The organism is Agrococcus jejuensis, from assembly GCF_900099705.1.
Taxonomy (GTDB): Bacteria; Actinomycetota; Actinomycetes; order Actinomycetales; family Microbacteriaceae; genus Agrococcus; species Agrococcus jejuensis.
Window position 1 is genome coordinate 2,412,853 of record NZ_LT629695.1, and the last position, 114,797, is coordinate 2,527,649.

Consider the following 114,797-nt stretch of genomic DNA (forward strand, 5'->3'; position numbering starts at 1 on the left):
CGACAAGCGTGCGACGCTGCGCGCCTACGGCGCCGAGGTCGTCGTGACGCCCACGGCCGTCGCGCCCGACAGCCCCGAGTCGTACTACGGCGTCGCGAACCGCCTCACGGCAGAGATCGACGGCGCGTTCCAGCCGAACCAGTTCTTCAACCCGGCAGCGCCTGCGGCGCACGAGGCGACGACGGGTCCCGAGATCTGGCGCGATACCGACGGCCGCGTGACCCACTTCGTCGCCGGCGTCGGCACGGGCGGCACCATCACCGGCACGGCGCGCCACCTCAAGCAGGTCTCGGGTGGCGCCGTGCGCGTCGTCGGCGCCGACCCGCTCGGCTCCATCTACTCCGGGGGCACCGGTCGCCCGTACCTCGTCGAGGGCGTCGGCGAGGACATGATGCCAGGCAACTACGACGCGTCGGTCATCGACGAGGTCGTCGCCGTCGACGACGCAGCATCGTTCGCGATGACGCGCCGCCTCGCCCGCGAGGAGGGCCTGCTCGTGGGCGGCTCGAGCGGCATGGCCGTCGTGGTCGCGCTCGACGTCGCCCGCGACCTGCCCGCCGACGCCGTCGTCGTCGTCATCCTCCCCGACTCCGGCCGCGGCTACCTGCAGAAGGTGTACTCGGATGCGTGGATGCGCGCCCACGGGTTCGCCGATCCCGCCGAGGGCACGACGGTGCGCGACGTGCTCACCGCGAAGGGCGGATCCGCACCGGCGCTCGTGCACGCGCATCCCACCGACACCGTGCACGACGCGATCGAGATCATGCACGAGTTCGGCGTGAGCCAGCTGCCCGTGCTGCGCGCCGAGCCGCCCGTCGTGCTCGGCGAGGTCGCAGGCTCGGTCGACGAGCGGCACCTGCTCGACGCCGTCTTCACCGGCGGCGCCCGTCTCGGCGACCCCGTGGGCGACCACGTGGGCCCGCAGCTGCCGCGCATCGGCGCCGGCGAGTCCGCCGACGACCTGCGCGCCGCGCTCGGCGAGGCCGACGCCATCCTCGTGCTCGACGAGGCTCGACCCATCGGCGTCGTCACGCGCGCCGACCTGCTGACGTACCTCGCGAAGGAGGCATGAGATGACCGGATTCTCGACGAGGGCCATCCACGACGGCCAGCCGTTCGACCCCCGTACCGGTGCGGTGGTGCCGCCGATCTTCCTGTCGTCGACGTTCGTGCAGGACGGCGTCGGCACCTTCCGCGACGGCTACGAGTACGGCCGCGGCGGCAACCCGTCGCGCGACCAGCTGCAGCAGCAGCTCGCGTCGCTCGAGGGCGGCACCCACGCGTTCGCGTTCGGCTCGGGGCTCGCGGGCGAGGATGCGCTGCTGCGCGCCATCCTCAAGCCCGGCGACCACGTGCTCATGGCGAACGACGTGTACGGCGGCACGCACCGCCTCGTGTCGCGCATGTTCGTGCCGTGGGGCGTCGAGCTGTCGACCGCCGACTTCGCCGACCTCGACGCCGTGCGCGCTGCCATCCGGCCGACGACGAAGGTGCTGTGGGTCGAGACGCCGTCGAACCCGCTCATGAAGATCACCGACCTGGCGGCGCTCGCCGAGCTCGGTCACGCGGCGGGTGCGGTGGTCGTCGCCGACAACACGTTCGCGTCGCCGTTCCTGCAGCAGCCGCTCGCGCTCGGCGCAGACGTCGTCGTGCACTCGACGACGAAGTACGTCGGCGGGCACTCCGACATCGTCGGCGGCGCGATCGTGACGGCGGATGCCGAGCTCGCGGATGCGGTCGGCTTCGTGCAGTTCGGCGTGGGCGCCGTGAACTCGCCGTTCGACGCGTGGCTCACGACGCGGTCGCTCAAGACGCTCGCGGTGCGCATGGAGCGCCACTCGTCGAACGCGCAGGCGGTCGCCGAGGCGCTCGTCGGGCACCCGGCGCTCGAGGCCGTGCACTACCCGGGCCTGCCCACGCATCCCGGCCACGAGATCGCGGCGCGGCAGATGTCGGGCTTCGGCGGCATGGTGTCGATCCAGGTGCGCGGGGGAGCGGACGAGGCGCTCGCGATCGTGCGCCGCACGGAGCTGTTCCAGCTGGCGGAGTCGCTCGGCGGCGTCGAGTCCCTCATCTGCTACCCGAGCGAGATGACCCACGCCTCCGTCAAGGGCACCGAGCTCGCCGTCCCCACGAACCTCCTCCGCCTGTCGGTCGGCATCGAGGACGCCGCCGACCTCATCACGGACATCACCACCGCCCTCCAGAGTTGAGGTTTTCGGCCCGATGTGAGGTCACTTCGGGCCGAAAACCTCAACTCCGCGCGGCCAGCGTGGCGCGGACGAGCGCGACGAGTCGCCACGGCTCCGTGAGCGTGTCCTGCGTGACGTGGATGACCTCCCACCCGATCGACCGCAGACGCACGTCGCGCGCGATGTCGGCCTGCCACTGCGTGCGGTCTGAGCGATGACCGTCGCCGTCGTACTGGATGGCGACGCGCGCGTCGCGGTAGAGCAGGTCGGGTCGGGCGACGAATGCGCCGTCGTGCAGGATCTGCTCGTTCACCTCCGGCTCAGGGAGACCGCCGTCGACCAGCAGCACGCGGGTGATGCTCTCCCATGGCGACTCGACGCCGAGGCGTACCAGCGGGAGCGCGAGGCGCAATCGGCCGATGCCCGCCATCGTGCCCCAGCCCGCGACACCGCGCGCGAGGTCCTCGATCGTGCACGCGGGGCGAGAGCCACGCAAGCCGGGGTAGTTGTCCGCGCTCGTGACGAGCGCATCTCCGACGGCGACGAGCCACGGGACGTCGTAGACGCGAGCGAGGGTCAGCCACGTCAGCAGCGGATCCGCCACGGGCAGCCCGTCGACGCGCACGGGCTGCAGCCTCGCCGCGGCGATCGAGCGCGCGCTCACGCCACGCGCCGCCGGGCGGTACGCGCCCTTCGGAACCAGGAGCTGCACGCCCCGAGGCGTTCCAGGTGGGATCGGGAGCCCGTGGAGTCGAGCGGCCGCTGCCTCGGCGATCACCTGACCCGACCGCAGACGCGGTGCGTACTGGCGCACGAGATCGATCGCATCGTCAGGCGGAGAGCTCGAGCGCACGCCCCAGAACGGCCGGTGGTACCGCTCGTCACGGAGCGCCTTCTGCGAGATGCCGTGCCCGATGGCCTCGCCGACGCCGACGGATCGGTGGTGCTCGAGCTCGGGGATGTCCGGTGTCATGCGAGCACCATGCCGCGTTGCGCCCGGACGAGACGGAGCGAGGAGGCGCACTGTGGATGGCCGCCGCACCGCCCCACCTGTGGAGACCGCAGCGTTGAGGTTTTCGGCCCGATGTGACCTCGCATCGGGCCGAAAACCTCAACTATGCGAGGGGCTTGCCTCGCTGCTCGGGGAGGAGCGCGAAGGCGGAGACGGCGGCCAGGGCGAAGGCCGCGGCGAAGACCGCGAACAGCAAGGGGGTGCCGCCGAGGGCGACGAGCGGGGTGACGATGAGCGGGGCGATGATCGACGCGATGCGGCCGAAGCCCGCCGCAGCGCCCGTGCCCGTGCCGCGCACCGACGTCGGGTAGAGCTCGGGCCCGATGGCGTAGAGCGCGCCCCACGCGCCGAGGTTGAAGAACGAGAGCGCGCATCCGGCGGCGATGATCTGCCAGTCGGCGGCTGCGAGGCCGTACGCGAACGCCGCGACGGCCGAGCCCGCGAGGAAGATCGCGAGCGTCGAGCGCCGCCCGATCACCTCGATGAGCCAGGCGGCGACGGCGTAGCCGGGCAGCTGCGCGAGCGTGATGATGAGCGTGAACTGGAACGACCGCACGAGGTCGAAGCCCTGCGCGACGAGCAGCGACGGGATCCAGATGAACGCGCCGTAGTACGACAGGTTGATGCAGAACCACACGATCCACAGCCCAGCGGTGCGGCGGCGCACGGCGGGGCTCCAGATCGACTGCGCCGAGTCGGCCTCGACGCCCGCGAGCACCTTCGGCGTCGCGGGCGGCAGCTCGGTGCGGGCGTCGCCGGCGGCGGCCTCGAACTCGCGCACGATGCGCTCGGCCTCGTCGTGCCGCCCCTTCGCCTCGAGGAACCGCACCGACTCGGGCAGCCCCATCCGCACGACGACGGCGTAGAGCGTCGGCACGATGCCGACCGCGAGGGCCCAGCGCCAGCCGTCGTCGGAGAGCGGGATGACGAACGCGCCGATCGCCGCGGCCGCGATCCATCCGACGGCCCAGAACGACTCGAGCCACACGACGACGCGGCCGCGGATGCGGCGGGGCGCGAACTCCGACACGAGGGTGGATGCGACGGGCAGCTCGGCGCCGAGCCCGAGGCCGATCACGAAGCGCAGCGCGATGAGCATCGCGACGCCGGTCGAGAGCGCGGCGGCGCCCGTCGCGATGCCGTAGACGAGCAGCGTGATCGCGAACACCTGGCGGCGGCCGAGACGGTCGGCGACGAGCCCGCCGAGCGTCGCGCCGATCGCCATGCCCACGAAGCCGATCGAGCCGATCCAGCCGAGCGTCGTGCCGTCGAGCTGCCACTGCACCGCGAGGGCGGCCATGACGAACGAGATGAGGCCGACGTCCATGGCGTCGAGCGCCCAGCCGATGCCCGAGCCGACGAGCAGGCGACCGTGCCTCCTCGTGAACGGCAGCCGGTCGAGCCGCTCCGTGCGGGTGTACGCGGCGGTGGATGCGGGTGCGTCGGGCATGCCGAGGCCTGTCTGTGCGGGCGCCGGCGGGCGGTGGCGGCGCGACCGATCAAGGGATGCCCCCACAGTACTCGCGGCCACGTGCCGGGCAGCGGGTGGGGAAGGGGGCACCGGCAGGGCCGCTCTCAGCGTCGGTGGACGGTCGTAGGCTGGAGGCACCGCCACGGAACTTGGAGAGAGCATGCTGCGCGCCGTCGTCAACGCCCACGTCATCCCGGTGGAGGGCGACCCGTTCGACGGCACCATCGTCATCCGCGACGGTCGCATCGAGGCGCTCGGCGCCGACGTCCAGGTGCCGGAGGGCGCGGAGGTCGTCGACGTGGCGGGCGCGCAGGTCACGCCGGGCCTCGTGGATGCGCACGTGCACCTGGGCGTGCACCCCGAGGGCGACGGTGGCGCGGCGAGCGACACGAACGAGATGACGGGCGTCAACCAGGCGGCCGTGCGCACGATCGACGCGATCGACCCGTTCGACGAGGGCTTCGACGTCGCGCTCGCGGGCGGCGTCACGACCGTCAACGTCAACCCGGGCTCCGGCAACCCCATCGGCGGCCTCGCCACGACGCTGCACACGCACGGTCGCATCGTCGACCGCATGGTGCTGCGCGAGCCCGCAGGCCTGAAGTCGGCGCTCGGCGAGAACCCGAAGCGCGTGTACGGCGAGCGCAAGCAGACGCCGTCGACGCGCCTCGGCACGGCGAAGGTCATCCGCGAGGCGTTCGTCGCGGCGCAGAACTACCTGCGCAAGCACGCCGACCCCGACACGACGGCCGACGTCGACCTCACGCACGAGGCGATCGCCAAGGTGCTGCGCCGCGAGATCCCGTGGCGCCAGCACGCGCACCGCGCCGACGACATCGTCACGGCCGTGCGCATCGCCGAGGAGTTCGGCTACGACCTCGTCATCGACCACGGCACCGAGGCGCACGTCGTCGCCGACCTGCTGGCCGAGCGGAACATCCCCGTGCTCATCGGCCCGCTCTTCACGACGAAGTCGAAGATGGAGCTGCGCGGCCGATCGATCGCGAACCCCGGCAAGCTGGCCAAGGCGGGCGTCGAGATCTCGATCATCACCGACCACCCCGTCATCCCCATCTCGTTCCTCGTGCACCAGGCGTCGCTCGCGGTGCGCGAGGGCCTCGACCGCGAGACGGCGCTGCGCTCGATCACGATCAACCCGTCGAAGGCGCTCGGCGTCGCGCACGAGGTGGGCTCGCTCGAGGTCGGCAAGCGCGCCGACGTCGTGGTGTGGGACGGCGACTGGATGGACCCGATGGCGCGACCCTCGCTCGTGCTCATCGACGGTGCCGAGGTGTACCGCCGCGAGGATGGCGTCGAGACGATCGCTCCGCGCTCGTGACGGCCGTCACGCATCCCGGCGATCTGCTCACGCGCCGTAGGCGCGTCGCGACCATCGTCGTGCTGGGCCTGCTCACGGCGCTCGGCCCGTTCACGATCGACCTGTACCTGCCGGCCTTCCCCGTGCTCGCCGACGATCTCGGCGCGACGGATGGGCAGGTGCAGCTGACGCTCGCCGCGACGACGCTCGGCTTCGCGCTCGGCCAGCTCGTGCTGGGCCCGCTGAGCGACCGCATCGGCCGGCGCTGGCCGCTCGTCGCGACGTCGACGCTGCACGTGCTCACGTCGATCGCGATCGCGGTCGCGCCGAACGTCGAGGTGCTCACGGTGCTGCGCGTGCTGCAGGGCCTCGGTGCCGCGGGCGGTGCGGTCGTCGCGATGGCGATGGTGCGCGACCTGTTCTCGGGCCGCTCGCTCGTCGTCTACCTCTCGCGGCTCGCGCTCATCATGGGCCTCGCCCCCATCCTCGCGCCGGTCATCGGCTCGTGGCTGCTCGAGGTCACGCAGTGGCGCGGCATCTTCTGGGTGCTCGCGCTGTACGGCGCGATCGTGATCCTGCTCGTCGCGACGCTGCTGCGCGAGACGCTGCCGCCCGAGCGTCGCCTGCGGATGGGGTCGGGCACGCTCGGCAGCTACCGCCGCGTGCTGGGCGACCGCCGCTTCGTGGGCGTCGCGATCATCGGCTCGGCCGGGTTCGCGGGCATCTTCTCGTACCTGTCGACGTCGCCGCTGCTGCTGCAGGAGGTCTACGGGCTGAGCGCGACGGAGTTCGGCGCCGTGTTCGCCGTGTGCTCGGTGGGCGTCTTCATCGGCGTGCAGACGTCGTCGCGGCTCGCGACGCGCTTCGGCCCGCAGTGGGTGCTCGCGTGGTCGACGGCCGGCATGGTCGTCGCCGCCATCCTCATGCTCGTGCTCGACCGCTCGGGCCTCGGCCTTGCGGGCTTCATCCCGGCGATGGTCACGTTCACGCTGTCGTTCGGCCTCACGATGCCGTGCGTGCAGGTGCTCGCGCTCGTCGAGCACGGCAGCGAGGCCGGCACGGCCGCGTCGCTCATCGGTGCGTCGAACATGCTGCTCGCGAGCATCGTCGGCGGCGTCATCGGCAACTTCGCCGTGCACGACGCCGTGCCGATGGGCGCGGTCATGCTGGGCGGCGGCCTGCTGGCGACGCTGTCGCTGTGGCTGCTCGTGCGCCCGCGCACCGTGCCTGCGCTCGTCGACTGACGCGGCGCCGCCGCAGCCATCACGCACGAGGCGCCCGCGACCGAGCAGGTCGCGGGCGCCTCGTGCGTGTCGTCAGCGGCTGACGGCGAGCGCCGAGCGCTCGGGCACGCCGAGCTCGGCCATGACGGCGCGCGAACGGGAGCGCACGGTGCCGAGCGGCAGGTCGAGGAGCTGCGAGATCTGCAGGTCGGTGAGGCCCGCGGAGGCGAGGCCGAGGATGTCGCGGTCGATCCACGAGCGGCTGCCGCGCAGCGCGCGCCGCGACGCGACGAGGCTCGTCTCGAGGTCGTCGGCGAGGCGTGCCGCCGCCGTGTCGCCGCCGAGCGCGGCGGCGACGTCGAGCAGGCGGCGCGTGAGGGCGGCGTGGCGTGCGGAGACGATGCCGGATGCGGCGTGCACGAGCATGCCGGCGTCGCGGTGGCGCGCGGCGGTCGCGAGCACGTGCAGCGCGCGCAGCACGGGCGTGAGGAGGCGCACGTCGATGTCGGAGACGTCGGGCACGGTGTCGCCGAGGCGCGCGTGGAGCGCGGCTGCGGCGATGCGCAGCGGCACGTGGGCCGGCACGCCGGCGTCGGCGAGGGCGGCGCAGCGGCCGAGGGTCGCGCGGGCGGCGTCGCCGTCCACGTGCTCGGCGGCGGCGACGATCTCGGCGACGTGGCCGGAGACGACGAGCAGCGTGGCGCCGGCGGCGTCGCGCACGGCCTCGGGGCCGCGGTGCAGTGCGTCGGTCGCGGCGATCGCGAGCTGCCTGGGCGCCTCGTCTGGCAGGTCGCGCAGCATCGACTCGGCGACGTGCGCATGCTCGGGCAGGCCGTCCTCGGCGACGCGCGAGATGAGCGCGAAGGCGATGGCGGCGGAGTCGTCGGTCGTCGCGGCGGTCTCGACGATGCGGTCGAGCGCGTTGTCGAGCAGCGGCAGCGGCGGCAGCGCGACGGCGCGGGCGGCCATGCGCGTCTCGGCGATGGCGCGACCGGCGGCCGAGAGCATCGTGCGCGTCCAGTCCTGCACGTGGCCCACGACGCCGTGCACGCCGTCGGCGGCGGCGATGACGCCGCGGGCGTCGCCGCGGAAGGCGGCGTCGGCGGCGAGCAGGCCGTAGGCGCGCACGCTCACGAGCGGGTCGCCGCCCACGAGCGCGGCCTGGGCGGCGAGCGCGACGGTGGCGTGGTCGCCGGCCTCGAGCGCGACCTGCGCGCGGGCGAGCTCGCCGATGCGCCGCAGGCGAGCGCCGAACTCGGCGTGCGGCGGCAGCAGGTCGACGAGGTCGCTGCCCACCGACTCCGGGGCGAGCACGGAGGCCGTGATCGTGAAGGCGACGAGCCTCGTCGAGAAGTCGTCGAAGCCTGCGGCGTGCGCGTCGTGGATGAGCGGCGCGGCGACGGCGATCTCACCCTCGGAGATCGCGGCGAGCATCGTCGGCAGCGTCTCGGGGTCGAGGGTCGCGGCGATGGATGCGGCGTCGCGCGCGCAGGTCGAGAGGCTGCGGCCCACGAGGGTGCAGGCGGCGATCGCCGCGATGCGTGCGCGGGTGGCGGTGGAGGTGCTGAGCCTGCCGGCCTCGATGGCGCGGTGCGCGGCGATGTACTCGCTCACGGTGCCGGCGTCGCGGCGCGACCAGCCGTCGGCGATGTCGGCGAGGATCGCGAGGCTGCGCTCGTCGGGCCGCTGCGTGAGCGGCGTGCGCAGGATCGCAGGGACGACGAGCGCGCCGGCGACCTCGTCGACGATGCCGACGTGCAGCAGGGCGTCGACGGTCTCCTGGCCGAGGTGGTCGACGGCGCGGGCGACGCGGATGCCGTGGATGGCCGCGATGGTCTCGGCGGCGCTGCGCAGCTCGGGCTCGAGCGCGCGCACGATCGCGGCGGCGGCTGCGCCGGCGCGGCGGGGGCGGTCGGGGCGGAGGCGGTCGTCGAGCAGGGCTGCGGCGAGCAGCGGGTAGCCGCGCGACTGGGCGTGGATGAGGCTGCGGCCGATGGCGCCGAGCCAGTCGGGGCGGAGGCCCGCGCGGGCGAGGCGGTCGTCGGCGAGCCGGTCGAACTGCCTGCGGGTGAGGCGGCCGAGGCGCACGACCATGACGGAGCACTCGTCGGGCTCCGGCAGGGTCACGGAGCGGCGGGTGTCGAGCGAGTCGTCGTCGGAGAGCACCGTCTGGGTGTCGCCGCCCGGCCCTGCGCTGCGCATGGGAAGGAAGGCGATGCTGCCGGACCCGGGGGTGCGCAGCTTCGTGTGCGTGACGCGGCGGCGCACGGCCTCCGAGCCGAGCAGCGGGTGCCCGACGAGCACGACGCGCCTGCCGGCGTCGACGGCCTCGAGGATGCGTGTGCAGTCGTCGTGCCGTCCGAGTGGGTCCACCGTGCGCATAGCTGCTCCCGTCACCTGCGCTCGTCGACGGGCGATCGGTCGGTCGGCGTCTGGGTCGGTGACGCGTCTGGCCGGGCGCTCGCCGTCGAAGAATCTTCGACTTCGGGCAGGATACCCCGCGGGTCGGTCGTTCGACCGTCGAACGATGAAATCCTCTATCGGTGGGGGACAAGCCGAACGCTGTTCGACGTGCGCAAGGATGCTGCATCGTGCGCAGCATCCATGCGCGCGAGGCTCGCGCTGCACGACCCCGTGCGCGACGGCCCCGTGCACGCCAGGATGGATGCATGAGCGACGAGCTGGAGGCCGCGCGCGCGGCCGTCGAGGAGGCGAGGCGGGCCCAAGCGGCGGCCGAGGAGCGGTTGCGAGCCATGGAGGCGGCGAGCGCGCCCGCCCCCGACGAGGGTGCTCCAGTGGGCTCCGAGACCACGGAGGGGACTGCATCGCCGGTGGGGAATGCCGAGGCTCCGGCGACCGAGGCGCCGAACCCGGCGGCGCCCGTCGACCCAGTCGAGGAATCTTCGACCGCTCCGGCCGATCGCCCCGCGGCCCCGACGGGCCCCCTCGGCCAGGCCGCCGTCGACGCCATCCGTGCCGGCTACGCCTTCGAGGGCGCCGCCCTCGAGCTCGGTGCCCTCGTCAACGGCGACGCCGACCCGTCGACGCCCATCCGCATCCCGCTCGGCATGCTCAACCGGCACGGGCTCGTCGCAGGAGCCACCGGCACGGGCAAGACGAAGACGCTGCAGGTGCTCGTCGAGCAGCTCTCGGCCGCCGGCGTGCCGGTGTTCGCCGCCGACATCAAGGGCGACCTCTCCGGCATCGCGACACCCGGCGCCTCGAGCGCGAAGCTGCTCGAGCGCACCGCGGGCATCGGCCAGGACTGGCAGCCGCTCGCCGCCCCCGTCGAGTACTTCTCGCTCGGCGGCCAGGGCATCGGCGTGCCCATCCGCGCCACCGTCACGGGCTTCGGTCCGACGATGCTCGCGAAGGTGCTCGGCCTCAACGACACGCAGGAGTCGAGCCTCGGCATCCTCTTCGCCTACGCCGACCGGCAGGGCCTGCCGCTGCTCGACCTCAAGGACCTGCGCGAGCTGCTGCTGTGGCTCACGGGCGACGAGGGCAAGGGCGAGCTGCGCGAGCTCGGCGGCATCTCGCCCCAGACGGCAGGCGTCATCCTGCGCGAGCTCACGGCGTTCGCCGAGCAGGGCGCCGAGCGGTTCTTCGGCGAGCCCGAGATCGACGTCGCCGAGCTGCTGCGCACCGCGCCCGACGGCCGTGGCCTCGTGAGCCTGCTCGAGGTGCCCGGCGTCGCCGACCAGCCGCAGCTGTTCTCCACCTTCCTCATGTGGCTGCTCGCAGAGCTCTTCGAGACGCTGCCCGAGGTGGGCGACCCCGAGAAGCCGCGCCTCGTGTTCTTCTTCGACGAGGCGCACCTCCTCTTCAAGGACGCGTCGAAGGAGTTCCTCTCGTCGATCACGCAGACCGTGCGCCTCATCCGCTCGAAGGGCGTCGGCATCGTCTTCGTCACGCAGACGCCGAAGGACGTGCCCTCCGACGTGCTCGCGCAGCTCGGCTCCCGCGTGCAGCACCAGCTGCGCGCCCACACGCCCGACGACGAGAAGGCGCTGCGCTCGACGGTGCGCACGTACCCGAAGAGCGACTACGACCTGCAGGAGGTGCTCACGAGCCTCGGCACGGGCGAGGCGATCGTGACGGTCATGGACGAGCGCGGCGTCCCGACGCCCGTCGCGTGGACGCGCCTGCGCGCGCCGCAGGGGTCGATGGACCCGACGCCCGAGGCGCAGATGCAGGCCGCGGTCGCGTCGTCGCCGCTGCAGGCCCGGTACGGCGAGGCCGTCGACCGCGAGTCGGCGTACGAGATCCTCGCGAAGCGGCTCGAGGAGACGCAGGCCGTCGCCGCGAAGGCCGACGCCGATGCTGCAGCCGCGAAGGCGGCGAAGGAGCACGAGGCCGAGGCTCGCAGGCTCGAGCAGCAGGCATCGCGCAACCGCAAGGCGTCCCAGCAGGCCGCGAAGGACAACCCCGTCGTGCAGGCGATCCGCTCGCGCACGGGCCAGACGATCATCCGCGAGATCGTGCGCGGCATCTTCGGCACCCGCCGCCGCTGAGCCGGCGGTCGCCCCGAACGCGACGATGCGCGGCACCCGAGGGTGCCGCGCATCGCGTCGTGCTGCGGAGGATGGGGGATTCGAACCCCCGAGGGCTTGCACCCAACACGCTTTCCAAGCGTGCGCCATAGGCCACTAGGCGAATCCTCCAGCGTGGCCGCGAGGCCAACCCCGCAAGTCTAGCCCGACGCGGCGGGTGCGAACGCCGAAGGGGCGGGATCTCGCGATCCCGCCCCTCCTGCGTGCGATGCGACTAGCCGCAGATCGTGTAGCTCTCCGCACCGGCGCCCAGCGATGCCGAGTCACCCATGAAGTACACGTCGGGCTGGCCGAGGCGCAGGCTCTCGCTGATGAGCTCCGACGGCACGCACTCGGGTCGCACCACGTAGAGCGGTGCGTCCATCGCACCCGCGAGGGCGGATGCCGAGAGCGCGTCGGGGAACTTCAGCCCGCTGGCCACGAACATGGTGTCGGCCGAGTCGAACACGTGCTCGTTGATGTAGACGCCCGTGAGGAACCGGTCCGCGCCGGCTGCGCGGTAGGGGTTCATCACGGCGTTCACGAGGTCGCGGTAGATGCCGTCGCTCACGGATGCCGAGCTGCCGGCCACGAGCGTCTGGGTGACGCCGAGGTCCTGCAGCGTGGCGAGCGTGGCGCCGTCGAGCGCCGAGAGCTGACCGTCGATGAGGATGACGGGAGCATCCATCGAGCCCGCGGCCGCGCCGGCCGTGAGGGCGTCGGGGAAGTTGCGCCCCGTCGCGAGGAACGCGGTGCCCGCGCCCTCGCCGAAGGCGTACTCCGCCACGAGGCGCGACGTCTCGAATCGGTCGGCGCCGCCGATGCGGTCGACCGTCTCGACGCCGTCGATGTCGCCCACCTGGGTCTCGACCGCGGCCGACACCGAGGGCGTGCCGCCCACGATCACGACGCGGCTCGCACCGAGTCGCTCGATCTCGGCGACGATCGACGCCGGCGTGGTCTCCGGACGCGTGAGGAGCAGCGGGCCGCCCTCGTACGCCGCGGCGGGACCGGCAGCGAGGCCGTCGGGGTAGTTGACGCCGCTCGCGAGGTAGACGACGTCGGCACCCTCGGGGTAGCCGAGCTGCGAGGCGGCCACGGCCGTCTCGAAGCGGTCGCCGCCCGCGATGCGCTCGGGCGCCGGGATCGTCGCCTCGCCCGTCGTGATGCGCACGTAGGTGCGCACCGCGTCGGTCGTGTCGTACGTCACGGCTCCGAGGAACGCACCGTCGAGCGGAGCGTCGGCCCACGAGACCTCGTAGGACGACTGCGCCGACTGCGTCACGGGCAGCGTGGTCGGGTCGACCTCGAAGTTGCCGATGCCGCCGGAGGTGAGCACCGATGCCACGTCGAGCGTGAAGGCGGTGGTCGCACCGTTCGAGGCGTAGACCGTCACCTGGGCGACCCACGTGCCGGGCGTCGGGTCCTCGATGAGCAGCTGCTCGTCTGCGGATCCGGTCGCGGCCTCGTAGAGCTCGACCGCGGAGCCGCCCTGGAGGCGAGCCACGACGAGGTCGAGGTCGGAGGCGTCGTCGGCGCTGTCGAGGTCGAAGTCGAGCGCGAGCTCGCCCTCGCCGACCGTGAACCCGTACTGGCGGAACTGGCCAGCGGCGGCGGAGCCCGCACCGAGCTCCTCGTACGGGAACAGACCCTCGGCGCCGAGGCCGATCTCGCCGGTGATGCCCGACGTGACCGTCACGGGGGCGACGCCGGCGGTGCCGGAGCCCTCGATCCACTGCGGCGCGTCGACGCTGACCGGGTAGACCGCGATCGGCGAGCGAGCCTCGTGCTCGGCGCTGGCCCACGTGAGCGAGCCGGTCGTCCACGCGTCGGTCGGGGCGCCCGCCTGCACCGTGAACGACACGGTGTAGGTGAGCTCCTGGCCGGCGGCCGTGAAGTCGAGCGTCGTCGGGCTGACGACGGCGTCGACGCCCTCGGGCGCGTCGATCGTGACGGCGTACGAGCCGGGCTCGAGCGCCGTGAGCGATCGCGTGACCGTCTGCGTGCCCGCGAGCGAGCCGATGCCGATCGACGGGATGTTCAGGTCGCTCGGGTCGATCGCAGCGCCGATCCACTCGTCAGGCAGCTCGTAGCCGACGCCGCGCAGGTAGCCGTACCAGTCCTCGAGCCCGTTGGCGTAGTAGACGCCGGGGTCGAGGAAGTCGGCCGTGTTCACGAAGCCGGCGCCCTGGGCGAACCAGTCCTGGTTGGGCGAGCCGTCGGCGTTCACCGTGTCGGTCGCGGTCGTCATGAGCGCCGACTTGACCTCGGCGACGGACGCGAGCGGGTGGGCGCCGAGGTAGACGGCTGCGAGGCCCGCGACGTGCGGAGCGGCCATCGAGGTGCCCGAGAGGAAGCGGAACGTGGGCGCCTCGCCCTCGCCGTTCGGACCGGCGGCGATGATGCCGGTGCCGGGGGCGGCGATGTCGGGCTTGATCACGTCGTTGCCGTCGGCCTCGACCGGGCCGCGCGACGACGAGGCGGCCACGATGGGCGCCGCCGTGTCGATGCCCGACGAGTTGCCGGCCGTGAACGACACCGTCTGCGACGGGTCGGCCTGCGCGACGGCGAGCACGGCTGCGTAGTACGCCGCGTCGATGTGCACCGTCGGGACCGCGTGGTCGTCGAGGTCGATCGAGTTCGGCGTCGGGTTGCCGAGGATCATGCCGATGCCGCCTGCGGCCTCGACGACCTCCGACTTCTCGACGCGCGCGTTGTTGCCGCGGTCGCAGAGCACGATGGTGCCCGGGTCGACGGTCGCGAGCGAGCCGGGGAGGCAGAGGGCCGCGTTGGCAGCCGAGGCGCCCGCCGCAGGGATGTCGCCCGCGTAGACGAGCGTGCCGGTGAAGGGCTCGGCGTCCTCGGCCATGTCGACCGTGATCGACGCACCGGGGATGAGCGTGCCGTCCTCGAGCTCGATCGTCGCCTCGTAGTTCGGGATCGTCGTGTTGGCGACGGTCGCGTACCAGGGGGAGGCGTGGTCGAGGGTCGTGGCGCCGGGGCCCGAGTTGCCGGCCGAGGCCGACGTGAAGATGCCGGCGGCCGCTGCGCCCAGGAAGGCCTGGTCGTAGGGCTCGAAGACGGATGCGGCTGCGCCGCCGCCGATCGAGAAGTTGATGACGTCGACGCCGTCGGCGGTCGCGGCCTCGATGCCCTGCATGAGGTCGGTGCCCGAGCAGCCGTCGTCGGTCGTCACGGCCGGGTCGGGGTTGTTGCCCGACCAGCAGACCTTGTAGACGGCGATGCGCGCCTCGGGTGCGACGCCCGACATCGTGCCGATGTCCTGGCCGCCCTCGGTCGTCACGGGCACGTCGTAGTTGCCCGCGGCGGTCGAGGCCGTGTGCGAGCCGTGGCCGTCGAGGTCGCGCGGCGAGGCGATCTCGACGCCCTCGCCGCCGATGCGCGATGCACCGAAGCCGTCGAGGAAGAACTGCGCGCCGATGATCTTCGTCGAGCACATGTCGGCGGTGAAGCCGGGGCCCGTCTCGCAGATGCCGGTGAAGGTCTCGCCATCGCCCTTGACGAAGTGGATCTCGTCGCCGGAGAGGTAGGGCTCGGCGCCGGCGGTCGTGCCGAGCGCCTCGCCTGCGAAGAGGGGGTTCTCGGGCGCGATGCCCGTGTCGAGCACGCCGACGACGACGCCGGCTCCGGCGTCCTCGACCGTGCCGACCTGCGACCACATGCCCTCGACGTCGAGGTACTCGTTCGACGGCGAGCCCTGCAGCTGCAGCATCTCGTCGGGGTAGACGCCTGCGACGCGGGAGTCGAACGCCAGCTGGCCGGCTTGGTCGGCCGAGAGGTCGGCGATGAAGCCGTTGACCGTGAGCGTGAGGCTCGCGGCGATGTCGACGCCCACCGCGTCGGCCACCGCCTCCTGCTCGCCCGCGAGGTAGTCGCTGTAGGCGACGACGGCCGGGTCGGCGTCGTCGAGGCTGTCGGTGCCCGTGGGCGCGGTCGCCTGGAGGTTGGGCACGCCGCCGGTGTAGAGCGCGGCGGCGTCGTCCTCGAGCAGCACGACGTAGCGCCCGTCGGTGAAGCTGCTGAGGTCGACGGGGGTGGCGGGAGAGGGGGTCGCAGCGGACGCGGCCGTCGTGCTCACGACGACGCCGCCGAGACCGATGGTCACGGCGGCGAGCGAGGCGAGGCAGCGACGGAGCGCGACACGACGGGGCGTGGTGGTGCTCACAGGATGATGTCCTTCGTCACGGGGTGACCCGCCCGCGCGGTCGGCGGGCAGGTGTGCTCAACCTAGGCGGGGCACACGCGCGACATGGAGAAGCGTTACCCATTCGTGATCGACCGGGGTGCATCCGGTGATGACCTGAGCATCACTCATGTCCTATGCTGCCCGACCGTTCGTGCAGGTGCGACGCCCGGATGCGGTCCCTAGGCTGGAGCCGTGACCTCACGGATGATGATCGCCTCTCCCGAGGGGCACGCGGGCAAGTCGATCGTGGCCCTCGGACTCGTCGACGCCCTCTCCCGCCGCGTCGGTCGGGTCGGGGTCTTCCGACCCGTCTCGCGGTCGACGATCGAACGCGACTCGGTGCTCGAGCTGCTGCTCGCGCACGACGCCGTGCACCTCTCCTACGAGGATGCGATCGGCACGACCTACGAGGCCGTGCACGACGACGCCGAGGCCGCGCTCGCGACGATCGTCGCCCGCTTCCACCTGCTCGAGGACCGGTTCGACGCCATCGTCGTCGTCGGCTCCGACTACACCGACGTGGGCAGCCCCACCGAGCTCGGCTTCAACGCGCGCGTCGCCGCGAACCTCGGCGCCCCCGTCGTGCTCGTGCTCGGCGGCCGCGACCCCGAGACCGGCGAGCCGCGCGCGGTCGAGGCGCTCGGCCAGCTCGGCGAGCTCACGCTGCCCGAGCTGCGCGCGGGCCACGCGCGCCTCGCCGCGCTCGTCGTCAACCGCAGCGACGTCGCCGCCACCGACATCGAGGTCGTCGCGCGGGCCGCGGGCCTCGAGGTGCCGGTGTGGGCCATCCCCGAGGACCCCATCCTCGGCGCCCCCACCGTGCAGCAGCTCTTCGACGCCACCGACGCCGAGATCGTCGGCGGGGATGCCGCGCTCACGCAGCGAGAGTCGCTCGGCACCGTCGTCGCAGGCATGTCGATGGAGCACGTGCTCGACCGGCTCATCGACGGCGGCATCGTCGTCGTGCCCGGCGACCGCTCCGACGTCGTCGTCGCGACGCTGCTCGCGCAGCGCTCCGAGTCGTTCCCGACCGTCGCCGGCATCATCCTCAACGGCGGCTTCGACCTCGCGCCGTCGGTGCAGCGCCTCATCGACGGCCTCGACCTGTCGATGCCCATCGCGCGCTCGCCGCACGGCACGTACGAGACGGCCCGGCGCATCGCAGGCACGCGCGGCGCGATCTCCACGGGCACGCAGCGCAAGCGCGACACCGCGCTCGCGCTCTTCGAGCAGCACGTCGAGGTCGACGCGCTGCTCGACCTGCTCGAGCTGCAGGACTCGACGGTCGTGACGCCGCTCATGTTCGAGCAGGGCCTCATCGAGCGCGCCCGCGCCGACGTGCGCCACATCGTGCTGCCGGAAGGCGACGACGACCGCATCCTGCAGGCCGCCTCCACGATCCTGCAGCGTGGCGTCGCGCGCCTGACGATCCTCGGCGACGAGGGCGCCGTGCGCGCCCGCGCCGCCGAGCTGGGCCTCTCGCTCGGCGACGCGCGCATCGTCGCGACGACCGACCACGCCCTGCGCACCCGCTACGCCGAGGCCTACGCGGCCGCGCGCTCGCACAAGGGCGTCACGTTCGAGGATGCGTGGGAGCGCGTGACCGACGTGTCGTACTTCGGCACGATGATGGTGCACCTCGGCGACGCCGACGGCATGGTCTCGGGTGCCGCGCACACGACGGCCCACACCATCCGTCCGTCGTTCGAGGTCGTGAAGACGAAGCCGGGCGTCTCGGTCGTGTCGAGCGTGTTCCTCATGGCGCTCGCCGACCGCGTGCTCGTCTACGGCGACTGCGCCGTCGTGCCCGAGCCGACCGACGCCGAGCTCGCCGACATCGCGATCTCGTCGTCGCAGACCGCGCGCGACTTCGGCATCGAGCCGCGCGTCGCGATGCTGTCGTACTCGACGGGGGAGTCGGGATCGGGTGCCGAGGTCGACAAGGTGCGCGCCGCGACGGCGTTCGTGCGCGAGCGCGCGCCCGAGCTGCTCGTCGAGGGCCCCATCCAGTACGACGCCGCGGCCGACCCCGTCGTCGCGGCGAAGAAGATGCCGGGCAGCGAGGTCGCCGGCCGCGCGACCGTGTTCGTCTTCCCCGACCTCAACACGGGCAACAACACGTACAAGGCCGTGCAGCGGTCGGCGGGCGCGCTCGCGATCGGCCCCGTGCTGCAGGGCCTCAACAAGCCCGTCAACGACCTCTCCAGGGGAGCCCTCGTGCAGGACATCGTCAACACCGTCGCGATCACGGCGATCCAGGCCCAGGGCCAGCTGGCGGGCGGTGCCGCATGAGCAGCGTCTTCGTGGTCAACGCCGGCTCGTCGAGCCTCAAGTACCAGCTCGTCGACCTCGAGACGGGCTCGGCGATCGCGTCGGGCCTCGTCGAGCGCATCGGCGAGGCGCGCTCGAGCGCCCGCCACGTCGTCGGGGAGGCGCGGCACGACGCCGAGCTCCACGTCGGCGACCACGAGCAGGCGTTCCGCTGGGTGCTGTCGGCCTTCGCGGAGCACGGCCCCGTGCTCGACGACGCGGACATCGTCGCCGTCGGGCACCGCGTCGTGCAGGGCGGTGCACGCTTCGACGGCGCCGTCGTGATCGACGACGGCGTCGTGGCGCAGATCGACGACCTCTCGCCGCTCGCGCCGCTGCACAACCCCGCGAACCTCCTCGGCATCCGCGCCGCCCGCGTCGCCTTCCCGACGCTGCCGCACGTCGCGGTGTTCGACACCGCCTTCCATCGCACGCTGCCGCGCGCCGCGTGGCGCTACGCCATCGACCGCTCGGTCGCCGACGAGCACCGCGTGCGCAAGTACGGCTTCCACGGCACGAGCCACCAGTTCGTCTCGCGCCGCACGGCCGAGCTGCTCGGCCGGCCCCTCGAGGACACGCGCACGATCGTGCTGCACCTCGGCAACGGCGCCTCGGCGTGCGCGGTCGACGGCGGTCGATCGGTCGAGACGTCGATGGGCATGACGCCGCTCGCGGGCCTCGTCATGGGCACGCGCTCCGGAGACCTCGACGCGGGCGTGCTCGTGCACCTGCACCGCGTCGCGGGCCTCGGCGTCGACGAGCTCGACGCCCTGCTCAACAAGCGCTCGGGCCTCCTGGGCCTCACGGGCTCGGGCGACATGCGCGACGTGCAGCGGGCCGCCGAGGCGGGCGTCGACCACGCCGTCGAGGCGCTCGAGGTGCTCGCGCACCGGCTGCGCTCGACCGTCGGCGCGTACCTGGCCGTGCTCGGCGGGGCGCACGCGATCGCGTTCACGGCAGGGGTCGGCGAGAACGTCGCGCAGGTGCGCGCCGCTGCCCTCGCGGGGCTCGAGGAGCTCGGCATCCGCATCGACGCCGAGCGCAACGCATCCGGCCCGCGCGAGCGCATGATCTCGACCGACGACTCGCGCGTGCAGGTGTGGATCGTGCCGACCGACGAGGAGCTCGAGATCGCCACGCAGTCGGCATCGGTCGTCGGCGTCTAGCCTGGATCCATGCGCACCGTCTGAACCGTCGTCGGCGTCGTCGTCGCCGTCGTCATCGCCTGGTTCCTCGTCGACGTGGCGCTGCGGGTGCTCGCGTTCGGCTTCCGTCTCGCGCTCGTCGCGGGCGTCGCCGTGGTCGTGTTCCTCGTGCTGCGGATGCTGCTGCGCAAGCCCGCCGAGTAGCGCTCGCGGCTCAGGCGGGTCGGGTCACCGCGGCGTCGTGGGCGTCGTCGCGAAGAGCTCGAGCCGGCCGCAGCCGGTGCACCGCAGCCCGGCGACGCTCCACGCGTCGCGCGAGGCCTTCACACCCCCGAAGAGCGCCTCGCGCGGCTCGCCCGTCGCCCATTGCATGTCGAAGCGACCGGAGCCGTTCGTGTCAACGAGGTAGCCAGCCTCGAGCCCCTGCGCGTCGCAGCGCGGGCAGGAGCCTGGAGGCGTGGCGGGCGTCGGTGGGGCGGCGTCGGTCATGGCGACAGCGTCGCGCATGCGGTGCCCGCGCGCCAGCCCGCAGACGTGCGAAGACTCCCCGCGCACCCGCCAGAGCCCGGTTACCCTTGCTGCGTCTCCGCCCTGGGGGAGTTGGCCTGGATGGCGCCACGCGGGGAGCCGTCGTCCATCGTACCGGCTCTCGGCCTGCCGCGGCTACGCCGAGAGGCGCGCGAGCTCGCCGGCGGTGAGCTCGACGTCCACGGAGGCGAGCAGGTCGGCGAGCTGCTCGGGCGTGCGCGCGCTCGCGAGCGGTGCGGCGACGAGCGGCTGCTGGCGCAGCCAGGCGAGCGACACGGCCGCGACGGTCGTGCCGTGCGCGGCGGCGACGTCGTCGAGCACGTCGAGCAGCGCGACGTTCGCTGGGTCCTCGAGGTACGTCGCCGCGATGCCGGCGCGCTGCGAGTCGACGTCGACGCCCGGACGGTACTTGCCGGTGAGGAAGCCGGAGGCGAGCGACGGGAACGGCACCTCGACGAGCCCGAGGTCGGCGAGCGTCGGCAGCAGCTCGGCCTCGGCGTCGCGCGACACGAGGTTGTAGCGGTCCTGGCTCGTCGTCGGGCGGGCGAGGCCCGCGGCGTCGGCGATCGCGACGAGCGAGCGCATGCGCGCGGGCTCGAAGTTCGACAGGCCGATCTCGCGCACCTTGCCTGCCTGCACGAGCTCGTCGAAGACGGCTGCGACGTCCTCCTGCGGCACCTCGTCGTCGTCGCGGTGCGCGTAGTAGAGGTCGAGGCGATCGGTCTGCAGGCGACGCAGGGAGTCGTCGACCGCGGCGCGGACGTTGTCGGGCGAGAGGCCGGGGCGCTCGGGGTGGCTGAAGACCTTCGTCGCGATCACGACGCGATCGCGCACGCCGCGCGACGCCATCCACTCGCCGAGGATCGCCTCGGACTCGCCGCCGACGTTGCCGTCGACCCACGCGGAGTAGACGTCGGCGGTGTCGATCGAGCGTCCGCCTGCGGCGAGGAAGGCGTCGAGCACCGCGAAGGACTCGTCGCGATCGCTCGTCCAGCCGAAGGCGTTGCCGCCGAGGATGAGGGGGCCGTGCTCGAGGGAGGTCATGCTGTGGCCAACGCGACGGGCCGCATCCGATTCCCTCGCGCGGATGCATCGTGCGGCTCGGGCGCGTCGCTCGCGCACGTGCGTCCACGCGCGTGGGTGGCCGCCGGTAGCCTGGCCTGCATGGTCGCTGCGCTGTACCGCCGGTATCGGCCGGAGTCGTTCGCCGAGCTCATCGGGCAGGCGCACGTCACCGATCCCCTCAGCGCCGCGATCCGCGGCGATCGCGTCGGGCACGCGTACCTGTTCTCGGGTCCGCGCGGCTGCGGCAAGACGACGAGCGCGCGCATCCTCGCCCGCTGCCTCAACTGCGCCGAGGGCCCCACGCCCACGCCGTGCGGCACGTGCGACTCGTGCGTCGAGCTGAGCCGCGATGGCGGCGGATCGCTCGACGTCGTCGAGATCGACGCCGCGAGCCACAACGGCGTCGACGACGCGCGCGACCTGCGCGAGCGCGCCGCGTTCGCCCCGGCGCGCGACCGCTTCAAGATCTTCATCCTCGACGAGGCGCACATGGTGACGTCGCAGGGCTTCAACGCCCTGCTGAAGATCGTCGAGGAGCCGCCGGCGCACGTGAAGTTCATCTTCGCGACGACCGAGCCCGACAAGGTCATCGGCACGATCCGCTCGCGCACGCACCACTACCCGTTCCGCCTCATCCCGCCCGCGCCGATGCTCGAGTACGTCTCGCAGCTCACCGAGCGCGAGGGCGTGCAGACCGAGGCGGGCGTGCTGCCGCTCGTGATCCGCGCGGGCGGCGGCTCGGCGCGCGACACGCTCTCGATCCTCGATCAGCTCATCGCGGGCTCCGAGACGCCCACGGTCGCGTACGAGCAGGCCGTGGCGCTGCTCGGGTTCACGCACGCCGAGCTGCTCGACGACGCCGTGGATGCGCTCGGCGCGCGCGACGGATCGGCGATGTTCGGCGCGATCGACCGCGTCATCCAGTCGGGCCAGGATCCGCGCCGCTTCGTCGAGGACCTGCTCGAGCGCCTGCGCGACCTCATCGTCGTGCGCGCCGCCCACGACCCCGCTGCGCTGCTGCACGGCGTGCCGCAGGAGGACCTCGACGCCATGCTGCGCCAGGTACGCGCGTTCGGCCCCGTCGAGCTCTCGCGCGCCGCCGACGTCGTGGCGAAGGCGCTCACCGACATGACGGGCGCCACGAGCCCCAAGGTGCACCTCGAGCTCATGGCGGCGCGCCTGCTCGTGCCCGCCGCGGGCGACCAGGAGCTCGGCACGCTCGCGCGCGTCGAGCGGCTCGAGCGGCGCATCGGCGTCGCCGGGGCGACGGCGGATGCGGCGCCCGCTGCTGTTGCTGCGCCCGCTGCTGCTGCCGCTGCGCCGGCTTCCGCGGCGTCGGCTCCTGCTGCCGCTCCCGCTGCAGCCGCGCCCGCGACGCCTGCACCCGAGGCGCCCGCGCCCGCCGCCGAGCCGGCTGCGCCCGCCGCGGCCGCGCCCGTCGCCGTCGGCTCGGTGAGCGTCGAGCAGCTGCGCGACGCGTGGGACGAGGTGCTCACGCACCTCGGCGACGCGAACCGCCCCGCATGGCTCGTCGTGTCGCAGTCCGAGATCGTGACGTTCGAGGGCGACGTGCTGCGGCTCGGCTTCCGCAACCGCGGCGACTTCGAGGCCTTCCCGGCCAAGCCCGGCGGCGCGAAGAGTCCCGCCGAGCACCTGCGCGCGTCGATCGAGCACGTGCTGGGCCTCACGGTGCGGTACCTCACGGTGCCGATCCAGGCCGAGGGAGCGCGGCCGCGTGCCGCCGCTGCGCCCGCCGACGCCGATGCGGAGCCTGCGTCTCGGCCGGATTCGACGAGTGCAGCGCCGACGACCGCACCGCCCACGACTGCAGCGGCAGCCCCGACGCCCGCGGCGTCCGCCCCGGCCCCCGAGCCGTCGGCGCCTGCGCAGCCCGCCCCTGCGCCCGAGGCGCCGGCATCCGCACAGGCTCCCGCGACGTCGGCCCCTGCACCGGCGCAGTCCGCGCCCGCGCAGCGGCCCCAGCCCGCCCGCCAGCAGGCCACCGTGCAGCCCACGACCGGCGGCTGGGCCGTCGCCGCCATCCCCAGCGCCGAGCCGCAGGCCGACGAGCAGCGCGAGGCCGTCGTCACGCCCATCCGCCAGGCGCCCACGTCGGCGCCGCCCGTCGCGCCGTCGAGCGCCACGGCGCCCACGCGACCCGCGTCGGCGCCCGCCTCCGACGACGTACCGGACGGCGAGGCGCCCGACGACCCGTGGGGCCCCGACGAGCAGGTCGTCGACCACGCAGCGGCCGCGGCCGCCGTCGAGGCGACCGCCGCCGCGATCCAGGCCGAGCAGCCCGTCGACGCGCGCCGCGCGGCGATGGACGACGCCCGCTACGGCGAGGCCGTCGTGCGCGAGGAGCTCGGCGCCGAGTTCCTCGAGGAGATCGCCCTCGACGGGCGCGAGGAGGTGCGCTGATGTACGACGGCATCGTGCAGGAGCTCATCGACGAGCTGGGCAGGCTGCCCGGCGTCGGCCCCAAGTCGGCGCAGCGCATCGCGTTCCACATCATCCAGACCGAGTCGTTCGACGTCACGCGCCTGTCGCGCGTGCTCGCCGAGGTGCGCGACAAGGTGCGCTTCTGCGAGATCTGCGGCAACGTCGGCGAGCAGGAGCGGTGCATCATCTGCCGCGACCCGCGCCGCGTGCCCACGACGATCTGCGTCGTCGAGGAGCCGAAGGACGTCGTCGCGATCGAGCGCACGCGCGAGTTCCGCGGCCTGTACCACGTGCTCGGCGGCGCCCTGAACCCCATGCAGGGCGTCGGCCCCGACCAGCTGCGCATCTCGCAGCTGCTGCGTCGGCTGCAAGACGGCACGGTGCAGGAGATCATCATCGCCACCGACCCGAACGTCGAGGGCGAGGCGACGGCGACGTACCTCATCCGCACGCTCGCGCCGCTCGGCATCACGGTCTCGCGCCTCGCGAGCGGCCTGCCCGTGGGCGGCGACCTCGAGTTCGCCGACGAGATGACGCTCGGCCGAGCGTTCGAGGGGCGCCGCCAGGTCACGTCCTGACGGCGGCCGGCCTCAGTCCTCGCGGTCGCGGGCTGCGCGGCCCGACGTGCCGTCGTCGAGGTGCACGGTGCGCGGTCCGGGCACGGTGTCGACGAAGCCCGTGACGTCCTGTCCCTCGTCGAACGAGGCCGCCTTGCGGCGGAAGCCGCGGGTGATGACGGCGAGGTAGACGACGCCGAGGCCCGTCCAGATGAGGCCGCCGAGCAGCGCGTGCCCGTCGAGGTTCACCCACAGCAGGCCCGTGAGCAGCATGCCGATCGCCGGCATGACGATGTAGTGGAAGACGTCGCGCGGCGTGCGGCGTCGGCCCTTGCGGATCGCGAACCACGCGATGACCGACACGTTCACGAACGTGAAGGCCACGAGGGCGCCGTAGTTGATGTACGCGGCGATCTGCTCGAGCGTGAAGGCGATGGCGAGCAGGCTCACGAGGCCCGTGAGCACGACGGCGAAGAGCGGCGTGCGCGTCCTCGGGTGCACGAAGCCGAAGAAGGGCCTCGGCAGCACGTTGTTGCGGCCCATGACGAGCAGCATGCGTGAGACGGATGCGTGCGACGCGAGCCACGAGGCGAGGGTCGCGGCGAAGCCGGCGGCGGTGAGCACGGCCTGCAGCACGGGGCCGCCGACCTGCACGCCGATCTCGGGCAGCGTCGAGTCCTCGATCGCCGCCTGCGGGAAGACCGACGAGTCGGGGAAGCGCAGCTGCGTGACGTAGGAGGCGATGAGGAAGATCGCGCCGCCCGCGACGACCGTGAGCACGATGGCGCGCGGCATGATCCTGGGCGTCTTCGCCTCCTCGGCGTACATCGTGACGGCGTCGAAGCCGATGAACGAGAAGCAGACGATCGTGGCGCCGGCGAGCACGGCGCCGAACGCGACGCCGTCGTGGCCGAACGGCTCGATCGACACGACGGTGCCGGCTCCGGCGCCACCGGCGAGCTGCGCGACGACCATGACGACGAACACCGTCATGACGACGATCGAGAACACGAGCAGGATCATGTTGACGTTCGACGTGCCGCGCATCGTGAGCGCGATGACGCCCGTCACGAGCGCCGTGAACACGACGACCCAGATCCAGCCGGGAACGTCGGGGAAGAGCGCCTCGAGGTAGCTGCGCAGGATGAGCGCGTTCACCATCGGCAGCAGCATGTAGTCGATGAGCGCCGTCCAGCCGACGACGAAGCCGACGTTCGGGTGGATCGACTCGCGCGCGTACGTGTACGCCGAGCCTGCGCTGGGGATGGCGCCGACCATCTTGCCGTAGCTGATGGCCGTGAAGACCATGACGATGAGCGCGACGGCGTAGGCGGCGGGCACGACGTTGGCGGTGCCCTCGGCGACGAGCCCGAAGGTGTCGAAGACCACGGTCGGCGTCATGTAGCCGAGGCCGAGGCCGACGATCGCGATGAGGCCGAGCGAGCGGGCGAGCGTCGCCTGCCCTGCGGGGGCTGCGGATGCGGTGGTCACGGGTGGCCTCCTCGGTGCGGTGGAGCGCGGGTGCCGATCCTGCGTCGGTCGGGACGGCCGGTGCAGGTGCGTGGCTCGACCGTACGCCGCCGTGGCCCGCATCCGCCTGCGCGACGCGTGCTCGGCACGTGCACGGTGGAGTCCGGGTGACGCCGGGTGGCCTGCGTCACAGAGCGATGGCGCGCATGTCCGCGACCGTAGACTGAGGATTCGCCCAACCACCAGGAGTCTTCGTGAGCCTCATCGTGCAGAAGTACGGCGGCTCGAGCGTCGCCGACGCCGAGAGCATCAAGCGCGTCGCGAAGCGCATCGTCGAGACGCGCAAGCGCGGCGTCGACGTCGTCGTGGTCGTGTCGGCCATGGGCGACACGACCGACGAGCTGCTCGACCTCGCGCACGAGGTCGTGCCGGGCCTCCCGGCCCACGGCCGCGAGCTCGACATGCTGCTCACCGCCGGCGAGCGCATCTCGATGGCGCTGCTCGCCATGGCCATCAAGTCCATGGGTGCCGAGGCGCTGTCGTTCACGGGCAGCCAGGCCGGCATGCTCACGGATGCGACGCACGGCTCGGCCCGCATCGTCGCCGTGACGCCCGGCCGCGTCCGCGACGCGCTCGACGACGGCAAGATCGTCATCGTGCAGGGCTTCGCCGGCTTCAACAAGGTCACGGGCGACATCACGACCCTCGGCCGCGGCGGCTCGGACACGAGCGCCGTCGCCCTCGCCGCGGCGCTCGACGCCGACGTCTGCGAGATCTACACCGACGTCGACGGCGTCTTCACGACCGATCCCCGCATCGTGCCCCGCGCCCGCAAGGTCGACCGGATCACGAGCGAGGAGATGCTCGAGCTCGCGTCGGCAGGCGCGAAGGTGCTGCACATCCGCAGCGTCGAGTACGCGCGCCGTCACGGCGTGACCCTGCATGTGCGCTCCTCGTTCACGAACCAGGAGGGCACGATCGTCTACGACCCCGAGAAGGAGGGGACGATGGAAGAGGCACAGATCGTCGGCGTCGCGAGCGACCTCGGCGAGGCCAAGATCACGATCGTCGGCGTGCCCGACGTGCCCGGCACGGCGGCGCGCATCTTCACGATCGTGGCGGAGGCCGACGCGAACGTCGACATGATCGTGCAGAACGTGTCCGCCGCGGCCACGGGTCGCACCGACATCACGTTCACGCTGCCCAAGGAGGACGCAGCCCGCGCGATCGAGGCCCTCGAGGCCGCGCGCGAGGACGTCGGCTTCGAGCAGGTGCTGCACGACGACCAGATCGGCAAGCTCGCGCTCGTCGGTGCCGGCATGCGCACGAACGTCGGCGTCTCGGCGAAGCTGTTCCGCGCGCTGTCCGACGCGGGCATCAACCTCGAGCTCATCTCGACGAGCGAGATCCGCATCTCGGTCGTCACGAGCGCCGACCAGCTGCACGACGCCGTGCGCGTCGTGCACTCCGCGTTCGGCCTCGACGCCGACGTGGATGCGGTCGTGCACGCGGGGACGGGCCGATGAGCCTGCGGCTGGGCATCGTCGGTGCGACGGGCCAGGTCGGCGGCAAGGTCATCGAGCTGCTCGAGCAGCGCGGCGTCGCGTACGACGAGCTGCGCCTGTTCGCCTCGGCGCGCTCCGCAGGATCGCAGCTCACGGTGAACGGCGTGGCCGTCACGGTCGAGGATGCGGCGGTCGCCGATCCCACGGGGCTCGACGTCGCGATCTTCTCGGCGGGCGCGACGACGTCGCGCGCGCAGGCCGAGCGCTTCGCCGCGGCCGGCGTCACGGTCGTCGACAACTCGTCGGCGTGGCGCATGGACCCCGAGGTGCCGCTCGTCGTCTCCGAGGTGAACCCGCACGCGCTCGACGAGATCCCCAAGGGCATCGTCGCGAACCCGAACTGCACGACGATGGCGGCGATGCCGGTGCTGAAGCCGCTCGACGCCGAGGCCGGGCTCACGCGTCTCACGGTCGCGACGTACCAGGCCGTGTCGGGCTCGGGCCTGTCGGGCGTCCAGGAGCTGCTCGGTCAGCTGCAGGCCGCCGTGGCGCAGCACCCCGAGCGCCTGACGCACGACGGCAGCGCGCTCGACCTGCCCGCGCCGAGCAACTACGTCGCGCCCATCGCGATGAACGTGCTGCCGCTCGCGGGCTCGATCGTCGACGACGGCGAGGGCGAGACCGACGAGGAGAAGAAGCTGCGCAACGAGTCGCGCAAGATCCTCGAGCTGCCCGGCCTGCTCGTCGCGGGCACGTGCGTGCGCGTGCCGGTGTTCACGGGCCACTCGCTGTCGATCCACGCCGAGTTCGACCGGCCGATCAGCCCCGAGCGCGCCCGCGAGCTGCTCGCCGACGCCGCGGGCGTCGTGCTGGCCGACGTGCCGACGCCGCAGGATGCAGCGGGCACCGACCCGACGATCGTCGGCCGCATCCGCGCCGACCAGTCGGCGCCGGAGGGCAAGGGCCTCGTGCTCTTCCTCTCGAGCGACAACCTGCGCAAGGGCGCCGCGCTCAACGCGCTGCAGATCGCCGAGCTGCTCGCAGCCCGCATCGCCGCCTAGCGACCACGAGCGAAGGGGCGGGACCGTGCTGGTCCCGCCCCTTCGTCGTGCCGTGCGGCCCTACGGCTGCTCGGGCGTCGGCTCATCGCCGCCGCGCAGGTCGTCGACCTTGTCCTCGACCCACTCGCGCGCGTCCTGCGCCCGCTCGCCCAGGCTCTCGCCCACGTCGTGCGCGCGCTCTCCCACGTCGCCGGCGATGTCCTTCGCCGTGTCGGTCACGTCGCCCGCGACGTCCTTCGCGCGCTCCGCGACGTCCTCGGCCACGTCCTTCGCCTTCTCGCCGATGTCGCCGGCGGTGTCCTTGACCCATTCCGCGGCGTCGCCGATCCTGTCCTTCGCGTCGTCGAGGAATCCCATGTCGACGCCCCCTCTCCTCGTGGTGGTCCGACCCTACGCGCGTGCGGCCCGCGCGTCACGGGTCGGTCGCCGCGTGACGCGTGGAGCGCACGCGCGCGGGTAGCATGGATGCCGATGAAGACGATCGACGTGGCCCTGATCGGTGGTGGGATCATGAGCGCCACGCTCGGCGCTCTGCTCCAGAGGCTCGAGCCCGACTGGAGCATCGAGGTCTTCGAGCGACTCTCGGAGGTCGCGCAGGAGTCCTCGAACCCCTGGAACAACGCGGGCACGGGCCACGCGGCCCTCTGCGAGCTCAACTACACGCCCGAGGCGGCGGACGGCACGATCTCGCCCGCCAAGGCCGTCGACATCAACGAGCAGTTCCAGGTGTCGCGCCAGCTGTGGTCGACGCTCGTCGAGGACGGCTTCCTGCCCGACCCGAGCCAGTTCATCTCGGCGACGCCGCACATGAGCTTCGTGTGGGGCGAGGAGAACGTCGACTACCTGCGCCGCCGCTACGAGGCGCTCAAGGACGAGCCGCTCTTCGAGGGCATGGAGTTCTCGACCGACGTGCGCGTGATCCGCGAGTGGGCGCCGCTGCTCATCCCCGGCCGCCGCAAGGACCAGCCGATCGCGGCGACGCGCATCACGTCGGGCACCGACGTCGACTTCGGCGCGCTCTCGCGCCTGCTCTTCGAGGGCATCGAGCGCGGCGGCGCACGCATCCGCACCGGCAAGACCGTCGAGAACCTCTCGCGCGGCAAGGACGGCATCTGGACGATCCGCCTGCGCGACGAGGTGGGCCGCACTCCCTCGCGCGTCCGCGCGCGCTTCGTGTTCGTCGGCGCCGGCGGCGGCGCCCTGCACCTGCTGCAGCGGTCGGGCATCCCCGAGGCCCACGGCTTCGGCGGCTTCCCCATCACGGGCGAGTTCCTGCGCACCGACGACCCCGCGATCGTCGAGCGCCACCTGGCGAAGGTCTACGGCAAGGCGAGCGTCGGCGCTCCGCCCATGTCGGTGCCGCACCTCGACACGCGCGTCGTCGACGGCCAGACGAGCCTGCTGTTCGGCCCGTACGCGGGCTTCAGCCCCAAGTACCTGAAGACGGGCTCGAACCTCGACCTCCTCTCGTCGATCCGGCTGCACAACCTGTACCCGATGATCCGGGCGGGCCTCGCGAACCTCGGCCTCGTGAAGTACCTCTTCGGCGAGGTGCTCTCGACGAAGGCGAAGCAGATGGAGGCGCTGCGCGAGTTCGTGCCGAACGCGAAGAGCGCCGACTGGCGGCTCATCACGGCCGGCCAGCGCGTGCAGGTGATGAAGAAGGATGCCCAGAAGGGCGGCGTGCTGCAGTTCGGCACCGAGATCGTCACGGGCGCCGACGGCACGATCGCGGGCCTGCTGGGCGCCTCGCCCGGTGCGTCGACGGCCGCGCCGATCATGCTCACGATCCTCGAGCGCTGCTTCCCCGACCGCTTCCACGGGTGGCGCGGCGAGATCGAGCGGCTCGTGCCGTCGTTCGGCACGAGGCTCAACGACGACCGCGAGGCGGCGCGTGCGAGCATCGCGCGCACGGCCGGCGTGCTGCGTCTCGACGGCGTCGCGGAGTCGGCCGTCGACGCATCCTCGACTCCCGATGTCACCCCTGCCTGACGCAGCAGACGCGTGAGGCGTCTGAAGCGGCGCGGAATCGTTGCGCCGCGAGCGTGTCGATGCACGGGTTCGCGCGTCCTGCGCTCTATTGTGGATAACTTCTGACGCTTGCTCAGTTACCTGGGGTACGATCCCCACATGGCAACGGACGCGACGAGGACTCGGGGACAGATCACCCTCGGGATCATCGACGACTTCGCGATCCTGCTGGAGTCGCTCCGCGTCTGGCTGGAGCGGAACGCGCCGGATCTCGACGTCGTCGTGTGCGCCTCGACCTTCCGCGAGTTCGCGATGGACACGTCGTTCCCGCCCGACGTGACGCTCATCGGCGAGCTGCGGCACGAGTCCACCACGATCGCCTCGCGCATCAAGGCGTGCGTCGCAGCGGGCTCGCAGGTGGTCATCGTCGCCGACGACCGCTCGGTCGACCACCACCAGGCCCTGCAGGCCGGCGCCGCCGAGGCGCTGCCGCGCAAGACGCCGATGCTCGAGATCGTGCAGGCCATCCGCCGCGCGAGCCAGCGTCAGGTGCCCGTCGTGCGCCGTGCGGCGCCGCTCGAGCGCCCGCGGCTCAGCCCGGGCGAGCGCCAGGCCCTCACGTACTACGTGCAGGGCTACTCCACGCAGCAGGTCGCCACGGCCATGAACGTGAAGTACGAGACCGCCAAGACCTTCCTGCGCCGCGTGCGGCAGAAGTACGCCGCCGTCGACCGTGCGGCAGGCAAGCGCGCCGACCTCATCGTGCGCGCGACGGAGGACGGCATCCTCTAGCCTGGTTGCTCGTGGCCAAGCTCTACTTCCGCTACGGGGCGATGAACTCGGGCAAGTCGACGGCGCTGCTGCAGGCGGCCTTCAACTACGAGGAGCGCGGTCAGCGCGTGCTGCTCGCGAAGCCCGCGACCGACACCAAGGGCGACGGCGCGATCGTGTCGCGCCTCGGGGTGACGCGGGACGCGGACTTCTGCGTCGCGCCCGACGACTCGATGCTCGCCGCGTTCGTGCACGCGGCCGGCGGCGACCCCGGCGGCGACCACGTGGCGTGCCTGCTCGTGGACGAGGCGCAGTTCCTCGGCTCCGAGCAGGTCGACGACCTGCTGCGCATCGCGGTGCTGCACGACGTGCCCGTGCTCGCGTACGGCATCCGCACCGACTTCCGCACGCACGCCTTCCCCGGCTCGGCGCGGCTCATGGAGATCGCCCACTCGCTCGAGGAGCTGAAGACGATCTGCCGCTGCGGCCGCAAGGCGCTCTTCAACGGGCGGCGCGTGGGGGACCGGTTCGTGTTCGAGGGCGACCAGGTGGCGATCGACGGCGCTGCCGTCGCCTACGAGTCGCTGTGCGCCACGTGCTACCTGCGCGAGTCGGGCGGCGCGCTCGCCTGAGCCCGCGCCGCGAGGAGACCGGGTTCCCCGCAGGACGGCCGGACGCGAAGAAGCCCCCTCCGATGGAGGGGGCTTCTGCGTGTGGTCGGGGTGACAGGATTTGAACCTGCGGCCTCGTCGTCCCGAACGACGCGCGCTACCAAGCTGCGCCACACCCCGGTGCTGCCGCTTCCGCAGCAACCTGTCCATGCTAGCCGATGCGACGGGCCTCCAGCGACACGAGCACGGCCTCGGGCGGCGTGCCGAGCCGGAACGGGGCGTAGATCGACGTGCCGATGCCCTGCGACACCTGCAGCGCGGCCTCGGCGGCGCCGTGACGCCACGTCGACAGGCCAGACGCCTGGTCGAGCGGCACGTCGCAGTTCGCGACGAGGGCGTGGCCGCCGGGGATGCGCACCTGACCGCCGTGCGTGTGGCCGGCGAACACGACGTCGGCCCCCTCGTCGACGAGCGCGTCGAGGATGCGGCGGTACGGCGCGTGCGTGACGCCGATGGCGACGGGGCCGCGCGTGCCTGCGGACCAGTCCGCCTGCTCGCGCAGCACGCCGAGCGCGTCGCGCATGGCGTCGACGCGATCCCAGCCGTGGTGGGCGTCGTGCGTGCCGAAGAGCTCGAGGCGCGTGCCCGCGAGCTCGAGCGCCCGCGCGCGGTCGTTGAGGTCGAGCCAGCCCAGGTCGGCGTAGACGGCCTCGAGCGCGGCGGTGTCGAGGTCGGGCTCGCGGTGCGCGGCCCGCTTCGACGAGGGCCCGAGGAAGTACTTGAGCGGATTCTTCAGCACGGGGCCGAAGAGGTCGTTCGAGCCGTGCACGAAGACGCCGGGGATGCCCCGCAGCGGCTCGAGCGAGTCGGCGAGCGTCGGGACGGCGTCGCGGTGGCCCAGCGCATCGCCCGTGGAGATCACGAGGTCGGGCTCGAGCGCCGCGAGCGATCGCAGCCAGGCGACCTTGCCGTGCTGCCACGGCGCGAGGTGCTGGTCGGCGAGGTGCAGCACGCGCAGCGTCGCGCTGCCGGGCGGCAGGACGCGCAGCGTCTCGTGTCGCACGCGGAACGCCGTGCGCTCGACGAGCGTCGCGTAGGCGGCCGTCACGGCGCCGACGCCGACGAGCGCGCCCACGGCGATGCCGAGGGCGCGCCCGGGAGCGTCAGCAGCCAGGATCCTGCCCGTCGCGCTGGGCGCCGACGACGATCGACACCGGCGACGACGTTGGGCCGTTCGTGCCCGGATCGGGGTTCTGGTCGAGCACCTGGCAACGTTGGCCGTTGCCGGCCTGGGCCCACGTGATCTGCAGGTTCGCGGGGTCGAACCCGGCGGCGGTCATCGACGATCTCGCATCGCCGAGCGACTGCCCCTCGAGATCGGGGATCGCCGAGTCCGGTGGCGCGTACTGCGAGCCATCGCTGATCAGCAGCGTCACCGACGTCTCGGGCAGCACGAGCGAGCCGGCGCCCGGCGACGTGTACTCGACGCGGCCGGCCTCCTGCGCGCCCGCGACCGTCGAGCCGACGACCACCGAGAAGCCGGCGCCCTCGAGCGTCGCACGCGCCTCGTCGGGCGTCATCGAGGCCACGTTGGGCAGCGCGACGGCGTTGCCCTGCAGCGTCTCGGCGTCGGGCTGCAGGAACTGGCCACCGGGGTAGCGCTCGAGGGCCGAGGCCATGACGCCCGTGAAGACCGACGATCTGACGTTCCACATCGCTCTGCCGCCGAGGCCGAAGATGCCGACCTGGCCGCGGATGTTGCCGACCCAGACGCTCGTCGCGACCGTCGAGGAGGCGCCGTTGACCCAGGTCTGCACGACGTTGTCGTTCGTGCCCGTCTTCGAGATGACGGGGGCCGAGCCCGGCGGGTTGTTCAGCGGGTTGCGGTTCGTGACCTCCTGCAGCACGAACTGCATGACCGAGGCGACCTCGGGCGTGATGGCCTGCTCGCAGTCCTGCGCCGGCGGCTGCAGCTCGGTGCCGTCGCGGGCGACGATGCGGTCGATCGCGATGGGCTCGCAGTGCACGCCGCCGTTGGCGATCGTCTGGAAGGCCTCCGCCATGCCCATGGGCGTGACGTTCGTCGAGCCACCGATGAGGGCCGAGGCGCCGATGTCGCCGCGGTCGATGTACCGCTGGTCGAGGAACGAGCCGCCCTCGGCAGGCGTCGTGCCCATCGACTCGGCCGTCTCGAGCACGTCGCACACGTCGAGGCGCGTGCCCATCTCGATCGTGCCCGTGTTGAGCGAGTTCACGAAGATGTCGGTCACGGTCGAGCGGCTCGAGTTGAGGCCCTCGTTGTTCTGCGGGTCGAAGCGCGACGGACCCACGCAGGTCGGCACGGTGCGCTCGTGGCGCGACGTGTCGAGCGACGTGTTCACCGAGTAGCCGGCCTGGATCCACGCCGCGAGCGTGAAGATCTTGAAGCCGGAGCCCGGCTGGAAGCCGTTGCCGCCGCCGTACTCGGGGCCGACGTTGAAGTTGATGCCCGTCTCGGTGAGGGGATCGTGCGCCTCGGTGTCGTCGTAGTCCTTGTTCTGGGCCATCGCCAGCACCCTGCCGGTCGACACCTCCAGCATCGTCACGGCGCCGCCGTACTCGAGGCGCGTCTCGTTGTTCGGCACGTACTCGTCGAGCGTGGCCTGCACCTCCTCGTTCAGGCCGACGTCGATCGACGTGAAGATCGACATGCCGCCGAGGGCGAGGGTGCGGGTGGCGGCCTCGCGGTCGCCGCCGAGGATGTACGAGCCGTCTGCCTGCGGATTCTGCAGCAGCTCGGTCACGTAGTCGCAGAAGAAGCCCGTGGAGCCGTAGTACGACGCGATGCAGCCGTTCTGCGCGGGCTGGATGTTCATGTACGCCTCGTCGACGGGCGTCGCGACGGCCTCGTCGTGCTGCTCCTGCGTGATGTAGCCCACGTCGAGCATCGCGTCGATGATGTAGTTGCGACGCACCTCGTTGCGCTCGTAGTTGTCGGGCGAGAAGAGGTTGAGCGTCGACGGGTTCTGCACGATCGTCATGATCGACGCGGCCTGCGCGATCGAGAGCTGGCTCGCATCGATGCCGAAGTAGCGCTGCGCCGCGGCCTGGATGCCGTACGTCGCGTTGCCGAAGTTCGCGATGTTCAGGTACGCCGCGAGGATCTCGTTCTTCGTGTAGCGCTGCTCGAGGCCGATCGCGAACCGCATCTCCTGCAGCTTGCGACCGTACGAGTCGGTCGTCTGGTCGGCGCACAGCTCGGGGTCGTAGCGCTCGTCGGTCTCGGGGTCGACGATCTGGCACGCCACCTCGACGATCTGCTGGCGCACGAGCTGCATCGTGAGGCTCGACGCGCCACCCGATCCGCCCGTGACCTGGCCGAGCGCCGCACGCGCGATCGACGGGGCGTCGACGCCGCCGTGGTCGTAGAAGCGGCGGTCCTCGCCGGCGATGGCGGCGAGCGGTGCCCACTGGCCGGCCTGCGACAGGGTGATGATCTCGCGGTTCTGGCTGTAGAACTCCGCGATCGGCACGGCGTTGCCGTCGAGCGTGCCGTAGATCGTCGAGACCTCCGACTGCTCGTCGATCTGCGCGAACTCCGGCAGGTTCTCGAAGATGTCGAGCCCGCTGTTCGCGGTGCTGGACGCGACGGCGACGGCGGGGGTGACGGTGGCGCTCACGAGGAGGCCGGCGACGACCGAGAAGCCGATCAGGCCGAGGAGGCTCCCGAGCAGGGAGCCCGGCGCGTGCTTGGCAGACGTACGGGCTGGCATGCTAGCGAGGGTACGGCACCCATCTATGAACGCCCGCGAGGCGAGGAGGCCCCATGACGACCTGGGAGTACGCGACGACACCGCTCCTCATCCACAAGGAGACGGCGATCCTCAACAACTGGGGCGCCGACGGATGGGAGCTCGTGCACATCGCCATGGGCGCCGAGGGCGGTCTCATCGCCTTCCTGAAGCGGCCGAAGGCGTGAGCGTCGCCGCTCGCCTGACCGAGCTCGGGCTCTCGCTCCCCGCCGTCGCAGCCCCCGTCGCGGCCTACGTGCCCGCCGTCGTCTCCGGCAACCTCGTCTTCACGTCGGGCCAGCTGCCCTTCGTCGACGGCGCACTGCCCGCCGCAGGCAAGGTCGGCGCCGAGGTGTCGGCCGAGGATGCCAAGGGCTACGCGGCCACGTGCATCCTCAACGCCCTCGCGGCCGTCGAGGCGCAGATCGGCTCGCTCGACCGCGTGACGCGCATCGTGAAGGTCACGGGCTTCGTGGCGAGCGCCTCCGGATTCTCGGGCCAGCCGGGCGTCGTGAACGGCGCCTCGGAGCTGCTCGGCGAGATCCTGGGCGACGCGGGCGTGCACGCCCGCTCGGCCGTGGGCGTCGCGGAGCTGCCGCTGAACGCGCCGGTCGAGATCGAGCTCATCGCCGAGTTCGCCTAGCCACCAAGAGTTGAGGGTTTCGGCCCGATGTGACCTCACATCGGGCCGAAACCCTCAACTGTCTCGTCAGCGGAGCTGCGAGCGGATCGCCTCCACGACGCCCTGGTCGGCCAGGGTCGTCGTGTCGCCGAGGTCGCGGCCCTCTGCCAGGTCGCGCAGCAGACGGCGCATGATCTTGCCGGAGCGCGTCTTCGGCAGGTCGGGCACGATGAACACCTGCCGGGGCCTCGCGATCTTGCCGATGTCGGTGCCGACGTGCTCGCGCAGCGTCGCCTCCGACTCCTCGACGCTCTGCGCATCCGCGAACCGCGCCTTGAGGATGACGAAGGCCACGACCGCCTGCCCGGTCGTCTCGTCGGATGCGCCGACGACGGCCGCCTCGGCCGTCGACTCGTGCGCCACGAGCGACGACTCGATCTCGGCCGTCGACAGGCGGTGGCCGGACACGTTCATGACGTCGTCGACGCGGCCGAGCAGCCAGATGTCGCCGTCGTCGTCCTTGCGCGCGCCATCGCCCGCGAAGTAGCGGTCGCCGAACTTCTCCCAGTACGTCTCGCGGTACCGGTCGTCGTCGCCCCAGATCGTGCGCAGCATCGACGGCCACGGCTCGGTGACGACGAGCAGGCCGCCCGAGCCGTCGGTGACGGGCGTGCCGGCGTCGTCGACGACGTCGATCGCGATGCCGGGCAGCGGCACCTGCGCGCTGCCGGGCTTCAGCGCGGTGACGCCGGGCAGGGGAGCGATCATCATCGCGCCCGTCTCGGTCTGCCACCACGTGTCGACGATCGGCGTGAGGTTCGAGCCCACGACCTCGCGGTACCACATCCACGCCTCGGGGTTGATGGGCTCACCCACCGTGCCGAGCACGCGCAGGCTCGACAGGTCCGACGACTGCACGTGCTGACGGCCGAGCTTCATGAACGTGCGGATGGCCGTCGGCGCCGTGTAGAAGATCGTGACGCCGTAGCGCTCGATCAGCTCCCACGGGCGCTCGGGGCCGGGGGTGTCCATCGTGCCCTCGTAGAGCACCTGCGTCGCGCCGTTCGCGAGCGGCCCGTAGACGACGTAGGAGTGGCCCGTGATCCAGCCGACGTCGGCCGTGCACCAGTACACGTCGGTCTCGGGGTGCAGGTCGAACACCGTGCGGTGCGTGAACGCCGCCTGCGTCAGGTAGCCGCCCGACGTGTGCAGGATGCCCTTCGGCTTCCCCGTCGACCCCGACGTGTAGAGGATGAAGAGGGGGTGCTCGGCGTCGAAGCCCTGCGCCTCGTGGTCGGCCTCCACCTCGGCCATCGCCTCGTGGTACCAGCGGTCGCGGCCCTCGAACCACTCCACCTCGTTCTCGCCGCGGCGCACCACGAGCACGCCGGACACGTCGTGGCCGGGCTCGCGCAGCGCGTCGTCGACGACGGGCTTGAGCGGGAAGACCTTGCCCTTGCGCCACGTGCCGTCGGCCGTGATCACGAACGTCGCCTTCGCGTCGTCGATGCGCATGCGCAGGTTGGATGCGCTGAAGCCGCCGAACACGACGGAGTGGATGGCGCCGATGCGCGCGCACGCGAGCATGGCGGCGACGGCCTCGGGCAGCATCGGCAGGTAGATGGCGACGCGATCGCCGTCCCCCACGCCGTGGGCGCGCAGCACGTTCGCGAGGCGCTTGACCTCGTCGGTGAGCTCGGCGTACGTGATGGTGCGCTGGTCGCCGGGCTCGCCCTCCCAGTGCAGGGCGACGCGGTCGCCGAGGCCCGCCTCGACGTGGCGGTCGAGGCAGTTGTAGGCGACGTTCAGCTGCCCGTCGGCGAACCACCGCGCGTGGGGCGGCTGCCAGTCGAGCACCTCCGTGAAGTCGCGGTGCCAGTGCAGGTCGCGGGCCCGGTCCGCCCAGAAGCCGAGGCGGTCGGCGTCGGCCTCCCGGTAGATCCCCTCGTCGGCGATGGCCTGGGCGCGGAACGCGTCGCTCGGCGCGAACGTGCGCTGCTCCGCGTCGGCGAGATGCGTGAGGTGGTCGGTCATGTCGGGTGCTCCCTTGCATCTGGACGTGACCTTCCGACCCTATGCGACGCCCGAGACGGCTCGGTTGCGAACGGTTGCGGGCTGTGGGCAGGCACGGGCTCGCGGAGTATGCTCCGGAACTGTCGATCCCGTGTCGACACGGCAGGCCTGCGTCGGATTCCCCCGATCCGTGCGCCTGCGGCGGCGCCCGTTCCCCCCAATGGGCGCCGCCTTCCATGTGCGCGCACGCTCCTGCGGGTTCCACAGGCCGGGCTCCTCCACAGATCGCGTGCGTGGCGCGTGCGGCGCGAGGGATGCGCGGCAGCATCCTCGGCATGGCTGGCATCCCGTTCGTCGCAGGGCAGGTCGCGTCGGGGCGGGCGCGCTCGGGCGCCGCGCGGCTCGGCACGGGCGGTGCGCCCATGCACGAGTTCGGCGAGCTCGCGGCGCTCGTCGGCGAGGAGGCCGTGACCGACGTGTTCGTCGCCGCCGGGCGCGCATGGGTCGATCGAGGAGGCGGGGCGACGCCGACGGCGCTCGTGCTCGACGAGGCGCGCGTGCGCGCGCTCGCGGTCGAGCTCGTCGCCGCCGGCGGACGACATGTCGACGAGGCGTCGCCGTGCGTCGACGTGCGGCTGCACGACGGCATCCGCGTGCACGTGGCGCTGCCGCCCGTCGCCGTCGACGGCACGCAGCTGTCGATCCGCCTGCCGCGGGCCGAGCGGCTCGACCTCGACGCGCTCGAGGCATCCGGCGCCTTCGCGCTCGTGCCGCGCGACCGCGTCGACGCGCTCGTCGATCGGCGGGCGAACGTGCTCGTGACGGGCGCGGGCGGCTCGGGCAAGACGACGCTGCTCGCGGCGATGCTGTCCGCTGCGGCGCCCGGCGAGCGCATCGTGACGATCGAGGACGTCGCGGAGCTGCGCATCCGCCACGACCACGTGGTGGCGCTGCAGACGCGGCAGGCGAACCTCGAGGGTGCCGGCGAGGTCGACCTCGCGCGGCTCGTGCGCGAGGCGCTGCGCATGCGGCCCGATCGGCTCGTGCTCGGCGAGTGCCGCGGCGCCGAGATCCGCGAGCTGCTCGCGGCGCTCAACACGGGCCACGACGGGGGAGCGGGCACGCTGCACGCCAACGCGCTCGCCGACGTGCCCGCACGGCTCGAGGCGCTCGGTGCGCTCGCCAGCCTGTCGCCCGCCGCGCTCGCCCGGCAGGCGGTGAGCGCGTTCGACGCCGTGCTGCACGTCGAGCGCACGCCGCACGGCCGACGCATCGCGGCCCTCGGCGCGCTCGCGATCCAGGGCGACCGGCTGGAGGTCGTGGATGCGCAGCGCTGACCTCGAGGCGGTCGCGACGCACGTGCAGCGCGTCGCGGCGGTGACGGCGGGCGGCGTGCCGCTGCATGCGGCGTGGGGCTACGTGGGCGTCGACCGCGCGACGCGCGAGCCCGCGCACGCCGAGGCGTGGCGGCTGTGCGACGCGGCGCTCGACGTCGCGGCCGAGTCGGGTGCGCCGGTCGCGGGCGTGCTCGCGAGGCTCGCCGGCACGCTGCGCGACCGGGCCGCGAGCCTGCGCGCCGTCGACGTCGCGCTCGCTGCGCCCCGCTCCACGGCGAAGGTCGTCGCGGCGCTGCCGCTCGTGGGCATCGGCTTCGGCATGCTGCTCGGGATGGATCCCGTCGGCGCGCTGCTCGGCTCGCCCATCGGGCTCGCGGCGCTCGCGGCCGGGCTCGCGCTCGGCGGCGCCGCGTGGGTGTGGACGCGGCGCATCGTCCGCGCCGCGTCCGCAGGCTCTCCGACGGCGGGGCTCGAGCTCGAGCTCGTCGCCGTCGCGCTCGCGGGCGGCGTCGGGGTGGATCGGGCGCGGGCGATCGTGGCGTCGGCGCTCGGCACGCACGCGGTCGTCGGCGTCGACGGGGAGGCGATCGACGAGACGCTGCGCATCGCGCAGGCCGCGGGCGTGCCCGCCGTCGGCCTGCTGCAGGCGGAGGCCGACGCGGCGCGCGTACGCGAGCGGCTCGCGGGGCAGGAGCGGGCCGAGCGCGCATCCGTGCGCCTCGTCGTGCCACTGGGCGTGTGCGTGCTGCCCGCGTTCGGGCTGCTCGCGATCGTGCCGCTCGTGCTCACGATGCTCGCGCAGGCGATCGTGCCGATCGCGTGAGCCGCGGCGTCAGCGCTGCGGGTCGGAGTAGGGGCCCGCCTCGGGGTGCGTGGGCTGGTACCCGGTCTGCTGCCATGCGTCCTGGCTCCAGGGCTGCTGGGGCCACGTCTGCTGCGGCGACTGCTCCGGCCATGCCTGCGCCGGCCACTGCTGCTGCGGCTGCTGGGGCCACGCCTGCGCGGGCCACTGCTGCGCCGGCCACTGCTGGCCCGGCCACTGCTGCGCCGCCTGCCACTGCTGCGGTGCAGGACCGGCAGCGCCCGCCTGCGCCCACGCCCGCGTGAGGTGCCACGTCGCGGCGTCGATCGTCGGGGGCAGCACGGGCGTCGCCGACTGCTCGTAGCGCGCGCTGCGCAGCGACGACGGCAGGAATCCGGGCACGAGCGAGGCGAGGCCCGCGAAGGTCACGACGTAGCTGGCTGCCCAGCTGCCGCAGATGAAGGCGAACGCGAGCCCGCCGTGCATGCCCGCATCCTGCAGCCGGCGCCAGGTGAGCGCGATGCTCGGCACGAGGAACGCCAGGCTCAGCAGGCTGCCGAGCGCGAGGAGGCCGAAGCCGGGCAGCAGCGGGTCGAGCGCCGGGTCCGTCGACGACGTCGAGTACGGGTTCTCGATGGCCTGACGCATGAGGTCGACGTACCCGACGACCGCGACCACGAGCCCGGGACCGAGGAGCACCATCGTCGCGGCGAAGAGCGTCAGCTGACCCCACCAGAACTCGCTGCGGCTCGCGCGGCCCCGGAACGTGGCGTACTTGCGCAGGAATCGCACCATGCCCGCGGGGCCGATGCCGTAGTGCGGCTGGTCCAGGGGCACGTCCATGCCCCCAGTCAACCAAGCGACGCCGCGTCGCGTGCGCGCGACCCGCCAGGGCTACCGCATGCGCGTCGCGGCCGCCATCGCCCGCTCGGCCTCCCACGCCTGCGCAGGCACGCCGGGTGGCAGCACGGGCGTGGTGGAGCGCTCGTAGCGCGCGCCGCGCGCCGACGAGTCGAGGAAGCCCAGCACGTACTGCGCGAGCCCCGTGATGAGCAGCACGCCCGCGAGCATGTTGCCGCCGAGCAGGAAGGCGAGCGCGACGCCGCCCGGCATCCCCGCATCCTGGGCACGGCGCCACGCGAGCGCGAGCCACGGCAGCAGCAGCCCGAGCCAGAGGACCGCACCGGCGAGCAGGAGCCCGAAGCCCCACAGCGCGTCGGCGAACGCCGCGAACGGGGCAGCGGGCGTCGTCGACGGGTCGGCCGTGGAGACCTCCATGCGGCTGAGGAAGACGGCGGGGAAGGCGATGACGCCGGGCAGGAAGAGCACGAGCGAGGCGATGGCGAGCGTCAGCTGCCCCCACCAGAACTCGCTGCGGCTCGCACGGCCGCGGAACGTCGCGTACTTGCGCAGGAATCGCAGCATGCCGGCCGGGCCGATGCCGTAGTGCGGCTGGTCGAGGGGCACGCGCATGCCTCCAGTGAAGCAGCGCGCGGCTGCGCGGATGCGCCGTGGATGCGGCTCCACAGGGCTCGGGCATCCACATCCGGCACACGACCCCGGGCAAGCGTCGGCTCGCGAGGCGACCCTGGTCGCCCGCGCGTCGAGGGCGCGCAGCGAGAAGAGAGGAGTGGACATGGACAGGCTCACGAGGCTCGTCGACGACGAGACGGGTGCCGCGACCGCGGAGTACGTCATCGCGACGATGGCGGCCGTCGGATTCGCTGGGCTGCTGGTGGTGATCCTGCGCAGCGAGGAGGTGCGCGGCATCCTCACCGACATGGTGCAGCGCGCGCTGACCGTGCAGCAGTGATGCGGCGCGCGGGCGGCGTGCGCGACGAGCGCGGTGCCGTGACGGCCGAGCTCGCCGCGGCGCTGCCCGCCGTCGTCGTGATCGCGGCGCTCGCGATCGGCGGCGTCGGGGCTGCGGCGCGGCAGGTGGCGCTGCAGGACGCGGTCGGCGACGCCGCGCGTGCCGCGGCCCGCGGCGACGCGCCCGAGCCGTACGCGGGCGACGCCGCGATCGAGGTGGCGGCGACCGGCGAGCTCGTGTGCGTCACGCTGCGGGCGACGGCCCTCGGCGGCGTCCTGCCGCTCGCGGCGTCGAGCTGCGCGGATGCGGGCGGGCGATGATCGCCGCACGGCTCGCCTCCGAACGGGGTGCGGGTGCGGTGCTGGCGCTCGCGATCGTCGCGGCCGCCGTCGTCGCGGCGGGCGTGACGCTCGGGGCATGCGGGCTCGTGGTCGCGTCGGCCCGGGTCGACGCCGCAGCCGACGCGGCGGCGCTCTCGGCGGCCGATGCGGCGGCCGGCTGGGCGTCCGACGACCCGTGCACGCGCGCTGGCATGGTCGCGGCGGCGAACGGCGCGACGGTCGTCGCGTGCTCGCTCGAGGGCCTCACGGCGACGATCGTCGCGGCCGACGCGGGCGGGCTGCCCGTGCGGGCGACGGCCGTCGCGGGGCCGCCGGACGAGGAGCGCGACGATGGATGAGGTGCGCACCGCGTCCGCACGCCTGCGGCGAACGCCGCCCGTCCTGTGCGCGGAGCCGTCGTACGGCGCATGTATGGTGAGGGCGCGTCAGCGGGAAGGACAAGAGCGTTGGCAGACGGCACGAAGCTCGTCATCGTCGAGAGCCCTGCGAAGGGCAAGACGATCGAGCGCTACCTCGGCGAGGGATACAAGGTCCTGGCATCGGTCGGGCACATCCGCGACCTCGTGAGCCCTCGCGACCTCCCTGCGGACATGAAGAAGGGTCCGTTCGGCAAGTTCGCCGTCGACGTCGACTCCGCCTTCGAGCCGTACTACGTCGTCAACGACGACAAGCGCAAGACGGTCACCGAGCTCAAGAAGGCGCTCAAGGACGCCGACGAGCTCATCCTCGCGACTGATGAGGACCGCGAGGGCGAGGCCATCGCGTGGCACCTGCTCGAGGTGCTGAAGCCCAAGGTGCCCGTGCAGCGCATGGTCTTCCACGAGATCACGAAGGAGGCCATCGAGCACGCGCGCGACAACACGCGCCAGCTCGACATGGACCTCGTCGACGCGCAGGAGACCCGCCGCATCCTCGACCGCCTCTACGGCTACGAGGTGAGCCCCGTGCTGTGGCGCAAGGTGCGCCAGGGCCTGTCGGCCGGCCGCGTGCAGTCGCCCACCGCTCGACTCATCGTCGACCGCGAGCGCGAGCGCATGGCGTTCGTGCCCGCCGCGTACTGGAGCCTCGCCGCCACGTTCGACGCATCGGGCAAGGAGTTCCTCGCCCGCCTCGTGCGCCTCGACGGCGCCCGCGTCGCCACCGGCTCCGACTTCGACGACCGCGGCCAGGTCAAGGGCGTGCGCACGATCCTCGACGCCGAGGCCGCCGCCTCGCTCGCCGAGGAGCTCGAGGCGTCGGCCTTCGAGGTCGCGAGCGTCGAGTCGAAGCCGTACCGCCGCCGTCCGTCGGCGCCGTTCACGACGTCGACACTGCAGCAGGAGGCCGGCCGCAAGCTGCGCTTCTCTGCGAAGCAGACGATGTCGGTCGCGCAGTCGCTCTACGAGAACGGCTACATCACGTACATGAGGACGGACTCGCCGTCGCTCTCGGCGCAGGCGATCTCGGCCGCCCGCACGCAGGCCACCGCGCTCTACGGCGACGGCGCCGTGCCGCAGGCGCCGCGTCTGTACTCCGGCAAGTCGAAGTCGGCGCAGGAGGCCCACGAGGCCATCCGCCCGGCCGGCGACGCCTTCGCGACGCCCTCGTCGCTCAAGGGCAAGCTCACCGACAACGAGCACCGCCTCTACGACCTCATCTGGAAGCGCACCGTCGCGAGCCAGATGATCGACGCGACCGGTCAGACGGCCACGATCACGATCGCGTCGGCGAAGACGAGCCGCGGCGTCGCCGAGCTCACCGCATCCGGCACCGTCATCACCGAGCCCGGCTTCCTGCAGGCGTACGAGGAGGGCAAGGACGTCGATCGCTACGCCGACGACGCCGAGCAGGATGCGACGCTGCCCGATGTCAAGGCGAAGGACGCCCTGGGCCTGAAGAACCTGGACCGCAAGGACCACGTCACGACGCCCCCGCCGCGCTACACCGAGGCGAGCCTCGTGAAGGCGCTCGAGGAGCTCGAGATCGGTCGCCCGTCGACGTACGCGTCGATCATCGACACGATCGTGCGCCGCGGCTTCGTCACGGTGCGCGGCGGCGCGCTCGTGCCCGAGTGGATCGCGTTCGCGACGATGAACCTGCTCGAGGAGCACCTCGGCCAGTACGTCGACTACGACTTCACGGCCGAGATGCTCGCCGACCTCGACCGCATCGCCGACGGCGACGCCGACCGCGTCGAGTGGCTCACGCGCTTCTACCGCGGGCACGACGGCAAGCCGGGCCTGCGCGACGTCGTCGGCAACCTCGGCGAGATCGACGCGCGCGCCGTCAACTCCATCGACCTCGGCGAGGGCGTCACGCTGCGCGTCGGCCAGTACGGCCCGTACCTCGAGCGCATCGACGAGCAGGGCACGATCCAGCGCGCGAACGTGCCAGAGGAGCTCACGCCCGACGAGCTGACGCTCGTGCGCGCGCAGGAGCTGCTGGATGCGCCGCCCGTCGAGGAGCGCGTGCTCGGCGAGCACCCCGAGACCGGCAAGTCGATCATCGTGAAGGACGGCCGCTTCGGCCCGTACGTGCAGGAGGTCGAGCCCGAGCCCGAGACTCCCGCCGAGCCCGAGCTCACGAAGACCGGCAAGCCCAAGCGCGTGCCGAAGCCGCCGAAGCCGCGCACGGCCTCGCTCTTCAAGACCATGACGCCCGAGTCGATCGACCTCGACGCCGCCGTCGCGCTGCTGTCGCTGCCGCGCACGATCGGCATCGACCCGGCCGACGAGTCGGCGACGCCCATCACGGTGCGCAACGGCCGCTACGGCCCCTTCATCACGAAGGGCGACGAGACGCGCTCGCTCGACAGCGAGGACGAGATCTTCACGATCACGCTCGAGCAGGCGATCGAGAAGCTCGCGCAGCCGAAGTACGGTGCCCGTCGCCAGTCGTCGGCGCTCGCCGAGTTCGACGCGGATCCCGTGAGCGGCAAGCCGATCAAGGTCAAGGACGGACGCTTCGGCCCGTACGTGACCGACGGCGAGACGAACGCGACGATCCCGCGCGGCGAGGACATCGCCGCCGTGACGTTCGAGCGCGCCGTCGAGCTGCTGCAGATCAAGCGCGACAAGGGTCCGGCGAAGAAGCCGGCGGCGCGCAAGGCGCCCGCCAAGCGACGCACGCCCGCCAAGAAGTAGGCGCGGTGGCAGGGCTCTTCGTCACGCTCGAAGGCGGCGACGGCGCAGGCAAGTCGACGCAGTCGACGCTGCTCGCCGACTGGCTGCGGGAGGCGGGTCGCACGGTCGTGACGACGCGCGAGCCCGGCGGCACCGACCTGGGCGTCGAGATCCGCCACCTCGTGCAGCACCGTCGCGGCCACGTCGCGCCGCGCGCCGAGGCGCTGCTCTACGCCGCCGACCGTGCGCATCACGTCGCGACGCTCGTGCGCCCCGCGCTCGAGCGCGGCGACGTCGTGCTGCAGGACCGCTACCTCGACTCGTCGGTCGCCTACCAGGGCGCGGGCCGCGTGCTCGGCACCGACGAGGTGCGCGACCTGTCGCTGTGGGCCGTCGACGGCCTGCTGCCCGACCTCACGATCCTGCTCGACCTCGACCCCGCCGAGGGCCGCCGTCGCATGGCTGCGCGCGTGGATGCGCCGTACGACCGGCTCGAGGAGGCGCCCGACGACCTCCACGTGCGCGTGCGCGACCAGTACCTCGCGCTCGCGGCTGCCGAGCCCGAGCGGTTCCTCGTCGTCGATGCCGCAGGCAGCCCCGACGAGATCCACGCCGCCGTGCGCGCCCGCGTCGCCGCGCTGCTGGAGGGCTGAGATGACGACGGACCCCTGGGGCGAGATCATCGGCCAGGACGACGCCGTCGCCACCCTGCGGCGCGCGGCCGCCTCGCCGGGCACGTCGGCGATGACGCACGCGTGGCTCATCACGGGCCCGCCAGGATCGGGTCGCTCGAACCTCGCGTTCGCGTTCGCGACGGCGCTGCTGTCGCCCGCCGGCACGATCGACGAGCGCGTCGCCATCCAGGTCGCGGCGCGCACGCATCCCGACCTCGTCGTGCTCGCGACCGAGGGCGTGACGATCAAGATCGACGCGGCCCGCGACGCCGTGCAGCGCGCGTCGCTGTCGCCGGCGTCGTCGCGGCACCGCGTCGTCGTGGTCGAGGACGCCGACCGCATGGTCGAGCGCACGTCGAACACGCTGCTGAAGGCGCTCGAGGAGCCGCCGGAGGACACGGTGTGGATCCTGTGCGCGCCCGGCGAGTCCGACCTGCTGCCCACGATCCGCTCGCGCGTGCGCACGGTGTCGCTCGGCGTGCCCGACGCGGATGCCGTCGCGCGCCTGCTCGTCGAGCGCGACGGCGTCGACCCCGGGCTCGCGGCGCAGGTGGCGCGCGAGGCGCAGAGCCACATCGGCATGGCGCGCAGGCTCGCGACGAACGACGAGGCGCGCTCGCGCCGTGCCGAGACGCTCGACCTCGCGCTGCGCGTGCAGACCGCGGGCCACGCGGTGCTCGCCGCCGCCCGGTTCATCGAGATCGCGGGCGCAGACGCCGAGGCGCTCGGTGCCGACCAGGACGCCGCCGAGCGCGACCAGGCGCTGCGCCAGATGGGCATCGCGCCCGGCGGCACGGTGCCGCCGCAGCTGCGCAGGCAGCTGCGCGAGCTGGAGTCGCTGCAGAAGGAGCGCGCGAAGCGCGGCCTGCGCGACGGCGTCGACCGCATCCTCGTCGACCTGCTCTCGCTCTTCCGCGACATCCTGCTGACGCAGCTCGGCGTCGCGCACGAGCTCGTGAACGCGGCGCAGCAGCAGCGCATCGAGGAGGCGGCGCGCGGTCGCCGCCCCGAGGACACGCTCGCGGTGCTCGACGCCATCCAGGTGACGCGCGAGCGCATCGAGGCGAACGTGCCTGCGCTGCTGGCGCTCGAGGCGCTGCTCGTCGTCGTCGCCGCGCCCGACGCGCGCTGACCCGAGCGCGTGGAGGCGCGCGCCCGTAGCATGAGCGCGGACGAAGGGACCCCCTCCATGGCATCGAGGCTCCGCCGCAGCGGCATCGCCGTCGCGCTCGCAGCATCCATCGCGGTCGCGCTCTCGGGCTGCATCGTGCTGCCGCCGAACCTCGTCCCCGGCCCCGGCGGCACGACGCCGACGACGCCCGCGACCGGCCAGCCCCTCGAGTTCACGCCGACGGGGGAGGACGTGGATGCGGGCCTCGAGCCGTACTACGCGCAGGACGTCGACTGGACGCTGTGCGCCGGCGGCTACACGTGCGGCACGATCGACGCCCCGATGGACTGGTTCACCCCCGAGGACGGCCGCTCGATCGAGGTGAGCATGATCATCCGGCCCGCCGACGGCGAGGTGTGGGGCTCGATGCTCTACAACCCCGGCGGTCCCGGCGGCTCGGGCCTCGAGTACGTGCGCAGCTACGCCGACTACCTCGTCGCCCCCGAGGTGCTCGAGCACTACAACCTCGTCGGCTTCGACCCCCGCGGCGTCGGCCAGTCGACGCCGATCACCTGCTACGACGACCCGTCGACGCTGTACGACTACCTGTGGGAGATCCCCGAGGGTCCCGCGCCCGAGCCGCTGTCCGACGAGGCCCTGCAGCAGCAGCTCGACGACGCCGGCGAGTTCGGCGACGCGTGCCTGCAGTACACGGGCGAGGCGCTGGAGTTCATGGGCACCGAGCAGGCGGCGAGCGACATGGACCTCATGCGCGCGCTGCTCGGCGAGGAGCACCTGCAGTACCTGGGCGTCTCGTACGGCACGCTGCTGGGCGCGACGTACGCCGACCTCTTCCCCGACCACGTGGGCCGCTTCGTGCTCGACGCCGCCGTCGCACCCGATGCGACCGACGCCGAGGGCACGCTCTTCCAGGCGGGCGGCTTCGAGCTGGCGCTGCGCAACTGGATGGCCGACTGCCTGAGCGTGGGCACGTGCCCGTTCACGGCGGGCGACGTCGACGGCGCCATGCAGCAGGTCGGCACGCTGCTGAGCGACCTCGAGGCGTCGCCGCTCGACGCGAGCGACGGCCGTCAGCTGGGCTCGAGCGCCATGTTCACGGCCGTCGCGGCGAACCTGTACTCGCCGTCGCAGTGGGGCACGCTGCGCTCGGTGTTCGCCGACGTGCTGAACGGCTCGGCCGACTCGGCGTTCGCCGAGGCCGACCGCTACTACGGCGTGAACCCCGACGGCACGTTCGCCGACAACTCCTTCGAGGCGCTCATCGGCGTCAACTGCCTCGACGCCCCGGCGGTGACGGACTTCGACGAGGTGCGCGCGAACGCCGAGGCGATCCGCGCGGTCGCGCCGACGCTGTGGCAGCAGTTCTCGGGCATGTCGACGTGCGCGGCGTGGCCGTTCGCAGCGACGCGCGAGCCGCACGTCATCACGGCGCCGGGCGCCGAGCCGATCATCGTCATCGGCGGCCTCAACGACCCGGCGACGCCGTACGAGCAGTCGGTGTCGCTCGCCGACCAGCTCGAGAGCGGCGTGCTCATCTCGGTGGATGCCGAGGGTCACTCGCAGTACAACCAGGGCAACGCGTGCGTCGACGACCCGGTGAACGAGTACTTCCTCACCGGCACGGCGCCGTCGGGGGACATCGACGGCTGCTGACCGCATCCACGATTCGCTGCAACCTTGCAGTGACTGCAACAATGGAGCCATGACGGACGAAGGACTGCGCGCGCGCAAGCGCCGCCGCACCAGCGCTGCGATCCAGCGCGCCGCCCTCGAGCTCGCCCTCGAGCGCGGCGACCTGCACCCGCCGGTCGACGCCATCGCGTCGCGCGCCGACGTGAGCCCGCGCACGTTCTTCAACTACTTCGCGACGCGCGACGAGGCGCTCGTGGGGGAGCCCATGCAGTTCCCCGACGACGCCGACCCCACGGTCGGCACCGACCTGCTCGACATGCTCGAGACCATCTCGCTGCAGGTGCTCGGCGACCGCGAGCTCGACCGCGACCTCATCCTGCTGCGCCGCGACGTCATGCGGCAGCACCCCGAGCTCTTCGCCCGCCGCGTCGTGCAGAGCCACGAGATCGAGCAGCAGCTCATCCGCCTCGCCGAGCGGCGCGCGGCCCTCGACGGCACCGACCGCCCGCACGAGCGCGGCCGCATCGCGGCGCTCGTCGCCATGGGTGCGCTGCGCGCCGGATGGATGCGCTGGGTCGACCGCGCGGGCGGCGAGAGCCTCGAGGACGCCGTGCGCGCGACGTTCGACGAGGTGCGCACCATGGTGCGCACGGCCGTCGTCGTCTGACGCCGCCGAGCGCCGCATCGAGCGTCGTGCTGCACCGCGACCGGCGCGATCGAGCATCCTGAGACGCCCCAGGTGTCGGCGCTGGTCACGGTCCGATCACGACCTCGCCATCTCGGCGGTCTGGACCACGGGGCGCGGGTAGCGTGCAGGGAACGCGTGGCGTCCGCCGCCGACCCGGTCGGCGTCGGCCGTGCGCCTGTCACAGCACCAGACCCAGGAGGTCACCGTGTCCCGACCCGCATCCCGGCGCCGCACCCTCGCGGCGCTCGCCGGCGGCACCGCAGCAGTCGTCGCCCTCGTCGGCTGCGTGCAGAGCGACCGCGACGACTCCGGCGAGGCCGGCGACGTCGACTCGACGTTCGTCTTCGCCGCATCCAGCGACCCCGCGAGCCTCGACCCCGCCTTCGCGAGCGACGGCGAGACCTTCCGCGTCTCGCGCCAGATGTTCGAGGGCCTCGTCGGCGTCGAGCCCGGCACCGCCGACCCCGCCCCGCTGCTCGCCGAGAGCTGGGAGCAGTCGGAGGACGGCCTGTCGTACACCTTCGCGCTGAAGGAGGGCGTGACGTTCCACGACGGCACCGACTTCGACGCCGAGGCCGTGTGCTTCAACTTCGACCGCTGGTACAACTTCACCGGCGTCGCGCAGGCCGACTCGATGGCCTACTACTACTCGAGCCTCTTCCAGGGCTACGCGGACAGCCCCGAGAACGCGGTCTACGCGTCGTGCACCGTCGACGACGACCTGTCGGCGACCGTGACGCTCGCGAAGCCCTTCGCAGGCTTCATCGCCGCCCTGTCGCTGCCCGCGTTCGCGATGCAGTCGCCGACGGCGCTGCAGGAGTTCAACGCGGACGACGTCGGCGGCACGGCCGAGGCGCCGACGCTGTCGGAGTACGCCGAGGGTCACCCCGTCGGCACCGGCCCGTTCTCGTTCGACTCGTGGGAGGTCGGCGCGCAGCTGCAGCTGAGCGCATACCCCGACTACTGGGGCGAGCAGGGCGACGTGCAGGAGATCATCTTCCGCGTCATCGACGACCCGACCGCGCGCCGCCAGGCGCTCGAGGCCGGCGACGTCGACGGCTACGACCTCGTGAGCCCCGCCGACGCGGCAGCGCTCGAGGACGACGGCTACCTCATCGAGTCGCGCGACCCGTTCACGATCCTCTACCTCGGCATGAACCAGCAGGTGCCCGAGCTGCAGGACGTGCGCGTGCGCCAGGCCATCACGATGGCGATCGACCGCGACCAGCTCGTGTCGCAGACGCTGCCCGAGGGCACCGAGGTCGCCAACCAGTTCATCCCGCCGTCGGTCGCGGGCTACAACGACGACGTCACCGAGTACGCGTACGACCCGGAGGCCGCGCGTGCGCTGCTCGCCGAGGCCGGCTACCCGGACGGCTTCACGCTGCAGTTCAACTACCCGACGAACGTCTCGCGTCCGTACATGCCGAACCCCGAGGAGATCTTCACGAACATCTCCGCGCAGCTCGAGGAGATCGGCATCACGGTCGACCCGCAGCCGAACGCATGGTCGCCCGACTACCTGGACCGCATCCAGGGCGGCTCGGACCACGGCATCCACCTGCTCGGCTGGACCGGCGACTACAACGACACCGACAACTTCCTCGGCGTCTTCTTCGGTGGCGAGTCGCCCGAGTGGGGCTTCGACAACGAGCAGCTGTTCTCCGACCTGGCCGCCGCCCGCGCGGAGCCGGACCTCGACGCGCAGATCCCGCTCTACGAGGCGATCAACGAGGAGGTCGCGACGTTCATCCCCGGTGTGCCGCTCGCGCACCCGGCCCCGTCGCTGGCCTTCGCCGAGCGCGTCGAGTCGTACCCGACGAGCCCGGTGAACGACGAGGTGTTCAACGCGATCGTGCTGACGTCGTAGTCTCGACGACTGCATGACCATCGGTGGGAGGGGCCGTGATCCGGCCCCTCCCACCGCTTCTGACGAAAGGCCCTCGTGCTCCGAGTCATCGGCAAGCGGCTCGCTCTGCTCGTCCCGACCCTCTTCGGGCTGAGCCTGCTGCTCTTCCTCTGGGTCCGCGCCCTCCCGGGCGGACCCGCGACCGCGCTCCTCGGCGAGCGCGCGACCCCCGAGGCCGTCGAGCGCATCAACGCGCTGTACGGCTTCGACCGCCCCGTCTGGGAGCAGTACGTCACCTACATGGGGCGACTGCTCACGGGCGACTTCGGCAACTCGATCGAGACGGGTCGCCCCGTGCTCGAGGAGTTCGCCCGCCGCTTCCCCGCGACGCTCGAGCTCGCGACGTTCGCGATCCTGTTCGCCGTGCTGCTCGGCGTGCCCCTCGGGTACTTCGCCGCGAAGCACTACGGCAGGCTCGTCGACCACGGATCGGTGGTGCTGAGCCTCATCGGCATCGTCATCCCGGTGTTCTTCCTCGCGTTCATCCTCAAGTACCTCTTCGCCGTGCAGCTCGGATGGTTCCCCACCGACGGCAGGCAGGATGCGCGCATCGATGCCACGCACTTCACGGGCTTCTGGGTGCTCGACGGCTTCCTCACCGGCGAGCTCGACGCCGCCGGCGACGCCTTCATGCACCTCGTGCTGCCCGGCATCGCGCTCGGCACGATCCCGCTCGCGATCATCGTGCGCATCACGCGTGCGAGCGTGCTCGACGTGCTCGGCGCCGACTACGTGCGCACCGCGCGCGCCAAGGGCATCCTCGAGTCGACCATCCGCGACCGGTTCGTGCTGCGCAACGCCATGCTGCCCGTCGTCACGACCATCGGCCTGCAGGTCGGGCTCCTGATCTCGGGAGCGGTGCTCACCGAGACGGTGTTCGCGTTCTCGGGCATCGGGCAGTTCCTCGCGTCGTCGATCTTCGCGCGCGACTTCCCCGTGCTGCAGGGCTTCATCCTCTTCATCGCGATCGGCTACGCCCTCATCAACCTCGTCGTCGACGTCAGCTACTCGTTCATCGACCCAAGGGTGCGTGTCCAGTGAGCGCCGTCCTCCCTCCCGCCAGCGACGCGAGCATCGCGCCGGAGCCCCAGGAGCCGAAGGGCGGCCCCGTGCGCCGCGAGGCCGGCACGAGCGTGTGGGGTGCCGCGTTCTCGCGGATGCGGCGCAACCCGCAGGCGATCGCGGGCGCAGCCATCGTGCTGCTGTTCGTGCTCGTCGCGATCCTCGCGCCCATCCTCGCCCCGTTCTCGGGCACGGCCCTGCCGGGTCGCGCCGAGATCACGCCGACGCACATCCCGGTGCCCGGCGAGCTCGCCCAGTACCCGCTCGGCCTCGACCGCTTCGGCGGCGACGTGCTGTCGAAGCTCATCTGGGGCGCGCAGGCGTCGCTGCTCATCGGACTCATCTCGACGGCGCTCGGCCTCGTCGGCGGCATGGTGCTGGGCCTCGTCGCGGCCGGCTTCGGCGGCTGGGTCGACAACGTCGTGATGCGCGTCGTCGACATCCTGCTGTCGGTGCCGAACCTGCTGCTCGCGGTGTCGATCGCGGCGGTGCTCGGGCAGACGCCCGCGGCCGTCATGATCGCCATCGGTGCGAGCCAGGTGCCGATCTTCGCGCGCCTGCTGCGCTCGTCGATGCTGCAGCAGCGCTCGGCCGACTACGTGCTCGCCGCGCAGACGCTCGGCCTGTCGCGTCGCACGATCACGATGAGCCACGTGCTGCCGAACTCGCTCGGCCCGGTCGTCGTGCAGGCGACGCTCGCGCTGGCGACCGCGGTCATCGACGCGGCGGCCCTGTCGTTCCTCGGCCTCGGCGGCGGACGCCCCGAGACCGCCGAGTGGGGCCGCATGCTCACCTACGCGCAGAACGAGCTGGCGATCGCGCCGCACCTGGCGTTCCTGCCTGGCATCTGCATCGCGATCACGGCGCTCGGCTTCACGCTGTTCGGCGAGTCGCTGCGCGAGGCGCTCGACCCGCGCCAGCGGAAGGCGTAGCGCTCCGACGCTGATTGGGCAGTGGATGTCGTGATTCGTGCCGAATCACAGCATCTACTGCCCGCTCGCGTGCATCGAGTGCCCAGTCGCCACTGAGCCGAGGCGGATCAGGCGGCGCCGAGCTCCGCACCCGGGATGGATGCCAGCAGCTGCCGCGTGTACGGGTGCCGCGGGTTCTGGAAGAGCTCCTCGCTCGGCGCCTGCTCGACGATCTCGCCCCGCTGCATCACGGCGACGTGGTCGCTGATGAGGCGCACGACGGCGAGGTCGTGGGAGATGAAGAGGTACGACAGCCCCAGCTCGCGCTGCAGCTCGCCGAGCAGGTGCAGGATCTGCGACTGCACGAGCACGTCGAGCGCCGACACGGGCTCGTCGCACACGACGAGGTCGGGCTTCAGCGCGAGGGCGCGGGCGATCGCGACGCGCTGGCGCTGGCCGCCCGAGAGCTCGCCGGGGTAGCGGCGCAGCATCGACTGCGGCAGCGACACCTGGTCCATGAGCTCGTGCACGCGGGCGCGACGCTCGGCGCGCGAGCCGCGCTTGTACGCCTCGAGCGGCTCGCCGATGATGCGGCCGATCGTGAACGACGGGTTGAGCGACGAGTACGGGTCCTGGAAGACCGGCTGCACGCGCTGACGGAACGACCGCAGCTCGGCGCCCTTGAGGTCGGCGATCTCCTGCCCCTCGAACAGCATGGAGCCCGACGTCGGCTCGACCGCCTTCAGCAGCATCCGCGCCGTCGTGGTCTTGCCCGAGCCGGACTCGCCGACGATCGCGACCGTCTGGCCGCGCGGGATGACGAACGACACGTCCTTCGCGGCGGTGAAGTCGTCGCCGCCGCGCACGGGGTAGACCTTCGTGAGACCCGAGACCTCGACGATGTTGTCGGCGGCGGCCTGGGCGTCGTCCTGGCCGTGCTCGATGACCTCGGCGCGGGCCGCGGCGACCGAGGGCGCAGCGGCGACGAGCGCCTTCGTGTACTCGTGCTGCGGGTTCGAGAGGATCTCGGCGGCAGGGCCGGCCTCGACGACGCGGCCGCGGTGCATGACGACGACCTTCGACGCGCGCTCGGCGGCGAGGCCGAGGTCGTGCGTGATGAGCAGCACCGACGTGCCGAGCTCGCGGGTGAGCGTGTCGATCTGGTCGAGGATCGTGCGCTGCACCGTGACGTCGAGGGCGCTCGTCGGCTCGTCGGCGATGAGCAGGCGCGGCGCGCACGCGAGGCCGATGGCGATGAGCGCGCGCTGGCGCATGCCGCCCGAGAACTCGTGCGGGTACTGCTTGGCTCGTGCCTCGCCGTCGGGCAGACCCGCGGCCGAGAGCGCCTCGACGACCTTGGTGCCGACGTCGCGCTTCGTGGCCTTCTTGTGCACCAGCAGGGTCTCGGCGACCTGGGTGCCGATCTTCGAGACCGGGTTGAGGTTCGACATGGGGTCCTGCGGCACCATGCCGATCTCGTTGCCGCGCAGGTCGCGCATCCTCGACTCCGAGAGCCCCACGAGCTCGCGGCCGTCGAGCTGGATGCTGCCCGACGCGATCGTCGCGTTCGACGCGAGCAGGCGGATGATCGCCATCGCCGTCGTCGACTTGCCCGAGCCCGACTCGCCCACGATCGCCACGGTCTCGCCGTGCTCGACGTCGAACGACACGTGCTGCACGGCATCGACCGTGCCCGCCATGGTGCGGAACGTCACCTGCAGGTCGCGCACGCGCAGCAGCGGCGGGCGCTCGTCTGCGGGCTCGGGGGCGGATGCGGGAGCGGCGTGCGCGTCGACAGGGGTGGCGTCGACGGGCTCGGCAGCGGGCTCGATCATCCCGCCATCCTGCCGGAATCCGGGCGGTCGCATCCCCGCTTCCGGCCGATCGTCACACGACCGTAGCCTTCGCCGTCCGCAGGCTCCCGCGGCGGACACGCCTGGTTCGCGAGCCCTCCACGCATGCGCTAGCATTGCTTCTCGTGCCGCATGCGGCACACGCCGCCCTAGCTCAGTTGGCAGAGCGATTCACTCGTAATGAATAGGTCGAGGGTTCGATTCCCTCGGGTGGCTCCGACACCGAAGGCCCCCGCAGCAGCGGGGGCCTTCGTCGTGTGCGGCGTCAGCCGGCAGCGGGCGGGCCCGGTGGCGGGCCGGCCTGCATGGGACCCGAGAGGCCTTGCTGGCCCGCGGGGCCGGGCGACGGCGGCTGCACGGGCTGCTGGTGCTGCACCTCGGGCTTCGCGCCCAGCGGCAGGAACGCGAGCACGCCCAGCCCGAGGGCGAAGAGGCCGCAGGCGATGGCCGTGATCGCGAGGCCGCCCGAGCTCGGGGCGAAGACGAGCACGAGCGCGCACAGCACGAACAGCAGGATGAGCGACGGCAGCTTGCGGCGGATGGCGCCCTGGACGTGGTGCATGGGACTCCCCGGGGACGGTGGGTGCTGGTGCGTCGGATGCTAGGTGCAGACCCCGGGGATACGGTGAGTGTCGTGCCCGATGCTGCCCCCGACATGCGCGACTGGCCCACGGGCCGACTGCTGGCGATGGCCGCGCGCCTCGTGGAGCACGAGTGGCACGACACGCTGCAGGGCGCGGGCATCACGCACGCGGGCCTCGTCGTGCTCGACCTGCTCGGCGACGGGCCGCTCGCGCAGGCCGAGCTCGCCAGGCGGGCGCGCGTCGAGGTGCAGACCATCTCGCGCACCGTCGACCGGCTCGAGCGCGAGGGGCACGTCGAGCGCACCCTCGACCCCGCCGATCGGCGCTCGCGCCTCGTGGCGCGCACGGCTGCGGGGGAGGCGGCGTGGGCGCAGGCGCGGTCGCTCGAGGCGCGCGCGATCCCGGCCGTCGACGACGCGGATGCGCTGCGGGCGCAGCTGCTGCAGATCGTGCAGGCCCTCAGCGCCAGGCGCTGGTCGTAGGCGCGGCTCGCATCCGCTTCGCTCTGGCGCCTGAAGGTCAGCCAGCGTAGGATCTGACGCATGGCCCGTGCGCTCCTCATCGTCGACGTCCAGAACGACTTCACCGAGGGCGGAGCCCTCGGCTGCGAGGGCGGCGCGGCCGTCGCGGCCGCCATCACCGACCACGTGCGCGCGAGCGCCTACGACCTCGTCGTCGCGAGCCGCGACTGGCACCACGGCGACGACGACAACGGCGGCCACTTCGCGACCGGCGAGCCCGACTTCGTCGACACGTGGCCCGTGCACTGCGTCGCAGGCACGCCCGGCGCCGCGTACCACCCGGCGCTCGACCGGTCGCTCGTCGACGTGCACGTCTACAAGGGCCAGGGCGAGCCCGCCTACTCGGCGTTCGAGGGCGAGACCGAGGATGGCGCGACGCTCGCGAGCATCCTCGACGCGCGCGGCATCGACGAGCTCGTCGTCGTCGGCATCGCGACCGACTACTGCGTGAAGGCGTCGGCGCTCGACGGCCTGCCCGTCGTGCCGACCGTCACCGTGCTCGACGCCCTCACCGCCGCCGTCGCCCCCGGCACGCGCGCCGCGGCCCTCACCGAGCTCGCCGACGCGGGCGTCGCGGTCCGGTGACCGCGCCCACTCGCGCCGAGCCGCAGCGCTCGGCCACGCCTCGCGTGCCCAGGTGGCTGCGCGCCGTCATCCCCGCCGTGCTCATCGTCGGCTGGATCGCGGCGCTCGGCGTCGGCGGCCCGACCTTCGGGCGCCTCGACGAGGTCGTCGAGAACGATCAGGCGGCGTTCCTGCCGCAGTCGGCGGATGCGACGGCCGTGCAGGAGGCGCTGCCGGGCTTCCTGGGCGACGATCGCATCCCCGCGATCGTCGTGCTCGAGGGCGACGGCGCGCTCACCGACGACCAGCTCGCCGACGCGCAGACGCTCGCCGAGGCGGTGGCCGCGGTCGACGGCGTCGTCGAGGCGTCGCCCGCGATCCCGAGCGACGACGGCGAGGCCGTGCAGATCGTCGCGATCGTCGACTCGAGCGAGTCGGAGGCGGTCGACGTCGCCGTCGACGCCATCCGCGACCTCGTCGCCGACGCGCCCGACGGGCTCACGGGCGCCGTGACCGGCCCCGCGGGCTTCGCCGCCGACATCGCCGAGGCGTTCAGCGGCATCGACGGCATCCTGCTGCTCGTCGCCCTCGCGGCCGTGCTCGTGATCCTCGTGATCGTGTACCGCTCGCCGCTGCTGCCGATCCTCGTGCTGCTCACGTCGGTCGCGGCGCTGTGCCTCGCGATCCTCGTCGTGTTCTCGCTCGCGAAGGCCGGCATCCTGCAGCTCTCGGGGCAGACGCAGGGCATCCTCTTCATCCTCGTCGTCGGCGCCGCGACCGACTACGCGCTGCTCTACACCGCGCGCTACCGCGAGGCGCTCGCGCAGCACGCGAGGCGGTGGGATGCGACGCTCGCGGCGTGGAAGGGCTCGTTCGAGCCGATCCTCGCGTCGGGCGGCACGGTCATCGCGGGCCTGCTGTGCCTGCTGCTGTCGGACCTGCAGTCGAACCGCCAGCTCGGCCCCGTCGCCGCGATCGGCATCGCGATGGCGCTGCTCGCGGGCCTCACGATGCTGCCCGCGCTGCTCTACGCCGTCGGCCGCGTCGCGTTCTGGCCCGTCGCGCCGCGCCACCACGGTGCGCACGAGCACGCGCCGACGCACGCGAAGGCCGAGAAGGTGGGACTGTGGGGCCGCGTCGCCGCGCTCGTCGGGCGCCGCCCGCGCCCCGTGTGGATCGTCACGGCGATCGTGCTCGCCGCCGGCGCCGTCGGCATGACGCAGCTGCAGCCGAACGGCGTGCCGTCGAGCGAGTTCGTCGTGGGGGAGTCGCAGGCGCGCGACGGCCAGGCCGTGCTCTCCGACCACTTCCCCGGCGGGTCGGGCGCGCCGACGTACGTGCTGGCCGCCGAGGGCGACCTCGAGGCCGTCGCCGACGTCGCCGTGGGCGTCGACGGCGTGGACGCCGTGGCAGCGACGAGCGAGGACGCGCCGGGCGGCACCGTGCCCGTCGACGACGCCGCGCCCGTGCCCGGCATGCCGACGGGCGAGCCGCAGGTCGTCGACGGGCGGGTGCTGCTGCAGCTCACGCTCGACGCCGCCCCCGACTCCGACGCCGCGCAGCAGGCGGTGCGCGATCTGCGCGCCGCGCTCGCCGACGCCGACCTCGGCGACGCGCTCGTCGGCGGCACGACCGCGACGGCCGTCGACACGAACGACACGGCCATCCACGACCGCGCGCTCATCATCCCGATCGTGCTCGCCGTGATTCTCGTGATCCTCGCGCTGCTGCTGCGGGCGATCGTCGCGCCGATCCTGCTCATCCTCACGACCGTGCTGTCGTTCGGCACGGCGCTGGGCGTCGGCGCGCTCATCCTGCACGCCATGGGGCGCGAGGCGATGGATCCGTCGGTGCCGCTGTTCGCGTTCGTGTTCCTCGTCGCGCTCGGGGTCGACTACAACATCTTCCTCATGACCCGGGTGCGCGAGGAGGCGCTGCGGCGTGGGCACCGCGAGGGCGTGCTCACGGGCCTGCGGGTCACGGGCAGCGTCATCACCTCCGCAGGTGTCGTGCTGGCGGCGACGTTCGCGGCGCTCGCGGTGATCCCCGTGCTGTTCCTGCTGCAGATCGCGATCATCGTCGCGCTCGGCGTGCTCATCGACACCGTGCTCGTGCGCTCGCTGCTCGTGCCGGCGCTGTCGCTCGAGATCGGGCGGGCGACGTGGTGGCCGTCGCGGCTGTCGCGGGGCGTGCCGAAGGACTGAGCTCCGTTGCGAGGTGCGGTTGCTGCACTGAGGTGCCGTTGCAACCGCACCCGAGTGCAGCAACCGCACCCGAGTGCAGCAACCGCACCTCGCAACCGTCAGCCGGGCTCCGCGGTCGCCTGCAGCCACGCCCACAGGGTCGCGCGGTCGGCGAAGCCCTGCAGGTCGAGGCCCAGCGCGCGGCCGAGGGCGAGGATGCGGTCGCGCAGCGAGTGCCGGTGCATGCCGGCGGCGCGGGCCGCGGCGTCCCACGCGCAGTCGTGCGCGAACCACACGCGGGCGAGCGCGAGGGATGCGCGCCCGTCGTCGGTCGCGAGCAGCGCGCCGAGGTGCGCCGCGGCGGCGGCGCGCACGGCCTCGTCGCCGAGCAGGCCCAGCAGGCCGTCGTCGCCGGGGGAGAAGGTGGCGGATGCGGTGCCGTCGCGGCGCGCGCGGTCGAGCGCCGTCGACGCCTGGGCGACGGCGGTCGCGGCGTGCGCCCACGTGGTCGGCAGGCTCCAGCCCGCGGTCGCGTCGATCGCGCTCGCGACCGCCGCCCGATGCACGTCGGCGGCGACGACGAGCGTGCGCTCGTCGCGGGTGGCGGCGAGGACCGGGCCCGGCGCTTCCGCGTCGATGGGCGCCGTGCCGTCGACGGCGGCGACGACGATGGGCTCGGCGGGCAGCGCCTCGCCGACGCGGGCGAGCAGCACGGCCGCCTGCTCGGCGCCGCCGGCGAGCGCGTGCTCCACGATGGCGCCCTCGAACGCCGCGACGCGGTCGCGCGCGCCCTGCGACGACGCGAGCGCGAGGTCGAGCAGCGCCGCTGCCGTCGTCACGACCGAGCGTGCGGGGGCGTCGAGCGCCTCCGTGCCGGCGAGGGCCAGCGCGCCGTGCACGCGGCCCGCGCCGCCGAGCGACTGCACGAGCATCCACCCGCCGTCGTCGCGCTCGATGGTGCGCGCCGTGCGGCGGCCGGTGCGCAGCGCCGCGCGCACCTCGTCGACGAGCGCCTCGTCGACGCTCGCCGTCGACGCGGCGCGCGTGCGGGCGCGCTCGTCGAGCAGCGCGACGTCGGCACCCAGCTCGCGCGCGACCGTGCGCACGACCGCGGCGGCGCCGTCCGCGCGGCTCGCGGCCGCACCGATCGCGCGCTGCGCGTCGGCTGCCCACCGCTCGCGCGCGGCGCCGCGCTCGGCGTTCCAGCGGATGATCGCGAGGAACGACGTGTCGTACGGCACCTCGAAGAGCGGCAGGTCGGCCGCGAGGGCGGCGTCGACGAGCGCGGGCGGCACGTCGGGGGAGTGCAGGCCCGTGCCGAAGCCGAGGCCCAGCACGCCGGCGTCGACGAGCGCGCGCACGTAGCGCGGCGCCGTCGTGTCGCCGCCGACGAGCTGCCTGCCGGTCGTGAGCAGCACGTGCTCGGGCGCGAGGAACGGCGTGGGGTCGGCGAGGTCGGAGCTCGCGATCCACGAGATCGGCCGCGCGTGCCGGTCGTCGCCCGCGACGACCGCGTGCAGCGCGAGCGACGGCTCGGCGACGAGCGCCTCGACGGTCGCGAGCGTGGGCGTGCGGGTGGCCATGCGGCCATCGTGCCACGACGGCATCACTCACGCATGAATCTGCCGACATGGCACCCGTGAATCAGGGATGCGCTGCCTACCGTGAGCAGCACCACACCTCGACAGGAGCCCGCGATGACGCTGCACGCCCCCGCCCCCACGACCCCGCACGGCGGCCCGTCGCTGCCGCAGGAGCGTCGCCTCGTCACCGCCATCCCCGGCCCCGCATCCCAGGCGCTCCTGGCTCGCAAGTCCGACGCCGTCGCGCGCGGCGTCGGCATGACGATGCCGGTCTTCGTCGCCGCGGCCGGCGGCGGCGTCATCGTGGACGTCGACGGCAACTCGCTCATCGACCTCGGCTCGGGCATCGCCGTCACCTCCGTCGGCAACGCCGACCCCGGCGTCGTCGCCGCCGCATCCGCGCAGCTCGAGCAGTTCACGCACACGTGCTTCACCGTCACGGGCTACGAGGGCTACGTCGAGGTCGCCGAGGCGCTCAACCGCCTCACGCCCGGCGACTTCGCCAAGCGCACCGCCTTGTTCAACTCGGGCGCCGAGGCCGTCGAGAACGCCGTGAAGATCGCCCGCTCGGCCACGCGCCGCTCGACGATCGTCGCCTTCGACCACGCCTACCACGGCCGCACGAGCCTCACGATGGCCCTCACCGCCAAGTCGATGCCGTACAAGCGCGGCTTCGGCCCGTTCGGCGCCGAGGTGCACCGCGCCCCCATGTCGTACCCGTTCCGCGACGGCCTCTCGGGCGCCGAGGCGGCCCGCATCGCCATCGAGCGCATCGAGCGCCAGGTCGAGACCGACGAGATCGCCGCCGTCATCATCGAGCCCATCCAGGGCGAGGGCGGCTTCGTCGTGCCCGCCGACGGCTTCCTGCCCGCGCTCGGCGACTGGGCGCGCAGCCACGGCATCGTCGTGATCGCCGACGAGGTGCAGACGGGCTTCGCCCGCACCGGCGCGATGTTCGCCTCCGAGCACTTCGGCTTCGAGCCCGACCTCGTCGTGACCGCCAAGGGCCTCGCCGGCGGCCTGCCGCTCTCGGCCGTCACGGGTCGCGCCGAGATCATGGATGCGGCGCACGCCGGCGGGCTGGGCGGCACGTACGGCGGCAACCCCGTCGCCTGCGCCGCAGCGCTCGCGGCCATCGCCGCCTTCGAGGACGGCCTCGTCGACCGCGCCCGCGAGATCGAGGCCATCGCCCTCGAGCGCCTCCTCGCGGCGCAGGCCGGCGACGCCCGCATCGGCGACGTGCGCGGCCGCGGCGCCATGCTCGCCATCGAGCTCGTCGACCCCGCCACCGGTCGCCCCGACGCCGACCTCACGAAGCGCGTCGCCGCCGCCGTGCACGCGCAGGGCGTCGTGCTGCTCACGTGCGGCACCGACGGGAACGTCGTGCGCCTCCTCCCGCCGCTCGCCATCGGCGACGACCTGCTGCGCGAGGCGCTCGACATCCTGTGCGCGGCCATCGCCGACGCCTGAGCCGCACCCATCCATCCGCATAGGCTGAAGACAGATCTGCGAAGGAGCATCATGACGCACCACGACGAGACCGCGCTGCTCGAGGGCGTGCACGGCGCGCTGTACATCGATGGCGAGTGGGTCGCCGGCGAGGACGGCACGATCGACGTGACCGACCCGTCCACCGGCGAGGTCATCAAGACGATCGCGAACGGCTCGGTCGCCGACGGCGTGCGCGCCCTCGACGCCGCCGTCGCCGCGCAGGACGACTGGGCCCGCACGCCCGCACGCGTGCGCGGCGAGATCCTGCGCAAGGCATGGGAGCTGCTGCAGGAGCGCAAGGAGGACTTCGCGCTGCTCATGACCCTCGAGATGGGCAAGCCGCTCGCCGAGGCGCGCGGCGAGGTCGCCTACGGCGGCGAGTTCCTGCGCTGGTTCTCGGAGGAGGCCGTGCGCATCGGCGGCCGCTACGCGCAGAACCCCGAGGGCACCGGCCAGATGATCGTGACGCACCGCCCCGTGGGCCCGTGCTACCTCATCACCCCGTGGAACTTCCCGCTCGCGATGGCGACGCGCAAGATCGCCCCCGCGATCGCCGCCGGCTGCACCGCGGTCGTGAAGCCCGCGACGCTCACGCCGCTCACGACGCTCGCGTTCGCGCAGCTGCTCGAGGACGCCGGCCTGCCCAAGGGCGTCATCAACGTCGTCACCACGAAGTCGACGGGCGCGCTCACCGACCGCATCATGAGCGACGACCGCCTGCGCAAGGTGTCGTTCACGGGCTCGACGCCCGTCGGCGTCGGCCTGCTGAAGCAGGCGGCCGACAACGTGCTCAAGGCATCCATGGAGCTCGGCGGCAACGCCCCGTTCGTCGTGTTCGAGGATGCGGACCTCGACAAGGCGGTCGAGGGCGCGATGCTCGCGAAGTTCCGCAACATCGGCCAGGCGTGCACGGCGGCGAACCGGTTCATCGTGCACGAGTCGGTCGCCGACGAGTTCTCGGCCCGCATCACCGAGAAGGTCAAGGCCATGAAGGTCGGCCGCGGCACGGAGGACGGCGTGCAGATCGGCCCGCTCGTCGAGCAGAAGGCCGTCACGAACGCCGTGCGCCTCGTCGACGAGGCCGTCGCCGCCGGCGCCGTCGTCACGACGGGCGGCAAGGCGATCGAGGGCGCGGGCTCGTTCTTCGAGCCGACGGTCATCGACCGCGTCTCTGCCGACATGTCGGTGTCGGTCGAGGAGATCTTCGGACCCGTCGTCGGCATCCAGCGCTTCTCGACCGAGGCGGAGGCGGTGTCGCTCGCGAACGCGACCGAGTACGGCCTCGTCGGCTACGTCTTCACGCAGGATGCGGCGCGCGGCCAGCGCATGATCGACCTCATCGATACGGGCATGATGGGCCTCAACGTGGGCGTCGTGTCGAACGCGGCCGGCCCGTTCGGCGGCGTGAAGCAGTCGGGCCTGGGCCGCGAGGGCGGCGCCGAGGGCATCTACGAGTACCTCGAGACGAAGTACACGCTCATGCCCAACCCCTACGCCTGATCCCGCGCCTCCGGGCGCCAAACCTTTGGAGGTTCTCGGCCCTTTCTGACATCAGAAAGGGCCGAGAACCTCCATTCGTCTGCCGGGTTGAGGGTTTCGGCCCGATGTGACCTCGCATCGGGCCGAAGCCCTCAACGCTGGGCGACGAGGAGCTGGTGCTCGGCGAGCTCGCGGTAGAGCGGGCTCGAGGCGAGCAGCTCGGCGTGCGTGCCCGTGGCGGCGACGCGGCCCTGGTCGAGCACGACGATCTGGTCGGCGTCGACGACCGTCGACAGGCGGTGGGCGATGACGAGCAGCGTGCGGCCCGCGGCGACCTCGTCGATCGCGCCCTGCAGCTGCGCCTCGTTGCGGCCGTCGAGGCTCGACGTCGACTCGTCGAGCAGCAGCACCGCCGGCGCCGACAGCAGCGCGCGGGCGATCGCGAGCCGCTGGCGCTCGCCGCCCGACAGGCGCACGCCGCGCTCGCCCACGACCGCATCCAGCCCCTCGGGCGAGCGGTCGACGACCTCGCGCAGGTTCACGCGCCCCAGCACCTCGAGCAGGCGCTCGTCGGTCGCGTCGGGGGAGGCGAGCAGCAGGTTGTCGCGGATGGTGCCGGCCAGCACGGGCGCATCCTGCTCGACGTAGCCGATGCCGGCGCGCAGCGCGCGGCGCTCGACCGAGCGCACGTCGCGGCCGCTCACGACGATGCGACCGTCGGTCGGGTCGTAGAACCGCTCGACGAGCGCGAAGAGCGTGGACTTGCCTGCGCCCGACGGGCCCACGATGGCCGTGCGCGTGCCGGGCGCGACCGTGAACGACACGTCGTGCAGCACCGTGGGCGACTCGACCGGCGCATCCTCGTCCGCCGCATCCGCCGACGCACCGTCGGCCTCGAGGCGCGAGCGCACGACCGACTCGGGGTAGCGGAACGAGACGCCCTCGAACGCCACCGCGTCGCCCGTGGGGGCCTCGTCGACGGCGAGGTCGCCGGCGTCCTCGGGGGCGAGGCGCACGATCTCCTGGATGCGGCCGAGCGCGCCGAGCGCCGTCGACACCGCGGTGACGGCGCCGATCATCTGGCCGAGCGGGAAGATCATGTACGACAGGAACATCAGGAAGCCGACGAGCGCGGCGATCGACAGGTCGCCCGTCGCGACGCGCAGGCCGCCGACGCCGATGACGACGAGGAACGCCACCTGCACGGCGATGCCCGCGATCGGCACCACGAGGGCCGAGATGCGCGCGACGCGTACGCCGGCGTCGAACGCGGCCTCGCTGCGCTCGCCGACGACGGCGACCTCGCGGTCGGTCGCGTTCGACGCGCGCACGGTGCGCACGGCCGAGATCGCCCGCTCGAGCGCGCTCGTGAGGTGGCCGACCTGCTCCTGCGCCTGTCGCGTGGCGCGCGTGAGCATCGGCATGACGACGAGCACGGCCGCGAACGCGACGACGACGACGAGCAACGTGAGGCCGAAGAGCGCGGGGTCGATGACGAGCATCGCCACGATGGCGCCGACGAACGTCAGCAGGCCGCCGACCGACTCGACGAGGCCCTGCGTGAGCACGGCGCGCAGCAACGTGGTGTCGGAGCCGACGCGCGAGACGAGGTCGCCCGTGCGGCGCTGGTCGAACTCCGCGATCGGCAGGTGCAGCAGGCGCGCGACGAGCTGCGTGCGCGTGCGCAGCACGACGTGCTCGCCGAGGATCTGCAGCAGGAAGTGCTGGAAGCCGCCGAGCGCCGCGTCGGCGAGCACGAGGATCACGAGCACCCACGGCAGCCAGCGCAGCGGCTCGGAGTCCTGCACGGCCGTGATGATCTGCTGCACGAGCAGCGGCTGCACGAGGCTCGTGACGGCGCCGAGCACCGACAGCACGAGCGCGCCCGCGAGCAGGCCCTTCTTGGGGAAGAGGTAGGGGAGGAGCTCCCGCACGGATGCCGTGGGGCCGCCGTCCTGCTTGGGTCGCCGCAGGAATCCTCGTCGCTCGCTCATCGACATCCATCCTCCCACCGCGGGCATGACCTGCCCGCCGGATGCGGTGTCGGCGGCCGGGGCTACAGTGAGTGCTCGTGCCCGCCGTCATCTCCGCAAGAGGACTCGTCAAGCGCTACGGCGACTTCACCGCCGTCGATGGCATCGACTTCGACATCGAGCAGGGGGAGTCGTTCGGCTTCCTCGGCCCCAACGGGGCCGGCAAGTCGACGACGATGCGCATGATCTCGGCCGTCTCGACGCGCACCGACGGCACGCTCGACGTGCTCGGGCTCGACACGAACGACCACGGGCCCGAGATCCGCGCGCAGCTGGGCGTCGTGCCGCAGGCCGACACGCTCGACACCGAGCTGCGGGCGCGCGACAACCTCGTCGTCTACGGCCGCTACTTCGGCCTGCCGCGCGCGGTCGTGCAGCAGCGCGCCGACGAGCTGCTCGCGTTCGCGCAGCTCGAGGAGAAGGCGAAGGCGCGCGTCGACGACCTCTCCGGCGGCATGAAGCGGCGCCTCACGATCGCGCGCGGCCTCATGAACGAGCCGCGCATCCTGCTGCTCGACGAGCCCACGACGGGCCTCGACCCGCAGGCGCGCCACATCCTGTGGGATCGCCTCTTCCGGCTCAAGGAGCGCGGCACGACGCTCGTGCTCACGACGCACTTCATGGACGAGGCCGAGCAGCTGTGCGACCGCCTCGTGGTCGTCGACCACGGCCGCATCGTCGCCGAGGGCAGCCCGGCGTCGCTCATCCGCGAGCACTCGTCGCGCGAGGTGCTCGAGGTGCGCTTCGGCTCGAGCCGCAACGCCGAGGCCGCCGCCGCGATGCAGGGCATCGGCGACCGCCTCGAGGTGCTGCCCGACCGCATCCTCGTCTACGCGCACGACGGCGACGCCGCGCTGCAGGCCATCCATGCGAAGGACCTCAAGCCCATCACGAGCCTCGTGCGACGCTCGAGCCTCGAGGACGTGTTCCTCAGGCTCACCGGCCGCACGCTCATCGAATGAGCGCTGCGACCAGCGCCCAGGCCGACCAGGTGGCGCTCGGCATCGCCGCGGCGCGCCGCTCGCGCCGGCTCGGCTGGTGGTACGTCGCCGAGCAGCGCATCCGTGCCATGCGCGCGTACGTGGGCACGTGGATCGGCCTCGGGCTCGCCTCGCCGTTCCTCTACGTCGCGGGCCTGGGCTTCGGGCTCGCGATCGTCGTGAACGACGCGCAGGGCGGGCAGGACGTCGGTGGCGCCGACTTCCTGCTGTTCCTCGCACCGGCGCTCGTGCTCGGCTCTGCGATGCAGACGGCGGCGCAGGAGTCGACGTACGGCGTCTTCGGCGGCTTCAAGTGGGTGCCGATCTTCCTCGCGATGCGCTCGAGCCCCGTGAGCCCGGCGCAGATGGTCGTCGGGTACACGATCGGCACGCTCGTGCGCGTCATCCCGCTGTCGATCGTCTACGTCGTCGCGATCTGGCTGCTCGGCGTCACCGACTCGCCCCGCGCGCTGTGGCTCGTGCCGATCGCCTGGATGCTCGTGCTCGCCGTCGCCCTGCCGGTCACGGCGTGGGCGGCGCACCAGGAGCAGGACCGCGGGCAGCTGAACTTCATCGACCGATTCGTGACGCTGCCGCTCATGCTGTTCTCGGGCACGTACTTCCCGCTCGAGACGCTGCCGTGGTTCCTGCAATGGATCGGATGGATCTCGCCGCTGTGGCACGCGGTCGACCTCGGCCGCTGGGCGCTGTACGGCGCTCCGGTCGCGGCGTGGCTGCTGGCCGTGCACGTCGCCGTGCTCGTGGGCTTCGCCGTCGTCGGCTTCCTGCTCGCGGTGAAGGTGTTCCGGAGGAGGCTCGACCTGTGACCGTGCACACCAGCGAGCCGCTGCTGACGCAGCGCCCCCGCGGCCCGCTGTCGGGCATCTACGCAGGCAACGCGCGTGCCGTCATCGGCCGCGGCATGCACGTGATGCGTCGCAACAACCTCACGGTCGTGGTGTCGGGGTTCTTCGAGCCGATCTTCTACCTGCTGTCGATGGGCATCGGCCTCGGCACGCTCATCGGCGTGCTCGAGTACCGCGGCGTCGAGGTGCCGTACGCCGCGTACATCGCGCCGGCGCTCATGGCGGTGTCGGCGATGAACGGCGCCGTCTTCGACTCGACGATGAACGTGTTCTTCAAGATGCACTACGGCAAGCTCTACGACGGCATGCTGTCGACGTCGCTCGGCCCGCTCGACGTCGCGCTCGGCGAGATCTTCATGGCGCTGTTCCGCGGCTTCCTCTACGCGTGCGGCTTCATGGCCGTGACGACGATCATGGGGCTCAACCTGTCGCCGACGGCGCTGCTCGCCATCCCTGCCGCCGTGCTCATCGCGTTCGCGTTCGCGAGCCTCGGCATGGCGATCACGAGCTACATGAAGACGTTCCAGCATCTCGACTACGTCTACTTCGTCATGATGCCGATGTTCCTGCTGTCGGCCACGTTCTTCCCCATCGAGGTCTACCCGCCGACCATCCAGTGGATCATCATGGCGATGCCGCTGTGGCACGGCGTCGACATGATGCGGCAGCTCACGCTCGGGGTCGTCGACTGGTCGCTCGCGATCCACGTCGGCTACCTCGCGGTGATGTCGGTGCTCGGCATCGTCTTCACGACGTCGCGGCTCAAGGCGCTCTTCCTGCGCTGACGCCGCACGGCGGTCACGGCACCGGCGTGCCGACGCCCGCGTCGTGCCAGCCGGAGACGGGGTCGTCGACGTCGTCGGCGAGCGGATCGCCCGTGCAGGTGTCGACGAGCACCGTGACGGTGCCGAGGGTCGCGGACTCGACGACGAGCTCGGTCGTGCGGCCGCCGTCGCAGTCGCCGAGGATCGTGACGTCGCCCCGCACCCGGCTCGACAGCAGCGCGTCGAGCTCGGCGAGCGCGGCGTCGTCGGTCACGAGGTAGGTGGCGCTGTCGAAGTCGGGCAGCGCCTGCGTCTGCGCGTAGGTGGCCGACTCGGCAGCGAGCATCGGCATCTGCGTGCACGCGGGCAGCGGATGCACGGCCACCGCGCCGCAGGGCACGTCGGGCTCGATGACGTCGGGCGTGACGACGCAGCCGCCGAGCGCGAGCGCTGCGGCGGCGAGCGGAGCGACGACGATGAGGCGGATGCTGCAAGCCATGTCGGCGACGCTACGCCGCGCATCCGCACGCCACCCGCGACCTGCGCGAACGACAGGAGGGGATGCGATCCGCATCCCCTCCGAGTCGTCGATCCCGCCCCAACCGGGGGCGAGGCTCGTGCGTCAGGCCGACGTCGTGTTGACGTAGTCGTTGTCGCGCGTGTCCTTCGACACGAGCAGCACGACGAGCGTGATCGCTGCCGCGGCCGACAGGTAGAGGCCGACGAGCAGCGGCGAGCCGCCGGCGGCACCCCAGAGGGCGACGGCGACGAACGAGGCCGGTGCGGCGCCGATGACGCTCGACAGGTTGTACGCGAGCGCCGAGCCCGTGTAGCGCACGTTCGCGGGGAACAGCTCGGGCAGGAACGCCGCCATCGGGCCGAACGTGAGGCCCATGAGCGTGAAGCCGAGGATGAGCGCGAGCATGATGCCCACGAAGCCGCTGCCGAACAGCGGCACCCACAGCAGGCCGAACACGACGATGAGCGCCGAGACGCCGGCGAGCATCCACTTGCGGCCGAAGCGCTCGGCGAGCGGGCCGGCGACGAGCGTGAAGATGCCGAAGAACACGACGCCGATGATGAGCAGCCAGAGGAAGTCGATGCGCTGGAAGCCGAGGCCCGGCACGAACGTGTCGGGGTTGAACGGCTGGCCGGCGGCCTCGGCGGCGGCGGCCGCCTGCTCCTCGGTCGCGGCACGGGTGCCGAACGTGAGCGTGAACGTGGTCATGAGGTAGAAGAGCACGTACGTCGCGAACATGATGAGCGTGCCCTGGATGAGCTGCACCCAGTTGTGCTTGAAGACGCGGCCGAGCGGCACCTTCACGACCTCGTTGCGCTCGACGACCTTCGTGAACGCGGGCGTCTCGATGAGCTTGAGACGCACGTAGAGGCCGACGGCGACGAGGATCGCCGAGAGGAGGAACGGGATGCGCCAGCCGAACTGCTGGAACTGCTCGGGCGTGAGCGTGTAGGTGATCGCGATGAAGATCGTGTTCGCGAGGATGAATCCGATGGGGGCGCCGAGCTGCGGGAAGGTGCCGTAGATGGCGCGCTTGCCAGCGGGGGCGTTCTCGGTGGCGAGCAGCGCGGCGCCCGACCACTCGCCGCCGAGGCCGAGGCCCTGGCAGAAGCGCATGAGCGCGAGGAGCGCGGGGGCGGCGATCTCCCAGCCGGGCGTGAGCGCCGTCGGCAGGCAGCCGATGAGCACGGTCGCGATGCCCATCGTCAGCAGCGAGGCGACGAGGGTGGTCTTGCGGCCGATGCGGTCGCCGAAGTGGCCGAAGAGGATCGAGCCGATCGGGCGGGCGACGAAGGCGACGCCGAACGTCGCGAGCGACGACAGCAGCTGGGCCGTCTCGTTCTCGGCCGGGAAGAAGAGGGCCGGGAACACGAGCACGGCGGCGGTCGCGTAGATGTAGAAGTCGTAGAACTCGATCGACGTGCCGATGAGGCTCGCGAAGATGACCCGGCCGCGCGAGTTCGCGGGCTTCTCGGCGGTCGTGGTGGGGGATGCGTCAGCCATGAGGCTCCTTCAGAAGTGCTGGGAAGAGCCTAGCCACGCGGATGTGCGGCGGTGCGCACGCGCGGCTGCGCGTCGTCAGGCGTCCTCGGCCGCCCACTCGGCCACGAGCTGCCCGAGCGCCTGGTCTCGGCCGGTCGCGCCGCACGACGATGCCTCGAACGTCGCGGTCGCGCCGGTCGCATCGGTCGCGATCACCGACGTGGTGGTCGTCCACACGCACTCGATGTCGTCGGGCTCGGTCTCGGGCTGCGTGAGCACGTCGGCGAGGGCGGCGAGCGAGGCGGCGTCGGCGCGCTGCAGCCCTGCGGTGCCGTCGCCGAGCGGCCCCTCGGACTGCACGGCGGTCGCGAGCGTGAGGCCGGCGTCGAGGTCGAGGCTCGGCCCGGTGCCGGGCTGGGGGATCGGCGGGTGCTCGACGGTCAGCTCGTCGGCGGCGATCCAGCTGGCGACGAGCGCGTCGACCTCGCGCTCGAAGTCGCTCGAGTCGTCGTCGAGCCGGAATCGGATGTGCACCGCCTCGCCGGTCTGCAGCGTCCAGTACGTGAGGCTCGTGCGCTGCCCGTCGGCGTGGATGGGCTCGTCACCCTGGTCGCCGAACGCGTCGTGCTCGACGATGAGCGCCTCGAGCGCGGCGAGGTGCTCGGGATGGTCGACGCGGTACGTCGTCGGCGCCGTGACGTCGTCGGGGTCGTCGTCCTGCGAGACGAGCGCGCGATCGATGAACGGCTCGTGGTGCGTCGTCTCGGGCGCGGGCCCCGCGACGCACGCAGCGAGTGGCACGACGAGCACGGCGATCGCGACGGCGATGACGGCTCGGATGCGGGGCATGCGGCGACGCTACGCGCCGCCGCCGGGAGCGCGCGGGGCACCGCATCCGCATCCCGTGCGAGTCACGTGCGGACTCGACGCGAGCGAGGCAGCGTCAGAGCGCGCGGATCGCCAGCGCGGCGCCGACGGCGGCCTCGGCCGCCTTCGCACCCGTGTCCTCCTTCGAGCCGGGCAGGCCGGCGCGGTCGATGCCCTGGCTCTCGTCGTCGATCGTGAGCACGCCGAAGCCGACGGGCTTGCCCGTGCGGATCGCGACGTCGGTGAGCCCGGCGGTCGCGGCGTGGGCGATGTAGTCGAAGTGAGGCGTGCCGCCGCGCAGGATGACGCCGAGCGCCACGACGGCGTCGGCGCCGCGCTCGAGCGCCGCCTGCGCCACGACCGACAGCTCGAAGGCGCCGGCGACGGGGATCTCGGTCACGGTCGCGCCCATCGCCGCGAGCGAGCGGCGCGCGCCGCCCAGCAGGCCGCCGGCGATGAGGTCGTGCCACTGGCCGTAGACGATCGTGACCTGCAGCCCTGAGGCGTCGAGGTCGAGGTGCGGTGCGCCGGAGCCGGCCATGTCAGTCTCCCGTCGTGATGGGTGCGGCGACGATCTGCTCGGGCAGCACGTGCCCCATGCGGTCGCGCTTGGTCTCGAGGTAGCCCTCGTTGAAGTCGCCGACGCCGACGACGAGCGGCTCGCGCGCCGCGATGGCGATGCCGTGCCGCTCGAGCTGCGCCGCCTTCTCGGGGTTGTTCGACAGCAGGCGGATGCTCGCGAGGCCGAGCTCGCGCAGGATGGCCGCGGCGGCGCCGTACTCGCGGGCGTCGGCGGGCAGGCCGAGGGCGAGGTTGGCGTCGAGGGTGTCGAGGCCGTCCTCCTGCAGGCGGTACGCCTTCAGCTTGTTGATGAGGCCGATGCCGCGCCCCTCCTGGCCGCGCAGGTACACGACGACGCCCTCGCCGGCCTCGTGGATGCGCTGCAGCGCTGCGTCGAGCTGCGGCCCGCACTCGCACTTCAGCGAGCCGAACGCCTCGCCCGTGAGGCATTCCGAGTGGATGCGCACGAGCGCGCCGTCGGCGACGGGGTGGCCGGCGACGATCGCGACGTGGTCGGCGCCCGTCACGAGGTCGCGGTAGGCGAACATGCGGAAGTCGCCGTGCACGGTCGGCACGGTCGTGCACACCTCGTACCGCACGCGGGTCGCGAGCGCGGGGTCGACGGGCGCGATGGTGGCGACGGCGCCGGCGTCGAGATGGGCGACGAGGTCCTCGATCGTCACGACGACGAGGTCGTGCTCCTCGCCGAACGCGATGAGCGAGGGCAGGCGACGCATCTCGCCGGTGTCCTCGACGAGCTCGCCGATGACGCCGACGGGCTGCAGGCCCGCGAGGGCGAGGAGGTCGACGGTCGCCTCGGTGTGGCCGGGGCGCACGCGCACGCCGCCGTCGACGGCGCGCAGCGGCACGACGTGGCCGGGGCGACGCAGGTCGCCGGGGCCCGAGGCCGGGTCGGCGAGCACGCGCAGCGTGTGCGCGCGGTCGTCGGCGGAGATGCCCGTCGTGGCGCGGTCGGCGGCGTCGACCGTCACCGTGTACGCCGTCTGGCGCAGGTCCTCGTTCGCCTCGACCATGAGCGGCAGCTGCAGCCGGTCGGCGACGGCGCCCGTGAGCGGCGCGCAGAGGAAGCCGGAGGAGTGGCGCACGAGGAACGCGATCTGCTCGGGCGTCGCGAGCTCGGCGGCGAGCACGAGGTCGCCTTCGTTCTCCCGGCCCTCGTCGTCGACGACGACGACGGGGCGGCCGTCGCGCAGCGCGCGCACCGCCTGCTCGATGGTGCCGATCATGCCTGCGCTCCTGCGGTCGTGATGCGTCCTGCCTGCTCGAGGCGCAGCATGCGTGCCACGTGGCGCGCGACGACGTCGGTCTCGACGTTGACGCGGTCGCCGGGCACGAGCGCCCCGAGTGTCGTGGCCTCGAGGGTCTCGGGGATGAGCGACACCTCGAGCCACTGCGCAGCCTCGGTCTCGTCGCTCAGGCCCGAGACCGTGAGGCTCACGCCTTGCAGCGTGATGGATCCCTTGCGCGCCACGTAGGGCGCGAGGTCGTCGTCGAGCGTGAGGCGCACGCGACGCCACGCGTCGCCGTCCTCGGTCTCGAGCACCGTCGCGGTGCCGTCGACGTGGCCCTGCACGATGTGGCCGCCGAGCCGGTCGCCCACCTGGGCGGCGCGCTCGAGGTTGACGCGGTCGCCGACGGCGAGGTCGCCCAGCTGGGACATGCGCAGCGACACCGCCATGACGTCGGCGGTGAAGGCGTCGGCCGTCTGCTCGACGACGGTGAGGCACAGGCCGTTGACGGCGATGGAGGCGCCGTGGGTGACGTCGGAGACCGCGAGCGGTCCGCGCACGGTGAGCCTGGCGGAGTCGCCGTCGTGGTCGAGCGCGACGACCTCGCCGATCTCCTCGATGAGCCCGGTGAACATGGGGTCAGCCCTCCTTCGCCGCGGTGGCGGCAGGTCGGATGGTGGCGGGTCGTGGGATGGCGCTGACGAGCAGGTCGCGGCCCAGGGCCTCGACCTGCACGTCGTCGAGCAGCAGCTGCTCGTCGATCGTGGCGACGCCGACGTCACCCATGGCGGTGCGCGGTCCGCCCAGCAGCGTGGGCGCGACGTAGCAGTGGATGCGGTCGGCGAGCCCGGCGGCGACGACGGCGGAGGCGAGCGTGGGCCCGCCCTCGACGTAGAGCGACTGGATGCCGTGCTTCGTCCACAGCTCGCGGAGCCACTCGTTCGGGAGGCCGTGGACGTGGAGGTGGCGGCGTGGGTGGTCGCGGAGGCGTGCGAACGACGGCACGCTTCGATGGCCGACGACGACGGGCACCGGCTGCGGCGTCGCGGGGTCGTCGCTGCCGTCGGCGAGCGGCACGCGGGCGGTGAGCTGCGGGTCGTCGGCGATGAGGGTGCCGGTGCCGACGGCGATGGCGTCGTGGAGCGAGCGCTGCCGGTGCACGTGCGCGCGGGCGTCGGGGCCGGTGATCCACTGGCTCGTGCCGTCGGCGGCGGCGGCGCGACCGTCGAGCGACTGCGCCCACTTCACGGTCACGCGAGGGCGCTCGTGCTGCAGCGCGAAGCGCCAGCCGTCGATGAGGGCCTCGGCATCGTCGTCGGGCGCGTGCACGACGTCGACGCCCGCGTCGCGCAGACGCTGCGCGCCGCCCGACGACGCCTTGCCTGGGTCGACGACGGCATAGACGACGCGGGCGATGCCGGCGTCGATGAGCGCCTCGGCGCACGGGCCCGTGCGACCGGTGTGGTTGCACGGCTCGAGCGTCACGACCGCCGTGGCGCCACGCGCGGCGCCGCAGGCGAGGTGCGACAGCGCGTCCACCTCGGCGTGCGGCGTGCCCGCGCCCCGGTGCCAGCCCTCGGCGAGCACGGCGCCGTCGGCGGCGAGGATGACGCAGCCGACCTGCGGGTTGTGGCCTCGCGGACCCTGCGGCGCGAGCGCGACGGCCAGTCCGAGCGCGGCGCGCTCGGCACCGGTCGGGGCGGCTGCCGCCACCTGTCCTGTCGCCACGAATCCTCCGGCGTCGAGGCCGTGGGCGCGCGGAAGCATCCCACCTCGGAGTGTCACTTCCATCCGGACTCTCACCGTCGGTGCAGGAATTCCACCTGCTCGGCCTCCCGGGATGGGAGGTTCGCGGACTCTGACCGCCGGTTCAGACTTGCACTGACCCCGTGAGCACTCGACGTGTATCGGAAGCCTACAACTCGCGCCCGTCGGGGTTCATTCCCGATCGTCTCGCGGCGCAACCCACCGGCTGTTGGGAGCCGAGCGCCCTACCGCAGCCCGATCGCCCGGTACGCGCGGTCGAGCGTCGCCTCGGCGACCTCCGACGCGCGAGCGGCGTTCGAAGCGAGGATGCGGTCGAGCTCGGCCGGGTCGGCCAGCAGCTCGAGCGCACGCTCGCGGATCGGCGCGACCTCGGCGACCACCGCATCCGCGACCTCGGCCTTGAACGCGCCGTACTGCTGGCCCTCGAAGCGGGTCTCGAGCTCGGGCACGGGCGTGCCCGTGATCGACGAGAGGATCGTGAGCAGGTTCGTGACGCCGGGCTTCTGCTCGCGGTCGGCGCGCACGACGCCCTCCATGTCGGTCACGGCCGAGCGGATCTTCTTCGCGACCTTCGTCGGCTCGTCGAGCAGCGACAGCAGGCCCTTGTCGGTCGCGGCCGACTTCGACATCTTCGCCGTTGGCTCCTGCAGGTCGTAGATGCGCGCCGACTCCGCCTGGATGACGGGCTTCGGCACGACGAACGTGTCGCCGAAGCGCGCATTGAATCGGGTCGCGAGGTCGCGGGTGAGCTCGACGTGCTGCTTCTGGTCGTCGCCGACGGGCACGGCGTCGGTGTCGAACAGCAGGATGTCGGCGGCCATGAGGATCGGGTAGGTGAAGAGGCCGACCGACGCGGCGTCGGCGCCCTGGCGGGCCGACTTGTCCTTGAACTGCGTCATGCGGCTGGCCTCGCCGAAGCCCGTGATGGTCGACAGCACCCACGCGAGCTGCGCGTGCGCGGGCACGGCCGACTGCACGTAGAGCACCGAGCGCGACGGGTCGATGCCGGCGGCGATGTACTGCGCGGCGACGGTGCGCACCTGCTCGCGCAGCACCTTCGGGTCCTGCGGCACGGTGATGGCGTGCAGGTCGACGACCGAGAAGGTCGCGTCGTACTCCTCCTGCATCCTCCTCCACTGGAAGATGGCGCCGATGAGGTTGCCGATGTGCAGCGAGCCCGACGAGGGCTGCATGCCCGAGTAGAGGCGGGGCTTGGTCATGGTGGTTCCTCGGATCTCAGGAGCGCGTGGAGCTCAGAGCGCGTAGTCGACGACGACGGGAGCGTGGTCGGACCATCGCGTGTCCCACGCGCTCGCCTTCGCCACCTCGTAGTGGGTGACGGTGGCGGCGAGCGCCGGGGTCGCGAGCTGGTAGTCGATGCGCCAGCCGGTGTCGGTGTCGAACGCACGGCCGCGCTGCGACCACCACGTGTAGGGGCCGTCGACGTCGCCGGACTGCGCACGGCCCACGTCGACCCATCCCTGACCCTTGCCGCGCACGCCGTCGACGCCCGTCACGAGCTTGCCCTCAGGCCCGAGGATGCGGTCGAGGTGCGAGCGCTCCTCGGGCAGGAAGCCCGCGTTCCTCCGGTTGCCCTTCCAGTTGCGGATGTCGCGCTCGGTGTGGCCGACGTTGAGGTCGCCCATGACGACGGCGAGGTCGGTCGTGGCGCGCACCTGGGGGAGGCGCTTGAGCATGGAGCCGAGGAAGCGCATCTTGTCCTCCTGCTTCGGCGTGCCCGCCTCGCCGGAGTGCACGTACGCCGAGATGACGGTGAGGACGCGGTCGTCGTCGAGCGCGAAGTCCGCCTCGAGCCAGCGGCCCTTCGTGTCGAACGTCTTGAGCCCGATGTCGGTGCGGTGGCCGATCGACGGCATGCGCGACGCGACGGCGACGCCGGCGCGGCCCTTGGCGGTCGCGGCGTCGTGCAGCACGTGCCAACCCTCGAGGATGCGCAGCACGTCCTCGTCCTGCGCGCGCACCTCCTGCAGGCAGAGGATGTCGGGCTTCGCCTCGTCGAGCCACTCGAGCATGCCCTTGCCCGATGCTGCCCGGATGCCGTTGACGTTGACGGACACGATGCGCATGCCCCGAGCCTATCGGCGCGCCACCGACAGGGCGGCGGCGCTCAGCGCTTGCGCGCCTGCTTCGCGAGGCGCCTCTGCAGGGACTTCGCGAAGAGCCCCTGCTTGGGGTCGTCCTTCTTGCGCTCGGCGATCTCGGCCTTGATGGCGGCGCGGTCGGCGCGCAGCTCGGCGATCGCGTCCTCGCGCGCGTTCATCGCATCCACGTGCTGCACGTACTCCTTGCCGGTCTCGCCGACCGCGAGCCACGAGAGCGCGACGAGCAGGATCTGGTTCACGAAGCCGAGCCACACGAGGATGCCGAGGATGGCGGCGAACGACGCGACGAGCGGGTTCGAGCCGCCCGTGAGCAGCAGCGCCGCGAACTGCTTGAGCACGGCGAAGGCGACGGCGCACGCGAGCGAGGCGCCGATGAGCTGCGACCAGGGCAGCCGCAGCCGGCCGGCGAAGCGGTAGAGCAGCGCGACGATCGCGGCGTCGAGCGCGAGCTGCGCCAGCAGACCCACGACCTGGCCGACGCCGCCGATGCCGAGCGCGTCGGCGACGGCGCTCGTGACGACGAGCAGCGCGGCCGAGGCGAGCACGAGCAGGCCGATGCCCACGGCGACGCCGAGGTCGCCCGCCTTGAGGGCGATGGCGTTCGAGCGCACGTCGGGCAGATGGAACACGGCCCGGAAGCCCTCGCGGCTCACGCCGATCCAGCCGATCGCCGTGATGAGGATGGCGACCGCCGCGATCGCGGATCCCCAGCTCAGCACGCTCGACTGCAGCAACGTGTCCACCGGGATGACGCCGCCCTCGCCCTCGGGGCCCGTGCCGAGCAGCCCGGGCACCGATCCGGCGACGGCCTCGATCACCCGGTCGCGCAGCGCGTCGTTGCCGCCGAGCACGGCCGCGAAGATCGCGAAGCCGATGAAGAGGGCCGCGAAGAGCGACAGGAAGGCGCTGAGCGTCATGCCCTGCGCGAAGACGGGTCCCTTCGCCGCACCGTAGTGCTGCAGAGCCCGCACGGGTCGCGACCCGATGATGCGTTGCGCCGTCGTCGTCACCGCAAGGCCCCCATCCGTCGCGTCCCCTGACCGCTTCGACAGCGTAGTCTTGCGGCATGGCAGAGCTGCGTGGAGTCGGTGTCGGTCGCGGAATCGCTGCAGGCGTGGTACTGCGGATGCCGGAGCCCCTGGCTCCGCCGTCGACGGAACCGCTCGTCGGCGACGCCGCCGACGAGACGCAGCGCGTGCAGACGGCGCTCGCCGAGGTCGCCGCCGAGCTCTCGGAGCGCGGCCGCGCAGCCGGTGGCGAGGCGCAGGAGGTGCTCGAGGCCGCGTCGCTCATGGCGCAGGACCCGGCGCTCGCCGACGACATCGCCGGCCGCATCGGCCAGGGCACGAACGGCGAGCGCGCCGTGCACGACGCGTTCGACCAGTTCAAGACCATGCTCATCGCGCTCGGCGGCTACATGGCCGAGCGCGCCACCGACCTCGACGACGTCTCGCAGCGCGTCGTCGCGCGCCTGCGCGGCGTGCCCGCGCCGGGCGTGCCCGAGTCCGACGTGCCCTTCATCCTCGTCGCGCGCGACCTCGCGCCCGCCGACACCGCGACGCTCGACCTCGAGCGCACCCTCGCGCTCATCACGCAGGACGGCGGCCCCACGAGCCACACCGCGATCCTCGCCCGCTCGAAGTCCATCACGGCCGTCGTGGGCGTCGAGGGCCTCCTCGGCGCCGTCCAGGACGGCACCCGCGTCGTCGTCGACGCCAAGACGGGCGCCGTGACGCTCGACCCGTCGGATGCCGAGGTCGAGGCCGCGACCGCCGAGGCCGCCTCGCGCGCCGCCCGCGCCGACGCCCCGATCACCGACGGCGCGCTCGCCGACGGCACGAAGATCCCGCTGCTCGCCAACGTCGGCCGCCCCGAGGATGCTGCGAAGGCGCTCGAGCTCGGCGCCGAGGGCGTGGGCCTCTTCCGCACCGAGTTCCTCTTCCTCGACGCGAAGCAGGCGCCGACCGTCGCGTCGCAGACCGACTCCTACACGCGCATGCTGCAGGCGTTCGAGGGCAAGAAGGTCGTCGTGCGCGTGCTCGACGCCGGCGCCGACAAGCCGCTCGCCTTCCTCAACGACGCCGAGGAGGAGAACCCGGCGCTCGGCCTGCGCGGCATCCGCGCCCTGCGCGCGAGCGAGCAGATCCTGCGCGACCAGCTCGAGGCGCTCGCCGCCGCCGACGCCGCGACGAACGCCGACCTGTGGGTCATGGCGCCGATGATCGCGAACCAGGAGGAGACGGAGTACTTCGTCGCCCTGGGCCGCGAGCACGGCCTCAAGACCGTCGGCGCGATGGCCGAGGTCCCCTCGATCGCCGTGCTCGCCGACCAGGTCATGGAGGCGGCCGACTTCGTGTCGATCGGCACGAACGACCTCACGCAGTACACGTTCGCCGCCGACCGCATGCTCGGCACGGTCGCGTCGTTCCAGGACCCGTGGCACCCCGCCGTGCTGCGCCTCATCCAGCTGCTCGGCGACGCCGGCACCGAGGCGGGCAAGCCCGTGGGCGTGTGCGGCGAGGCCGCGGCCGACCCCGCGCTCGCGGTCGTGCTCGTGGGCCTCGGCGTCACGACGCTGTCGATGAGCCCCGCCGCGTTCGCCGACGTGCGCGCCGAGCTGCTCGAGCACACGATCGAGCAGGCGAAGGCCAAGGCGGCCGCCGCGCTCAAGGCGACGTCGGCGCAGGGCGCGCGGGACGCAGCCGCGGCGGCGTGACCTCCCCGCCGCGGTACCTCGCGCTGCTCGATCAGCTGCGGGGTCTCGCGGCGGCCTCGGTCGTCGTCGCCCACCTCGTCGGAGGGTTCCTCGCCGACCACGGGCGCGACTGGCCGCCCATGACGCTGCTGCGTCGGTTCGCGCTCGACCCGCTCGTGATCGTGCAGGACATGGGGTGGCTCGGCGTCGCCGTGTTCTTCCTCATCTCGGGCTACGTCGTCACGCAGGCCAGGCAGCGCGAGCGGGCGTGGGCGTTCGGCGTGCGCCGCATCCTGCGCATCTACCCGCCGCTCATCGCGACGATCCTGCTCGTGCTGGCGATCACGCCGGCGCCGACGCCAGCGGGGCTCTCGGTCGTGAGCGCGGGTGCGGGCGTCGAGGACTGGCTCGTGGCAGGCACGCTCGCGAACTACGTGCTGCCGGGCTTCACGCCCATCGTCGGCGTCGCGTGGACGCTCGCGGTCGAGGTGGTCTTCTACGCGCTCGTCGCGGCGATCGGATGGCTGCGCGGCCGCGCCGTGTGGCTCATGCCCGTGCTCATCCTCGTCGTGTGCGCGGCAGCGGTGCTCACGGCGCGGTCGTTCGGCGACGTCTACTTCCTCGTCGCGGCGAACCTGTCGTACGTGCCGCTGCTCGTGCTCGGGCAGCTGACGTTCCTCTGGCACCGCGGCCAGGTGCGCGCGTGGGTGGCGATCGCGCTGGGCGTCGCGGCGTGGGTCGTGTTCGTGCTCGGCCTCGAGGGCATCCAGCCGATCTTCCTCGACCCGCCGACGTCGTACGGCCCGAGCCTGCTGCTGGCCGGGGCGCTCTTCGCTGGCGCGATCGCGCTCGAGGGGCGGCTGCGGTCGCGTCGGGCGTTGCGGGTGCTGGCGGCGCGCAGCTACAGCCTCTACCTCGTGCACGGCCCCGTGGGCCTAACGGTGCTGTGGATGGTGGTGCTCGAGCTCGGCCTGCCGTACGAGCTGGGGCTCGCGCTCGCGCTCGCGGCGGTCGCCGCCGCGACGGAGCTCGTGCACCGTGCCGCCGAGGTGCCGGGCATCGCGATCGGCAGGCGCATCACGCGCTCCGCGCCGTCGGTGCGCGGCACGGCCGTCGCGGCGTCGACCGACGCGTCGGCGCCCGCCGCGACCTGACGTCAGCCGCGGGCGCGGCGCACGGCGTCGCCGAACGCCTCGGCACGGTCGCGCTCGAGCTCGATCGGCTCGACGACCTCGGCGCGGGCGACGTCGGCGACCGCCGCGCGCAGCCGTCGCCGAGCGCGAGCGCGCCTGGCGGCGCCGATCGCACCGCCGAGCGCCGCGCCCAGCAGCCCCGTGAGGATGCCGAGCAGCACGCCGGCGGCGATGAGCAACGTCGGCACGGGCCAGCCCTGCTCCACCGGCACCTCGGGCGCGGGCAGGCTCCAGATCGGCAGCAGCGCGGCCGCGAGCAGCCAGCCGACGCCCACGAGCGCGGCGCCGAGCGCGATCCACTGCACGATCGCGAGCACGACCCACCACCACGAGCCGCGGGCACCGAGGTCGGTGCGGGCGACGGCGCGGTCGAGCGCGTCGGGCACGACCGCGAGCGCCTCGTTCGCCGCCTGCCGCACGGCGGCGCGCCAGCCGTCGCCGAGCCCCTCGGAGGCGGCGTCGCCGTACGCGCGCACGGCGAGCGACGCCTGCGCACGCTCGGCCGACGACTGCGGCGGCAGCGCCGTGCGGTGCACGTCGGCATCCCGGCCGCGCGCTCTGGTCGACGGCAGCAGATGGAGACGGCGCAACGGGTCGGCGCGCAGGCGCAGCAGCCACGCCGTGAGGATCCAGCCCGTCGTCTGTCCGGCGCGCTTGCGGTAGCTCGCGCCCGCGGCGCGCGAGACGGCGTCGACGCGTGCCGCGGTGGCGAGGCCGTCCGTGAGCCGTGCACGCACCGGCGCGGCGACCTCGGGCGCGATGTCGGGCGCCTCGAGCCTGCCGGCGGCCGCGGCGACGTCGGCGGCGAGCCGTGCCGACTGCGCCGCGCGCTCGCGCGCGAACCTGGCGATCGTGGCGCGCACCGCATCCACGCCCTCGCCCGTCGCGGCGCTCGCCGGCAGCACGCGCACGTCGGCGAGGCCGTCGGCGGCCAGCAGGCCGCGCAGCGACGCCACGACGTCGGGCACGGTACCCGCCGGCAGCAGGTCGACCTGGTTGAGCACCGCCGCCGTCACGGCGCCGTGCGTCGCGAGCGGCGCGACGAACGAGCGATGCAGCACGGCGTCGGCGTACTTCTGCGGGTCGACGACCCACACGAGCACGTCGACCTGGCCCGCGAGACGTTCGGCGATCGCGCGGTGCTGCGGCTCGACCGAGTCGAAGTCGGGCAGGTCGAGCAGGATGAGCGAGAGCGACTCGTCGCCCGCGAACGGGGCCTCGACGTGACGGCGGTCGGTGACCTGCAGCCAGTCGAGCAGCGCCGCCGACCCCCGCGCGCCCCACACGGCCGCGAGCGGCTCGGAGGTCGTGGGCCGACGCACGTGCGCCCTCGCGAGCTGCTCGCCGACCACGGCGTTGAGCAGCGACGACTTGCCGGAGCCCGTCGCGCCGAAGAAGCCGACGACGGTGTGCTCGCTCGACAGCGCGCGCCGCGACGCCGCCCGCTCGAGCACGACGCGGATCGCCGCGACGTCGGCGTCGTCGATGCGGCCCGCGCCGAGCTCGGCGGCGTCCTCGAGCGCCTCGAGCGCCGCGTCGAGCGTCACGCGCGTCCCTCGGCGGCGTCGGTGGCGACGGTCGCCATCGCCCGCTCGAGCGCGTGCGACGCATCCTCGAGCTCGGCGGGCGTCGTGCCGTCGCGCACCGGGTCGAGCAGCGGCGCGTAGCGGGCGGCCTCCTCGGCGAGCAGCGCGCGCACGCGCTCGTCGAGGTCGTCGCGCGCGTCCTTCGCCATGCGGCGCACGGCATCCTCGCCGAAGATCGTCTCGAGCAGCTTCTGCCCGACGATCGCCGAGCCGCCCGCGATGGCGATCTCACCGCCCGTGAGCCCGCCGGTCGACGCGAACACGATGACCATGAGCGTCACGGTGACGGCATTGAGGCCGAGCGAGAGGATGCGCGCCTTCACGCGCTTGTCTCCCGCCTGGTCGGAAATGCGCTGCACGAGCGCGGCCTGCCACTCGCGCACGAGCCGCGAGGTGCGTGCCGCCACGTCGTCCGACTCGCGCGACAGGTCGACGTCGGCCGTCAGCCACCGCCCCGCCTGCGTCGCCCGCACCCGCTGCCACGCGTCGCCCGCAGCGCCGCCGGCCTCGTCGACGACGACGGCGTGCAGCCCGTGCTCGATGGCCGTCTCGACCTGCACCACCGACGCCGGCCTGCCCTGGAAGAAGGCGCCGATGCGGTCGCGCGTGCGCGAGAACCAGCCCTCGATCGTGCGGAACACGTCGGACGTGCCCACGAAGTCCTGCCACCGCGCCAGCACCTCGCCGCGCAGCAGCGTGCCATCGCTCGTCGCGGCGTGGATGCGGTCGGCCGCGTCGTCGTACCGGCTCTGCACGACGCGGGCGAGCTCGTCGGCCGCGGCGACCTGCAGCGTGCGCGCCGCCGCGACCTCGCGCGCTGACGCCGCGAGCCTCGTGACGGCGCCGCCGAGCGTGCGGCCCGCGATGCGGGCGCGCTCGGCCCGGTCGCCGGCGATGCCCGCGAGCCACGCGCGGATGCCCGCGACCGCATCCGCAGGCAGCATGCCGAGGTCGTCGAGCGGCGACTCGACGACCGTGAAGATCGGGGCGGCACCGAGGCCGCGCTCGCCGAGCATGCGCCGCAGGTCGCCCTCGACCTCGGTCGCCGCGGCGGCGGGCACGCGGTTGAGCACGACGCCGACCGTGACGTCGCGACCGGCGGCATCCTCGAGCGCCGCCCACGGCACCGCGTCGGCGTAGCGGTTGGCGGTCGTGACGAAGAGCCACAGGTCGGCGGCGGCCAGCAGCTGGCCAGCGAGGGCGCGGTTCTCGTCGGCGACGGAGTCGAGGTCGGGGGCGTCGACGATCGCGAGCTCGGCGGGCACGCGCTCGTCGCCCACGAGCACGACCGCCCCGATTTTCGTGGCATCCGGCTCCTCGCCCGCGGCGCTCGCCGGCAGCGGCGTCGCGCGCACCTCGCCCGTGATGCGCGCGAGATCGGGCAAGATGCGCGTCGACGCGAACCAGCCGCGGTCGCTCGGCGCGTGCAGCAGGATCGGCTGCCGCGTCGTAGGACGGATGACGCCCGTGCGCGTCACGGGCAGGCCCACGAGCGCGTTGACGAGCGTCGACTTGCCGGCACCCGTCGAGCCGCCGACGACGGCGAGCAGCGGGGCGTCGAGGTTCGCGAGGCGCGGCTCGACGTAGTCGTCGACCTGCTTGAGCGCGCGCGATCGGAGGTCGCGCGCCGCATCCACGCCTTCGACCGCGAGCGGCAGGCGCGTGCCGTCGAGCGCGCGACGCAGGGCGCCCAGGCGCTCGAGCGCGGCGATGGTGGCGTCGGTCACGCGACCAGCATGCCGCAGCGGCCTGCGCGGCGGCAGAGGAGCCCGCTAGGCCTTCGCGGGCTGGCGGTGCGTACGCAGGCGCGCGCCGACCGTGACGGCGGCCACGACGACGCACACGATCGCCGCGACGACCGCGATGGTCGTCGACGCCGGCTCGCCCGTCGCGCGGGCCACGCCGATCCATGCGACGCCCCACACGATCGCGAGCATCGGCCCGATGCGCCCGTGGCCGCGCAGCGCCACGGCGACGCCGATCGCCGCGACGACGACGAGCACCACGGTCGCGGGCGCTGCGAACGCCTCGGGCCGCAGCCCCATGTCGGCGAGCCACGCCGCCACGTTCGCGACCGTCGCGACGCACACCCAGCCGAGGTAGAGGCCGAACGTGCCGTCGACGACGACCGTCTCGACGAGCGACCGGGCGCGGATGCCACGCAGCACCTCGAAGATCGCGACGAGCGACAGCAGCAGCGCCACGATGATGACCACCGTGAGCGCGACGGCGCTCGCGAGGCTCGCCGTGATCCACGCCGCGTTCAGCACCATCGACGCGAGCGCGAGCCACCCCATCCAACGCTGCCGCTGGTCGGCGTGGTTGCGCGGCAGCACCTGCCAGATGCCGTAGACCGCGAGGCCGAGGTAGATGACCGACCAGATCGAGAACGCCGGTCCCGCGGGCGCGAGCGGGGTCGCATCCGAGGCGAACGCGCCCTGGCCGACGCCCTCGGCCGTGCCGCCGCCGAGCAGGCCCGAGCCGAGCGCGGCGCCGAGCAGCGTGGCGGGCACGGCGACGAGCACGAGGATCGCGCGCACGCGATCGAGCGTCGTCGGGGTGGATGCGGTGGTCGGCGCGGCGGTCATGCTCCGACGCTAGGCCCGAAGGAGCGGGCCTCGCGCGGGGTTGACAGCCGGCTGACTACTTGGCTGCTTGACGACCGCTCAGGCAGCGACGACCGAGGGCTGCGCGATCGCGTAGCGGTGGTCGCCCGGCCTCGTCGGCACGACGACGATGGCATCGGGCTCGATGCCCGTCGCCTCGACGGATGCGCGCAGGGCCGTGCGGTCGCGGATGACGTGGGCGGGCAGCTCGACGGTCTGCACGTCGTCGCCGTAGGCGTTCACGAGCATCGCGAACGGGGCGACGTCCTCGGCGACGATCACGACGTCGGCGCCGTGGGCGAGCAGCCAGTCGGCGGCGGCGACGGGGGAGGGGTCGGCCACGACGACGTGGCGGAAGCGCGGCGTCGCGACGGGTGAGGCGGGGGTGATGGAGGCTCTGTCTGGGTCCATGCATCCATCTAACGGTTCGATGATGTCAAACTGTCATGACTCGTCTACCTGTCTGATCGGAGGCCACGATGCCCGCATCCGCCCGCACCGCCCTCGTCGAGCGCTTCCTCGCCGACCGCAGCGCCCTCGGCCGCGTCATGGCGCTCGAGCGCATGCAGCCGTGGCTCGACGTGCCGCTCACGATGGCGCAGCTGCGCGTGCTGCTGCTCGTCGCCGGCGGCGTCGCCACGACGGGCTCCGCGCTCGCGACCGCCCTCGACGTCACGCCCGCCACCGTCTCCACGAGCGTCGATCGCCTCGTCGAGGCCGGCTACCTGCGTCGCGAGGAGTCGGCGGATGACCGCCGCGTACGGCACCTCGCGCCCACCGAGCGGGGCGCCGAGCTGCACGCGCGGCTCGCCGACCGCCACGAGGCGACCGACGAGGTGCTCGACCTCGTCGCCGACGACGACCTCGCCGCGCTCGTGCAGGGCTTCGCCGCGCTGCGCGCCGCGATCGAGACCGTCGCCGAGCGACGACGATCGGCGGAGCGCGACTAGAGGATCTGCCCGATCGGCTCGCGCTTCTCGGCCTGGAAGCGGTCCTCGGTGCGGCCGTGCGCCCAGTAGCCCGACAGCGACAGGTCCTCGCGCGCGATGCCCTGGCGCTTCACGACGTCGCGGATGGCCTTCATCGCCTCGCGCTCGCCGTGCGCGAAGACGTGCGTGCGGCCGTCGACGAACGCGTGGCCGGCGACGGCGTCGGCGAGCACGGGGGAGGTGCCCGCCGTCACGGCCTCGCCGCGGTGCAGCCACACGAGGTCCACGCCCGCAGGCCTCGGCAGCGCGAGCTCGTCGGCGGTGCCGTGCACCTCGACGTACGCCGTGCCGACCGCGGCGGGCGCGTGCTCGGCCATCCACGCGAGCGCGGCGCCGATGGCCGGGATCGCCGACTCGTCACCCGCGAGCAGGTGCGCGTCGGCGGAGGCGTCGGGCGCGTAGCCGCCGCCCGGACCCGAGAAGACGATGCGGTCGCCGGGCTTCGCAGCCGCTGCCCACGGGCCTGCGAGGCCCTCGTCGCCGTGCACGACGAAGTCGATCGCGACGCGGTCGGCCTCGACGACGGGCACCGAGTACGTGCGCGACACCGGCAGCTGCTCGGGCGCGAGCGTCTGGCGCAGCTCCTCGACGTCCCACGGGGCGTCGAGGTCGTGGCCCGGCTGCGTGAACCAGATCTTCACGTAGCGGTCGGTCGCGTCCGAGCCCTCGAACGCCTCGAGCCCCTCGCCGCCCGCCCAGATGCGTACGAGGTGCGGGGCGAGCTGCTCGACCGCGACCACCTCCAGCACGTTCGTCGGACGACTGCGGCGCGCGGGCGTGGACATGGAGCTCCTCGGGTTAGGCGAACCTAACCACTCTATCCGTCTTGCGTTTCGCAGGCGATTCCGCCTCTCGAGGGGAATGTTCCCTCGAAGCCCGGAATCGCCTGCACGACGCAGCTCGACGCAGCCATCCCGCACCCGCATCCGGGAACGCGAGACGGCCCGGAGCCGCAGCTCCGGGCCGTCGCGAACGGTCAGCGGTGGGTCAGGACACGCGGCCCGACGTCATCGCCGCCTTGACCTCGGCGATCGCCTTCGTCACCTCGATGCCGCGGGGGCATGCGTCGGTGCAGTTGAAGGTCGTGCGGCAGCGCCACACGCCCTCCTTGTCGTTGAGGATGTCGAGGCGCACCTGCGACGCCTCGTCGCGGCTGTCGAAGATGAAGCGGTGCGCGTTCACGATCGCGGCCGGGCCGAAGTACTGGCCGTCGGTCCAGAACACGGGGCACGACGTGGTGCACGCTGCGCAGAGGATGCACTTCGTGGTGTCGTCGAAGCGCTCGCGCTGCGCGATCGTCTGGTGGCGCTCCTTCTCGGGCTTGCCCGTGGCCTGCAGGAAGGGCTGGATCTCGCGGAAGGAGTCGAAGAACGGCTCCATGTTCACGATGAGGTCCTTCTCGAGCGGCAGGCCCTTGATCGCCTCGACGTAGATGGGCTTCGAGATGTCGAAGTCCTTGATGAGCGCCTTGCACGCGAGACGGTTGCGGCCGTTGATGCGCATGGCGTCGGAGCCGCACACGCCGTGGGCGCACGAGCGGCGGAACGCGAGCGTCGAGTCCTGCTCCCACTTGATGCGGTGCAGGGCGTCGAGGATGCGCTCCGTCGGGTACATCTCGACGTCGTAGTCGACCCACTTGGGCTCGTCGTCGGCCTCGGGGTCGTAGCGGCGCACGTTGAGCGTCACCGTGAACGACTTGGGCTCCTCGATCGCCTCGACCTCGGTGGCCTGGTCGTCGGAGGTCGTCGCCTCGAGCGTCTGCGTGTCGGTCATGCTCGTCTCCTAGTACTTTCGCTCGGTGGGCTCGTAGATCGTCTTCCGCACCGGCTTCCAGTCGAGGCGGATGTGGTCGGTCGAGTCGGACGAGTGGGCGTCTCCGGAGAGGTACGCCATCGTGTGCTGCATGTAGTTCTCGTCGTCGCGCTTCGGGTAGTCGTCGCGCATGTGACCACCGCGCGACTCCTTGCGGTTGAGGGCGCACGCGACGAGCACCTCGGCGAGGTCGAGCAGGAAGCCCAGCTCGACGGCCTCGAGGAGGTCGGTGTTGAAGCGCTTGCCCTTGTCGCGCACGGCGACGCCGAGGTAGCGCGTGCGCAGGTCGCGCACCGCGGCGGCGGCCTCGGTGAGCGTCTCCTCGGTGCGGAAGACCTGCGCGTTGCGGTCCATCGTCTCCTGGAGCTCCTTGCGGATCTCCGCGACCGACTCGGTGCCCGTCGATGCGCGCAGCTGCGTGAGCCAGCCCACGACGTTGTCCGCGGCGTCCGCGGGCAGCGGCACGAAGTCGGCGGACTTCGCGTACGTCACGGCGTTGTTGCCCGCGCGCTTGCCGAAGACGTTGATGTCGAGCAGCGAGTTCGTGCCGAGGCGGTTCGAGCCGTGCACCGAGACGCACGCGCACTCGCCGGCGGCGTAGAGGCCGGGCACGACGGTGTCGTTGTCGCTCAGCACCTCGGCGTCGTTGTTTGTGGGGATGCCACCCATGGCGTAGTGCGCCGTCGGGTACACCGGCACGCGCTCGACGACCGGGTCGACGCCCAGGTACGTGCGGGCGAACTCGGTGATGTCGGGCAGCTTCGTCTCGAGCACCTCGGCGCCCAGGTGGGTGCAGTCGAGGTACACGTAGTCCTTGTGGGGACCGGCGCCGCGGCCGTCGAGCACCTCCTGCACCATCGAGCGCGCGACGATGTCGCGAGGTGCGAGGTCCTTGATCGTGGGGGCGTAGCGCTCCATGAAGCGCTCGCCCGAGGCGTTGCGCAGGATCGCGCCCTCGCCGCGAGCACCCTCGGTGAGGAGGATGCCGAGGCCCGCGAGGCCCGTCGGGTGGAACTGGTAGAACTCCATGTCCTCCAGCGGCAGGCCCTTGCGCCAGATGATGCCGACGCCGTCGCCCGTGAGGGTGTGGGCGTTCGACGTCGTCTTGAAGATCTTGCCGAAGCCGCCGGTGGCGAAGATGACCGACTTGCCCTGGAAGACGTGGATCTCGCCAGTGGCGAGCTCGTAGGCGACGACGCCCGCGACGCGCTTCACGCCGTCGACCTCGGTCATGACGAGGTCGAGCGCGTAGAACTCGTTGAAGAAGTTCACGCCGTGCTTGACGCAGTTCTGGTACAGCGTCTGCAGGATCATGTGGCCGGTGCGGTCGGCGGCGTAGCAGGCGCGGCGCACGGGCGCCTTGCCGTGGTCGCGCGTGTGACCGCCGAAGCGGCGCTGGTCGATCTTGCCGTCCTCGGTGCGGTTGAACGGCAGGCCCATGTTCTCGAGGTCGAGCACGGCGTCGATCGCCTCGCGCGTGAGGATCTCGGCAGCATCCTGGTCGACGAGGTAGTCGCCGCCCTTGACGGTGTCGTACGTGTGCCACTCGGCGTTGTCGTCCTCGACGTTCGCGAGGGCTGCGGCCATGCCGCCCTGCGCGGCGCCCGTGTGGGAGCGCGTCGGGTACAGCTTCGTGATGACGGCGGTCGAGGCGTTCGGTGCCGCCTCGATGGCGGCGCGCATGCCTGCGCCGCCTGCGCCGACGATCACGACGTCGAACTGGTGGTAGTGGATGCCGTCGGACACGGTCGACTCAGTCATGTGCTGAAGGGACTCCTGGATCAGAGATCGGCGCAGAACGACGCCAGCAGCTCGGGGTCGGCCCCCACGGGGCACGGGTCGAACGTGAACGTGATGAGCGTCCCGAGTGCGATGAGGATGATGGCGCTCGACGCGATGGCGCCGAGGGCGAGGCGGCGGAGCGGCTCGCGGTGCACGTAGTCGTTGACGATCGTGCGCATGCCGTTCGAGCCGTGGAGGATCGCGAGCCAGAGCATCGCGACGTCCCACCACTGCCACAGCGGGTTGGCGAACTTGCCGCCGATGAACCCGAAGTCGATGGCGTGGATGCCGCCGGGCGTGAACAGCAGGTTGTACGCGAGGTGGCCGAAGATCAGCACGACGAGCACGACGCCCGAGGCGCGCATGAAGATCCAGCCGGCCTTCTCGATGTTGGGGCCGCGGCGGCCCTTCGAGCGGGCGGGGTACGCGTAGGGGGTGCGGGGGCTCTCGACGGTGGCGGTCATCAGTGCTCCCCGAAGACGTTCGCGAGGTGCGTGGGCGTGAAGCCGGCCATGAGCACGATGACGAGCCCGATGACGACCCAGAAGAGGATGCGCTGGATGCGCGTCGCCGCCGGGAAGGCGTCGACGGCGATGATGCGCAGGCCGTTCATCGCGTGGAACACGACGGCGCCCACGAGTGCGACCTCGCCGAGCCCCATGATCGGGTTCTTGTACGTCGCGATGACGGCGTTGTAGGCCTCCGGGCTCACGCGGATGAGCGACGTGTCGAGCACGTGCACCAGGAGGAAGAAGTAGATGCCGATGCCGGAGATGCGGTGGAGGACCCACGACCACATGCCCTCGTTGCCGCGGTAGAGCGTGCCAGCGATGCGCAGGCGCGACGGCTTGGGATCGGCGAGGGTCGGGGTGCGGGAGCTTGCCACGCGTTCCCTCCTCACGAGATTCGTATCGAGCGGATGCCGTCATCGATCCTATGCCCGCCGCGAACGGTGCCTGACCAATCGTTCGGCAAGAACCGGGGTTCTTCGCCTCGGGACGGCGTGACGCGCCGGTTCGCGGAGTTTCCGTACCGAGTGCAGAAACGCTATCGTCACGGCATGCGAGTGATGAGGCTCGGCCGCGAGGTCGACTACCAGGAGGCGTGGACGCTGCAGCGGCGCCTGCACGACGAGGTCGCCGCCGGCGGCGAGGATGCGCTGCTGCTGCTCGAGCACGCATCCGTCTACACGGCGGGCACGAGCACGCAGGACGCCGACCTGCCGACCGACGGCTCGCCCGTCGTGCACGTCGACCGCGGCGGCCGCATCACCTGGCACGGCCCCGGCCAGCTCGTCGCCTACCCGATCGTCGCGATCGGCGACCTCGGCGTCGTCGACTGGGTGCGCAGGCTCGAGCAGGCCATCCTCGACACGCTGCACCCCCTCGGCCTCGACGTCGAGCGCGTGCGAGGCCGTGCGGGCGTGTGGCTGCGCGGCGACGGCACGCCCATCCTCGGCGGGCACGGCTCGAAGGATCGCAAGATCGCCCAGGTGGGCGTGCGCGTGGCCGGCGGCGTCTCGACGCACGGCATCGCGATCAACGTCGCCCCCGACCTCGCCGAGTTCTCGCGCATCGTGCCGTGCGGCATCACCGACGCCGGCGTCACGTCGATCGCCGTCGAGCTCGGCGCCGCGCCCTCCGTCGAGGAGGTGGGGGATGCGTTCGCCGCGGCGCTGCTCGCGCTCGGGGTGGCGGCGGTGACGCCCGCTGCTGTGCCCGCGTCCGTGCCTTCGTCCGCATCCGCATCCGCCGCTGCATCGCTGGAGGCCGCCGCATGAGCTGCGCAGGACCCGCAGGCGTCGTGCAGGAGACGACGCCCGCGCAGGCGCCCGCCGGTCGCAAGCTGCTGCGCCTCGAGGTGCGCAACGCCGAGACGCCCATCGAGAAGAAGCCGCCGTGGATCAAGACGCGCGCCCGCATGGGGCCCGAGTACACGGCGCTCACGGAGCTCGTCCAGGACCAGGATCTGCACACCGTCTGCCAGTCGGCGGGCTGCCCCAACATCTACGAGTGCTGGGAGGACCGCGAGGCGACGTTCCTCATCGGTGGCGACCAGTGCACGCGCCGCTGCGACTTCTGCCAGATCGACACGGGCAAGCCCGCGCTGCTCGACCGGCTCGAGCCCGGCCGCGTCGCGGCCTCCGTGCGGCAGATGGGGCTGCGCTACGCGACCGTCACCGGCGTGTGCCGCGACGACCTCGAGGACGAGGGCATCTGGCTCTACGCCGAGACGGTGCGGCAGATCCACGCCGTGAACCCCGGCGTCGGCGTCGAGATGCTCGCGCCCGACTTCACCGGACACAAGCACCTGCTCGACGAGCTGTTCTCGACGCGTCCCGAGGTCTTCGCGCACAACGTCGAGACCGTGCCGCGCATCTTCCGCCGCATCCGCCCCGGCTTCCGGTTCGAGCGGTCGCTCGACGTGCTGCGCTGGAGCCGCGAGGCGGAGCTCGTGACGAAGTCGAACCTCATCCTCGGCATGGGCGAGACGGATGCGGAGGTGCTCGAGACGCTGCAGGAGCTGCACGACGCGGGCTGCGACCTCATCACGATCACGCAGTACCTGCGACCGTCGCCGCGGCACCACCCCGTGGAGCGCTGGGTCGAGCCGGCGGCGTTCGCCGACTTCGCCGAGGCCGCGACCGAGATCGGCTTCGCCGGCGTCATGTCGGGGCCGCTCGTGCGCTCGTCGTACCGCGCCGGCACGCTCTACCGGCAGGCGCTCGCCGCGCGCGGCACGGGTCATACGGCGTCGATCCTCGCGGGCATGGGTGCGGGCGCTGCTGCCCCCGTCTCGGCCCCGGGCATCACGAACGGCGGCCGCGCGGCGTAGGTCGTCGCCGGTCGCCGATCGGTCACCTTCTGCGGCGATTGGCCACCTTCTGCGATCGAGTGGTCACCTTCTGCGATGACATGCCGTCGATCGGCGCACATCGGCGCCAATCGATGCCCGGCCGTCGCGCTGCCCGCCGGCAGCGAGTTCGAGCGTCAGACGACCGCAGGCGCCCGCACGGGCTCGACGCCCGTGAGCGCGTGGCGCTGCGCCGCGGCGTAGTGCTCGAGCAGCTGGTCGCACACGCGCGGCCACGTGCGCTGCAGCACGCGGCGGCGACCCGCCTCGCCCATGCGCGCGCGCATCGCGGGCGACTCGGCGAGCGTGCGCACCGCATCCCGCAGCCCGCGCTGCGAGTCCGGTTCGAACAGGAAGCCCGTGATGCCGTGGTCGACGAGGTCGATCGGACCGCCGGCGCGCGGCGCGATCACCGGCAGGCCGGCCGCGGCTGCCTCCTGCAACGTCTGCCCGAAGGTCTCCTCGGCGCCCGTGTGCACGAAGACGTCGAGCGCCGCGTACGCAGCGGCGAGCGCGGCACCCGTGCGCTGCCCGAGGAACACGGCGCCGAGCGGTGCGAGCGCACGCTTCGCGGCCGCCATCCCGGGTCCGTCGCCCACGATCACGACGCGGATGCCCTTCGTGCCCTGCAGCGCCCGCAGCCGCTCGAGGCCCTTCTCGGGTGCGACGCGGCCGACGTAGCCGACGATCGTCTCGCCCTTCGGCGCCAGCTGCGCGCGCAGCGCCTGCGCCGCGGGGCCGACGCGATGGTCGGGGTGGAACGCGTCGAGGTCGACGCCGCGCGCCCAGTGCGCGACGCGCTCGATGCCCGCCGCATCCAGGTCGGCGATGGATGCCGACGACGGCGCGAGCGTGACGTCCGCCTGGTTGTGGATGCGCCGCAGCACCTTCCACGCGACCGGCGCGCCCGCCGAGAGCCGATTGCGGCGCGCGAAGCCGGCGATGTCGGTCTGGTAGATCGCGACCGACGGCACGCCCATGCGTCGCGCCTCCGCGATCGCCTGCCCGCCGAGCAGGAACGGGGATGCGGCGTGCACGACGTCGGGCCGGAACCGCTGCAGCAGGCCATGCACCTGCGGGCTCGGCATGCCGACGGGGAACTCGCGGTACGCGATCGACGGCACCTCGAACACGGGCGCGCCGTGCAGCTGCGTCGGGGCGCCGCAGCGCGGGGCGATGACCATCGCCTGTCGTCCGGTGGCCTGCAGGTGCTCGAGGACGCGAGTCACGGATGACGTGACTCCGTTGACCGTGGGCAGGAAGCTCTCGGTGACGATGGCGACGCGTTCGATCTCCACGCTGCCGACGGTAGGCACGCAGGGTGGCGACGGGGCGGTGGATGGCGTGAATGGCGTGTGAACGCTCCGCGTCGGTCAGGGGCCGCATCGCGAGGGCCGATAGCGTGACGGACCATGACGATCGACGGGTTCTACGGCATCATCCCCGCCGGCGGGGTCGGCTCGAGGCTGTGGCCGCTCTCGCGGGCCGACGCCCCGAAGTTCCTCCACGACCTCACCGGATCGGGCCGCACGCTGCTGCAGTCGACGTTCCAGCGCCTCGCGCCGCTCGCGGGCGAGCAGCGCATCATGGTCGTCACCGGCCGCGCGCACCGCTCGGCGGTCGAGGCGCAGCTGCCGGCGCTCACCGACGCGAACATCGTGCTCGAGGCCGAGCCGCGCGAGTCGACCGTCGCCGTGCTGCTCGCCGCCGCCATCCTCGAGCGCCGCGAGCCGGGCGTGATCGTGGGTTCGTTCGCTGCCGACCACGTCATCGGCGACGAGCGCGGCTTCCGCCGTGCCGTGACGGATGCGGTCGCCGCGGCACGCACGGGCAAGATCGCGACGATCGGCATCACGCCGACCGAGCCGGCGATCGGCTTCGGCTACATCCAGGCGGGCGAGCCCGCCGGGGTGCCGGACGCGCCGCGCGTCACCGAGGTCGTGCGGTTCGTCGAGAAGCCGAGCGCCGCGGATGCGCGCACCTACGTGGAGTCGGGCGACTTCCTCTGGAACGCCGGCATGTTCATCGCCCGCGCCGACGTGCTGCTCGCCGAGCTCGCCCGCACGGAGCCCGAGCTGCGCGCGCACATCGACGACCTCGCTGCCGCGTGGGACGACCAGGCGACGCGCGGCCCCGCCGTCGACCGGCTGTGGCCGCAGCTGAAGAAGATCGCGATCGACTACGCCGTCGCCGAGCCCGCGGCGGAGCGCGGCGGCATGGTCGTCGTGCCCGGCGACTTCGACTGGGACGACGTCGGCGACTTCTCGGCCGTCGCCAAGCTGCACAACGGTGCGCTCGGCGCCGACCGCCTCGCGATCCTCTCGGGCAACGCGACCGTGCTGGCCGACGGCGCGTCCGGCATCGTCGTGTCGACGACCGACCGGGTGATCTCGATGGTCGGCGTGCGCGACATCGTCGTGGTCGACACGGGGGATGCGCTGCTCGTGACGACGACCGAGCATGCGCAACGCGTGAAGCAGGTCGTCGACGCCATCCGTCGGTCGGGCAACGCGACGGTGCTGTAGCCGCGTCGCGCTCGCGATCCGCCGGCCGGCTGGCCGCGTGGGTCGATCGATTGGCGCCAATGTGCGCCAATCGACGGGGTCCGGTCGCAGAAGGTGGCCACTCGATCGCAAGAGTTGGCCAATCGCGCAGAAGGTGGCCAATCGACGCGCACAGACACCCGTCCCCCGAGGCGCTCCACGGGGCGGCGCGCATGCGGGGGATGCGCGGTGTGCGCGGGCTAGGGTGACACCACCCGCACCGCCGCACCCTGGAGCACCGATGTCCCGCACCGCCCTCCGTCTCGTCGCGCCCGTCGCCCTCGTCGCGCTCGCGCTCACCGCGTGCCAGGCCGCGCCCGAGCAGAGCGGAGACGGCGACGCCGCCGCCTCCGACGTCTGCGCGCAGATGGTCACGAACTCCGGCGGTCTCGAGGACCGCTCGTTCAACCAGGCCTCGTGGGCCGGCATGGAGCAGGCCGAGGACGAGCTCGGCGTCGACGTCAACGTGCTCGTCTCGACGAGCGAGTCCGACCTCGCGCCCAACGTCGAGGCCGCCGTCGGCACCGGCTGCGACTTCGTGCTCACCGTCGGCTACGAGCTCGCCGCCGCGACGGGCGAGGAGGCCGAGGCGAACCCCGACGTGCAGTTCGCGATCGTCGACGAGGTCGTCGAGGCCCCGAACGTGCGCCCCATCGTCTTCGACACGGCGCAGGCGTCGTACCTCGCCGGCTACCTCGCCGCCGGCGTGACCCAGACGGGCGTCGTCGCGACGTTCGGCGGCGGCAACCAGCCGCCCGTCACGCTGTTCATGGACGGCTACGTGCAGGGCGTCGACGCCTACAACGCGGCCCACGGCACGAGCGTGCAGGTGCTCGGCTGGGACGTCGAGGCGCAGGACGGCATCTTCACCGGCGACTTCGAGAACGTGCAGCTCGGCCAGGCGACGTCGCAGTCGCTCATCGCCCAGGGCGCCGACGTCATCCTGCCCGTCGCGGGCCAGGTCGGCGAGGGCGCGTTCCTCGCGTCGATCGACGCCGGCTCGTCGGCCCTCGTGATCTGGGTCGACTCCGACGGCTACGAGACGCTGCCCGAGGAGTACCACCCGCTGCTGCTCACGACCGTCGAGAAGAACACGCAGGCGTTCGTCGTGCAGGCGATCAGCGACCTCGTCGACTCGGGCGAGGTCACCGACGAGCCGCTGATCGGCACGCTCGAGAACGAGGGCGTCGGCCTCGCCGACTACCACGACCTCGCCGACCGCGTGAGCCCCGAGCTGCAGGCCGAGCTCGACGCGCTGCGCGAGCAGATCGTCTCGGGCGAGGTCACGGTCGAGAGCCCCAGCGCCCCGTAGGCCAGCCTGCGCCGTGCGCGCAGGATGAAGGCCCCGGATGCCGATGTGGGAGGCGTCCGGGGCCTTCGTGCGTCCCCGTGTCGCAGGCCGGGGATGCGACCCGCCCGTGCCGGGATCGGCGCGGGCGGGAGTCTTCGTCAGGCGTGCACGCGAGCCCTCGCGACGCCGCCCGTGAGGCGCTCGACGTACGCGCGGTGGTCGGCGACCTCCTGCTCGGTGCGCGCCGCATCCCAGCCGAGCATCGGGGCGACGAACGCGGCGACGTCGCGGTCGACGTCGGTGCCGAGCGCGGGCTCGAGGCCCACCATCGTGCGACGGTGCAGCAGGTCGACGAGCGTGGATGCGCCCTCGGCGCGGATCGCGTGGGCCAGCTCGGCGCCGACGACGGCGCCGCGGCCCTGGCCGAACGTCGTCTGCAGCGCCGGCTCGGCCTCGTGCAGCGCGGCGATGGCCTCGGCGGCGGAGCCGTAGACGGCGACGAGCCGCTCGGCGATCGCACCGCGCCACGGCAGCCGCGATGCGAGCGCCGACGCCGCGCGGCGGCCGCGCGCCCAGCGGTCGGTCGTCGCGCCCGGCAGCGCCTGCTGCGCGGTCTGCGACTTCGGCAGCGTGCGGCCGAGCACCTTCGCGACGACGTCGGTCGTCTGCCGGCCGAGCGAGATGTGCGGCGTGAGCTTGCCGCCGACGATGGTCACGAGGCCGGGCACCTCGTCGTGGCGAAGGATGAGGTGGCTGCGGGGGATCGCGCCCGCCTTGACGCCGGGCCGGTACGGCAGCGGCCGCACGCCCGTGTACGTCAGCAGCACGTCGTCGACCGTGAGACCGGCGCCGGGCACGAGCGCGTTCGTCTCCTCGAGCAGGTACGCGACCTCGTCCTCGGTGCCGCGCACGGTCGCGGGGTCGCCCTCGAACCGGTCGTCGGTCGTGCCGATGAGGTAGCGGCCGTTCCACGGGATGACGAGGATCGCGCGGTTGTCGCGGCGCGCCTCGAAGTAGATGCACGAGTCGGGGGCGCCGGGGAACGGATCCACGACGAGGTGCGTCCCGGTCGTGCCGCCGATCTGGCGCGCGATGCCCACGCGCTCGCCGAGCTCGTCGACCCACGGGCCCGCGGCGTTGACGACGCACGCGGCGTCGATCGAGAGCTCGTCGCCGGTCAGCGTGTCGCGCGCGTCGATGCCCGTCACTCGGGCGCCCTCGCGACGCAGCGCGACGGCCTCGACGTACGTGGCGACGTCGGCGCCCGCGTGCGCGGCCGAGATCGCCGTCTCGAGCACGAGGCGCTCGGGGAAGGTCACCTGGCCGTCGTAGTAGCGCACGGCGCCGCCGAGGTGGCGCTTGTCGAGGCCGGGCAGCTCGGCGTCGAGCGACTTGCGGCCCATGTGCCGCGTCGCAGGCATCGACTTGCCGGCCGACAGCACGTCGTACAGGGTCACGCCGGCGCGGAACATCCATCCGGGCAGGTGGTTGTGGCGGTACAGCGGCACGACGAAGCCGAGCGGCTGCACCAGGTGCGGCGCGATGCGCAGCAGGCTCTCGCGGTCGTGCAGCGACTCGTAGACGAGCGGCACCTCGCCGTGCTCGAGGTAGCGCAGGCCGCCGTGGATGAGGCGCGAGTTCCACGACGACGTGCCGATGGCGAGGTCGCCGCGCTCGACGAGGGCGACGGAGAGGCCGCGCGTCGCTGCGTCGCGCGCGATCGCGACGCCGTTGATGCCGCCGCCGACCACGAGGAGGTCGTAGGAGCCGGCGCTCAGGCGAGCGGCGTCTGCACGGGCGAATCCGGTCATGCTCTGTCTCCATCGACGGCGCATCGCGCGTCCCTGCGCGTGCGGCTAGGCTGTCTATACAACCATACACAACCTCGACGAAGAGGAGCCAGGGTGACGACGCAGCTGCCGACGACCATGACCGGATGCAGCCCCAAGGGGTACCTGACGGCGGATGCCGCACGCGAGTGGATCGCGGTCGTGCGCGACGGTCTCGCCGCGACCGGTGGCGTGGGCGCGTTCGCGTGCATGCCGTATCCGCTCGTCGCGCAGACGGTGGAGGCGCTCGCGCCGCTCGGCGCGCTCGTGGGCACGCAGGACGTGTCGGCGCACCCCGTCGGCCCCTTCACCGGTGAGGTCAGCGCCGAGCTGCTCGCGGGCCTCGGCTCGACGCTCGCGATGGTCGGGCACCCCGAGCGCGTGCGCCACGTCGGCGAGGGACCCGAGGACTTCGCGGCGAAGTCGGAGGCCGCCGCCGCGCACGGCATCGTGCCCATCCTCATCGTCGGCGAGCCCGAGCGCGGCCGCGACCCCGAGGAGGTCATCCGCCCGCAGCTCGACGTCGCCTTCGCGCGCGTGCCGTCGGATGCGCCGGTCGTCGTCGCGTACGAGCCGACCTGGGCGATCGGGGCGCCGGAGCCGGCGCCGCCGAGCCATGTCGTGGACGTGGTGGAGCGCATCCGCGGCATGCTCGCCGAGCGGGCGGGGGAGTCGCGCGTGCTCTACGGCGGCAGCGCCGGCCCCGGCACGTTCGCGGCGATCGCGGCGCACGGGCGCGAGGTGGGGCGACCGGCGGGCATCCCCGACGGCGTCTTCCTGGGGCGTGCAGGCGTCGACCCGCGCGGCTTCCTCGCGGCGGTGGCCGAGGTGCGCGAGGCGACGGCCAGCTGAGCCCCGCCAAGACCCTCCCCGAGACCGGTCCGTCCCCAAGGCCGATCCTCAGGGAGCGGTGGGGGTGCAGCCCGCGGATGGGTGCGTGGCGCGCTCAGGCGTGCAGCCGAGCGCTGGCCTCAGTCCAGCGCACCCCACGCGTCGATCGCCTGCCGCAGCTCCTCGTGCTCGGCGACGGCATCCGCCAGCGGCACGCCCGCGACGCGCGCGTCGATCGCCTGCCGCATCGCCCGCACGCCGGCGGCAGCGCCGCCGGGGTGGCCCTGGATGGCGCCGCCGGCACCGAGGATCGTGTCGACGCCGAGGTCGGTGACGTAGCGGTCGACCGTGCCGGGGTGCACGCCGCCGCCGATGATCGGCATCGTCGGCTTGAGCCCGGGCCGCGGCAGCAGCATCTGGTGCGCCGTGCGCACGTACGACAGCCTGCGGATCGAGCCGCCGCCGTACGGCGTCTGCACGAGCGCCATGTCGGCGCCGGCCATGCGCGGCAGCAGCCCCATGGCGATGGGTGCGGACATGCCCGTCGCGGGCCCCTCGAAGAACGGCGCCGCGCCGGCGAAGTGGCCGAGCACCGGCACGTCGACGGCCTCGGCGAGCGCCTCGAGCGAGCCGTAGCCAGCCGTCGCGTACGTCACCATGACGGCGCGGGCGCCCGCATCCACGGCCCGGCGCGCGGTGTCGAGCATGCGGTCGGGTCGGTCGGTGACGTTGGGCACGTAGATCGTCTCGACGCCCGTCTCGCCCGCCGCCTCCTTCGCCGCCGCCGTGAAGAGGCGCACGCGCTCGACGACGGGGGAGTAGGGCGGGTTGGCGATGAGCTCGTCGTCCTTGATGAGGTCGATGCCGCCGAGGGCCGTCTCGCGGAAGATGTCGCGCGCCGCCTCGGGCGTGAGGCCCGCGCACGGCTTGATCATGTTGAGCAGCAGCGGCCGCCCCTGCACGCCCGTGAGCGCGCGCAGCCCCTCGACGCCGAGCTTCGGCCCCGACAGGGTTGCGCTGAGGGAGTCGGGCAGCTCGACGTCGACGAGCTTCGCCTCGACCGACGTCGACGAGTCGTTGCCGAGCAGCGTCGTGAGCAGCATGGGGATGGAGTCGCCGACGTTGATCGTGGGCAGCGCGATGCGCACGAGGTAGCCGAGCCGCTCGGGCGCCTCGCCGACGTCGATCGGCGGCACGGAGAGCACGCTGAGCACGCGCGCCTCGTGGCGGGCGCGCATCTCGGCGGTGATGCCCGGCACCGGCAGCCACGTGCCGATCGTCTGACCCACGGCGAAGCCCGTCATGCGTGCGAGCGCGTCGGCGTCGGCGGGCAGGTCGAGCGCGTACGTGGCGACGACGTGGTCGCCGCCGCGCAGCTGCTCGGGGGTCGCGAAGAGGTCGAGGGCGGAGGGCATGCGGATGCCTTTCGTGGCGCGGCGCGGCTCAGGCCGCGGCGAGATGGTCGACGAGGGTCTCGAGGATCTCGGCGGCGCCGTCCTCGGCGTGGTGCCCCGTCTGCCTGGTGGTGACGGCGAGCACCTCGTCGCGGGCGTTGCCCATCGCGACGGGGTGGCCGATGCGGCGCAGCCAGATCACGTCGTTGCCGCCGTCGCCGAGGCCGAGCACGTCGCCGTGGTCGATGGCGTCGCCCAGCAGCAGGTCGAGCGCGGTCGCCTTCGTCGCGTGGGGCGCGACGACCTCGAAGAACACGTCCATCGAGCGCGTCGCCTGCGGCACGCGCTGCAGGATCTCGGCGGCGGCGTCGTCGAGCTGGTCGGGGGTGCCGTGCAGCATGATCTTCACGATCTCGCCCGGCGCGACGGCCTCGACGTCGCCGATGCGCACGTCCTGCTCGTTGAGCTCGACGAGGGTGTCGGCGAGCAGGCCGGGCGCGTCGACCCAGATGTCGTCGCGCGTCCACCACGTGAGCCCGAGGCCCAGGTCGTGGTGCAGGCGCACGAGCTCCGCCACGTCGTCGTCGCCGAGCGGGATCGTGCGCAGGTCGCGGTCGTCGACCGGGTCGAAGACGATCGACCCGTTCGACGCCGCGACGGGGTTGTCGATGCCCAGCTCACGGGCGAGGCCGAGCACGCTGCGGCGCGACCTGCCCGTGAGGAGGTAGACCGGGAGCCCGGCGTCGAGCACGCCGCGGATCGCGGCGGCCGTGCGGTCGCTCACCCTGTGATCGGCGCCGGCGATCGTGCCGTCGACGTCGACTGCCACGGCGCGCACGCCTGCGAGGCTCCCGGTCATCGTGTCGTGCCCTCCCGGCTCAGACCAGCGCGCCGAGCGCGAGCACGAGCGTCGTCGCCGGGAAGATCGCGAAGGCCGGCGGGTCGATGTGGGTGTCGCCGTGGCTGAGCGAGATGCGGGCGAACAGCTCGCCGAGCCATGCGCCGATGAGGCCGACGACGGCGCCGATGAGCACGGCGAGCCACGTCATCTCGCCGACGAGCGGCAGGAACGTGACGGCGGCGAGGCCGGCGGGCAGCGTGATGTGGTGGGTGACGGGCATCGCGTGGCCGGCGGAGGCGAACGCGAGCGACACGGCCGAGACGCCGAACATGAGCACCTGCGCGTTGCCGGCGACCTGCGGGTACGCCTCGAGCACGGTGACGGATGCGAACGCGGCCAGCAGGCCGGCGAAGACGCCGAGGGCCGTGAGCGGGCCGAAGCGCTCCTGGTGCTCGACCCAGCGGCCGGTCTCGGTCGGCTCGTACGCCGCCCATCCGCTCTTGCCGGAGTCGTTCTTGGGGAACAGGCCCTTCTTGCCGAACGCGAGGCGGGCGATGAGCGCCGAGATCACGACGGTGAAGGCGACCGAGTCGGTGTTGGCGCCGAACCAGGGGATGATCGCGACGACCTTCTGGATGAGGTAGCCGAGCACGCCGAAGCCGGCGCCGACGAGCAGCACGTCGGGCTTCGCGAGGCTCGCGAGCGGCAGCGCGATGTCGCGTGCGTTCGTGCCGTAGCGGCGGCCGGCGTACGCGACGGCGGCGACGCCACCCGCGAAGGCGATGTGGGGGCCGAAGACCGGACCGAAGGCGACGTCCCCCAAGAAGGCGGCGTCCCCCGATCCGATGAGCACGGCGAAGCCCGTGAGCACCATGAAGCCGGTGAAGATGAAGGCGTGGAGGCCTCCGATCGCGGCGCCGAAGAAGCCGCCAGCGGCCGCTCCGAGGATCGAGATCAGGTCGATGTCCATGCAGTTGTCCTTTGCGTCACGTCATCGTGGACGGCGGATCCTGCGTGATCCGCACTCGGGGTGGCCCCCGAGCGTACCGATCGTATCCATGCCCATCAGACAGGGCAATACTTGACTAGACAAGTGGAGTCCGCCTAGGTTCCTGACCAGCCAGCCGCACCGTCGCGGCACCGGCGTCCATCACGACGAAGTGAGCACGACCATGGTCAAGTACATCCTGGGCATCGACGAGGGCACCACGAGCGCACGCGCGTTCGTCATCGATCAGGACACCAACGTCGTCGGATTCGGCCAGGCCGAGCTGACGCAGATCTACCCGCGCAACGGCTGGATCGAGCACGACCCCATGCAGATCCTCAACGTGCAGCTCGAGGTCATCCGGGCCGCGCTGCGCGACGCGAACATCACCCCTGACCAGCTCTCGGGCGTCGGGCTCACGAACCAGCGCGAGACCGGCATCGTGTGGGAGAAGGACACGGGCCGCCCCATCCACAACGCCATCGTGTGGGCGTCGCGCCACTCGGTCGACATCGTGCAGGGATGGGTCGACCAGGGGATCGGCGACCAGATCCAGGAGAGCACGGGCCTCATCCCCGACGCGTACTACACGGCCTCGAAGATCCGCTTCATCCTCGACGCCGTGCCCGGCGCCCAGGCGCGCGCCGAGGCCGGCGAGCTGCTCGCCGGCACCGTCGACACGTGGCTCATCTGGAACCTCACCGGCCGCCGCTCGTTCGTCACCGACTACTCGAACGCGTCGCGCACGATGATGATGAACCTCGAGACGCTGCAGTGGGACGAGGAGCTGCTCGGCCACTACGGCATCCCCAAGGCGATGCTCGCCGAGATCGTGCCGTCGGACTCCGACTTCGGCTCGATCGAGCCCACGTTCGGCGCCGACGTGCGCATCGGCTCGAACCTCGGCGACCAGCAGGCCGGCCTCTTCGGCCAGGCGGCGTTCGAGCAGGGCCAGGTGAAGATGACGTACGGCACCGCCGGCGTGCTCAACATCAACTGCGGCACGACGCCGCAGCGCATCGAGGGCCTCACGCCGTCGCTCGCCTGGGGCGTGCAGGGCAAGACCGCCTACGAGGTCGAGGGCGTGCTCTTCGCCATGGGCAAGACCATGCAGTGGCTGCGCGACGACCTGCAGCTCATCCACGCCGCGCCCGACTCCGAGTGGTACGCCGGCCAGGTGCAGTCGACGGAGGGGGTGTACCTCGTGCCCGCCTTCACGGGCCTCGCCGCCCCCACGTGGGACCCGCACGCGCGCGCCGCGATCATCGGCATGTCCAACGCGACGAACCGCCTGCACATCATCCGCGCCGCCGTGGAGTCGATGGTGTTCCAGACGCGCGACGTCTACGAGGCCGCGCTCGCCGGCGCACCCGACCTGCGCATCCCCGAGCTGCGCGTCGACGGCGGCGCCGTGAAGAACAACCTGCTGTGCCAGCTGCAGTCCGACCTGCTCGGCATCCCCGTCATCCGTCCGAAGAACGCGGAGGCGACGATCTTCGGCGCCATGCTGCTCGCGGGCCTCACGACCGGCGTCTACGACAGCCTCGACGAGATCGCCTCGAAGTGGGCCGTCGACCGCGTGTTCGAGCCGCAGATGAGCCGCGACGAGGCCGACGCGAAGTACGCCGGCTGGCGCGCCGCGCGCGAGCTCACGAAGGGGTGGACCAAGAAGGTCGACGTCTCGTAGTCGTTCGGATGCGCCGGGTCGCGCTCGCGGCCCGGCGCATCGCTGCGACCCCCATCCATCGCCAGATCCACCGCAGACCCAGATCCACCGCAGAGAAGAGACCCCATGACCCAGTACATCCTCGGCATCGACGAGGGCACGACGAGCGCCCGCGCCTTCGTGATCGACGAGTCCCTGAACGTGCTCGGCCTCGGGCAGGCGGAGCTGACGCAGATCTACCCCAAGGCCGGCTGGCTCGAGCACGACCCCATGCAGATCTGGCACACGCAGAAGGACGTCATGGAGCAGGCGCTGTCGCAGGCCGGCATCACCGCCGACCAGCTGACGGCCGTGGGCCTCACGAACCAGCGCGAGTCGGCGCTCGTGTGGGATCGCGAGACGGGCCGCCCCATCCACAACCTCATCGTGTGGGCGTCGCGGCACTCCGACGAGATCGTCGAGCGGTGGGTGGCGTCGGGCTTCGGCGAGCTCATCCAGGAGCGCACGGGGCTCGTGCCGGATGCGTTCTACGCCGCGTCGAAGATCCGGTGGATCCTCGACCACGTCGAGGGCGCGCAGGAGCGGGCCGAGCGCGGCGAGCTGCTCGCCGGCACCGTCGACACGTGGCTCATCTGGAACCTCACGGGCCGCGAGGTGTTCGCGACCGAGCCGTCGAACGCGTCGCAGACGATGCTCATGAACCTCGACACCGTCGACTGGGACGACGACCTGCTGCGCGAGATGCGCATCCCGCGCTCGATGCTGCCCGAGATCCGGAACTCGGACTCGCACTTCGGCACGATCGAGGCGACGTTCGGCGCGCCCGTGCCGATCGCGTCGAACCTCGGCGACCAGCAGGCGGGCCTCTTCGGCCAGGCCGCGTTCCGCCAGGGCCAGGTGAAGATGACGTACGGCACCGCCGGCGTGCTGAACATCAACAACGGCGACACGCCGTTCCGCCCCGAGGGGCTCACGCCGAGCGCGGCGTGGAACGTGCAGGGCAACCTGCAGTACGAGACCGAGGGCGTCGTCTACGCCATGGGCAAGACGATGCAGTGGATGCGCGACGACCTGCAGCTCATCCACGCAGCGCCGGACTCCGAGTGGTACGCGGGGCAGGTGCAGTCGACCGACGGCGTCTACCTCGTGCCCGCGTTCACGGGCCTCGCGGCACCCACGTGGGACCCGACCGCCCGCGCGGTGATCGTGGGCATGTCGAACGCGACGAACCGCCTGCACATCATCCGCGCCGCCGTGGAGTCGATGGTGTTCCAGACGCGCGACCTCGTCGAGGCGGCGGTGGCGGGATCGGGCTTCGCGATCCCCGAGCTGCGCGTCGACGGCGGCGCCGTGAAGAACAACCTGCTGTGCCAGCTGCAGGCCGACATCCTGGGCATCCCGGTGATCCGGCCGAAGAACTCGGAGGCGACGATCTTCGGCGCCATGCAGCTCGCGGGCCTCTCGACGGGCGTCTACAAGGACCTCGCCGAGCTCGAGTCGCTCTACGCCGTCGACCGCGTCTTCGAGCCCGCGATGAGCCGCGACCAGGCCGACGCGCAGTACGCCGGCTGGACGGCCGCCCGCGACCTCACGAGGGGCTGGACGAGGAACGTGGCGGCGTAGCGGCTCGGGTCGCTCCGAACCGCACCTCGAGGTACGAGCCGTCCCTTCGCTCCTTCGTCGTATCGGGGCGATCCCTCCCAACCGCTCCTTGAGGTGCGAACGAAGTAAGCCTCGAAAGGAGCACGCGCGCAGCCCGGGACGATCCGTCTCGGCTGCGGCACCCTTCGAGGCTCACTTCGTTCGCACCTCAGGGAGCGGTCTTGGGGACCACTCGTGGTGGTGGGGTGGCGTCAGCCCAACGACGCCGGCCGCCACCGCGTCACGACGTCGGTCGTCGCGGCGAGCACGGCGTCCACCGCGCCGCGGGCGTCGATGCGGCGAGACTCGAGCGAGGCAGTCTCGAGCGCGTACGAGAGCCGCAGCAGCGGCCCCAGCGCGCCGGGATCCTCCAGGTCGACGACCTCCGGCACCCACGTTGCGATCGACGCCAGCGACCGCACCCCGGCGAGGTGCTCCCGCAGCAGCTCCCGCGCGACGATCGCCACCGCCTCCTGGAACGTCATCGGCGCGAGGTCGATGCCGAGCGCGGCGTACGCGCTCGCGATCGTCGCGTCGACGACCGAGGGCGTCTCGTCGGGATGCATCGCGGCGAGCGCCGTGACGCGCTCGTCGTCGATGACGTCGAGCAGCGCCATCGTCGCGGCGTCGATCGCAGGCTGCACGGCGCCGAGCACGAGCCGGTGCGCGTGCGCACGCGCGCAGGCGTCGGCGGTCGCAGGATGCATGCGCTCATCCCACCACGCGTGCGCCCCCAGCTGGTGGGGAGCGCTACGGCGCCACGTCGAAGACGACCTTCTCGCCGCGGGCGACGCGATCGAGGCCGTCGGCCCACGACTCGAGGGGGAGGCGGGCCGAGATGAGCGGCTCGACCCGCACGGCGCCCGACGCCATGAGCGCGAGCGCCGTGCGGTAGCTCGACGGGCGCTTGCCGCGCGAGCCCACGATCTCGAGCTCGTGGTGGATGAGCCGGTCGACGTCGAACGCCGGCGCGGTCTGGAAGAACGCGACGAGCACGAGCCGACCGCCGCGCCGCAGCAGCGGCAGCGAGGACTCCGCGACCGACGTCGCCCCCGAGCACTCGAACACCGAGTGCGCGCCGCGGCCATCCGTCAGCGAGGCGACGATCGTCTCGAGGTCCTCGGTCTCGGCATCCACCACCACGTCGACGCCCGCGTTCCGTGCCCTCGCGAGCGACGCCGCGTGCCGCGAGCGCCCCACGAGCACGACCGTCGCGCCCACCGCCCGAGCGACGCGGGCGCAGAGCTGTCCGATCGCGCCGGGCCCGATCACGACGACGACCTCGCCGACGAGCGACGGCGACTGCTCGACGACGGCGTGCACCGCGATCGCGAGCGGCTCGGTCAGTGCGGCCTCGACGAGCGAGACGGCGTCGGGCAGCACGTGGATCGCCCGCTCGGGCATCGCGATGCGGTCGGCGAGCGCGCCGTCGGCCGTCGTGCCGATCCCCTTCCGGTTCGGGCACCGGTTGTACTGCTCGGTGCGGCACGCGTCGCAGCGCATGCAGAGGTACGCATCCGTCTCGAACGTCACGCGGTCGCCCACCCGCAGGTCGTCGCGCACGCCGCCGGGCGCGATCGCCGCGATGCGACCGGAGGCCTCGTGGCCGAGCGTGCGCGTGCCGGTGCCCACGTCGTGGCCGCCGTCGAGCGCGGCGCGGTCGGTGCCGCAGACGGCGGCGTGGGCGACGTCGACGAGCACGTGCCCGGGCTCGAGCTCGGGCTCCGGCACCTCCTCGATGCCGACGCCTGCTGCATGCTTCACGAGCGCTCGCATGGGTTCGCTCCTTCGCGATCGATGCCCCGTCGGGGGATGCCCATCCCCATCCTGCATGTGGGACTAGAGACAAGTCCATACATGTCTATATGATTGCCGACAGTCGCGCACCGCCGCCCGGCGGCGCCCGGCCCAGATCAGACCTCAACGACGAGGAGGAGCCCCGATGGGCGAGTACATCCTGGGAATCGACGCCGGCACGTCCGTGCTCAAGGCCGCGGTCTTCGACCGCGCAGGCACCGAGCTCTCGCGCGGCGCCCACAGCGTCGGCATCGACAGCCCCGAGCCGCACCTGGCCGAGGAGGACATGGACCAGGTGTGGGAGGCCGCGGCCGACGCCATCAAGGACGCGATCGCCGGCTCCGGCGTCGACGCGAGCGAGATCGTCGCCGTGTCGGTCACGGGTCAGGGCGACGGCGTGTGGCTCGTCGACACCGCGACCGGCCGCCCCAAGGGCCCCGCGATCCTGTGGACCGACGGTCGTGCAGGCGGCATCATCGACGACTGGTACGCGAACGGCACCGTCACGAGCCAGTTCGCCATCACCGGCACCGGCCCCTACGCCGGCACGACCTCGGCCGTGCTGCGCTGGCGTGCCGACAACGAGCCCGAGGTGCTCGAGGGCGCCACGACGCTCTGGTGCAAGGACTGGGTCGAGTACAACCTCACGGGCGACCTCTCGACCGACCCCTCCGACGCGAGCCTCTCGGGCATCGACACCGCCGGCCGCCAGTGGTCGAAGCAGGTGAACACGATCTGGGGCATCGACCGCGTCGGCTCCGTGCTGCCGCCCATCAAGGCGCCGACCGACCTCTCCGGCACCGTCACCGAGGCCGCCTCGGCGCGCACGGGCCTCACGGCAGGCACGCCCGTCTACAAGGGCCAGATGGACATCACCGCCTCGTCGCTCGGCGTCGGCGTCGTGCGCCCCGGCGACTGCATGGCCGTCATCGGCACCGCGGGCATCGTCACGGTCTGCACCGACGACCTCTCGAAGGGCTTCGAGCCGCAGGACGTGGGCTGGACGATCCCGCACGGCCCCGACACGTGGGTGCGTGCCATGGGCATGAACTCGTGCACGCCGAACCTCGACTGGTTCCTGCGCGAGTTCGGCGCGGCGTTCGAGGCGGATGCCGCTGCAGCCGGCCAGGGCCTGTTCGCGCACCTCGAGGAGCGCATCCTCGCCACGCCCATCGGTGCGCGCGGCGTCATCTTCCACGGCTACCTCGCGCCCGGTGGCGAGCGCGCGCCGTTCGTGAAGCCCTCCGCCCGCGGCTCGTTCTCGGGCCTCACCGGCACGCACGACCGCAGCGACATGCTGCGCGCCATCTACGAGGGCGTCGCCTACGGCATCCGCGACTGCCTCGACTCCATCCCCACGGTGGTCGAGACGGTGCGCCTGGCGGGCGGCGGCGCGAACAGCGCCGTCTGGTGCCAGATCTTCGCCGACGTGCTCGGCCGCCGCATCATCGTGCCCGCGGGCTCGGAGTTCGGCGCCAAGGGCGCGGCGATCGTCGCGGGCGTCGGCTCGGGCGTCTACGCCAGCTACGCCGAGGGTGCGGATGCGACGGTCGAGATCGTGCGCGAGTACGAGCCCGACCTCGAGAAGACCGCGGTCTACACCGAGCTCTTCACCGCCTACCGCGCCATCCGCGAGGCGAACGCGAAGGTCTGGGACCAGCTGCAGGTCGCGACGCGGACGGCGGCGGCGTACGCTGCGGCCACGAAGCAGCAGGCGGGCGCGACGGAGCAGCCCGAGCCCATCGCCGTCTGACCCATCCATCGACCGGCCGGCCCTGCTGCAGGGCCGGCCGGTCGCACGATCCGAAGCGAAGGAGCTTCCGACGCCATGACGGAGCCGACCCCCATCGACGCCATCGACGAGTTCGACGCGTACCTGTTCGACCTCGACGGCACGATCTACCTCGGCGAGGGCCTGCTGCCCGGCGCCCAGCGCCTCGTGGAGACGCTGCGCGCGCACGGCAAGCGCGTGCTCTTCTGCAGCAACAACCCCACGAAGTCGCCGCAGGACTACGCCGACCGCCTTGCGCGCCTCGGCCTGCCGACGCCGGTGGAGGACGTGTACACGAGCCTCGTCGCGACGGTGCACTGGATCGAGCGCGAGATGCCGGGCAAGGTCGTCTTCCCCATCGGCGAGCAGCCGCTCGTCGACGCGCTCGCCGCGGCGGGCATCCCCATGAGCGACGACCCCGAGCGCATCGACCTCGTCATCTCGTCGTACGACCGCACGTTCGAGTACCGCAAGCTGCAGATCGCGTTCGACGCGCTGTGGTTCCACGAGCGCGCCCGGCTCGTCACGACGAATCCCGACCGCTTCTGCCCGTTCCCGGGCGGCAGGGGAGAGCCGGATGCGGCGTGCATCACCGCCGCGATCACGGCGGGCACGCAGGTGGAGTGCGAGGCGGTGTTCGGCAAGCCGTCGAAGGACCTCTTCGACATCATCCAGCGCGACACGGGCATCGACCCGGCGCGCACGGTCATGGTGGGTGACCGCCTCTCGACCGACATGCTCTTCGCCCGCAACTCGGGCATCGCGTCGGCGCTCGTCATGACGGGCGAGACCGACGACGCCATGCTCGCGGCCGCGCCCGACGAGCACCGCCCCGACATCGTGCTGGGGCGCATCGACCACCTCGTCGACGCGTTCGTCGACGCCGATCGGGAGGCCCGCGCATGACGGATCTCGCGCGCGCCTCGCTCGAGCACTCGGGCGGCGCCATGACCACGACGTCGCGGCCCGGTGCGCTCGACGCCGTCGGCTCGCTCGCCGCGTCGCTGCTCGCGGGCGGCTCGGTCGTGCTGCTGGGCGACGGCGTGCCGAAGTGCGTCGGCGGCGACGACGTCGACGCGCGCGTCGAGGCGCAGCTCGCCGAGCGCTACGAGCTGCGGCACGTCGTCGCGCCCGCGGGCGCGCACGGCGTCGTGCTCGACGAGTCGACGGTGGATGCGACCGCAGCGGACGCCGAGGGCGCCGAGCTCATCGTCTCGGTCGGCTCGGGCACCGTCACCGACCTCGCGAAGGTCGTCGGCGCCCGCCTGGCCGTGCCCGTCGTCGCGGTGCAGACCGCCGCATCCGTCAACGGCTTCGCCGACTCCCTGTCGGTGCTCGTGCAGAAGGGTGCGAAGCGCACCTCGCCGAGCGCGTGGCCCGCCGCCCTCGTCATCGACCACGACGTGCTCGCCGACGCCCCCGACCGCCTCACGCGCTCGGGCGTCGGCGACGCCGTCGCCGTGTGGACGTCGCCGGCCGATTGGTACCTCGCGTGCGCTCTCGGCGTCGACCCCGGCCCGTACTCGGATGCGTTCACGGCACCGGTGCGCGACGCGGTCGTCGCGATGACGGCGCCCGAGGCGACCGACGCCGAGCGCATGTCGGGGCTCGTCGACGCGCTCACGCTGGGCGGCCTCATGATCGGCGCCGCCGGCTCGACGGCGCCGCTGTCGGGCTGCGAGCACCTGCTGAGCCACGTGCTCGACATGCGAGCGATGGCCGAGCACGTCGAGCACGACCTGCACGGCGCCCAGGTGGGCGTCGCGAGCGTCGTCGCCGCCGCGCTGTGGGACGTCGCGCTGCACGACGAGCGCATCCTCGACGTGTCGGTCGACGACTTGGCACCGCCCGCCGACCTGCGCGAGCGCGTGCTCGCGACGTGGGCGCCCGTCGATCCGTCGGGCGCGCTGGGCGAGGAGTGCTGGATCGCCGTCGAGCGCAAGGTCGTCCGCTGGCAGGAGCAGCGCGGCGGCGTCGCGGCGTTCCTCGCCGACCGCGAGCGGCACCGCGGCGAGCTCGAGCGCCTCGCGGGCGACCCCGCGTCGTGCGCGGCGGCGCTCGCGGCCTGGGGCGCGCCGACCACGTTCTCGGCGCTCACGCCGTCGGTGGACGCCGACCGTGCGCGCTGGGCGCTCGCAGCGCTGCCGTTCATGCGCGACCGCATGACGCTCGCCGACCTCCTGCTGTTCGCGGGCCGGTGGGACGACGCGCTCGTCGAGCGCGTGCTGGCGCGGGCAGGGGAGGCGGGTGGCGGCCTCTGAGCCGCGCCCGACGCCGCGACCCGCCACAGGATTGGCTGAGTTGTCCAGTGTTGTATAGACTTGTCATGGAGACAGACCCGGCACCGGGCGACGATGCCCGTGACGCAAGGAGGAGATGGTCCGATGGCCTTCGCTAGCACCCGCGAGCTCTGCCTCGCCGCACGCACCGACGGGTACGCCGTCCCCGCCGTCAACATCGTCGACGGCCTCTCGATCGCCTCGGCGGTCAAGGCGGCCGACTCGGTCGGCTCGCCCATCATCCTGCAGACGTCGGTGAAGACGGTGCAGTACTTCGGCGCGGCCGTGCTCGCCTCGGCAGCGCAGGCCGCGGCCGACGCCGCCTCCGTGCCCGTCGCCCTGCACCTCGACCACTGCCCGCAGCGCGCCGTCATCACCGAGGCCATCGCGCACGGCTGGTCGTCGGTGCTCTTCGACGCCTCCGACCGCGACTTCGCGACGGCCGTCGCCGAGACCGGCGAGGTCGTCGCCGAGGCGCACGCCGCGGGCGTCGACGTCGAGAGCGAGATCGAGAACATCGTGGGCGTCGAGGACGGCGTCGGCTCCGACGACCCGAACGTGCACTTCTACGCCGACGACGAGCTCGTGCGCGTCGCGACCGAGACGGGCACCGACCTCATGGCGCCCGCGCTCGGCACGGCGCACGGCCTCTACAAGGCATCGCCCGTGCTGCTCGTCGACCGCGTCGCGCGCCTGACGGCCCTCACCGACATCCCCGTCGTGCTGCACGGCGGCACGGGCCTGTCGGCCGAGGAGTTCCAGGCGTTCATCGACGCGGGCGTCTCGAAGATCAACATCTCGACGGCCGTGAAGCTCGCCTACATGCACGCGTCGCGCGACCACCTCGCCGAGGCCGAGCGCACGGGCAAGTGGGAGCCCGTCAAGCTGTTCGACCAGATCGGCGCCGCGGTCGAGCAGGCCGTGCTGCAGCACATCGAGCTCTTCGGCTCGGCACGCCGCTCGGCGGTGCCCGCATGACGCGCGCGCTCGTGCTCGACTGCGACGGCGTGCTCGCCGACACCGAGCTCGACGGCCACCTCGTCGCCTTCAACCGCACGTTCGAGGAGCTGGGCTTCCCGTTCCGGTGGACGCCGGAGGAGTACGGCGAGCTGCTGCGCGTCGGCGGCGGCAAGGAGCGCATGAAGGCGTACCTCGCGCAGCACCCCGAGATCGACATGGGCTCGCCCGAGCAGCTCGACGACCGCATCGCCGCCGCCCACAAGCGCAAGTCGGCGCTGTACGTCGAGCTCGTCGAGGCCGGTGCGCTGCCCGCCCGCCCCGGCATCGCCCGCGTCGTCGGCGAGGCGCTCGACGCCGGGTGGCTCGTCGCGTGCGCCTCGACGTCGGCCTTGGCGAGCGTCGAGGCCGTGCTCGCCTCGGTCGTCGGCCCCGAGCAGCGCGCCCGCATGGCCGGCGTCTTCGCCGGCGACGTCGTGCCCGCGAAGAAGCCCGCGCCCGACATCTACCTGCTCGCGGCCTCCGAGCTCGGCGTCGCGATCGATGACGTCGTCGTGATCGAGGACTCGCAGTCGGGCGCCGCCGCAGCCGCCGCGGCGGGCATGGCGCACGTCGTGACCGTGAGCCACTTCACGCACGACGACGCCTTCCCGGCGGCGACGACCATCGTGTCGGCGCTCGGCGAGGCCGATGCGCCCGCAGCCCTCGTCGAGGGACTGGACGCGCGGAACGGCCAGGGGGTCGTCGACCTCGCAGGCCTCGAGCGCGTGCTCGAGGCGCACCGCGCCACCGCCGTCTCCTAGGCGGCTCCAGAGCGACCGAGCGCGCGCCGGGCAGGGGTGGCCGGCGCGCGCTCCGTCATCGCCCGACGGCGCGGGATGCCACGCCGGGCATGCATCGCGCTCGCGTCCATGGCGCACGCATGGCATCCCCGGGCGAACTGTCAGCGACACTCCGTATCGTGCGCCGCATGTCACCCCGTTCGAGCGTTCGCCACGCCCCCGGCTCGTTCCTCGGCAGCCTCGTCGGGCTCGTCGGCTTCAGCGTCGTCGTCGGCCTGCTCGTGAGCGCGACGGTCGTGCCGGGCGTCGCCGTCGCATCGAGCACGGCGAACAGCGGCATCGACGTGTTCGAGAGCCTGCCCGACTTCGTGCAGATCGACGAGCAGTCGGAGGTCTCGACGATCTACGGCCGCGACGCGGCGCAGCAGCCCGTGCCGATCGCCCAGTTCTACAGCCAGAACCGGCAGATCGTGTCGCTCGCGGATGCGGGACGCTGGGCGCCGCTCGCCGCGATCGCCGGCGAGGACGCCCGCTTCTACGAGCACGGCGGCGTCGACGTCATCTCGGTCGTGCGCGCGCTCTCGCCGGGCGGCGACGGCGGCGCCTCGAGCCTCACGATGCAGCTCGTGCGCCAGCAGATCGTCGAGGTGGCATGCGCCATCGTCGACCCCGCCACGGGTGCGCGGCAGGACGAGGAGCTCTGCGCGAACCAGACCACCGACTCGTACGGTCGCAAGCTGCAGGAGATGCGCTTCGCGATCGGCCTCGAGCAGCGCTACACGAAGAACGAGATCCTCGCCGCCTACCTCAACATCGCGAACTACGGAGATGCCACCTACGGCATCCAGGCGGCGGCGCAGCGCTACTTCAGCGTGAACGCGAACCAGCTGACGATCGCGCAGGCCGCCTCGCTGCTCGCCACCGTGCAGTACCCGACGAACCTCAACCTCTCGCAGCCCGCCAACTACGCGGCGAACCAGGAGCGTCGCGACTACGTCATCCAGCGCATGCACACGGTGGGATACATCACCGACGCGCAGCGCGACGAGGCGCTCGCGATCCCCGTCGACGACGCGTTCGTGCAGCCGCGCGAGCTGCAGTCGGGCTGCATGGCCTCGTACTACGGCTCGACGGGCTTCTTCTGCGACTACGTCACGCAGCTGCTGCGCAACCCGCAGCCCGACGGCAGCTACATCCTCGGCGCCGACCGCGACGCGGCGCAGCGCACCCTCGCGCTCGGCGGCCTGCAGATCTCCACGTCGATCGACGTCACGCTCAACGAGGCGGTGCAGGTGTCGCTCGACGCGAACGTGCCGCTCACCGAGACGCGGCTGCAGTACGGCGGCGCCGTGACGCAGCTGGAGGTGTCGACCGGCCGCATCCTCGCGATGGCGCAGAACCGCGACTACGACAACACCGAGTCGTTCGACCCCGCGACCGAGACGGGCGTCAACTACAACGTCGACCGCGCGTACGGCGGTGGCGAGGGATTCCAGCCGGGCTCGGGCTACAAGATCTTCACCCTCGCGGCGTGGATCGAGGCCGGGTACTCGGTCAACACCTCCCTCGACACCCGCAGGATGCCGCGCGACGTGCTCACGTGCGAGGGAGCACGCCAGGAGTACGACCCGAACAACAACGAGGGCTTCTCGTCGGCGCGGCAGAACGTCGTCGGCATCTTCGTCAACTCGATGAACACCGGCGTCACCGAGATGGGCACGCGCGTCTCGGTGTGCCAGGTGCAGGACGCCGCGACGCGCATGGGCACGACGCCGGCGAACCAGGACGCGTACGACACCCACTACCCGTCGTGGTTCATCGGCACCGGCGGCACCGTCACGCCCATGGCGATGGCGAACGCGTTCCAGACGATCGCCAACGGCGGCGTGCACTGCGCCCCGCGCGCGATCGACGGCATCGTGGCGCGCGACGGCACCGAGATCGCCGTGCCGCCGCTCGACTGCGAGCAGGCGCTCACGCCCGAGGTCGCCTCGGTCATGCA

At 72.6% G+C, this 114,797-nt stretch carries 95 protein-coding genes, 3 tRNA genes, 1 other RNA gene, 1 pseudogene and 1 riboswitch (2 of these 101 only partly in view); of the genes and pseudogenes, 54 read left to right on the forward strand and 46 right to left on the reverse strand.

Annotated features, from left to right (window positions below; translation table 11 throughout):
* Window positions 1-1,072 carry the 3' portion of a cystathionine beta-synthase gene (locus tag BLQ67_RS11425; protein WP_092505171.1) on the forward strand. Its footprint begins 299 nt before the window's first position, so the window shows 1,072 of its 1,371 coding nt (coding positions 300-1,371); its start codon lies beyond the left edge, outside the window; it ends in the stop codon at window positions 1,070-1,072.
* A 1-nt stretch (window position 1,073) separates the two neighbouring features.
* Complete coding sequence (locus tag BLQ67_RS11430) at window positions 1,074-2,213, forward strand: cystathionine gamma-synthase (protein WP_092505173.1); 1,140 nt, start codon at window positions 1,074-1,076, stop codon at window positions 2,211-2,213.
* A 40-nt stretch (window positions 2,214-2,253) separates the two neighbouring features.
* Here the strand turns inward: BLQ67_RS11430 and BLQ67_RS11435 are convergent, their stop codons facing one another.
* Both BLQ67_RS11435 and BLQ67_RS11440 read right to left on the reverse strand, forming a co-directional pair.
* On the reverse strand, window positions 2,254-3,165 hold the full coding sequence (locus BLQ67_RS11435; RefSeq protein WP_092505175.1) for a PDDEXK family nuclease: 912 nt from the start codon (window positions 3,163-3,165) through the stop codon (window positions 2,254-2,256).
* A 142-nt stretch (window positions 3,166-3,307) separates the two neighbouring features.
* Window positions 3,308-4,654: an MFS transporter gene (locus tag BLQ67_RS11440; protein ID WP_092505177.1), complete on the reverse strand. Its 1,347-nt coding sequence runs from the start codon at window positions 4,652-4,654 to the stop codon at window positions 3,308-3,310.
* Between the two features lie 181 nt (window positions 4,655-4,835).
* Between BLQ67_RS11440 and BLQ67_RS11445 the strand changes: the two genes are divergently transcribed.
* Window positions 4,836-6,014: an amidohydrolase gene (locus BLQ67_RS11445; RefSeq protein ID WP_092505179.1), complete on the forward strand. Its 1,179-nt coding sequence runs from the start codon at window positions 4,836-4,838 to the stop codon at window positions 6,012-6,014.
* Window positions 6,011-7,237 carry a multidrug effflux MFS transporter gene (locus tag BLQ67_RS11450; RefSeq protein ID WP_092505181.1) on the forward strand — a complete coding sequence of 409 codons (1,227 nt, stop codon included), beginning with the start codon at window positions 6,011-6,013 and terminating at the stop codon, window positions 7,235-7,237. The genes BLQ67_RS11445 and BLQ67_RS11450 overlap by 4 nt, the downstream gene beginning before the upstream one ends.
* A gap of 72 nt (window positions 7,238-7,309) precedes the next feature.
* On the opposite strand, the gene BLQ67_RS11455 is transcribed toward BLQ67_RS11450, so the two are convergent.
* Complete coding sequence (locus BLQ67_RS11455; RefSeq protein WP_157674820.1) at window positions 7,310-9,589, reverse strand: helix-turn-helix domain-containing protein; 2,280 nt, start codon at window positions 9,587-9,589, stop codon at window positions 7,310-7,312.
* 296 nt (window positions 9,590-9,885) lie between these two features.
* On the opposite strand from BLQ67_RS11455, the gene BLQ67_RS11460 reads away from it, so the two are divergent.
* On the forward strand, window positions 9,886-11,730 hold the full coding sequence (locus tag BLQ67_RS11460) for a helicase HerA-like domain-containing protein (RefSeq protein WP_092505185.1): 1,845 nt from the start codon (window positions 9,886-9,888) through the stop codon (window positions 11,728-11,730).
* Window positions 11,731-11,795: 65 nt separating this feature from the next.
* On the opposite strand, the gene BLQ67_RS11465 is transcribed toward BLQ67_RS11460, so the two are convergent.
* Together BLQ67_RS11465 and BLQ67_RS11470 are read right to left on the reverse strand one after the other, a co-directional pair.
* A tRNA-Ser gene (locus tag BLQ67_RS11465) sits at window positions 11,796-11,880 on the reverse strand.
* A gap of 103 nt (window positions 11,881-11,983) precedes the next feature.
* On the reverse strand, window positions 11,984-15,934 hold the full coding sequence (locus tag BLQ67_RS11470; protein ID WP_092505187.1) for a cell wall-binding repeat-containing protein: 3,951 nt from the start codon (window positions 15,932-15,934) through the stop codon (window positions 11,984-11,986).
* Window positions 15,935-16,147: 213 nt separating this feature from the next.
* Between BLQ67_RS11470 and pta the strand changes: the two genes are divergently transcribed.
* Together pta and BLQ67_RS11480 are read left to right on the forward strand one after the other, a co-directional pair.
* Window positions 16,148-18,247: a phosphate acetyltransferase gene (pta, locus tag BLQ67_RS11475; protein WP_092505189.1), complete on the forward strand. Its 2,100-nt coding sequence runs from the start codon at window positions 16,148-16,150 to the stop codon at window positions 18,245-18,247.
* A complete protein-coding gene (locus tag BLQ67_RS11480; RefSeq protein ID WP_092505191.1) occupies window positions 18,244-19,431 on the forward strand; it encodes an acetate/propionate family kinase in 1,188 nt (395 codons plus the stop codon). Before pta ends, BLQ67_RS11480 begins: the two co-directional genes overlap by 4 nt.
* 207 nt (window positions 19,432-19,638) lie before the next feature.
* On the opposite strand, the gene BLQ67_RS11485 is transcribed toward BLQ67_RS11480, so the two are convergent.
* The 3 genes from BLQ67_RS11485 to BLQ67_RS11495 all read right to left on the reverse strand — a co-directional run bounded on the left by BLQ67_RS11485 (window position 19,639) and on the right by BLQ67_RS11495 (window position 20,982).
* Complete coding sequence (locus BLQ67_RS11485) at window positions 19,639-19,899, reverse strand: hypothetical protein (RefSeq protein WP_092505193.1); 261 nt, start codon at window positions 19,897-19,899, stop codon at window positions 19,639-19,641.
* Between the two features lie 46 nt (window positions 19,900-19,945).
* Window positions 19,946-20,042, reverse strand: an RNA gene (gene ffs, locus BLQ67_RS11490) — signal recognition particle sRNA small type.
* Between the two features lie 31 nt (window positions 20,043-20,073).
* Window positions 20,074-20,982 carry an aldo/keto reductase gene (locus BLQ67_RS11495; RefSeq protein ID WP_092505195.1) on the reverse strand — a complete coding sequence of 303 codons (909 nt, stop codon included), beginning with the start codon at window positions 20,980-20,982 and terminating at the stop codon, window positions 20,074-20,076.
* A 120-nt stretch (window positions 20,983-21,102) separates the two neighbouring features.
* Here BLQ67_RS11495 and BLQ67_RS11500 point away from each other — a divergent pair, with 120 nt between their 5' ends.
* Together BLQ67_RS11500 and recR are read left to right on the forward strand one after the other, a co-directional pair.
* The gene (locus BLQ67_RS11500; protein ID WP_092506913.1) at window positions 21,103-23,424 is read left to right on the forward strand and encodes a DNA polymerase III subunit gamma and tau; all 2,322 of its coding nucleotides are present in this window, start codon (window positions 21,103-21,105) and stop codon (window positions 23,422-23,424) included.
* Entirely contained in the window at window positions 23,424-24,023 is a 600-nt protein-coding gene (gene recR, locus BLQ67_RS11505) for a recombination mediator RecR (RefSeq protein WP_092505197.1), read from the forward strand. The genes BLQ67_RS11500 and recR overlap by 1 nt, the downstream gene beginning before the upstream one ends.
* A 12-nt stretch (window positions 24,024-24,035) precedes the next feature.
* Here recR and BLQ67_RS11510 read toward each other — a convergent pair whose 3' ends face one another.
* Window positions 24,036-25,403, reverse strand: coding sequence for an APC family permease (locus BLQ67_RS11510; protein WP_092506914.1), 1,368 nt, complete (start codon window positions 25,401-25,403; stop codon window positions 24,036-24,038).
* A gap of 323 nt (window positions 25,404-25,726) precedes the next feature.
* Between BLQ67_RS11510 and BLQ67_RS11515 the strand changes: the two genes are divergently transcribed.
* Window positions 25,727-26,998: an aspartate kinase gene (locus tag BLQ67_RS11515; RefSeq protein WP_092505199.1), complete on the forward strand. Its 1,272-nt coding sequence runs from the start codon at window positions 25,727-25,729 to the stop codon at window positions 26,996-26,998.
* Window positions 26,995-28,038, forward strand: coding sequence for an aspartate-semialdehyde dehydrogenase (locus BLQ67_RS11520; RefSeq protein WP_092505201.1), 1,044 nt, complete (start codon window positions 26,995-26,997; stop codon window positions 28,036-28,038). Before BLQ67_RS11515 ends, BLQ67_RS11520 begins: the two co-directional genes overlap by 4 nt.
* 60 nt (window positions 28,039-28,098) lie before the next feature.
* On the opposite strand, the gene BLQ67_RS11525 is transcribed toward BLQ67_RS11520, so the two are convergent.
* Window positions 28,099-28,395: a YtxH domain-containing protein gene (locus BLQ67_RS11525; RefSeq protein WP_092505203.1), complete on the reverse strand. Its 297-nt coding sequence runs from the start codon at window positions 28,393-28,395 to the stop codon at window positions 28,099-28,101.
* A gap of 84 nt (window positions 28,396-28,479) precedes the next feature.
* Here BLQ67_RS11525 and BLQ67_RS11530 point away from each other — a divergent pair.
* The 3 genes and pseudogenes from BLQ67_RS11530 to BLQ67_RS11540 form a co-directional block, all read left to right on the forward strand.
* A pseudogene (locus BLQ67_RS11530) lies at window positions 28,480-30,030 on the forward strand (malate:quinone oxidoreductase); the annotation flags it as partial.
* 138 nt (window positions 30,031-30,168) lie between these two features.
* Window positions 30,169-30,801 (forward strand): sigma factor-like helix-turn-helix DNA-binding protein, encoded by a 633-nt coding sequence (locus BLQ67_RS11535; RefSeq protein ID WP_092505207.1) that lies wholly within the window; start codon window positions 30,169-30,171, stop codon window positions 30,799-30,801.
* 11 nt (window positions 30,802-30,812) lie between these two features.
* On the forward strand, window positions 30,813-31,412 hold the full coding sequence (locus tag BLQ67_RS11540) for a thymidine kinase (RefSeq protein ID WP_092505209.1): 600 nt from the start codon (window positions 30,813-30,815) through the stop codon (window positions 31,410-31,412).
* Window positions 31,413-31,494: 82 nt separating this feature from the next.
* Here BLQ67_RS11540 and BLQ67_RS11545 read toward each other — a convergent pair.
* The 3 genes from BLQ67_RS11545 to BLQ67_RS11555 form a co-directional block, all read right to left on the reverse strand.
* A tRNA-Pro gene (locus tag BLQ67_RS11545) sits at window positions 31,495-31,571 on the reverse strand.
* A 31-nt stretch (window positions 31,572-31,602) separates the two neighbouring features.
* Window positions 31,603-32,526, reverse strand: a complete 924-nt coding sequence (locus tag BLQ67_RS11550) for a metallophosphoesterase (RefSeq protein WP_231945034.1) — start codon at window positions 32,524-32,526, stop codon at window positions 31,603-31,605.
* 28 nt (window positions 32,527-32,554) lie between these two features.
* The gene (locus BLQ67_RS11555; protein WP_092505213.1) at window positions 32,555-35,143 is read right to left on the reverse strand and encodes a transglycosylase domain-containing protein; all 2,589 of its coding nucleotides are present in this window, start codon (window positions 35,141-35,143) and stop codon (window positions 32,555-32,557) included.
* Between the two features lie 53 nt (window positions 35,144-35,196).
* Here BLQ67_RS11555 and BLQ67_RS16625 point away from each other — a divergent pair, with 53 nt between their 5' ends.
* Both BLQ67_RS16625 and BLQ67_RS11560 read left to right on the forward strand, forming a co-directional pair.
* The gene (locus BLQ67_RS16625) at window positions 35,197-35,349 is read left to right on the forward strand and encodes a hypothetical protein (protein WP_172802310.1); all 153 of its coding nucleotides are present in this window, start codon (window positions 35,197-35,199) and stop codon (window positions 35,347-35,349) included.
* The gene (locus BLQ67_RS11560; RefSeq protein WP_231945035.1) at window positions 35,346-35,804 is read left to right on the forward strand and encodes a RidA family protein; all 459 of its coding nucleotides are present in this window, start codon (window positions 35,346-35,348) and stop codon (window positions 35,802-35,804) included. The genes BLQ67_RS16625 and BLQ67_RS11560 overlap by 4 nt, the downstream gene beginning before the upstream one ends.
* A 66-nt stretch (window positions 35,805-35,870) precedes the next feature.
* Here BLQ67_RS11560 and acs read toward each other — a convergent pair whose 3' ends face one another.
* Window positions 35,871-37,817, reverse strand: a complete 1,947-nt coding sequence (gene acs, locus BLQ67_RS11565; protein WP_092505216.1) for an acetate--CoA ligase — start codon at window positions 37,815-37,817, stop codon at window positions 35,871-35,873.
* A 314-nt stretch (window positions 37,818-38,131) separates the two neighbouring features.
* On the opposite strand from acs, the gene BLQ67_RS11570 reads away from it, so the two are divergent.
* Together BLQ67_RS11570 and BLQ67_RS11575 are read left to right on the forward strand one after the other, a co-directional pair.
* Window positions 38,132-39,133 (forward strand): TadA family conjugal transfer-associated ATPase, encoded by a 1,002-nt coding sequence (locus BLQ67_RS11570; protein ID WP_092505218.1) that lies wholly within the window; start codon window positions 38,132-38,134, stop codon window positions 39,131-39,133.
* Complete coding sequence (locus BLQ67_RS11575; protein ID WP_092505220.1) at window positions 39,120-39,956, forward strand: hypothetical protein; 837 nt, start codon at window positions 39,120-39,122, stop codon at window positions 39,954-39,956. The genes BLQ67_RS11570 and BLQ67_RS11575 overlap by 14 nt, the downstream gene beginning before the upstream one ends.
* 9 nt (window positions 39,957-39,965) lie before the next feature.
* Here BLQ67_RS11575 and BLQ67_RS11580 read toward each other — a convergent pair whose 3' ends face one another.
* Entirely contained in the window at window positions 39,966-40,778 is an 813-nt protein-coding gene (locus BLQ67_RS11580; protein WP_092505222.1) for a DUF805 domain-containing protein, read from the reverse strand.
* 51 nt (window positions 40,779-40,829) lie between these two features.
* Window positions 40,830-41,408: a DUF805 domain-containing protein gene (locus tag BLQ67_RS11585; protein ID WP_157674821.1), complete on the reverse strand. Its 579-nt coding sequence runs from the start codon at window positions 41,406-41,408 to the stop codon at window positions 40,830-40,832.
* 163 nt (window positions 41,409-41,571) lie between these two features.
* Between BLQ67_RS11585 and BLQ67_RS16465 the strand changes: the two genes are divergently transcribed.
* The 11 genes from BLQ67_RS16465 (at window position 41,572) to BLQ67_RS11635 (ending at window position 53,219) form a co-directional block, all read left to right on the forward strand.
* Window positions 41,572-41,748 carry a DUF4244 domain-containing protein gene (locus tag BLQ67_RS16465; protein WP_157674822.1) on the forward strand — a complete coding sequence of 59 codons (177 nt, stop codon included), beginning with the start codon at window positions 41,572-41,574 and terminating at the stop codon, window positions 41,746-41,748.
* Complete coding sequence (locus tag BLQ67_RS11590; protein ID WP_092506915.1) at window positions 41,748-42,068, forward strand: hypothetical protein; 321 nt, start codon at window positions 41,748-41,750, stop codon at window positions 42,066-42,068. The genes BLQ67_RS16465 and BLQ67_RS11590 overlap by 1 nt, the downstream gene beginning before the upstream one ends.
* Window positions 42,065-42,427, forward strand: coding sequence for a hypothetical protein (locus BLQ67_RS11595; protein ID WP_092505226.1), 363 nt, complete (start codon window positions 42,065-42,067; stop codon window positions 42,425-42,427). The genes BLQ67_RS11590 and BLQ67_RS11595 overlap by 4 nt, the downstream gene beginning before the upstream one ends.
* 108 nt (window positions 42,428-42,535) lie before the next feature.
* Entirely contained in the window at window positions 42,536-45,211 is a 2,676-nt protein-coding gene (topA, locus tag BLQ67_RS11600) for a type I DNA topoisomerase (RefSeq protein ID WP_092505228.1), read from the forward strand.
* Window positions 45,212-45,216: 5 nt separating this feature from the next.
* Window positions 45,217-45,843, forward strand: coding sequence for a dTMP kinase (gene tmk, locus BLQ67_RS11605; RefSeq protein ID WP_092505230.1), 627 nt, complete (start codon window positions 45,217-45,219; stop codon window positions 45,841-45,843).
* Window position 45,844: 1 nt separating this feature from the next.
* Entirely contained in the window at window positions 45,845-46,996 is a 1,152-nt protein-coding gene (locus BLQ67_RS11610) for a DNA polymerase III subunit delta' (protein ID WP_092505232.1), read from the forward strand.
* A 57-nt stretch (window positions 46,997-47,053) separates the two neighbouring features.
* A complete protein-coding gene (locus BLQ67_RS11615) occupies window positions 47,054-48,649 on the forward strand; it encodes an alpha/beta hydrolase (protein WP_157674823.1) in 1,596 nt (531 codons plus the stop codon).
* A 49-nt stretch (window positions 48,650-48,698) separates the two neighbouring features.
* Window positions 48,699-49,295, forward strand: a complete 597-nt coding sequence (locus BLQ67_RS11620) for a TetR/AcrR family transcriptional regulator (protein WP_092505236.1) — start codon at window positions 48,699-48,701, stop codon at window positions 49,293-49,295.
* A 226-nt stretch (window positions 49,296-49,521) separates the two neighbouring features.
* Entirely contained in the window at window positions 49,522-51,186 is a 1,665-nt protein-coding gene (locus BLQ67_RS11625) for an ABC transporter substrate-binding protein (RefSeq protein ID WP_092505238.1), read from the forward strand.
* Window positions 51,187-51,261: 75 nt separating this feature from the next.
* On the forward strand, window positions 51,262-52,266 hold the full coding sequence (locus tag BLQ67_RS11630) for an ABC transporter permease (protein WP_092505240.1): 1,005 nt from the start codon (window positions 51,262-51,264) through the stop codon (window positions 52,264-52,266).
* Complete coding sequence (locus BLQ67_RS11635) at window positions 52,263-53,219, forward strand: ABC transporter permease (RefSeq protein ID WP_092505242.1); 957 nt, start codon at window positions 52,263-52,265, stop codon at window positions 53,217-53,219. Before BLQ67_RS11630 ends, BLQ67_RS11635 begins: the two co-directional genes overlap by 4 nt.
* A 107-nt stretch (window positions 53,220-53,326) precedes the next feature.
* Here BLQ67_RS11635 and BLQ67_RS11640 read toward each other — a convergent pair whose 3' ends face one another.
* On the reverse strand, window positions 53,327-55,033 hold the full coding sequence (locus tag BLQ67_RS11640) for an ABC transporter ATP-binding protein (RefSeq protein ID WP_092505244.1): 1,707 nt from the start codon (window positions 55,031-55,033) through the stop codon (window positions 53,327-53,329).
* Between the two features lie 161 nt (window positions 55,034-55,194).
* Between BLQ67_RS11640 and BLQ67_RS11645 the strand changes: the two genes are divergently transcribed.
* Window positions 55,195-55,267 (forward strand) — tRNA-Thr (locus tag BLQ67_RS11645).
* Window positions 55,268-55,316: 49 nt separating this feature from the next.
* Here BLQ67_RS11645 and BLQ67_RS11650 read toward each other — a convergent pair.
* Window positions 55,317-55,613: a hypothetical protein gene (locus BLQ67_RS11650; RefSeq protein WP_092505246.1), complete on the reverse strand. Its 297-nt coding sequence runs from the start codon at window positions 55,611-55,613 to the stop codon at window positions 55,317-55,319.
* 72 nt (window positions 55,614-55,685) lie between these two features.
* On the opposite strand from BLQ67_RS11650, the gene BLQ67_RS11655 reads away from it, so the two are divergent.
* Genes BLQ67_RS11655 through BLQ67_RS11665 form a run of 3 tightly spaced genes read left to right on the forward strand, consistent with a single transcriptional unit; the run spans window position 55,686 to window position 58,924 of the window.
* Complete coding sequence (locus BLQ67_RS11655; RefSeq protein WP_231945036.1) at window positions 55,686-56,117, forward strand: MarR family winged helix-turn-helix transcriptional regulator; 432 nt, start codon at window positions 55,686-55,688, stop codon at window positions 56,115-56,117.
* A 60-nt stretch (window positions 56,118-56,177) separates the two neighbouring features.
* Window positions 56,178-56,741, forward strand: coding sequence for an isochorismatase family protein (locus BLQ67_RS11660; RefSeq protein WP_092505248.1), 564 nt, complete (start codon window positions 56,178-56,180; stop codon window positions 56,739-56,741).
* Entirely contained in the window at window positions 56,738-58,924 is a 2,187-nt protein-coding gene (locus BLQ67_RS11665; RefSeq protein ID WP_231945037.1) for an MMPL family transporter, read from the forward strand. The genes BLQ67_RS11660 and BLQ67_RS11665 overlap by 4 nt, the downstream gene beginning before the upstream one ends.
* A 98-nt stretch (window positions 58,925-59,022) precedes the next feature.
* Here the strand turns inward: BLQ67_RS11665 and BLQ67_RS11670 are convergent, their stop codons facing one another.
* A complete protein-coding gene (locus tag BLQ67_RS11670) occupies window positions 59,023-60,486 on the reverse strand; it encodes a PucR family transcriptional regulator ligand-binding domain-containing protein (RefSeq protein WP_172802313.1) in 1,464 nt (487 codons plus the stop codon).
* Window positions 60,487-60,600: 114 nt separating this feature from the next.
* Between BLQ67_RS11670 and gabT the strand changes: the two genes are divergently transcribed.
* Window positions 60,601-61,956, forward strand: a complete 1,356-nt coding sequence (gene gabT / locus BLQ67_RS11675) for a 4-aminobutyrate--2-oxoglutarate transaminase (RefSeq protein ID WP_092505252.1) — start codon at window positions 60,601-60,603, stop codon at window positions 61,954-61,956.
* A gap of 51 nt (window positions 61,957-62,007) precedes the next feature.
* A complete protein-coding gene (locus tag BLQ67_RS11680) occupies window positions 62,008-63,477 on the forward strand; it encodes an NAD-dependent succinate-semialdehyde dehydrogenase (protein WP_092505254.1) in 1,470 nt (489 codons plus the stop codon).
* A gap of 131 nt (window positions 63,478-63,608) precedes the next feature.
* On the opposite strand, the gene BLQ67_RS11685 is transcribed toward BLQ67_RS11680, so the two are convergent.
* Window positions 63,609-65,450, reverse strand: a complete 1,842-nt coding sequence (locus BLQ67_RS11685; protein ID WP_231945038.1) for an ABC transporter ATP-binding protein — start codon at window positions 65,448-65,450, stop codon at window positions 63,609-63,611.
* Between the two features lie 77 nt (window positions 65,451-65,527).
* On the opposite strand from BLQ67_RS11685, the gene BLQ67_RS11690 reads away from it, so the two are divergent.
* The 3 genes from BLQ67_RS11690 to BLQ67_RS11700 are packed head-to-tail and all read left to right on the forward strand — an operon-like array spanning window position 65,528 to window position 68,120.
* Window positions 65,528-66,451 (forward strand): ABC transporter ATP-binding protein, encoded by a 924-nt coding sequence (locus BLQ67_RS11690; protein WP_092506918.1) that lies wholly within the window; start codon window positions 65,528-65,530, stop codon window positions 66,449-66,451.
* The gene (locus BLQ67_RS11695; protein ID WP_092505258.1) at window positions 66,448-67,296 is read left to right on the forward strand and encodes an ABC transporter permease; all 849 of its coding nucleotides are present in this window, start codon (window positions 66,448-66,450) and stop codon (window positions 67,294-67,296) included. Before BLQ67_RS11690 ends, BLQ67_RS11695 begins: the two co-directional genes overlap by 4 nt.
* A complete protein-coding gene (locus tag BLQ67_RS11700; protein WP_407922471.1) occupies window positions 67,293-68,120 on the forward strand; it encodes an ABC transporter permease in 828 nt (275 codons plus the stop codon). The genes BLQ67_RS11695 and BLQ67_RS11700 overlap by 4 nt, the downstream gene beginning before the upstream one ends.
* Window positions 68,121-68,133: 13 nt before the next feature.
* Here BLQ67_RS11700 and BLQ67_RS11705 read toward each other — a convergent pair whose 3' ends face one another.
* From BLQ67_RS11705 to BLQ67_RS11750, 10 genes are all read right to left on the reverse strand, one after another.
* Window positions 68,134-68,598, reverse strand: a complete 465-nt coding sequence (locus tag BLQ67_RS11705; protein ID WP_092505260.1) for a hypothetical protein — start codon at window positions 68,596-68,598, stop codon at window positions 68,134-68,136.
* 123 nt (window positions 68,599-68,721) lie between these two features.
* Window positions 68,722-70,122: an MFS transporter gene (locus BLQ67_RS11710; protein WP_092505262.1), complete on the reverse strand. Its 1,401-nt coding sequence runs from the start codon at window positions 70,120-70,122 to the stop codon at window positions 68,722-68,724.
* 75 nt (window positions 70,123-70,197) lie between these two features.
* A complete protein-coding gene (locus tag BLQ67_RS11715) occupies window positions 70,198-70,950 on the reverse strand; it encodes a hypothetical protein (RefSeq protein WP_092505264.1) in 753 nt (250 codons plus the stop codon).
* A gap of 94 nt (window positions 70,951-71,044) precedes the next feature.
* Entirely contained in the window at window positions 71,045-71,509 is a 465-nt protein-coding gene (gene ribH, locus BLQ67_RS11720; protein WP_092505266.1) for a 6,7-dimethyl-8-ribityllumazine synthase, read from the reverse strand.
* Window position 71,510: 1 nt separating this feature from the next.
* Window positions 71,511-72,776 (reverse strand): 3,4-dihydroxy-2-butanone-4-phosphate synthase, encoded by a 1,266-nt coding sequence (gene ribB / locus BLQ67_RS11725; protein WP_092505268.1) that lies wholly within the window; start codon window positions 72,774-72,776, stop codon window positions 71,511-71,513.
* Window positions 72,773-73,414, reverse strand: a complete 642-nt coding sequence (locus BLQ67_RS11730) for a riboflavin synthase (RefSeq protein WP_092505270.1) — start codon at window positions 73,412-73,414, stop codon at window positions 72,773-72,775. The genes ribB and BLQ67_RS11730 overlap by 4 nt, the downstream gene beginning before the upstream one ends.
* 4 nt (window positions 73,415-73,418) lie before the next feature.
* Window positions 73,419-74,507 (reverse strand): bifunctional diaminohydroxyphosphoribosylaminopyrimidine deaminase/5-amino-6-(5-phosphoribosylamino)uracil reductase RibD, encoded by a 1,089-nt coding sequence (gene ribD / locus BLQ67_RS11735; RefSeq protein WP_231945039.1) that lies wholly within the window; start codon window positions 74,505-74,507, stop codon window positions 73,419-73,421.
* A 48-nt stretch (window positions 74,508-74,555) separates the two neighbouring features.
* A riboswitch (FMN riboswitch) is annotated at window positions 74,556-74,678 on the reverse strand.
* Between the two features lie 92 nt (window positions 74,679-74,770).
* Window positions 74,771-75,766 (reverse strand): tryptophan--tRNA ligase, encoded by a 996-nt coding sequence (gene trpS, locus BLQ67_RS11740; protein WP_092505274.1) that lies wholly within the window; start codon window positions 75,764-75,766, stop codon window positions 74,771-74,773.
* A gap of 33 nt (window positions 75,767-75,799) precedes the next feature.
* Window positions 75,800-76,633, reverse strand: a complete 834-nt coding sequence (locus BLQ67_RS11745) for an exodeoxyribonuclease III (RefSeq protein ID WP_092505276.1) — start codon at window positions 76,631-76,633, stop codon at window positions 75,800-75,802.
* A gap of 41 nt (window positions 76,634-76,674) precedes the next feature.
* Complete coding sequence (locus BLQ67_RS11750; RefSeq protein ID WP_157674825.1) at window positions 76,675-77,640, reverse strand: YihY/virulence factor BrkB family protein; 966 nt, start codon at window positions 77,638-77,640, stop codon at window positions 76,675-76,677.
* A 95-nt stretch (window positions 77,641-77,735) separates the two neighbouring features.
* Here BLQ67_RS11750 and ptsP point away from each other — a divergent pair, with 95 nt between their 5' ends.
* Both ptsP and BLQ67_RS11760 read left to right on the forward strand, forming a co-directional pair.
* Window positions 77,736-79,385 (forward strand): phosphoenolpyruvate--protein phosphotransferase, encoded by a 1,650-nt coding sequence (gene ptsP / locus BLQ67_RS11755; RefSeq protein WP_092505280.1) that lies wholly within the window; start codon window positions 77,736-77,738, stop codon window positions 79,383-79,385.
* Window positions 79,382-80,518: an acyltransferase family protein gene (locus BLQ67_RS11760; protein WP_092505281.1), complete on the forward strand. Its 1,137-nt coding sequence runs from the start codon at window positions 79,382-79,384 to the stop codon at window positions 80,516-80,518. Before ptsP ends, BLQ67_RS11760 begins: the two co-directional genes overlap by 4 nt.
* A 2-nt stretch (window positions 80,519-80,520) precedes the next feature.
* On the opposite strand, the gene BLQ67_RS11765 is transcribed toward BLQ67_RS11760, so the two are convergent.
* From BLQ67_RS11765 to BLQ67_RS11780, 4 genes are all read right to left on the reverse strand, one after another.
* The gene (locus BLQ67_RS11765) at window positions 80,521-82,104 is read right to left on the reverse strand and encodes a GTPase (protein WP_092505282.1); all 1,584 of its coding nucleotides are present in this window, start codon (window positions 82,102-82,104) and stop codon (window positions 80,521-80,523) included.
* Window positions 82,101-83,870, reverse strand: coding sequence for a dynamin family protein (locus BLQ67_RS11770; protein WP_092505283.1), 1,770 nt, complete (start codon window positions 83,868-83,870; stop codon window positions 82,101-82,103). Before BLQ67_RS11770 ends, BLQ67_RS11765 begins: the two co-directional genes overlap by 4 nt.
* A gap of 45 nt (window positions 83,871-83,915) precedes the next feature.
* On the reverse strand, window positions 83,916-84,731 hold the full coding sequence (locus BLQ67_RS11775) for a TspO/MBR family protein (RefSeq protein WP_092505285.1): 816 nt from the start codon (window positions 84,729-84,731) through the stop codon (window positions 83,916-83,918).
* Window positions 84,732-84,809: 78 nt separating this feature from the next.
* A complete protein-coding gene (locus BLQ67_RS11780; protein WP_092505287.1) occupies window positions 84,810-85,160 on the reverse strand; it encodes a hypothetical protein in 351 nt (116 codons plus the stop codon).
* 68 nt (window positions 85,161-85,228) lie between these two features.
* Here BLQ67_RS11780 and BLQ67_RS11785 point away from each other — a divergent pair, with 68 nt between their 5' ends.
* On the forward strand, window positions 85,229-85,699 hold the full coding sequence (locus BLQ67_RS11785; protein WP_092505289.1) for a MarR family transcriptional regulator: 471 nt from the start codon (window positions 85,229-85,231) through the stop codon (window positions 85,697-85,699).
* Here BLQ67_RS11785 and BLQ67_RS11790 read toward each other — a convergent pair.
* The 5 genes from BLQ67_RS11790 to sdhC form a co-directional block, all read right to left on the reverse strand.
* Window positions 85,696-86,523, reverse strand: coding sequence for a siderophore-interacting protein (locus BLQ67_RS11790; protein ID WP_092505291.1), 828 nt, complete (start codon window positions 86,521-86,523; stop codon window positions 85,696-85,698). The two genes, BLQ67_RS11785 and BLQ67_RS11790, sit on opposite strands and share 4 nt — an antisense overlap.
* A gap of 202 nt (window positions 86,524-86,725) precedes the next feature.
* The gene (locus BLQ67_RS11795; protein ID WP_092505293.1) at window positions 86,726-87,511 is read right to left on the reverse strand and encodes a succinate dehydrogenase iron-sulfur subunit; all 786 of its coding nucleotides are present in this window, start codon (window positions 87,509-87,511) and stop codon (window positions 86,726-86,728) included.
* A 9-nt stretch (window positions 87,512-87,520) separates the two neighbouring features.
* On the reverse strand, window positions 87,521-89,311 hold the full coding sequence (sdhA, locus tag BLQ67_RS11800) for a succinate dehydrogenase flavoprotein subunit (RefSeq protein WP_092505295.1): 1,791 nt from the start codon (window positions 89,309-89,311) through the stop codon (window positions 87,521-87,523).
* Window positions 89,312-89,331: 20 nt separating this feature from the next.
* A complete protein-coding gene (locus tag BLQ67_RS11805; protein WP_092505297.1) occupies window positions 89,332-89,796 on the reverse strand; it encodes a succinate dehydrogenase hydrophobic membrane anchor subunit in 465 nt (154 codons plus the stop codon).
* Window positions 89,796-90,218, reverse strand: coding sequence for a succinate dehydrogenase, cytochrome b556 subunit (gene sdhC / locus BLQ67_RS11810; protein ID WP_260980145.1), 423 nt, complete (start codon window positions 90,216-90,218; stop codon window positions 89,796-89,798). Before sdhC ends, BLQ67_RS11805 begins: the two co-directional genes overlap by 1 nt.
* Window positions 90,219-90,392: 174 nt before the next feature.
* Here sdhC and lipB point away from each other — a divergent pair, with 174 nt between their 5' ends.
* Window positions 90,393-91,112, forward strand: coding sequence for a lipoyl(octanoyl) transferase LipB (lipB, locus tag BLQ67_RS11815; protein ID WP_092505299.1), 720 nt, complete (start codon window positions 90,393-90,395; stop codon window positions 91,110-91,112).
* Window positions 91,109-92,167, forward strand: coding sequence for a lipoyl synthase (gene lipA, locus BLQ67_RS11820; protein ID WP_092505301.1), 1,059 nt, complete (start codon window positions 91,109-91,111; stop codon window positions 92,165-92,167). The genes lipB and lipA overlap by 4 nt, the downstream gene beginning before the upstream one ends.
* Window positions 92,168-92,322: 155 nt before the next feature.
* On the opposite strand, the gene BLQ67_RS11825 is transcribed toward lipA, so the two are convergent.
* A complete protein-coding gene (locus BLQ67_RS11825) occupies window positions 92,323-93,483 on the reverse strand; it encodes a glycosyltransferase family 4 protein (RefSeq protein WP_172802314.1) in 1,161 nt (386 codons plus the stop codon).
* Between the two features lie 114 nt (window positions 93,484-93,597).
* Here BLQ67_RS11825 and BLQ67_RS11830 point away from each other — a divergent pair, with 114 nt between their 5' ends.
* Window positions 93,598-94,710, forward strand: coding sequence for a mannose-1-phosphate guanylyltransferase (locus BLQ67_RS11830; RefSeq protein WP_092505305.1), 1,113 nt, complete (start codon window positions 93,598-93,600; stop codon window positions 94,708-94,710).
* Between the two features lie 259 nt (window positions 94,711-94,969).
* Entirely contained in the window at window positions 94,970-96,040 is a 1,071-nt protein-coding gene (locus BLQ67_RS11835; RefSeq protein WP_092505307.1) for a BMP family lipoprotein, read from the forward strand.
* A gap of 137 nt (window positions 96,041-96,177) precedes the next feature.
* Here BLQ67_RS11835 and BLQ67_RS11840 read toward each other — a convergent pair whose 3' ends face one another.
* On the reverse strand, window positions 96,178-97,830 hold the full coding sequence (locus tag BLQ67_RS11840; RefSeq protein WP_092505309.1) for a glycerol-3-phosphate dehydrogenase/oxidase: 1,653 nt from the start codon (window positions 97,828-97,830) through the stop codon (window positions 96,178-96,180).
* 93 nt (window positions 97,831-97,923) lie between these two features.
* Between BLQ67_RS11840 and BLQ67_RS11845 the strand changes: the two genes are divergently transcribed.
* Entirely contained in the window at window positions 97,924-98,700 is a 777-nt protein-coding gene (locus BLQ67_RS11845; RefSeq protein WP_092505310.1) for a triose-phosphate isomerase family protein, read from the forward strand.
* A gap of 119 nt (window positions 98,701-98,819) precedes the next feature.
* Here the strand turns inward: BLQ67_RS11845 and BLQ67_RS11850 are convergent, their stop codons facing one another.
* Genes BLQ67_RS11850 through BLQ67_RS11860 form a run of 3 tightly spaced genes read right to left on the reverse strand, consistent with a single transcriptional unit; the run spans window position 98,820 to window position 101,884 of the window.
* On the reverse strand, window positions 98,820-100,094 hold the full coding sequence (locus BLQ67_RS11850) for a RuBisCO large subunit C-terminal-like domain-containing protein (protein ID WP_092505312.1): 1,275 nt from the start codon (window positions 100,092-100,094) through the stop codon (window positions 98,820-98,822).
* 28 nt (window positions 100,095-100,122) lie between these two features.
* Window positions 100,123-100,911, reverse strand: a complete 789-nt coding sequence (locus BLQ67_RS11855) for an HAD-IIB family hydrolase (protein ID WP_157674826.1) — start codon at window positions 100,909-100,911, stop codon at window positions 100,123-100,125.
* A 40-nt stretch (window positions 100,912-100,951) separates the two neighbouring features.
* Window positions 100,952-101,884 (reverse strand): hypothetical protein, encoded by a 933-nt coding sequence (locus tag BLQ67_RS11860; RefSeq protein ID WP_092505316.1) that lies wholly within the window; start codon window positions 101,882-101,884, stop codon window positions 100,952-100,954.
* Between the two features lie 190 nt (window positions 101,885-102,074).
* On the opposite strand from BLQ67_RS11860, the gene BLQ67_RS11865 reads away from it, so the two are divergent.
* Both BLQ67_RS11865 and BLQ67_RS11870 read left to right on the forward strand, forming a co-directional pair.
* Complete coding sequence (locus BLQ67_RS11865; RefSeq protein WP_197674603.1) at window positions 102,075-103,589, forward strand: FGGY family carbohydrate kinase; 1,515 nt, start codon at window positions 102,075-102,077, stop codon at window positions 103,587-103,589.
* A gap of 105 nt (window positions 103,590-103,694) precedes the next feature.
* The gene (locus BLQ67_RS11870) at window positions 103,695-105,191 is read left to right on the forward strand and encodes an FGGY family carbohydrate kinase (RefSeq protein ID WP_092505320.1); all 1,497 of its coding nucleotides are present in this window, start codon (window positions 103,695-103,697) and stop codon (window positions 105,189-105,191) included.
* A 230-nt stretch (window positions 105,192-105,421) separates the two neighbouring features.
* Here the strand turns inward: BLQ67_RS11870 and BLQ67_RS11875 are convergent, their stop codons facing one another.
* Both BLQ67_RS11875 and BLQ67_RS11880 read right to left on the reverse strand, forming a co-directional pair.
* Window positions 105,422-105,916, reverse strand: a complete 495-nt coding sequence (locus BLQ67_RS11875) for a hypothetical protein (RefSeq protein ID WP_092505322.1) — start codon at window positions 105,914-105,916, stop codon at window positions 105,422-105,424.
* A gap of 43 nt (window positions 105,917-105,959) precedes the next feature.
* A complete protein-coding gene (locus tag BLQ67_RS11880; protein ID WP_172802315.1) occupies window positions 105,960-106,985 on the reverse strand; it encodes a zinc-binding dehydrogenase in 1,026 nt (341 codons plus the stop codon).
* 166 nt (window positions 106,986-107,151) lie between these two features.
* Between BLQ67_RS11880 and BLQ67_RS11885 the strand changes: the two genes are divergently transcribed.
* The 6 genes from BLQ67_RS11885 to BLQ67_RS11910 form a co-directional block, all read left to right on the forward strand.
* Window positions 107,152-108,759: an FGGY-family carbohydrate kinase gene (locus tag BLQ67_RS11885; RefSeq protein WP_092505326.1), complete on the forward strand. Its 1,608-nt coding sequence runs from the start codon at window positions 107,152-107,154 to the stop codon at window positions 108,757-108,759.
* 75 nt (window positions 108,760-108,834) lie between these two features.
* Complete coding sequence (locus BLQ67_RS11890) at window positions 108,835-109,683, forward strand: HAD-IIA family hydrolase (RefSeq protein ID WP_092505328.1); 849 nt, start codon at window positions 108,835-108,837, stop codon at window positions 109,681-109,683.
* Window positions 109,680-111,038, forward strand: coding sequence for an iron-containing alcohol dehydrogenase (locus tag BLQ67_RS11895; RefSeq protein ID WP_092505330.1), 1,359 nt, complete (start codon window positions 109,680-109,682; stop codon window positions 111,036-111,038). Before BLQ67_RS11890 ends, BLQ67_RS11895 begins: the two co-directional genes overlap by 4 nt.
* A gap of 123 nt (window positions 111,039-111,161) precedes the next feature.
* Complete coding sequence (locus tag BLQ67_RS11900) at window positions 111,162-112,034, forward strand: class II fructose-bisphosphate aldolase (RefSeq protein WP_092505332.1); 873 nt, start codon at window positions 111,162-111,164, stop codon at window positions 112,032-112,034.
* Window positions 112,031-112,816, forward strand: coding sequence for an HAD-IA family hydrolase (locus BLQ67_RS11905; RefSeq protein WP_092505334.1), 786 nt, complete (start codon window positions 112,031-112,033; stop codon window positions 112,814-112,816). Before BLQ67_RS11900 ends, BLQ67_RS11905 begins: the two co-directional genes overlap by 4 nt.
* Window positions 112,817-112,983: 167 nt before the next feature.
* Window positions 112,984-114,797: the 5' portion of a transglycosylase domain-containing protein gene (locus BLQ67_RS11910; protein WP_172802316.1), read on the forward strand. Its footprint extends 748 nt past the window's final position; only the first 1,814 of its 2,562 coding nucleotides appear in the window; the start codon lies at window positions 112,984-112,986; the stop codon falls past the right edge of the window.

Bases quoted from the DNA above. Each gene is read 5' to 3' on its own strand.
- BLQ67_RS11430 (WP_092505173.1), top strand. From the start codon at position 1,074: ATGACCGGATTCTCGACGAGGGCCATCCACGACGGCCAGCCGTTCGAC.
- BLQ67_RS11435 (WP_092505175.1), bottom strand. From the start codon at position 3,165: ATGACACCGGACATCCCCGAGCTCGAGCACCACCGATCCGTCGGCGTC.
- BLQ67_RS11440 (WP_092505177.1), bottom strand. From the start codon at position 4,654: ATGCCCGACGCACCCGCATCCACCGCCGCGTACACCCGCACGGAGCGG.
- BLQ67_RS11445 (WP_092505179.1), top strand. From the start codon at position 4,836: ATGCTGCGCGCCGTCGTCAACGCCCACGTCATCCCGGTGGAGGGCGAC.
- BLQ67_RS11460 (WP_092505185.1), top strand. From the start codon at position 9,886: ATGAGCGACGAGCTGGAGGCCGCGCGCGCGGCCGTCGAGGAGGCGAGG.
- BLQ67_RS11480 (WP_092505191.1), top strand. From the start codon at position 18,244: ATGAGCAGCGTCTTCGTGGTCAACGCCGGCTCGTCGAGCCTCAAGTAC.
- BLQ67_RS11485 (WP_092505193.1), bottom strand. From the start codon at position 19,899: ATGACCGACGCCGCCCCACCGACGCCCGCCACGCCTCCAGGCTCCTGC.
- BLQ67_RS11495 (WP_092505195.1), bottom strand. From the start codon at position 20,982: ATGACCTCCCTCGAGCACGGCCCCCTCATCCTCGGCGGCAACGCCTTC.
- BLQ67_RS11500 (WP_092506913.1), top strand. From the start codon at position 21,103: ATGGTCGCTGCGCTGTACCGCCGGTATCGGCCGGAGTCGTTCGCCGAG.
- recR (WP_092505197.1), top strand. From the start codon at position 23,424: ATGTACGACGGCATCGTGCAGGAGCTCATCGACGAGCTGGGCAGGCTG.
- BLQ67_RS11510 (WP_092506914.1), bottom strand. From the start codon at position 25,403: ATGACGCCGACCGTGGTCTTCGACACCTTCGGGCTCGTCGCCGAGGGC.
- BLQ67_RS11520 (WP_092505201.1), top strand. From the start codon at position 26,995: ATGAGCCTGCGGCTGGGCATCGTCGGTGCGACGGGCCAGGTCGGCGGC.
- BLQ67_RS11525 (WP_092505203.1), bottom strand. From the start codon at position 28,395: ATGGGATTCCTCGACGACGCGAAGGACAGGATCGGCGACGCCGCGGAA.
- BLQ67_RS11535 (WP_092505207.1), top strand. From the start codon at position 30,169: ATGGCAACGGACGCGACGAGGACTCGGGGACAGATCACCCTCGGGATC.
- BLQ67_RS11555 (WP_092505213.1), bottom strand. From the start codon at position 35,143: ATGCCAGCCCGTACGTCTGCCAAGCACGCGCCGGGCTCCCTGCTCGGG.
- BLQ67_RS16625 (WP_172802310.1), top strand. From the start codon at position 35,197: ATGACGACCTGGGAGTACGCGACGACACCGCTCCTCATCCACAAGGAG.
- acs (WP_092505216.1), bottom strand. From the start codon at position 37,817: ATGACCGACCACCTCACGCATCTCGCCGACGCGGAGCAGCGCACGTTC.
- BLQ67_RS11570 (WP_092505218.1), top strand. From the start codon at position 38,132: ATGGCTGGCATCCCGTTCGTCGCAGGGCAGGTCGCGTCGGGGCGGGCG.
- BLQ67_RS11575 (WP_092505220.1), top strand. From the start codon at position 39,120: ATGCGCAGCGCTGACCTCGAGGCGGTCGCGACGCACGTGCAGCGCGTC.
- BLQ67_RS11580 (WP_092505222.1), bottom strand. From the start codon at position 40,778: ATGGACGTGCCCCTGGACCAGCCGCACTACGGCATCGGCCCCGCGGGC.
- BLQ67_RS11585 (WP_157674821.1), bottom strand. From the start codon at position 41,408: ATGCGCGTGCCCCTCGACCAGCCGCACTACGGCATCGGCCCGGCCGGC.
- BLQ67_RS16465 (WP_157674822.1), top strand. From the start codon at position 41,572: ATGGACAGGCTCACGAGGCTCGTCGACGACGAGACGGGTGCCGCGACC.
- BLQ67_RS11590 (WP_092506915.1), top strand. From the start codon at position 41,748: ATGCGGCGCGCGGGCGGCGTGCGCGACGAGCGCGGTGCCGTGACGGCC.
- BLQ67_RS11595 (WP_092505226.1), top strand. From the start codon at position 42,065: ATGATCGCCGCACGGCTCGCCTCCGAACGGGGTGCGGGTGCGGTGCTG.
- BLQ67_RS11610 (WP_092505232.1), top strand. From the start codon at position 45,845: ATGACGACGGACCCCTGGGGCGAGATCATCGGCCAGGACGACGCCGTC.
- BLQ67_RS11615 (WP_157674823.1), top strand. From the start codon at position 47,054: ATGGCATCGAGGCTCCGCCGCAGCGGCATCGCCGTCGCGCTCGCAGCA.
- BLQ67_RS11620 (WP_092505236.1), top strand. From the start codon at position 48,699: ATGACGGACGAAGGACTGCGCGCGCGCAAGCGCCGCCGCACCAGCGCT.
- BLQ67_RS11640 (WP_092505244.1), bottom strand. From the start codon at position 55,033: ATGATCGAGCCCGCTGCCGAGCCCGTCGACGCCACCCCTGTCGACGCG.
- BLQ67_RS11650 (WP_092505246.1), bottom strand. From the start codon at position 55,613: ATGCACCACGTCCAGGGCGCCATCCGCCGCAAGCTGCCGTCGCTCATC.
- BLQ67_RS11660 (WP_092505248.1), top strand. From the start codon at position 56,178: ATGGCCCGTGCGCTCCTCATCGTCGACGTCCAGAACGACTTCACCGAG.
- BLQ67_RS11670 (WP_172802313.1), bottom strand. From the start codon at position 60,486: ATGGCCACCCGCACGCCCACGCTCGCGACCGTCGAGGCGCTCGTCGCC.
- gabT (WP_092505252.1), top strand. From the start codon at position 60,601: ATGACGCTGCACGCCCCCGCCCCCACGACCCCGCACGGCGGCCCGTCG.
- BLQ67_RS11680 (WP_092505254.1), top strand. From the start codon at position 62,008: ATGACGCACCACGACGAGACCGCGCTGCTCGAGGGCGTGCACGGCGCG.
- BLQ67_RS11685 (WP_231945038.1), bottom strand. From the start codon at position 65,450: ATGAGCGAGCGACGAGGATTCCTGCGGCGACCCAAGCAGGACGGCGGC.
- BLQ67_RS11695 (WP_092505258.1), top strand. From the start codon at position 66,448: ATGAGCGCTGCGACCAGCGCCCAGGCCGACCAGGTGGCGCTCGGCATC.
- BLQ67_RS11705 (WP_092505260.1), bottom strand. From the start codon at position 68,598: ATGGCTTGCAGCATCCGCCTCATCGTCGTCGCTCCGCTCGCCGCCGCA.
- BLQ67_RS11710 (WP_092505262.1), bottom strand. From the start codon at position 70,122: ATGGCTGACGCATCCCCCACCACGACCGCCGAGAAGCCCGCGAACTCG.
- BLQ67_RS11715 (WP_092505264.1), bottom strand. From the start codon at position 70,950: ATGCCCCGCATCCGAGCCGTCATCGCCGTCGCGATCGCCGTGCTCGTC.
- ribH (WP_092505266.1), bottom strand. From the start codon at position 71,509: ATGGCCGGCTCCGGCGCACCGCACCTCGACCTCGACGCCTCAGGGCTG.
- ribB (WP_092505268.1), bottom strand. From the start codon at position 72,776: ATGATCGGCACCATCGAGCAGGCGGTGCGCGCGCTGCGCGACGGCCGC.
- BLQ67_RS11730 (WP_092505270.1), bottom strand. From the start codon at position 73,414: ATGTTCACCGGGCTCATCGAGGAGATCGGCGAGGTCGTCGCGCTCGAC.
- trpS (WP_092505274.1), bottom strand. From the start codon at position 75,766: ATGACCAAGCCCCGCCTCTACTCGGGCATGCAGCCCTCGTCGGGCTCG.
- BLQ67_RS11745 (WP_092505276.1), bottom strand. From the start codon at position 76,633: ATGCGCATCGTGTCCGTCAACGTCAACGGCATCCGGGCAGCATCGGGC.
- ptsP (WP_092505280.1), top strand. From the start codon at position 77,736: ATGGCAGAGCTGCGTGGAGTCGGTGTCGGTCGCGGAATCGCTGCAGGC.
- BLQ67_RS11775 (WP_092505285.1), bottom strand. From the start codon at position 84,731: ATGACCGCCGCGCCGACCACCGCATCCACCCCGACGACGCTCGATCGC.
- BLQ67_RS11780 (WP_092505287.1), bottom strand. From the start codon at position 85,160: ATGGACCCAGACAGAGCCTCCATCACCCCCGCCTCACCCGTCGCGACG.
- BLQ67_RS11785 (WP_092505289.1), top strand. From the start codon at position 85,229: ATGCCCGCATCCGCCCGCACCGCCCTCGTCGAGCGCTTCCTCGCCGAC.
- BLQ67_RS11790 (WP_092505291.1), bottom strand. From the start codon at position 86,523: ATGTCCACGCCCGCGCGCCGCAGTCGTCCGACGAACGTGCTGGAGGTG.
- BLQ67_RS11795 (WP_092505293.1), bottom strand. From the start codon at position 87,511: ATGACCGACACGCAGACGCTCGAGGCGACGACCTCCGACGACCAGGCC.
- sdhA (WP_092505295.1), bottom strand. From the start codon at position 89,311: ATGACTGAGTCGACCGTGTCCGACGGCATCCACTACCACCAGTTCGAC.
- BLQ67_RS11805 (WP_092505297.1), bottom strand. From the start codon at position 89,796: ATGACCGCCACCGTCGAGAGCCCCCGCACCCCCTACGCGTACCCCGCC.
- lipB (WP_092505299.1), top strand. From the start codon at position 90,393: ATGCGAGTGATGAGGCTCGGCCGCGAGGTCGACTACCAGGAGGCGTGG.
- lipA (WP_092505301.1), top strand. From the start codon at position 91,109: ATGAGCTGCGCAGGACCCGCAGGCGTCGTGCAGGAGACGACGCCCGCG.
- BLQ67_RS11830 (WP_092505305.1), top strand. From the start codon at position 93,598: ATGACGATCGACGGGTTCTACGGCATCATCCCCGCCGGCGGGGTCGGC.
- BLQ67_RS11835 (WP_092505307.1), top strand. From the start codon at position 94,970: ATGTCCCGCACCGCCCTCCGTCTCGTCGCGCCCGTCGCCCTCGTCGCG.
- BLQ67_RS11840 (WP_092505309.1), bottom strand. From the start codon at position 97,830: ATGACCGGATTCGCCCGTGCAGACGCCGCTCGCCTGAGCGCCGGCTCC.
- BLQ67_RS11850 (WP_092505312.1), bottom strand. From the start codon at position 100,094: ATGCCCTCCGCCCTCGACCTCTTCGCGACCCCCGAGCAGCTGCGCGGC.
- BLQ67_RS11860 (WP_092505316.1), bottom strand. From the start codon at position 101,884: ATGGACATCGACCTGATCTCGATCCTCGGAGCGGCCGCTGGCGGCTTC.
- BLQ67_RS11870 (WP_092505320.1), top strand. From the start codon at position 103,695: ATGACCCAGTACATCCTCGGCATCGACGAGGGCACGACGAGCGCCCGC.
- BLQ67_RS11875 (WP_092505322.1), bottom strand. From the start codon at position 105,916: ATGCATCCTGCGACCGCCGACGCCTGCGCGCGTGCGCACGCGCACCGG.
- BLQ67_RS11880 (WP_172802315.1), bottom strand. From the start codon at position 106,985: ATGCGAGCGCTCGTGAAGCATGCAGCAGGCGTCGGCATCGAGGAGGTG.
- BLQ67_RS11885 (WP_092505326.1), top strand. From the start codon at position 107,152: ATGGGCGAGTACATCCTGGGAATCGACGCCGGCACGTCCGTGCTCAAG.
- BLQ67_RS11890 (WP_092505328.1), top strand. From the start codon at position 108,835: ATGACGGAGCCGACCCCCATCGACGCCATCGACGAGTTCGACGCGTAC.
- BLQ67_RS11895 (WP_092505330.1), top strand. From the start codon at position 109,680: ATGACGGATCTCGCGCGCGCCTCGCTCGAGCACTCGGGCGGCGCCATG.
- BLQ67_RS11900 (WP_092505332.1), top strand. From the start codon at position 111,162: ATGGCCTTCGCTAGCACCCGCGAGCTCTGCCTCGCCGCACGCACCGAC.
- BLQ67_RS11905 (WP_092505334.1), top strand. From the start codon at position 112,031: ATGACGCGCGCGCTCGTGCTCGACTGCGACGGCGTGCTCGCCGACACC.